Origin of the sequence: Paenibacillus sp. FSL F4-0087 (assembly GCF_038020215.1) — a bacterium.
GTDB lineage: Bacteria > Bacillota > Bacilli > Paenibacillales > Paenibacillaceae > Paenibacillus > Paenibacillus taichungensis.
This window is the reverse complement of sequence record NZ_JBBODJ010000001.1, coordinates 1,557,132-1,672,474: the sequence shown is the minus strand read 5'-3', so window position 1 is coordinate 1,672,474 and position 115,343 is coordinate 1,557,132. Positions and strand designations below refer to the sequence as shown.

Sequence of the window (115,343 nt, the reverse complement as noted above, 5' to 3'; positions counted from 1 at the left end):
TACACTCGAAGCCAAAGCAAAACCGCTCGAGAAGCTGCTGGGTGACAAATTGGGTATCCCGGTGAAGGTCAGCGTATCCACAGACTACAACACAATTATTGAAGCAATGGCTTCCAATAAAGTGGACGTAGGTTTCCTGCCTCCGACGGCTTATGTACTTGCCAAAGAAAAAGGCGCAGCTGAAGTTATCCTTCAGGCACAACGTTTTGGTGTAAATGATGAGACTGGCGCTCCAACTGAGGAACTGGCAGATTCGTATAAATCCATGATTATTGTGAAAAAAGACTCGCCGATCCAATCCGTTGAGGATTTGAAAGGCAAAAAAATCGCTTACCAGAACGTAACTTCTTCCGCAGGTTATGTATGGCCGGCAGCCCTGTTGCTCGACAGAGGCCTTGATCCTTTGAAAGATGTACAGCCAATCACGGTTAAAGGCCATGACCAAGGCGTATTGGCAGTACTGAACGGTGACGTTGATGCTGCAGCAATTTTCCAAGATGCTCGTAACACTGTAGCGAAAGACTACCCGACTGTATTTGAAGATACTCGTGTACTGGCGTTCACTGAGCCAATTCCTAACGATACAATCGCAGTACGTACAGACATGAATGCAGATTGGACAGCGAAGATCAAACAAGCGTTCATCGACATCGGTAAAGATCCACAAGGTCACGAAATTATCAAAGAAATCTACACACACGAAGGTTATGTAGAGTCTGATGACAGCAAGTTTGATATCGTTCGTCAATACAACGAAAAAGTAAAAACCGAGTAGTTTTCTATCAAAAGAAAGATCATTAATGATCACTTTGCATTGATTATCTTTTCATTGGATAACTTCATCGTATCAGCGGGCAGGCCAGTTCAGCGTGACATACGCTGCGCTGGCTTGTCCCATTACAGCGTGACCCTGCGAAATACCATATTAATGAAAGAAGGATTACTGCCATGATTGAGCTTCACAAAGTAACGAAAACATACGCTAACGGCACCAAGGGCCTGAATAATATTAATCTGAAATTTAAACAAGGAGAATTCATTGCCGTCGTTGGTTTGTCTGGTGCGGGAAAATCGACGCTTCTGCGTTCCATTAACCGACTTCATGATATCAGTGACGGTGAGATTTTGATTAATGGCAAGTCGATCACGAAAGCTCATGGCAAGTCACTTCGCATGATTCGCCGGGATATCGGCATGATCTTCCAGAGCTTCAATCTCGTGAAACGTTCCAGTGTGCTTCGTAACGTGCTTGCTGGACGCGTGGGATATCATTCCACGATGCGTACCATTCTGGGTCGTTTCCCAAAAGAAGATACAGAACTCGCATTTGGAGCACTGGAACGGGTAAATATCGCAGAAAAAGCCTATTCCCGTGCAGATCAGTTGTCCGGTGGGCAGCAGCAGCGGGTGGCTATAGCCCGAGTACTTGCACAGGAAGCCAAAATCATTCTGGCAGACGAGCCTGTCGCTTCACTCGATCCACTAACAACGAAGCAGGTAATGGATGATCTGAAACGCATCAACCAGGATCTCGGTATTACAACGATCGTTAACCTTCACTTTATTGACCTAGCCAGAGAGTATGCGACCCGTATTGTTGGATTGCGTGCCGGCGAAGTGGTGTTTGATGGTCCGGTATCCGAAGCAACGGATGAGCGTTTTGCAGAAATATATGGCAGACCTATTCTGGCAGACGAGCTGCTGGATAAACAGGCTGTACAGGAACAGCGGGGAGAAGTTCTGGTATGAAGCAACCCGTAAACGTATCGATAGATGGATCATTGCAGAATGAAACAGGAAAGGGAAAGCGTCCTGGCACAGGTTCAGGCTCGGCTGTCCTCCGTCCCAAACCACCGGGGCGTACCAAACATCTGCTCACGCTAGTTATCATTCTGCTGCTTTTGTGGGCAAGTGCCAGACAGACCGATGCCAGCTTCAGTGAGCTGTTTGAAGGTTTGCCCAACATGCTGGATTTGATGCGTGAGATGTTCCCGCCGCGGTGGAGTTACTTTGACAACATCGTTCAGGGCATGCTGGAGACGATCCGTATGGCTCTGATTGGTACAACGATTGGTGCGATCATCGCAATTCCGGTCTCGATTATCTGTGCAGGCAACTTAATGCCTAGCCGTTGGATCTATTATCCAGCCCGCTTTGTGCTGAACCTGATCCGTACCGTGCCTGACCTGCTGCTTGCGGCACTGTTCGTTGCTGTGTTTGGACTGGGACCGATTCCTGGTATACTGGCACTCGCCGTCTTCTCGGTGGGACTGATTGCCAAGCTGACCTACGAAACGCTGGAAACGATTGATCAGGGACCGCTCGAAGCGATGACGGCTGTCGGCATGAACCGGATTCAACTGATTGTTTATGGCGTGGTGCCACAACTGGCCGCCCAGTTTACTTCCTATGTACTGTATGCCTTTGAGATTAATGTGCGTGCCGCTGCCATTCTCGGATTGGTGGGTGCAGGGGGCATCGGGCTGTATTATGAAGCAACTCTTGGATTCCTGGAATATGACAAAACGAGTGTAATCATTCTGTTTACCCTTGTCATTGTTCTGATCATTGATTATGTAAGTACTAAGCTGCGGGAGAAATTGTTATGATGAAAAATGAAACAAGCGTAATCCGGCGCAAACCACGGAAGAACCCGCTTCGCTGGGTCATTGTAATCTTGCTTATTCTTGTGTACGCTTGGGCACTTGCCGGTGTACCGTTCACCGGTTTGAAAGAAACCGCTGGTCAGATCATGAAGGCGATTGTCGCCGGGATTTTCTCCCCGGATTGGGACTTTGTTTATCTGCCTGAGGGTGAGGATTTGCTGCGAGGACTGCTGGATACGCTGGCGATCTCGGTGCTGGGTACCGTCATTTCCGCTGTACTGTGTATCCCGTTTGCATTCTGGTCTGCCCGAAATATGAGCAGCTTCCGTCCTGTATCGGGTACGGGCAAAATGGTGCTCAGCTTTATCCGTACGTTCCCGGAGATTATTATGGCTTTGCTGTTTATCAAGGCGGTGGGTCCGGGTTCCTTCGCGGGTGTACTCGCCCTTGGACTGCATTCCATCGGGATGCTTGGTAAACTGTTCGCTGATGAAGTGGAAAATATTGATTATGGTCCTTCTGAAGCGTTGCTCGCTTCCGGGGCGACTCGTATGCAGCAGCTGTGGTTTGCTGTACTGCCACAGGTTTTACCTGGATTCCTTAACTACACGTTGTATCGGTTCGAGATTAATGTGCGTTCCGCAACCATTCTGGGGGTGATCGGGGCAGGAGGGATTGGTACACCGCTGATCTTTGCACTCAGTACTCGGAACTGGCCACGAGTAGGGATTATCCTGCTGGGGATCATCGTGATGATCACGATCATTGATCTGATTTCGGGATACATTCGCAAGAAGCTGGTGTAGAGAATTGAAAGTAAAGTTTGCTTGCTAATAGAGACGAATAAAATAAAGAACATGATGGATAAGTTTCCATCCATTATTGATTTATCGGAAGAGCAGCCCATGCAATAGCAGGTGCTGCTTTTTGTATTTTATAGGAAGTTAATATCAGCAAAATGTTGAGTCTATATGAAATCACTGTTTTAGAAGTAGACTCATCTTATGATAATGTATAGTTATAAATTTAGTAATGGAGGTAAATTGTGAGAAAAAATAATAACGTATTATGGGTAGCTAAAAAAGATAATTAGAAGATATTAAAGAATATAAAATTAACATTAATGAAGGAATGATAATTAGAAAAGAAAGCGATTTAACTTCGAAATCGATAGATTTTCCTATAACGCGAACAAAAGGTTCACAAGTCAGTAGGAATGAAGACCAAACTATTGTCATTGAGTGGACAGATATGAATGGTAACAACTTTGAAGAGAAACTGATCTTAAGAGGAAAATAACAAAAAAACCGAAGCGAGTGCCTGGAGTCCCGGCAAACTTGCTTCGGTTTTTAAATGCTTGGTTAAAACGTTAGGCATTCCTTATTGAGATTTAGCTTGCTGCTGGCAGAGATACAGCGGATTTCGTTACTTGTACCGTAATCGTTTCCGTGCTTGTCACACCCGCTGCATTGATCAGCTCGGCGCGATACGTGTACGTTCCATTCGCGTGACCGGATACATCTGTCACAGCGCTTTGTGCATTAGGTGTTACTGCGTTCAGTGCTTTGGTATCGATCAGTTGACCATTCTCATAGAGACGGTATTCTGTTGCATTTGTTCCCCACCACAGATTCATCGTCACTTTGTAGTTGCCGTCCCCATCCCAATTGTCTTGGGAGAGAACGGCTTTGCCAGGTGCAGCATTCGCAACTTGTACTGTGAGTACTTCACTGCGAGTTGTACCCTTGGAGTTCGTCAGCTCAGCTACGTAGGTATAAGTACCGTTAGCTTTGCCATTGATCGTTGTTTGGGCCGATTGCGCCGCTGGTGTAGCGTCAGTCAGCTTTTGTGTGTCAATCAGCACGCCATCTTCATACAGCTTGTAGCTTGTGCCATTGTCACCCCACCAGAGGTTCATCGTAACCGTATAAGATCCTTCAGACAGACCGTTGCTGTAACCATTGTTGGATGTCAGCGCCGGTTTACCTGGTGCGCCAACAGCTGGCGTCGAAGGTCCTTCTTCGCCGCCTTCTTCAACTGCTACGAAATCATTCAAGCTTCTAGGCTTCAGTTGAAATACATCTTTGAAAATAGCGGCAACACCAGTCACGCTGATTTTATCGCCTGCTGCATAAGGGAAGGTCGTTTGCGTTACACCTGTGCGTGTATCCACACGAACATGCGTGCTTGTTCCGTCCGCTGCAACTGCATCAAATTCAAATGAACCTACTGGTGTTGCACTAATGATGTTCTCAACAGTTACTTCTTTCAATTGAACGAGTTGACCTTGGTTTGCAGCCGTAACTGCTGGCACTTCAATGGCAGCAGGGATGGAGGCTGTACCCGTTTTCTCGATCGCTACGATATCCGTAAGCTCAAATTCACTGTTGTACAGCGCCGTTGCTGCGGTTACTTTAACCACATCTCCAGCGTGGAAGCCGCCAGTGCTTTGGAAAACATAAAGGCCGCCGGTTGTGTCTTGAAGATAGAAGGATTGTCCACCAAAAGCACCTGGCTCTGTAGTAACTACGCCCTCAACCGTAACTGTTGAACCAGCTGCTTTGGTGCGAGCATCAGCAATGCTGATTGTTGCCGGGATTGGTCCTTCTTCTTCCGGAAGCTGCTCAGCCGGAACATTGCCGACGGTAACTGCAGTCGTGATCAGGTTGCTGCCGTTCAGACGCAGACGCAGGCTGGCAGCGCCCGTTGTACCTGATTTAATGCGGACATTCAGGTCCTTGATTGCGCGACCTTTGCTGTCGGAAGTTACGCTAAAGTTGGAGCTGTAACCGTACGAAGTCGGCCATGTACCACCTTCATTCTGAATCATGGCGACCTGTGTTCCGCCAGTCAGGTAAATCCCTGCACTGTAACCGGAAACGGTTGTGTTAGCAGGCATGTTCTCTACAACCACACGGATCTGGAAATCCTCCGCATTAGGAAGGGTGTCCTGCTTCACGAAGCTGTAGGAAGCGTTCGCGCTTGAAGCTGGTCCACCATAAGAACCTGCTTTGAACGTGGAACGATCATACCACTTGTATCCTGCAGCTGGTGCGGCCCAAGGTTCAGCCTGTGGTTCTGTGGAAGCCGCAGGTTGTTCGAACGGAAGCAATGCTGTTGCATTATCCAATTGAAGTCCGCTCACTTGAGTCAAGCTAGTGTAATTTTCTTGAGTAGCAAGCCAGTTAACGGTATTGACCAGCAATTTGCCATCATCAACTTCTTTGAAGCCGTCATATGTTGTTTTGCGAGCGCCAGTCTCTTCACGCAGATATTTCGGTGAAGCATCCTCAACCGGAGAAGAGTCCCCAATAAACGCTGCTTTACCTGCACCCAATTTGGATACGGCTACGTAAGGACCTTCTTCAACTCCACCACCGTTGTATACGCCCTGGTCAACAGCGTTTGGCCAAGCCGCATTCGTTTTCGGCAGGTATACAATACCTTTAGCTTTTGTTGGATCGGTGATCGCAAGTGTGGACCCTGCATGCATGGCTACAGCAGATACACCTTCCGTAATGCCAAATGCCTGTCCAGCAGGCACAATGTTAGTGGCGTTAATATCGCCTAATGCGTTGTAACGGAAGCGTACGCCGAAATTATCGGACAGCCAATCCGTGCTGGTTACATTTTGCATCGCCTCAGAGTTACGCTCCTCTGTGCTCATGCCTTTGGCTGGATCTTCGAATGCGCCACGACGATAGCCGTTAATCGCTTCAGAACCGTCCCAACGGTTTTTGTTACGGTCAGCATTGTAGTGATCTCCAATGAAGAAGATGCTGCCGCCTTTTTCTACATATTCTTTCAGCGCTGCCTGTTCTGTCGTTTTGAAGGGAACATTCGGTTCAGCAATAACAAACACGTTATAATCTTTCAGATCGTCATAGGTAAAAGGAGACGTCTTGCGCAGTTCCTTTACATAATATCCATCGTTCGCGAGTGCATTGCCGAAGTCCGAGAAGCCTCCGTCAATGACCCAGTCAGCCGCTCCGGCTGTCTGTGCATGAGTATTGTCGAACAATACTTTCTTGCCTGCATTTCCATTAACAACCTTTGCCTGAATGAACGGTGCAGGGTCTGTTGCCCATTCGGCCTGAACCGACGCATCTCCATTCCACAATCCAATCTGAAGCGGCAATGCCATGGATAATGCCAGGAGTGATTTTACCCATACTCCTCGCATACGTGTCAATTTACCCAACCAAATCCCTCCCAAATATTAGTTAAAACATGAGTTCGTCCATATTCTAACACACCAAAATCTCACATAGTCATAACAATTTGTAAAAACGAACTCGACTTTTGTAAAAATGAGTCCTTTGTCATGCTCCATAGAACAAATTTTGATACATTCTAACATCAGATGTTGATTTCACGTCATTTCTACTCATGAAAAAAGCCATCTCTTATGAGATGACTTTGGCCCGAATCCGATTGACAGCATGGAATACCGAGGATTTGATCATGCCTTCACTGCGGTTGACGAGCTTGGCGGTTTCCTTGATGCTGTACCCGTGAATCACGCGTAATTCAAGAATTTTGCGATGCTCTGTATTGTTAATGATCGACACAAGGTCGTTAACACCTTCAGTGATCTCCAATTCGGATGTATCACAGTGATACGTCTGCATCTCCAACTTACTGTCCCGCTTCAGTGTACGGGTCCGCTTGCGGAATGTATCCATGGCGAGGTTGCGGGCAATTCTTTTGAGGTAGTAGAGAAGCCGCTCTTCCGGAATATCTGCCGATACATTCATCATTCGGATGAAGCACTCCTGCGTGAGATCCTCTGCATCCTGTTGATTTTTGACGATCTGAGATAGATACCGTGTCACTTCTGATTTATAGTTTACATAAGCATCATGAATGGTTGTTTTGTTCACGTGATGTTTTCCCCTTTGGATACCGATCTGACTTTGTCCGGTCTGGTTTGTTCTCTGTGTTCCAAGTATATCGGGATGATGTTTCCAAAGACGCCAGACTTGTATCCGAGTTGTAACATTTCCGGTGAACCTCTGTTCAATCCTGGAGCAGAGATACAAAATATAAGGCAGATGAAATTCATAGAGCAAGGAGATTAAGATTCATCATGAGACCGAAACAGATTTTGATTATTGAAGACGAAGAGTCCATTCGCGACATCCTGTCCTATTCTTTGCGCAAGGAAGGATTTGAGATGATTGAAGCAGCAACAGGCAGAGAGGGCTTGGATCTGCTCAGAGAGTCCAGACCAGACTTGATCCTGCTCGACCTGATGCTGCCTGATATGAGCGGGTTCGATGTATGCAGACAACTTTCTGTGAATTCGAAGATTCCCGTAATTATGATTACGGCGAAGTCCGATATGCTGGACAAGGTGCTCGGCATGGAGCTGGGGGCGGATGATTATATTACTAAGCCATTCGACATTCGTGAGGTAGTTGTGCGCATTCGGGCCATTTTCCGCCGGATTGATCTAATCAGCGAGACGCTGGAGAATCAGTCTTATGAAGTGGTACGGCTTGGCAGACATATTGAGATACGCAAGGATGAGCGTGAAGTCTGGAAAGATGGGGAACGCGCCGGACTGACCAATAAGGAGTATGATCTGCTCTTATATTTGGTCAACCATCACCGCAAAGTACATACAAGGTCCGAGTTGCTGGATAAAGTGTGGGGATTTGATTTTCCCGGAGATACCCGGACGGTAGACATTCATATTCAGCGCATCCGCAAGAAGCTGGATAGTGGGGAGCAGGGGATTTCACTTATCGAGACGGTCTTCGGCGTAGGTTACAAACTGAATATTCAGGTGCATACATGAAGTGGACGATCCAGTTCAAAATGGTCGTTCTTTTCTCGGTCATCGTATTTATCGGTTTTTCAGCCTTGCTCATTATTTCGAATAAAGTGGGTGAGGAGAACATGTACAGGGAAGTGCAGGAGGACATGGTGCAATCCAAAAAAAACCTGGATATCGCGCTCAATCAATACTTCCTGATTCATAACAAACGGATTAGTGAGGACTCCCTAGGAACAGGAAATCGAGACCTCGCAGAACAGATCGGCTCCGCAGTAGGCGGCAAGGTCGTGGTCTATCGGTCTGATGGCACTCCCTTTAGCAGCACGGGTGCGAAGGCGAAGCTGGCTGCTGCTCAAACCTCTGATCTACAGGCTGCCATGAAATCAAAGATCGCCTATACAACCGTGGTGGACAAAGGCAGAGTAACAGGGAATCTGTCTTTCCCTGTGCTGTCGGAGGGGAGCATCCTTGGCATTATCCAGCTGGAAAGGGATTATACGGATCTGTTCAAACGGCATCTGCGATTTCAGAACACCATCAAGGGCTTTGCAGCCGTCATTTTTGTGTTTGTTTTCATTGGATCTGTCTTTATTTCACGCCAGATTACGAAGCCGATTCGTGTGTTGACAAAACGTTCAGCCGAAGTTGCACAAGGCAGCCTGAATGCAGACATCCACATCTCCACGAAAGATGAGATTGGAGAGCTGGCTTCCAGCTTTACGGTCATGATTGCTCGGGTAAAGGAGCAGATTGACGTGATTGAGAGAGAACGGGATGAGGTCAAGCATTTACAGGCACGCAACAAGGTTTTTTTTGACAATGTGACGCATGAATTAAAGACACCGCTGACCACGATACTGGGGTATGCCCAGATTTTGCGGGATAATGGATTTACGGATCAAGCTTTCTTCGATAAAGGGTTGAAATATATTATCAACGAAAGCCAACGCCTCAACGTCATGGTTGCGGATATCCTGGAAGTGACCGTATCGTCCACACCGATTCAGACCTTTCGTTTTGAGCGGGTGAATGTATCCAATATTATTCGGGAAGCCTGCGAAGACATGTCCATCAAGGCGGGCAAGTACAATATTGGCATTCGCTATGAGCTGGAAGAAATGCTGTATGTCCAGGGGGACTGGAATAAGCTCAAGGAAGTTTTTTTGAATGTGCTGGATAACTCGGTCAAATACGGGAATGTGAATTCCATCATTCAGGTCCAATCATTTCGGCTGGGGGAATCAGTAGCTATACTGATTCGTGATGAAGGAGAAGGCATTCCGGAGGAAGCGCTGAAGCATGTATTTGAACCCTTTTACAGGGATAACGGGATGAACAGGACAGAGAAGGGAAGCGCTGGGCTGGGCTTGTCAATTGTGAAAAACACGGTGGAGCAGCATGGGGGAACGGTGGAGATGAAGAGTATATTAAACAAGGGAACACAGGTGAATATCAGTCTACCTGGAGAATCGGACGTATGAAGAAACGAGGATTTTGGAGCAGATATCGCGATATGCTTATGTTATCCGGTTTGCTGATTGTATTTGTCGGAGGTATCTTTGGCATTGGTAGCCTGTTCAGCATTGGACATGGGAAGCCCAGAACAGTCATTCTGCCGGATAAACAGTTCAACAGCCGCCTCACCCCACCGCCAAGCAGCACCATTCAGATTGAGTCGGCTACCAAGCTGCCCAATGACTTTGCCATTTATGATTTTGAGGTAGCAGATCCCAACACGGTCATATTGAATCGGCCGGATCGTTCCTATACCGGGATCAAGCTGTCGCAGCTGCATATGGATGATAACATCTTGAAGGACATCGCCACGAATACAGAGTATGGCATTACCTTGAGTCCGGATCAGAGCAAGCTGATTTACTCTCAATACCGATCGAGTCAGGCGCAGAAGACAACCTATGAATATGACTTGAAAACAGGAGAACATCATAAGCTGAAGAATGACAACTCCTATTCACGTGTCTTTGTAGGTAATGAATCCTACATCGGATATGATGACCTGGTGTTCAACATGGTGGATCTGGATACAGGAAAGAAACATGAATTGTACAGTTATGATGAGTTAGTTGCCAAGGTTGCGCAGGTGAGTAACATTTCAAGTCCGGATGATACCCTGATTATGCTGGATTCATATGAGATTAGCCGGGATCTATCACGGGTGTATGTGCTGGTCAAACTGAAAGAAAATTACGCCGTCTATAGCTTCTCTCTGAACGACAAAAATGATATCACCGCATACACCCCTGCCCAGGATATACAGCAGTTTAAGGTATTGAAAAATGGGGACATGCTGATTCAGGGCATGATCAACAACGAACAGGGATTGTATAGATATCGAGCGGATACCAAGAAGTTTGAGCTGCTGGTGAAAGGGCCCATCTGGAGCTTCGATCTGGATGAGGAGGAGTCCCGCATTGCCTATTTTTTGACACTCGAAGGACAGAAGAACGAGGTGCACATTGCCTATCTGAATGACCGCAAGCTGGGGTCCGATACGGTTATCTACCGGAATATCGATTACTTTATCAAGTTGAAATGGAATGACAGCAATCTCTTTGTGGTCGGGAGCTCCATGGAAAAAAGCGAGTTATACCGGTTTAGCTTCCGTGCTTGGTAAAGATGTGAATATGGAATGCTAAATCATTAAGGCCCTAGGAATCAAGTCGCTATGTTAAGGACTGAACCCCTAGGGCCTTTTTGTGATTTGAACATGTTGCATAAATCCAAAGAAGGCCTTTCAATCCAATGCAGCTAAAGGCTGATTTTACAAATTGGATACAAGTCCAGATTGGACCGATACATCTGATGGCTATAATTACCTCTATTACATCGATGAGAGGAAGCCGGATTCATGCTGCGAGTAGAACAGGTGTCACACACATTCCGCAATACACAAGGGACTGTTCCCGTGTTGCAGGACATTAACATATCCGTGGGTAAGGGTGAGATGGTTGCACTGCTGGGAAGCTCCGGTTCAGGCAAATCGACGTTATTGCATCTGATGGCAGGTCTGATGAAGCCAGACACAGGCAAGATCCTTATAGCAGATCAGGATATTGTGCGTATGAGTGAGAACCGACTGGCGGAATTCCGCCGGACACATATTGGTTTTATTTTTCAGGCGTATGAGCTGCTGGCGAACCTGACAATTCGGGAAAATGTAGAGCTGCCGCTCGTGTTTCAGGGCATTCGCCCATCACGGCGTAAGCAAAAGGCGATGCACCTGCTGGAACAGGTTGGCCTTGTCGGCAAGTCCGACTTATTCCCTTCCCAGCTATCGGGAGGGCAGCAGCAGCGCGTCAGCATTGCGCGTTCACTGATTACGGAGCCGTCCGTCATATTCGCGGACGAGCCTACCGGGAACCTCGATACCCGAACGGAGGAAGAGATCATTTCCATTTTACAACAGCTGAATCGGGAGATGCATACAACATTCGTTATTGTCACGCATGAGGCTGAAGTGGCGGAGCAGATGCAGGTTGTCATTACATTGCAGGACGGATGCTTGGTGGAGAGTAGCCAGTCCAAGGCAGTAGAGCAAGGAGAGCGGTTGTGAGAGTTCTGGATGTGTTGCGAATGTCATGGGGACAGATTGTGCGCAGGAAGGTGGTAACTCTACTGTGCATGATTGGCCTGTCCATCGGCTGTGCGGCCATGATTATTGCATTAAGCGTGGGGCAGTCGGTACAGGTCTATGGTGAGAAAACGTTAAATGAGAATTACAAAATGGATGAGATTACGGTATCACCCAATGAGGGAATCGGTTCGGGCGGAAGTAATGGGCAGACGTCCACCTTCGAACGAGGAGCGCTAACGGCTCGAAAAATCGATATTATTGCCAGCCTTCCGCATGTTGTCGCCGTTGCTCCGATGCTGAAGCTGGATATGCTGGAGATGGCTACATTGGATGGCAAAAGCTCCAATGTGGAAGTCATCGGTACAGAGCTTGGGTCATTGAGCCGTTTCGGCTACCGTTTTGACAAAGGCGGGGCATCGGGGATTAGCGGAGCCGCTATTGTGAATTACGGTGCAACCTTCGGACTTGTAGATGCCGAGGTGATACGCGAACTGAACAACAAGCTCATGGAGGATTCGTTTAATGACGAGTTTCTACAGCAGTACATGGCATTGATGTCTACCCAAGCCGAGCTGTTTCAGGCACAGTTTAACCTGAAATATCAGGACATGAATGATTCCGCCAAAGCCAAAACAAGCTCTCCTTTGCGAGTGACGGGAGTACTGAAGGTGCCTGGCGGCATGAGTGAGAACAATGCCATGTATGACAAAAAGGTCTATGTTTCCCTCGAAACCGCCCGGATGCTCGCGGAACAGTTCCAGAGCAGTCAGGCACAGGCCGCGGCAGCAGGACGGTTGAATTCGGCGCTCGTGAAGGTAGAGGACAAGAAGTATGTGGCACAAGTGCAGGAGCAGATTCAGAAGCTGACGCTAATGACAGACAGCAATCTGTATCAGGAGCAGGCGATGAAGGAACAGCTTGGCATGTACCAGAAGGCCGCTATGGGCATAGGGATATTCGTCATGCTGCTGGCTTCGCTGTCCATTATTGTTGCGATGATCATGTCCACGCATCAGCGCCGCAAACAGATTGGTGTCATGAAAGTGCTGGGAGCCAATCTGTGGCAGATCAGGCAGATGTTCATTACTGAAGCTGCTGTACTTGGAGTGTTGGGCGGCATTGTTGGTGTCTTCATCGCTTACGGAGCCATTCAGGGGGTAAATGGACTGCTCCAAGGACAAATCTCGATGGAGGCAAGCACACCTCTCCAAGTGGTTATTGAGACGTCGGCCCTGCCTGCTGGTATAGCGTTTGCGGTGTTGACCGGAGTACTCTCGGGAATCTATCCGGCGATTAGCGCCTCGCGTACAAATGCGTTGCAGGTAATTAAATCGGCATAAATAAAGCAGAGATACAGGAAAGCACAGTTTATGGATTTAAGGATTTAACAGACAGAATCAACAGACAGATTCAATGAAGGGACATACGGCAATGAAGAATTCGGCAATAAGCAAATGGATAAAGAGAATCATCATGATCGGACTGCTCGCAGGCGCTGGATATTTTCTGTACCAGCAATATAAACCGGTACCCGAAGCGCCCATCGAGGCTCCGCAGCCCATTACATTTGGAGTCACACAGGAGACGATCACGCAGGAAATTCAGGTTAAAGGCAAGTCGGCTTATGCCAAACAGACGGATGTGTATGCTCCCTTTGCCGCGAAAATAAAGCAGTGGAATGTGGAGAACGGGGAGCCCATTCACAAGGGAGCCGTCATGTTCTCGCTTGATTCGAAAGCATTGCAGACGGAAGTGCAGCAGTTGGAGACCGATATTGAGAAATCGAGGCTGGAAGCTCAATTGAATGAGATTGGTCTTACTCAGGGAGAGGGCCCCGAGCAATTAGGGGTTACTGAAGATGAACGGAAGAAAGCCTTCGCCGAGCGGGAAACCAAGCGACTGACCAACGAAATGAACAAGGAATCCATCGCTGTAAAGGAGCAGGAGGTTCAGGCTAAGAAAGCGGTCATTGGTTTATCTACCGTGTACGCGCCGGTATCCGGTGTGTTTTTGATGAACGATACGGAGACCAAGACACGTATGGTGGGTGAAGGTCAGTATGTAGGTACCATTGTGGACACGGGCAAACTACAATTTGTTGCGACCATTAGCGAGCAGGAGCTATTCAAAATCCAAACAGGCATGCCTGTAAGTGTACATATGACGGGAAATAAGGAGGTTCCGTTAACCGGAAAGGTCAGCAAAATCTCCAAGTTTGCCAAAAAGGGAACGGAAACAGATCTGAAACAGCCTTCCCAATTCGATATTGTCATTGATTTGAAGCCAAACGCCAAGCTGATCGGTGGATTAAGTCTGGAGGGCAAGATTGAAACGCTGCGCAAGGAGAAAGCGACGGTCGTTCCCACGCTGGCGGTCATGCGAGATCAGGATACGGCATATGTGATGCTGGATCAGGGCAACGGGCAATATGTACAGCAGACGATTCAAACAGGCATCGAGACAGATGACAAGACTGAAGTATTGAACGGCTTGAAACCAGGAGATATTGTAGTGCTTCCGTAAAAAAAGGGTATGAGAATATGCTATGTCAATTAGCTCATTACGGGGAATAAGCCCGTGATGGGCCTTTTTTATGGCTTGGGGAGGCACATCTCAGAATTCCTGCCTGATTTATGGAATTAAATATAATAATTTTTAATAAATTCAATTTACAGTAATATTTACATGGGTTATAATCGATTCATAAGGAGGTGGACACGCGATGTGAGGTTTGTATCGAGGGTAAGCCTTTTTTTAAAACCTCTTAAAGTAAGCGCTTACTTAACTTGAGTCTGAGCAATGCCTTGAAATCCGTTCACCAAAGATCACCCGCACACACCTACAGATGTTATCCCCCTTGCTTTGTCCCTTAACCTCAGTGTAAGACACCATTTCTGTTTCTTGTTTCACACCTTATTGTTGTTGACCTGGCTTGTCCCAATTGAACTACATTCATGGAGGTGAAGTCCCTACAGCTCATCCATACGTTCTCTACCGTGCATAGCATCTTGCCGACACAGAGGATCAGACATGAGTATATACCCAATCCAAGTACAGGAAAGGTGGAACCCTAATGACTAAATCGAAAACCTTATCGAAAGGCGGAAAGGTGCTTCGCAGAAGTGTAAAACAAATGCTGGCAGCAACGCTGCTCGCGGCGGGCATTTTCCCGGGCATGGCTCCAGGAGTGAGTCAGGCAGCTGAAGCGCATGTGGATAATCCGTTTGTCGGAGCTACGTCGTATTTAAACCAGGATTATTCCGCTCTCGTGGATACGTCTATTGCTCTCACCAGTGATGCTTCATTAAAAGCCAAAATGGAAACGGTCAAATCCTATCCAACGGCAGTCTGGATCGACCGTATTGCCGCCATTAATGGTGGAACAGACAATGCCGGACGCAAAAGTGTGGAGCAGCATCTGGATGCCGCCTTGGCACAAAAGAAGGCAGGTACTCCAATTACCGCTTCATTCGTTATCTACAACTTACCTGGGCGGGATTGTCATGCGCTTGCATCCAATGGTGAACTTCCACTAACACAGGCGGCACTGCAGACGTATAAAAATGATTATATCAATGTAATCGCCGATATTTTTGCAAAGCCCAAGTATCAAGACATTCGCATCATCGCTATCATTGAGCCAGACAGTCTGCCCAATCTGGTAACTAATCTGAGTACACCAGCTTGTGCACAGGCGAGTTCAACAGGCATCTATGAAGCTGGCGTGAAATACGCCTTGGAAAAGCTGCATGCCATTCCGAATGTGTACAACTACCTGGATATTGGTCACTCCGGCTGGCTTGGTTGGGATAACAACCGTACAGGCGCAATCTCGCTGTATACCAGCGTTGTCCAAGGAACAACAGCAGGTCTGAGCAGCGCCGATGGCTTCATTACGAACACGGCGAACAGCACACCGCTGAATGAACCGAATCTGCCTAATCCGGATCTGAATATTGGCGGCCAACCCATCAAGTCTTCCAAGTTTTACGAGTGGAATCCTTACTTCGACGAAACCGATTTCACTGCGGCACTGTATAGCGGATTTGTACAAGCTGGCTGGCCGGCCAGCACAGGCTTCCTTATTGATACCAGCCGCAATGGATGGGGCGGGGTGAACCGTCCAACGTCTGCTACAGGCAGTGATATTAACACGTACGTGAACTCCGGGCGTGTGGATAAGCGCGATCACCGGGGGAACTGGTGTAATAACAGTGGAGCAGGCATAGGTGAAGCACCTAAAGCAGCACCAGGACCAGCCCATCTGGATGCCTATGTATGGGTCAAACCTCCAGGGGAGTCTGATGGCTCCAGCTCGGAAATTCCGAACAACGAAGGCAAAGGTTTCGACCGGATGTGTGATCCAACGTTTACAACTCGTGATGGTGTATTGACGGGTGCGCTACCTAATGCACCAGTGTCAGGTCACTGGTTCCATGACCAATTCGTCATGTTGGTGCAAAACTCATTCCCTGTTCTTCCTGCTAGCAATGGTGGAGGGGGTGGAACGACAGCTCCAGCGGCTCCGGCAACACTGTCTGCGACAGCAGGTAACGCACAGGTTTCCCTGAGCTGGACAGCCTCCACAGGTGCGACCAGTTATAACGTGAAGCGGGCGTTGAGTGCATCGGGTCCATTCACTACGGTTGCTGCGGGCGTGACCGGCACATCGTATGCCAACACAGGTCTGATCAATGGAACAACCTATTATTATGTAGTTAGTGCCGTGAACGCTGCGGGTGAGAGTGTGAATTCGGCAGTACAAAGTGCTGTGCCGGTTGCAGGCGTAACCGCTCCTGCCGCACCAACAGCATTGACAGCTACGGCAGGTAATGCGCAAATCAGCTTGTCCTGGGCGGCTTCGCCAGGAGCAACAGGTTATAACGTGAAACGGGCGTTGAGTGCATCAGGTCCATTCACTACGGTTGCTACGGGCGTGAGCGGCACATCCTACACGAATACAGGGCTGACCAATGGAACGACCTATCATTATGTGGTTAGTGCCGTGAACGCTGCCGGGGAAAGTATCAATTCTGCCGCAGCTTCTGCAACACCACAAAGTGTAGTTGTTCCGACCAGTGACCTGGTTCTGCAATATCGTGCGGGAGATACGAACGCGGCAGATAACCAAATCAAACCGTATTTCAACATCAAAAACGTAGGTAACACGGCTGTAAACCTGAGTGATCTGAAAATCCGTTATTACTTCTCCAAAGAAGGTACCGCAGCGATGGACTCTGCAATTGACTGGGCTCAGGTCGGTGGTGATAACATCCAGCGCACGTTCACCGATTCCTATGTGGAGCTGAGCTTTACTTCTGGAGCAGGTGCGATCCAGGCAGGTGGACAGTCTGGGGACATCCAGCTCCGCATGTACAAAACGGACTGGAGCAACTTTGATGAAACCAATGATTATTCCTACGATCCAACCAAAACATCCTATCAGGACTGGAACAAGGTGACCCTCTACAAAGGCGGTACCCTGGTCTGGGGCATTGAGCCTTAAAAGGGTGGCCAGATGATGGCCGAAGTGTTCAGTAATTAAGGCGAGTAAGATGATCTGATGCAGTGAAGGTCATAAGGGCGTTTCCAGCCAAACACAAAGTAGGGGCGTTTCGAAGTCATGTTCATGACCTTGGAACGCCCTTGCTGTTATTTTCAGCTTCACGTATCAACTGTTAATAGCTATGCACCAACTCTCATGGAGAGGGGCTTCAAAATCAGAGAGAGTAAGAGTGGAACGGGATAAGTTTTTTCTTGTAATGACTTCATCTTCATAATCATAGCCAAACCAGAGATGCCAGATTTCCAAATTTATTTCTTTATTAAGTGTAGTAACATAATTATATAATTCCTTCGTTAGATCTATTGGAGGAACATCAAATTTATAAATATGATTGAGATTAGTATATTTGCTCATGATTTTTAAAGCATATGAAGCACTTTCTATGTGAAAATGATTAGACGCTACCGGATCACCATAAAGAACCTTTACATGTTCATTCATTTCTTTCCAAGGAATCAGGCCATCCGGAACATTCATACGAATCATATCCCCTACAGTTAAAATCTCTTGTCCTCTAAGTTTGATCTCGGGAATTGGACGATCTGCTACTATGTAGAATTCGAAACTCATCTTCAATCACCCTGCCTTCATAAGGTACTCTTATATTATTGCATACAAGGGAATATTTTGAATATAAAATAACCGAAACGGCTGCTCGGCTGAACCGAAAGTACATATTTTCACATTAATCCTTCCTGAACAACACTGATTATTGATCGTTTTGGACGGATATTTGCCTATGTCACAGCAGGTGGGATGTCTATAATAATACCCGATGGGCAGGATGAAGCTGCTCTGATGGAGAGAGATTGGAAGGGGGACGGAGTCAAAGAAGTCTGTTCAGGAGAGTTATTCATTTATATTATTGTAAGCGCATTCAGTAAAGTTTGAAGGATATGAACGTCTGTATGGATTGACGGATGTCGCCACGATCCAAGCACAGCCATAAGCATCACCCATTCTGTCTCAAGGAGAGTGAAGGTCGATGAAATCCAAAATAACAGCGCCGATACATAAGGGATCGGTTTCAGGTATGCACTCCAATCGCAGGAAGGTGCGTATGCCACTTGCAGCCAAAATGCTGTCTTCGGCACTAAGCGTTGCTTTGCTCGTTGCGGGAACAGCGGGTGCGAGCGGAGCAGCAGCTTCCAGTGAGAACAGCGCGGCTGAGGCCAGCGTGCAGTCACATAAGGGAGGTAGTTCTTTGAAAGACATTCAGCTTGAGTATCTTGATCGCGGTCTGGTTGCGGCGTCTACTTCCGAGGGTGTTTTTCTCAGTTGGAGATTGCTTGGTGACGAGGCTACAGGGTATAGCGATAAAGGTCTGACAGGCACGGATTTCAACGTATATCGTGATGGCAAGAAGATTGCTACGGTCACCGACAGCACCAACTATGTTGATGCCTCAGGCAAATCGTCGTCCCGTTATGAAGTGGCAGCAGTAAGCAATAAGGGCAAGGAGAGCAAACGCAGTGCAACTGTCAAACCTTGGGCGAACGGCTACGTCGATATTCCTTTGCAAAAACCGGCCGATGGTGTGACGCCAGTGGGAGAAGCCTACTCGTATTCTGCAAATGACATGAGTGTGGGCGATGTGGATGGGGACGGTCAGTATGAGTTTTTTGTAAAATGGGACCCTTCTAACTCCAAGGATGTTTCGCAAAAAGGCTACACCGGTAAAACTTACGTGGATTGTTACACACTGGACGGACAATTGCTGTACCGGATTGATCTCGGGGTTAACATCCGTTCGGGTGCTCATTATACACAGATGCTCGTTTATGATTTTGACGGGGATGGTAAGGCTGAGCTGATGTTCAAGACCGCACCGGGAACCAAGATTATCAATTATAACAAAAAAGGAAAGGTCACTTCCGAGAAATACATCACCCTTCCGAAGCAGGATCGCAAGGCAGGATACTCCAACGAAGATGATTACCGTTTAAGTGCAGATGGCTACTATGATCATGTCGTGGATATGTTCAAAAACTGGCATAAACATGAAGAGGTCGTGAAGGGCAACTGGCCTGCTACGTTGGAGGAAGATTTTGGGATTGAGAAAAAGTATAGTTATCCATTGTCTCAGAAGGATGCTGAGAGCTTGGCCGATTACTTCATCGATGTGTATGCACCAAGCCGCAGTGACAAGAATGAGCTGCGCAAGTTCGAAGGTTTTATCGTGGATGGACCTGAGTATGTAACGGTGTTCGAAGGAGAGTCAGGCAAAGAGCTGGAGACCATTCCTTATGAGCCGGGACGACAGGATGATGGGTTGATGTGGGGCGATTACGCAATGGCGCGTATTGAACCAGCGAACCGGGTAGATCGTTTCCTGGCAGGCGTGGCATATCTGGATGGAAAGAAACCGTCTGCAATCTTTGCACGCGGGTACTACACACGTTCGACCATGGTCGCCTACAACTGGGATGGCAAAAAGCTCAAACGTGAATGGAAAGTGGATAGTGGCTGGACACCGATGAAGAATCCGTTCAATGACGGTCCGCATGGTGTGGACGGTACAGATCCGGTGTATGGCTCCATTACAACGCAAGGCGCGCACTATTTCAGTGTCGCTGATGTGGATGGAGACGGTAAACAGGAGATTGTGTACGGCTCGGCCACGATTGATCATGATGGCAGTGTGCTGTACAGCTCCAAGGACCTGATGCCTGCGGAGAGTGCTGCTCCGGGAACAATTGCACGTCTGGGCCATGGGGATGCACTCCATGTAGCGGATATTGATCCAGATCGTCCAGGACTGGAGATCTTCATGGTGCATGAGGGTGGTCCTTGGGCGCCATACGGATATTCCCTGCGGGATGCGAAGACTGGGCAAGTGATCTATGGCGGATACACGGGCAAAGATACCGGACGCGGCATGATCGGTGATGTGGACCCGACTCGCCGCGGCTTGGAGACATGGGCTGTGGGACTATGGACGGCCAGCGGTGAGAAAATAAGCGATAAAGCTCCTGGCACGAATATGAATATACGCTGGGCCGGCGATATGACAACTCAGATCGTGGACGGTGCCATCGATGTTACACCTACGATTAAAGATTGGAATCGAGGCACGCTGCTGACCGCAACCGGAACGTTGACTAACAATTATACTAAAGGTACGCCATCTCTCGTTGCGGATATCTTCGGGGATTGGCGGGAAGAGATGCTGGTGAGAACTGAGGACAGCTCGGCGATCCGCATCTACCTGAGCACCGAGAAGACTGACCGAAAACTGTACACGCTGATGCACGATGCGATGTATCGTGTCGGCATTGCTGGACAGAACAGTGGATACAATCAGCCGTCCTACCCATCCTTCTACATGGCATCGGATATCGATTGGTCGAAAGTTACGCTGCCCAAGTTCCACACGCCCAGTTCGGGTATGGGTGAAAAGTGAGAAGTGAGAAGTGAGAAGTAATAGGCGATAGGTTTTCAAAAGTATTATTTCTTTATAGGAAGTGTTTACTATTGTATTAAAGTGAAGCTCTGGAGTAACCTCAGTGCGTTTAGCGTACGGGAGGTTACCCGGAGTTTTTTGATATGGCTAAACGAAGCAACATACGGCTTCATCCTTCCAAATGTGATACCGATGCAAAATCTTGAATGGTGTACTTCCCGTTTCCATAAATCAATGTGGTGATGGAGCATTCGGGAATCAACTGACTTTGCATCGCGATAAAATCAGGATGCCAGACGTTAAGTTCATGCTCTGGGAATGTGTTTACGAGAAAATCTGTAATTAACCCTCCATGAGTAACGAGAACGATATAGCTGTCTGGTGGCTCTACACTCGTCAATTCCGTTAGGAAAAAGGCCAAACGTTCGCCTGCTTGCTTAGAGGAATCACCTACAGGTGGGAGAAAGTCTGGATCATTTGTGCATCGGTCCCACATCGCGATGAATTCTTCAAAAGTTTGTTCAGGCAGGTCACCCCAGTTGGCGCGTTCCCGCAGACGCGAGTTTTCAGTCACTGTAATGTTTGTTTGGAGAGCAATATGCGCCGCAGTGTCGATCGCTCTTTGAAGTGGGCTTGTAATGATTTTGGTGACAGGTACGTTAGCTAAATGAAGTGCTGTTGATTTAGCTTGTACTACTCCCTCGGATGTGATGGGAACATCACCGATGCACTTTTCTTTTAATGCATGCCTCACCAAAAAAAATGTAGTTTTCATAGTCTCAAGACCTCCTGGCTATAGATTGGATGAAAATAAAATAAATTAGAATAATATCTAATTATATTATTATCTAATTTAAAATCGCAATGTTTTTTCTTTTGCACGGGTGAAATACATCACCCAGACTTGCTACAATGGAGAAAAGTGAGGATCGTTGCAGCAACGGAGGTGCAGGCATTGGAAGCAAAACATTGGACAGGCAGTCTGTTTCAGGAGAAACTGCGTACTGAGGACTATGGACCGCGTTTCTACGCGTATTATTACAAGCAATGGGACAACTACCAGATGTCCTATCATGATCATGATTCCACGGAGATCATGTACATTATTTCGGGAATGTGCCGGGTCGATGTGCAGATGCCGGATGGCAGTTCGGAACAGGCAGTATTGAAAAAAGGGCAGTTCATTCTGCTGGACGCGGGGGTTCCACACCGTCTGTTGGTGAAGGATGGCGTACCGTGCCGCATGCTCAATGTGGAATTTGGAGTTGCCCGTTCGGATCCAGGGCATCCATCCATTCGCCAGCTTGCGCTGGAAGAGGAAGAAGTCCATGCTTTTCTATCCCATGCCTCGCCTTATCTGGTTTTGCCTGACCCGGAAGAGGTGTACCACATTATGAAAAGCCTGGTGCTGGAACTGGATCAGCGTGGACTGATGGAGCAGGGACGATCTTCTGCACCCATGCGGATCATTCCGCCGGAGGAACGCTCGCATCATCGTGAAGCCCGTGATCTGAAGTCGCCTGAGCAAGGTACGCTGGTACGCACGTTGTTTATCCAACTGCTGGTTCGGGTCGCAAGACTACGCGGCGAATTCAACCGAAGTGCGCTGGATCAGACGGAGCTTTACGTGAAACGTACGATTGAATTCATGCATCACAATATGGATCGCAATATTCAAATGAAGGATATCGCAGCAGCGGTGAATCTGCATCCAGGCTATTTGCACCGTATTTTTCGCCAGCAGACGAAGCGCACGCCTACCGATTATCTCACGATGCTCCGAATGGAAAGAGCGAAGATGCTGCTACAACAGACCAATATTCCAATCTCTGAAATTTCCGATTACGTGGGCGTGGGGAGCAGACAATATTTTCATATGTTATTCAAGAAATATACAGGCCGAACTCCGGTTGAATGTCGTTCTTCAATGGAACGACATGTCAGTCATTATCCCGCTGAAGAATAAATCGTGCAGTTTATCTGGAAAGTACGGCGGTTGAAGCAAAAGTGAGGATTTTTGACATCCTCGCTGCGAAGAGGTCATGATTTTGATAACGCTTCCTTACAACCCGTTGCTACAATGATTTCATGAAGTGAGATCATTAACCGGGGCGAATATACTCGGATTACGGGAGGAACTGTGCATGTCGTTTAAAGTGGCATTTATCGGGGCGGGCAGTATCGGATTTACACGGGGGTTGCTGCGGGATTTGCTCGCGGTACCGGAATTCAACAATATTGAGATAGCGTTCTGTGATATCAATCAGCACAATCTGGACATGGTTACCGAGCTGTGTCAGCGCGATATTCGCGAGAATGGACTGAATATTCAGATTCAGCCGACAACAGACCGGAGAGAAGCGCTCAAGGATGCGAAGTATGTGCTGTGTACAATCCGTGTGGGAGGGTTGGAAGCTTTTGCAACCGATGTAGATATTCCGCTCAAATATGGGGTAGATCAATGTGTCGGCGATACATTGTGTGCAGGTGGGATTATGTACGGACAGCGTGGAATTGCCGAAATGCTCGACATCTGTAAAGATATTCGTGAACAAAGCACACCGGATGTGCTGCTCCTCAATTATTCCAACCCGATGGCTATGCTGACATGGGCCTGCAACAAGTATGGCGGTGTTCGCACGATTGGATTATGTCACGGGGTACAGCATGGGCATCACCAGATTGCGGAAGCGTTTGGACTGAAAATGAATGAAGTGGATATAGTATGTGCCGGAATTAATCATCAGACCTGGTACATCAAGGCATCCCATGAAGGTAAAGACCTTACGGGTGATTTGCTCGAAGCCTTCGAGAAACATCCAGAGTATAGCCGTACCGAGAAAGTGCGGATTGATATGCTGCGCCGATTTGGTTATTACAGTACGGAATCGAATGGTCACCTTAGCGAATATGTGCCTTGGTATCGCAAACGTCCGGAAGAGATCAAGGACTGGATTGATCTGGACAGCTGGATTAATGGCGAGACAGGTGGATATTTGCGTGTGTGTACTGAGGGCAGAAATTGGTTTGAGACAGATTTCCCGAACTGGATGAAGGATGAACCGATGCAATTTGTCCCGGAAAAACGAGGCGGAGAACATGGTTCCTACATTATAGAAGGGCTGGAAACGGGACGCGTATACCGCGGACACTTCAATACCGTCAATAACGGTGTGATCTCCAACCTGCCTGATGATGCGATCATTGAAGCACCGGGATATGTGGACCGTAATGGTATTTCGATGCCACATGTAGGCGACCTGCCACTCGGCCCGGCTGCCGTGTGTAATGTGAGCATTTCCGTACAACGACTTGCGGTGGAAGCTGCGGTACATGGTGACGACAAACTATTGCGTCAGGCGTTCATGATGGACCCACTCGTGGGTGCAGTATGTAATCCAAAAGAAATCTGGCAAATGGTCGACGAGATGTTGGTCGCCCAAGCCGAATGGTTGCCACAATATGGTGATGCGATTGCCGCTGCAGAAGCAAGACTTGCTGCGGGCAACCTGATTCCAACGAAGGAATATGAAGGTGCTGCACGTCTCAAAGTGAAAACCGTTGAGGAGATGCAGCAGGATCGCGATGCCGCCAACAAAAATGCGGGCGAATCGGATAAAGGGAAAGATCGCGAGAAAGTGCAGCAATAGAACAAAATGAGTAGGGCCTCTCCAAAATTGGAGGGGCCTTGTTTGCTTCTATTTTTTTTCGACACCACGGATTACGAAGGCAAAAGAGGTATCACCCAAGGAAACCTGCGAATTTTTTGGGGAAGACCAGCCGACAAAGGCTCCATAATAATGAGTACGTTTTTCCTGTGCAAACTGGAATGATCCTTCTCGCAAAGAGATGGGACGTGCCTCCCCGTTCACATATTCAACCAGAGTGAACTCGTTAGGTGGTACATCCGTACTCAAGTGAATAGATATGTTCTCGCCCACCAAAACCGAGACAGGTACTTTACCTTCAAGCAATTCCACATCACCTGCATAGTCAGCACACATACCTCCCCAGCAATAACTGCCCTGTATAGCAGGAATAGAGATGCCGCTTTCGCTCTGGATAGTTGGCGTAGGCAGTTCCTGAGCGTTCTCCTCTAGTGAACCCACTTCGGTTTCCTTTGTATTTGGCGATGGGAGAGAGGGAGGTTCGTTTGTTCCGTTACTTGGAGTAGGATTACAGCCGGATAATATCAGCAAAGTTGTAAGGAACACGAGTGAAGCCAACGTTCTCACAGTAATGAAGATTTTTATTTTATCCACCTCCCTAATATCTTCCAGACGAAGAACAAGATAAGAATGTTGCTCATTGTCATAAGCTTGTACAGAACTGAAGACGCTTCAGGAACCGGGGGAGTGGGATATATCGGTGCGTAAGAAGCTGGTAGAGCCTATGCAAGTGAAAGCAGCTTTTTCACAAATTGTTGACAATTAAGCTGGTTCTAAGATAAGGAAAAGGTAAGAGGCTCGACTCTTCTCCTATGCTATGTTATTATAAGACTCTGATAACGTGGTAACGAACTAAAGCGTTTGTGTTTTGGTTATAGACATGGAGGGGTTAGAGAGATGAGAAAACAAGCGATATTTCTATTATTGATCAGCATATGCATGATTGTTGTTGCGGGATGCTCCAGCTCGGGAAGCAAAGATGATAATGCCATTATTGTGGGGATAGATGATAAATTTGCTCCAATGGGCTTCCGGGATGACAAGAATGAAATTGTTGGTTTTGATATTGATTATGCCAGAGCGGCAGCGGAGAAAATGGGTAAAGAAATTACGTTCCAGCCCATTGATTGGTCTTCCAAAGAATCGGAGCTGAACAGCGGCCGAATCGACCTGATCTGGAACGGGTACACGATTACGGATGAGCGGAAAGATAAAGTGCTGTTCACGAAGCCGTATCTGGAGAACAGCCAGGTTGCAGTCACACTCGCGGACTCACCGATTACGAAGCTGGATGAACTGGATGGCAAAAATGTAGGATTGCAGGCCTTGTCCTCTGCGGCAGATGCACTCGCGGCAAGTCCTCTGAAGGATAAAGTGAATGCTTCCGAATTCCCGGACAATGTACTGGCCCTTACCGATCTCAAGACGAAACGTTTGGATGCTGTCATCATCGACGAAGTGGTCGCGAGATATTACATGTCCAAGGAAGAGGGAACGTTCAAACTGCTGGATGAATCCCTTGCTCCGGAACAATACGGCATTGGTGTGAAAAAAGGCAATGAAGAACTGCTGAATCAGCTGCAAAAAGCGTTGGATGAGCTGAATGCCGATGGCACAGCAGCCGAGATTTCCACCAAATGGTTTGGTGAAGATGAAGTTTTGAAATAGGATCAGGCCACTTGCCTGACATATGTAGTAAACAACATGACCCCGGATTCCAAAAAGGAGCAAGTCTCCTGCGGAATGCGGGGTTAACAGATTAGAGGAGCCGATTGCGATGAGCTGGGAGTATTTATTGGGCATCATGAAGCCCATGCTTGAAGGGGCACAGACCACGATCTTTTTATTTTTGTTGGCCATTATAGTGTCAGTACCACTTGGATTTGGAGTAACCTTATTGATGAAAAGCCGATTCAAGCCGTTGGCATGGATCGCTCATACGTACGTATATGTGATGCGGGGAACGCCGCTGATGCTTCAGCTGTTGTTCTTCTGCTTCGGTCTGCCGCTGCTTCCAGGCGTAGGAGAGTATCTTGTATTTGACCGCTTTACGGCGGCAGCACTAGCTTTTATTTTGAATTATGGTGCCTATTTTGCCGAGATTTTCAGAGGTGGATTGCTCTCGATTGATAAAGGACAACATGAAGCTGCACAGGTACTGGGTTTAAGCAAATGGCAGACAATGACGAAAGTCATCATCCCGCAGATGATCCGGGTTGTACTGCCTGCGACGGCGAACGAGTCCATTACGTTAATTAAAGATACGGCGCTGCTGTATGCCGTTGCTGTACCCGAGTTGCTCCATTATGCGCAGGCCGCAGTAAACCGGGATTTCCGTCTGACACCGTTTCTGATTGCAGGTATTATTTATTTGTTGCTGACCATGGTACTTACCTTGTTCTTCAAGGCACTGGAGAAACGTTATACATTTGAGTGAACGCGCACGGAACAGAAGTATATAAAGTTATCTAATCTCATCAATTAAAGGACTGTCTGCATATGACACATATTATAGAAGTAAATCAATTAAGAAAATCATTCGGTACACTTGATGTGCTGAAGCAGGTATCGTTCAACGTGGAGCCTGGTGAAGTCATTGCCGTAATCGGGCCTTCGGGTTCGGGTAAAAGTACGATGCTGCGCAGCCTGATTCATCTTGAGGATATTTCGGGTGGCACCATTCGCATCCAAGGCCAGGCGCTGGCTGAGAACGGATCGTATGCAGGTGCCGCGGATATTCGGAAGATTACGGATAGCATGGGCATGGTCTTTCAGCATTTCAACCTGTTTCCGCATCTGACGGTACAGGCGAATCTGGAACTGGCACCGAAGACGTTGAAAAAAGAAAGCTCAGCGATCATCCGGCAGCGCAGTTTGGAATTGCTCGGTAAAGTAGGGCTGTCTGACAAGGCGGATGCTTATCCCGCTAACCTGTCCGGTGGACAGAAACAGCGCGTAGCTATTGCACGCGCACTGATGATGCAGCCCGACATTCTGCTGTTCGACGAGCCGACCTCGGCACTCGATCCCGAGCTGACCGGAGAAGTGCTGCGTGTCATCAAGCAGCTGGCACAGGAGAATATGACGATGATGATCGTCACCCATGAGATGAGCTTTGCCCGCGATGTCGCTGACCGCGTCTTCTTCATGGATAACGGCGAAATCGCCGAGGCGGGTCCGCCGGAGCAGATCTTTGGCAATGCCAAGCTGGAGCGCACGCGCACGTTCTTGCAGCGGGTGGAAGTGGAAGGGTAAGCAAACATAGAAATTTTTATAATACGTGATGTTACATCCAAATGTAGCATCACGTATTTTTTTGAATAAGTTTCATTCAAGAGATGTAACCGTCAAATAGCCAATTTCCTTCTGGGGAACGGACAAAAGAGAACTCATATGCGATATTTCCTTCCGAACCCTTTGTCGTGATGTATTTGGCTATGAACAGCATGAAGTGGTCCGCATCCTTTTGGTCATAACCTCTAAATTCGAATTCATCCCACTGTATGCCTTTAAGGATATCGACTTCATAGGAGTGGCCTGCATTATAAATAATCATGGTACTGCTGTTTTTGGAAATAACTACATTGGGGGAAGATACGGACTCAATATACGCAATATCACCAGACTCCATGGCATCGATCAGTTTAAACGTCATGTTTAGAGTTTCTCTTAAATTGTCTCTGAGCTCCTCGCTATGTACGTTCTCTTGAAGTTGAATGATCTGTTCCTGAAGACGAGCGTTTTCTTCACGTAGTTCCTTGATAGTTTGGATATTTTCCTCATGAAGCTCTACCGACTTCAAAGCATCGGACGATTTATCCGTTTCACTACAACCCGTCATCAGAAAAGTAAGCGACAATAGAAAAGGCGCAAATTTATACATAATAAACCTCCTTATACTTAAAATAGAATATCATAATTCCTGTGTTCTTAAATGCTTCGTGTTTCCGGACAAATAAGTAAATAAATATAATAAAATCGGAATATTTACAAATAATGGAGCATGTTTTTCCAGTTAATCAAGTATAATAAGACTACTTAATAAACAGGGAGGATTTACCTTTGGATCAACGTCACAATGATATGGATCGTTATTATAGCGATCCGGTTCCGCCACCACCTTATGTAGTACCAAAAACCAATAGCAAGTCTATCGCAGCTCTTGTCTTGGGGATTTTGTCGCTCACCATACCATACTTGGGATTTTTTATTGGTATCGTAGCTATCATATTTGCGTCGCTGGCACTGAAAGAACTCAGAATTCGTATGGAACAGGGGAAAGGTTTGGCCATTGCGGGTCTCGTCTGTGGGATTATTGGGACGGCTCTCTATGCTATTCTCATTATAGTTGTACTGCTATTTACTTTTGTGGTAAGTACCAATGTTACTTCTACATACTAAGTGTTTGAGCAGTTTACTACCTCTTTTTCTTCATGATCAAAAAAAGCAAGGCCGTGTATAAGCAAACACCCGCTGTTATTGAGGCGAGGGCGTTGCTTACAACAGGCCTTGCTTTTTATGTTTCCATCCTACACGTGAAGCACTGCTTCACTATTTATTTCTTCGACCTCATTTGTGCGATGCATCATGAAATAGGCAAAGGTAGCCGCCAGACCAATCACCGCAAAGATGCACAGAATTCCGATCTGATCCCATCCCACACTGAACTGTCCACTCGAAATAACCGCTTTATACCCGGTTACCGAATAGGTCATTGGCAGCCATGGATTGAAACCTTTCAGCCAATTTGGAATGAGCTCCAACGGGAACGTACCTGCACTGGTGGTCAATTGGAAGATTAACATGAGGATCGCCAGGAAGCGGCCGGGATTCTCCAACCAAGTAACCAGAGCCTGAATGATGTACATGAAGGTCAGGCTGGTAACGAAACTGAATAAAAGGAACAAAGGCACGCTTTGAACTTCCAGTCCCAAGCCAGACAAGACAAGCCAGGAAGCGAGCAGGGACTGCACGGCACTCATGATCGTGAAAGCCAGCGTTCTGCTCACAAAACGATTCCAGCCACTCGCATCGGTAACCGAGCTGCTGCGAGTTGGTACAACCAGCGTTGCAATCAATGCCCCGACAAACAGTCCCAATGACAGGAAGTATGGCGAAAATCCTGTACCATAGTTGGGCACTTCATTGTGTTTATGTTCATCCACCTGAACAGGCTCTGCATACATCGTTACGAGCTCATCCGTCTTTTTCACACTACCTGTTTGATCGGCGGCATCATTCAGCTTGGTGGCTAGCTCACCAGAGCCGTCGCTCAACTTGGCAGTACCTTCTTTTAAATCTCCTGCGCCGTTATCAAGCTTGCGGGAACCATCGGCAATGGTGGTGATCCCATCTGAAAGTTGGTTCAACCCATCAACCAGTTTCCCTGCACCTGCGTTTAATTGACTCGAACCCTCTGAAAGTTTGGCTCCGCCAGCTTCAGCCTCAGACAACTTGGCGTTGAACTGCTGGAGGCCAGTCGCAAGCTGTACCTGCCCAGCGGACAATTGCGATGCTCCTTCTAGAAGCTGCTTCTCACCCTGCACTAACTGGCTGCTGCCTTGATGCAGCTGCTGCTGCGCAGCTTGCAGGTTTTGGCTGCCCTCAAGCAATTGCTGTCCACCTTGATATACCTGTTCGCTACCAGCGGCAACAGCCTGGCTTGCTGCCAGCAACTGTTGTACAGCCGGGTTAGCAGCTAATTCTGGACTGGCTTCAGCTAATTGGGCAAGACCTTGCGCAACGGCCTTGGCACCTTCACTTACTTTGCCACTGCCGCCGACTGAAGTCTGCAATCCCGCGGTCAGCTTGGCGCTGCCATCCTCAGTTGCTGCCAAGCCAGCATCCAATTGGGCGGCTCCTTCCTGAGCAGATTGAATCCCAACCTGTAACTTTTTGCCGCCAGCTTCAGCCTGTGCTGCTCCGTCACCAAGCTTCGTACCTGCTGCCGCCAATTGGGACAAACCCTTGGAAAGGGAGCTGGCTCCTGTATGAAGCTCATTAATACCCTGAGCTAAGGTGTTCGTGCCTTCTTTTAACGGGGTAATGCCTGTTTCGAGTTTGTTGGTTCCATCGGCCAGTTTGGATAGGTTCTCTTTCAGCTTGGAGGCACCTTCATCCAGCTTAACCGCACCCTCGTTGATCTGACCTGCGCCGTCTCCGGCATCTGCCAAACCGCTAGAGATTTTCTCTACCTGATCCAGCAGGGTTTCCGTATATGATTCCGTCACTTTCGCAGAGACTTTGGATTTGATCTGTTTGACCGCTGTCCCGCCAATCTGACCCGCTAGGAAGTTGTATCCTTCATTGGGTTCATAGATCAGCTCTGCCGGTTGTGGATGGTCATCCATCAGAGTAGTTGCTTTCTCGGAAAAATCCTCCGGAATAACAATCGTCATGTAATATGTGTTGTCTTCCAAGCCTTGCTCGGCTTCTTCTCGGGTCACAAATTGCCAGTTGAAGTCATCACTTTTTTTCAATTCATCGACCAGATTCTGTCCGACTTCCAGCGATTTGTCATTGTAGGTTGCCCCCTGATCCGTGTTGACCACGGCAACAGGCAGTTCATTCATTTTGCCATAAGGGTCCCAGAACGCATTGAGGAACAGACCGCTATACAGTACCGGAATGAACAGCACCACGAGAATCGGAATAAATACTTTTGGTTTCTTGAAGGCAGATTTCAAATCCTGCCCAAATACAGTGAATGATTTCATCATGTTCTCTCCCCATCATTACGCTACTCTGTTGCTATATCTATCTCTAATTGATAAAGGATTCATATTCACATCTTTCTTTATGTAGGGGATAATCCACTTTTGAGAAAGAGGCCCACGAAATCCTTGATCTGATCCTTGTGCAGCGAAGGATGCGCTTTGTTCCAATCGGAAGTTAAGGTGACATACAACTTCAGCAGGACAAAAGAGACCAGTCTGGGATCGTCCACGCGAATCTGCTCTAGTTCCATAGCGCGCTGAACTTGACGTTCTAAATATTCGAGAATGGCTGTCTCTACTTTCTGCAAACCTTCTTTCGCCTGAGGCGTGCCGAACTCGTTCACCTCCTGAAACAGCTTGATTAACAACTCATGTTCCTCTCTATACTCCAGTAAGGCGTCCATGCTCTGGTGTACGTTCTCAAGAAATGGTTTGTCGTCCTGCACAGTTTGCTCTGTAATCCGCTTCATATCAGTAATGATCGAGTGGAGGATCTCTCCGAACAGTTCTTCCTTGTTCTCGAAAAAAGTATAGATCGTACCTTTGCCCACATTAGCCAGTCTTGCAACTTGCTCCATTGTAGTGGCTTTGTATCCAAACAACGCGAACGATTTCTCAGCAGAGTCCATGACCTGCTGCCTTCGATCGATAGTTTTCATGGCATATGCACCTCCTGATCGTATGCAATGATAAAAGACAACTCAGAGTTGACCGGATTACTTATTTGGTCAATTGGTCGTAAACAAATGTATCATTGAATGGGGAGGAAGGAAGTGATGTTTGTCATAAGCCCATCCGAAATATTAGCCCTCCACCATCATCCCCACCTAAAGAAAACACAAGTGAACGAAAAGACAGTCCATTGTTGCTCTCTCACAGGAACGCTAAGATGAAGTTGTTGAAGCGTTTACATTATATGGTGAAGGGAGCTTAACTCGGATGCCAGAAATTACGATCAGGCTGTATGAAGGCAGGACGAATGAGCAAAAGCAGGAGATAGTGGAGGTGTTCACACGCGAGCTCTCGCGTATTATCGACCGGGAGCCAGATTATATTTCCGTTGAATTCAATGAAATCCCATGGGATGAGAACGTTCCTGATAATTTGAAAGCCATGCAATCACAGAAGCAAGGAGGGGAGAAGACGTGAAGCCGGCGGATATTGCGCCGCCAAGCCGGGGAACAGCCAGACTTAACTCGTCTGGTCTGGGCACTCGGCTCGGAGATGCAGGACGTTATCTGTGGCGGTACCGGATACTATATCTGCTCTCCGTACCGGGCATTCTGTATTTTTTTCTTTTCAAATATGTGCCTCTGTTCGGCTCGATCATTGCTTTTCAGAACTACAACATTTTCAAAGGCATTACCGGAAGTGATTGGGTAGGCCTGGAGCATTTCCAGAAGATGTTCAGCCATTATGACTTTTTACGAATTCTCAACAACACACTTCTGCTCGGACTATATGATCTGGTGATTGCATTCCCGGTTCCGATCTTACTGGCCATTCTGCTGAATGAAGTACGCATGATTGTGTTTAAGCGATTGCTGCAAACGATTGTTTACATGCCTCACTTCCTGTCCTGGGTCGTCATTAGTGGTATCTTCATGGGTATTTTCTCGATGGATGCCGGGGTGGTGAACAAGGCACTTGGATTTCTGGGCATGCAACCGGTCTACTTTCTTGGAGAAGACTCGTACATTCGTTCCATTCTGATCGGTTCGGGGATCTGGCGCGACTCCGGTTACGGAACGATTATTTTCCTGGCTGCCATTGCAGGCATTAATCCCGATCTGTATGAGGCGGCAGAGGTAGATGGAGCCGGACGTTTGAAGCAAATATGGTCGATAACTCTGCCATCATTACTGCCGACGATTATGATCCTGCTGCTGCTGCACATCGGGAAGTTCCTCGATTTGGGCTTTGAGCGTGTGTTCGTATTCCTGAATCCGCTCAATCTGGGATCGGGCGAAATTCTCGATACGTATATTTACAAAGCTGGCCTGCTCTCACAGCAATACAGCTATACAACGGCTATCGGGTTGTTCAAGTCGGTCGTGGGTTTGATGCTTGTTCTACTCGGTAATTTCTTCAGCAAAAAAACAACCGGCGAAAGCCTGTATTAGGAGGCGAGATAGATGCGTACCCCCAGTGTCCGTTACCGTATATTCCGCATTGGAAATCTCGTTTTTCTTACGCTGCTCTCGTTGACGATGATTCTGCCTTTCATTAATGTGCTGGCTCAATCTCTTAGCAGCTCGGAAGCGATCATGGGTGGAAAGGTCAGCTTCTGGCCTGTTGCTTTTACCTGGATCAATTATGAATATGTATTCGGCGATGCTTCGTTCTGGCGGGCATTTGCGGTATCGGTTGGGGTGACGTTGTTCGGGACGCTGGTCAATCTCGCTGCAACGGCATCGCTGGCGTATCCCGTTTCCCGTCCAGAGTACAAGGGGCGCTCCCTGGTTGTCATGTTTGTCCTGGTGACCGTTGTGTTCTCGGCGCCGCTCATTCCGAACTTCATCTTGATGAAGGAACTGCATCTGGTCAACAATCCGCTGGTTCTGATTGTGCCAGGAGCGATTAATGCCTTTAACTTTTTCGTCATGCGCTCTTTCTTTGCACAGCTGCCGGGTGAACTGATCGATGCTGCCCGCATCGATGGCTGTGGGGAATTCGGCATCATCTGGCGTATCGTCATCCCATTGTCCAAACCAGCCATGGCATCACTCGGCATTTTCTATGCGGTGGGCCACTGGAATGCCTATTCCACCGCGCTTTATTATCTGAATGATCCGGCCTGGTGGCCGATCCAGGTAACACTCAAGAAGCTGTTTGAGAGTGACGATATTTCCGTCGATCCAGGTTCTGCCGTCTATAGCACTCTTGCACATACATCGCCGGAAGGCATCAAAATGGCAACCATTATCATCGCCACCTTGCCGATCATTATCATTTACCCTTTCCTGCAAAAGCATTTTGTAAAAGGAATCATGGTCGGCTCCGTCAAATCTTAAGTACAAGAAGCATACAGATCTGACGGAAACGGGGGAATGGCGATGTTCAGAATCTTGATTACGGACGATGAACCGATGATTCGGATGGGTCTGGCAAAAATGATCAAGCAAGCGGGACTGTTCGACTGTGAGATTCGGCAGGCTGCGCATGGGGAAGAGGCCCTTCAGGTGGTAGAGGCCTTTCGGCCACACATCCTGTTTACGGATATCCGCATGCCGACGATGGATGGTATTGAGCTGTGCCGACGTTTATCCGAGCAAGGAAGTACGATGCGCATTATTGTGGTTTCCGGTTATTCGGACTTTGAATATGCAAGAGCTTGTATGGATTATGGGGTAAAGCGATATCTGCTAAAGCCTGTGGGACGACAGGAGCTTCATGAACTGCTGCTCAAATTGCTGGCCACCGAGGAGGATAAACCTACGGTTTCTCTTGTACCCGTGAGGGAGCTGAATGATTGGGCGATGCGTCTGGAAGAGGCCATATGGGAGTTACGGCAGTCCGATGTAACGGAGCTGCTCGCAGCTTGGTCTGGTCGTTATCCGGCATATTCCTTAATGCCTGAGCAGACAGCGGAGCTTTTTCAGGAATTGCTGGAATTGATTGTAGCCCGGATGAACGCACGTGGCAACGGAACGATGAGTACATCCTGCGAGATTAATGAAAGCGCTTCCTCAAAAGAGTGCTTCGAGGCTTTGGGCAACGAGATCCACACGTTAATGAAGACGATCAAGGAAAAGCGCAGTGGCAAGCGCAAACATCCGGTGGAAGAAGCAAAAGCCTATCTGGAGAAGCACTTGCGCCGCGAAGTCTCGCTGGACGAGATTGCTGCCAAGCTGGGCCTTAACCCGTCCTACTTTAGCCAGCTGTTCAAGCAGACGACAGGCCAGACCTTTATCCAATACCGGATACGCAGCAAAATGGAACTGGCCAAACGCATGCTGGAACAGCCGGGCAACCGGATTACGGATATTTCCTATGAAGTGGGATATGCGGACCATCCCCATTTTACGAAAACATTCAAGAAAATTACCGGACTGACACCGTCCGAATACCGCAGCAAGTTGGGCATTGAATGATGAAGCGCAGCCTGTCCATCCGCCTGTTCTTTCATTTTGCCGTCGTGATTACGTTGTCTCTGTCCGCCATTGGCTTGTTTACCTATACCTATGCCTCGACTGAAATGAATGACCAGCTTGCGGACAACATCGCCCAAACGATGCGCAATACGGCGTACCAGACTGATCTGTATTTGCAAAATTATGATCGTGCAACCTACTCCATCCTCTCGAACGGAAGTGTGAAGCACTTTCTCGATATGAATTCGGAGGACAGTTATGCCTATTACGAGTACAGCCGTCAGATTAAGACGAACGTGTTCCCGCCTGTTTTTATGTTATACCCACAGATCAAGTTCCTATATGTTATTGGGGAAAACGGGCGTGTTGTCATTGATGACAACCAGAATTCAGCCGGCATACCGGATATCGACGCAGCACAGCAGTATAAGGAGTTGCTGGCTGAAACTCCTGCAAATGGCGAATCGACATTGCTTACCCGGAGTATTCGCAGTGGACAGAGTGCCAATGTGATTACGATTGCGCGCCGGATTAGAGGGGTGTCCTCCTATACGCCTAACGGAGTACTGGCGATGGAAGTAAATGTGCTGGAGCTTGACAAAATATGGGGAGAACTCGACCTCGGTCAAGGTGGGTATCAGTATGTGATGGATCAGAACGGAACTGTAATCTACACACCCGGGGATGAAGAGGCGCAGACAGCGATGCCGTCCAACACTGTGAACAGGCTTATGCACATGGAGGCAGGATCACTGGAACAGAACACGGATGGCACCAAACGGCTGCTCATATCGGAGCTTTCGGCATATTCGGGATGGCGCTTTGTCGCTTCCGTACCGCTATCGGAGCTGCAAAGACCGATTGCAACGATTCGTTCGGCCACCTTATGGGTTGGTGCAGGGACCTTGCTCGCTGCGCTTGTCGTGGCCTACCGGATCGGAGCATCTCAAGTGGAACCCATTCGTGTGCTGATGAACGGAATGAGACAGACGGAGAAGGGAATCTGGAACAAGGTGGAGATGAAGGAAAGGCGCGATGAAATTGGTGTGCTGATCCGCAGCTATAATCTGATGGTCAGCCGCCTGTCGGACATGATTGAGAGTGTATACGAGTCGGAGCTGCGCCGCCAGAAGTCAGAAATCGAGCTTCAGCAGGAGGCGCTGGAACGGCACCGTGCGGAATTTCAGGCGCTTCAGTTGCAGATCAATCCGCATTTTCTCTACAACACCCTGGAAACGATCAAATGTTATGCCGTCGTACAGGACTCCGAAGAAATTGCACAGATGGTGGAATCGATGGCTCATATGCTCCGTTATTCCATTCAGACCAATCTGGAGGAAATTACGGTTGCCAATGAGTTGAAGCATGTGCTGGCCTACCTTTCCATCATGAAACATCGCATGGATCGGGAGCTTGAAGTTGAGGTCATCATTGCACCGGATCTGTTGTTGGAAAAAATGGTTCGACTCACTCTTCAGCCACTGGTCGAAAATGTGCTACAACACGCATTTCCACGAGGCATGGAGCCCGGTCACTTTATCCGTATCGATGCTCGGCGCCTGGAAGATCGCTTTCTTGTCATCGTCCAGGATAATGGTATGGGCATGAGCGAGGAACGCCTGGAGAAGCTGCGTGACCGTCTGGAATTGAATCGTCTGGCAGGCGAAGATTCCGATGATGTATACCATCGCGGAGGCATCGGACTCATGAATGTTCATCGCCGGATTCAGCTGGTATTTGGAGAAACATATGGCTTGATGATTGAGAGTGAGCAAGGCTTGGGAACGACCATTACGATGGCGCTTCCCGCAGATCAGCATAGCAAGCGGATTTAATTAAATCTATAAAAGGGAGGAAGATAGAACATGAATATCAACTTGCAGAACAAAATTGCGCTGGTTACCGGCTCCAGCGGAGGAATTGGTGCTGCCATTGCTGGGGCATTGGCACGTTGCGGAGCAAAGGTGGCTGTGAATGGCCTGCATAATATGGATCGGGCGGAGGAGGTCGTTGCCGCCATCCGGAATGCTGGCGGTGAATCAGCTGCATTTCAGGCAGATGTGACCGATACGAATGCCATAGAATCGATGGTTGGGGATATCACACTCCGCTTCGGCGGTCCGATTGATCTGTTGATTAATAATGCAGGGCATCTGGTGGAACGGAGCCCCATTGAAACGATGAGCGAGGAGCTTTACAGCCGGATTATGGATGTCAATCTGAAGAGCGCCGTATTTGTATCCAAAGCGGTCATTCCTGGCATGAGGGCGGCTGGAGGCGGCCGAATTATCAATCTGACCTCGGTAGCGGCTCATAATGGAGGCGGCCCGGGTGCAGCTATTTACGCAGCCTCCAAGGCGGCCATCATTGCGTTAACCAAAGGGCTTGCCAAAGAACTGGCTCCAGGCGGGATTACGGTCAATGCCCTTTCACCGGGCTTCATTGGGCAAACGGCATTCCATGCTACGTTCACCTCGGCGGAAGGCCGAACTTCTGCCGTAAGCAGCATTCCGCTTGGACGGGAAGGGACACCCGATGATGTCGCAGGAGCGGCGCTGTACCTGTGTTCCGAGCTGGGTTCTTTTATAACGGGAGAAACGATTGAAATCAATGGCGGAATGTACATGCGTTGATGCAACACCATTGCGATAAGGAGGGGACGATACGATGGAAGTGAAGCGGAAGCTTGCAGAAAGACCGTTGTACCAACCAATCAGCGGGCCGTTCCATGTGGACTACGCTCCTGATGAACATACCGTTCTGGCAGAAAATCCGCCGAGATTTACCTGGATGGCGGCGCAGCAAGAGGATGAGAATGCTTATCTGCTGCAGGTGTCGGTGGGGCCTTCTTTTGAGGAAGAAGAGACGATGACCTTTGCGCCGCTCCCGTATAACTTTTTCACGCCTGACCGGGTGCTGCAACCTAGGGAGTATTATTGGCGATATGCGCTGCTTGTAGATCAACCAGTGCAGCAAGATAGCGAAGTCAAAGCGGACGCCGTGCTGGGTAAGCAGCAGGAAATTTCGGCATGGAGTGAGGTGAGGCGGTTTACGGTACCAGCGGGATTGCCAGAGACACCGTTACCTTCTCGAGCTCAGCGGTATGTTGCCACGGACACGTCTCACCCTCGGCTTTGGCTCGGAGAGAGTGGGCTAAGGACACTTGCGGATGGTATTGCATCAGATGCTACATATTGCGGCTGGGATGTGTTTATGGAGAAATCTGTGGAACCGTGGGCCAACCGCGAGCTGATCAGCGAACCGATGCCTTACCCGGAGAACAAACGTGTCGCTCCGCTCTGGAGGCAAATGTACATTGACTGTCAGAAAACGTTATATGCGATTCGTCATCTCAGCATCGCTGGGCGGGTGCTACGTGACGAACGGTTGCTTGGAGCAGCCAAAACCTGGCTATTGCATGTGGCGGCTTGGGATACGGAGGGAACGACCTCCCGTGATTATAACGATGAGGCGGCTTTTCGGGTCGCCGCCGCGCTCGCTTGGGGCTATGATTGGCTGCATGATGAGTTGACCAGTGATGAGCAAGAGGTGGTAAGGCGCAGCTTGCTGCGGCGGACAGAACAGGTGGCCCAGCATGTGATGGTTCGCTCGAAAATCCATCATGTGCCTTATGACAGCCATGCCGTGCGTTCATTATCCTCCGTGCTTGTGCCCTGCTGTATGGCCTTGTTGCATGAGGAGCAGCAGGCTGCAGAGTGGCTGGATTATGCGATCGATTATTATGCCTGTCTGTACTCCCCTTGGGGAGGAAGTGATGGAGGTTGGGCCGAAGGTCCAATGTATTGGACAACAGGCATGGCCTATGTGACCGAAGCGATGAATTTGTTGCGAAACTATGCGGGCATCGACTTCTTCCGTCGGCCGTTCTTCCAGCGTACCGGGGATTTTCCACTCTATGTGTACCCGCCCGATGCTCGTCGCGCCAGCTTTGGAGATCAGTCTACGCTGGGTGACCCGGTAAACTTGAAAACAGGCTATCTTGTCCGCCAACTGGCAGGTGTTACAGGCAACCGCTGGTACCAGTGGTACTTTGAGCGTGTTCGCCAATCCGATCCGGGGACAGAGGGAGCTTTTTATAACTACGGTTGGTGGGACTTTAACTTTGACGATCTGGTATACCGCCACGATTATCCGCAGGTGGAGGAAGAGTCGCCTGTGGACATCGAGCCACTTAAGTGGTTCCGTGATGTGGGGTGGGTAGCCATGCATCACCGGATGGACGATCCGGATGAGCATGTTATGCTGCTGCTCAAGTCGAGCCGTTATGGCTCCATCAGCCACAGTCATGCGGATCAGAACAGCTTTACCCTGCATGCATTCGGTGAGCCGCTCGCGGCGGATACGGGCTATTATATCGCGCACGGCAGCTCCTTTCATCGGGAATGGCGCAGGCAGACTCGCTCCAAAAACAACCTGCTGATTGGTGGAACAGGTCAGTATGCTGAGAACAACAAGGTGCTGAATATGGCCGCAACTGGGCAGATCGAAGAGGCCTATTGGCGGGACGGCGATGGCTATGTGCGCGCGGTAGCGACCGATGCCTATGCCAGCACCGTGCCCCATGTGAAGCGTGTTATACGGGAGATTCATTTTCTGCAATCATCCTATTTCGTCATTGTGGACCACATTGACCTGGAAAAGCCGGACAGCGTTCAATGGCTATTCCATGCACTGCACCCGCTACAGCTGAAAGGGCAGAGCTTCCGTCTGAACGGTAATAAGGCGGGGCTTGAGGGCACGTTTGTATATGCATCCTCCGGTGAGTTGTCGCTCAGCCAGACGGATCAATTCGCAGAGGTGGACCCGAAAGAGTACGAAGGGCTGGAAAGACATTATCATCTGAGCGCAGAAACGCGCCCTGCTTCAAGCCATAGAATTGTAACGCTGCTGGTACCATATAAGATCGAGGAGCCGAAGTATGTCCCCTATTTCATTGATGACCAGGATCACGGCATCCATCTCTATTTTACCGACAACGGTGTAACGAAGAAGATCGAGGTATCCAAGACGTACTAGGGAGTGCTGACCTAAAGAAAACGCAATCTCATCTAAAACATCCCCATTGTTGCAGGCGGTGGGGATGTTTTAACATCTATTTGAAAGCGCTTCATCAACGAGTGGTACCTAAATCAGGATGAAAAGAGGGGTAGCATGAAAAAGTGGATGGTCTCAGGCATGGCGCTATTGCTGGCGGCAGCTGTCATGACGGGGTGCAACAAAGGCAGCGGAGCGGCATCCGGTGAGGGCGGGGGAGACGGCAAAACAAAATTCTCCATTTCACTACGTACGCTGGCGTATACGTATGTGGAGAAGTCACCAGACATTAACAAGGATCAATGGGTGAAGAAACTCGAGGATCTGACGAATACCGATCTGAAAATTGTCCTGGTGCCCCATAAGGAATATGAACAGAAAATGGTTCAGATGTTTGCCACCAATGATATTCCTGACGTGGTGCAGGGTGACGGAGGCGTCAACGGCAAAGAGATGGCCGGCTCGGTCGAAGCTGGAGTATTTCAGCCGCTGGATGAACTGTTGCAGCAGTACGGGCAAGATTTGCTCAAAGCCGTACCGAAGGAAGCCTGGGACCAGGTAACTCATGACGGCCATATCTATGCCATCCCCGAATATTTATCCAATCCATCCCGCCGGGCAACCTGGATTCGCAAGGATCTGCTGGATCAAACGGGACTACCGGTGCCTACTACGGTTGAGGAAACGATGGACGTCTTGCGCGCCTTCAAGAAGCTCGGCGTGGAGAATCCATATATGGGGCGTGAGGATTTCAAATATGCAGATACCTTTTTCGGTGCCTATGACGTACAGCAATTCCTGTCCATGATGGAGCAGCAGGGCGACCAGGTTGTACCGAAGTTCATGGATAACGAGAATATGCAGCAAGCCCTCACTGTCTATAAGACGATGTACGAGGAAGGGCTGATCAACAAAGAGTTCGCGACCATCAATTCCACCGTATTCAAAAACACGATTCTCTCTGGCAAGGCGGGCATGTGGTCCATGAACGCCAACGAACTGATCCAATGGGAGAAGCAGATTAAAGCGTCGGTTCCCGATGCTAAAATCGAGATTATTCCTTCCCCTGTCGGCCCCGACGGAAAGGGCGGTTATTATTTGTACGGTCCGGTGACACGTGCCTATTTTATTAATAAGGATGCAGCTGATCCGGCTTCCATTATCCGTTTCTTTAACTGGATGGTGTCTGACGAAGCCGAAAAGTTTTTCACATACGGCACAGAAGGAGAGACCTATACAGAGGATAATGGCGTGATTTCATACACAGCGCCAACAGACTCTGCTGGTGTGGACGAAGAGCGTTACCGTCAGTCGTTCTTATGGTTCGTACAGGACACAACGTACAATAAAGGCTCGTTATCGCTGACAGAGGAAGGCAGAAAGCTGATGAATATTTACGATACCATCTTAGCCAAAGAAGGTCGGGATGGCATCAACTTTGATCCGCGTTTGGAAGCTTTTGTACAGAATCCCGATATTGCTCCCAATTCGGATACACCTCCTCAAGTATTGCTCACACACATGATCAAGATGGTTTATGGTAAGGAGCCAATTTCCGATTGGCCGAAAGTGGTAGAAGAATGGAAATCCAAGGGCGGCGATCGGGCAATCGAGGAAGCCACGGAGAAATTTAAAAAAGGTGAAGGCGTGTCGGCACCGCGTCGCTAACTAAGCGGGATGGAACCAGTGTAGTGAGTCAGCTGAATACGGAGGGGATACAAGTGAATGACGTGTTCAAAACGTGGAAGAAGCGTGTTGTACTTGTTGCCATGTCTGTCATACTCATTAGCGGTATTACCGTTCCCGTGCATGAAGTCCGGGCGATGGAAGACGCTGATCCTAGCTCTATTTTCAATGCTACACAGGAAGAAAATATCCCAGATCCGGAGGGCCCAGAGCTGGAGATTTACGCGGAAAACTTTGATGATCCGGACAATTTTGGCTCTACAGGCGGAATTGCATTGAGAGCTCCCTGGCTGCAGGAAGGGGGAGGTGGAAGTAAGGCCAAAACATCGTCTTCCACAACCGCCCCCTCGTTGCCCAACATGATCAAGATTGACGGAACAGATGCACTTGCGCTGCCACTTGATCTGACTGGATACGGAAATATTCGGCTGAGCTACTACACACGTGCGTCGTCCTATATAAGCGGAAGCATCATTATCGAATGGTCGAAGGATGGAGGCAGTTCCTGGGCAACGCTGGAGACATTTGAACTTCCCCCAGGCACTCCTGACGTGAAGAACAAGGAAGGGAATACGCTAAAAAGCTGGACGCTGGGTTCGGAAGCGAACAATAACAGCACAGTGAAAATTCGTTTTCGGACAGGAGATGCCATGCAGGCCAACATGTATATTGACAATGTTGCCATTTACGGTCAGGCTATTCCCGGTATAACGCCTGCCCCATCCCCAGTGCCGCCTGGAGAGGAGAATACTGAATTTACGCCACCACAAGGAGTGACTTTATACGAGGATGTGGAGATTGGCACGGCTGGTGGGCGAGCAATCTATTCATCCATTGCTGTTCCCGAGACAGCGGCAGCTGAACCGATGCCGGTCATGGTCTATATCCATGGAGGTGGATGGAATCACGGGGACCGGAAGCAGGCATTGAACTCCATATGCAATTATGTACTTAAACGCGGTTATATCGGTGTATCTCTGGACTACCGGCTGACGCCTGAGGCGCCGTTCCCTGCCCAGATTCAGGATGTAAAGCTCGCTATCCGATATTTGCGGGCCCATGCAGCCCAGTACAATCTGGACCCGAGTCGCATCGGCGTTTGGGGATCATCTGCGGGCGGCCATCTGGCTGCATTACTCGGCACAACAGGAGACATGGTCGCTGGTGACACTGTAGAGCTCGATACAGGGGTGACGGTAGATGTACCTGATCTTGAAGGTTCTGGCGGATGGCCTGAGTATTCCGACAAAGTGCAGGCGGTCGCCGACTGGTACGGACCCGCTGATTTTACGACGACATTTGCCAATAACTATAGCTCGGTCACAGCTCTGCTTGGCGGGCATCGTGCGTTCGATGTTCCGGAGCAGGCCAGACTTGCCATGCCGGGCACGTATGCTTCACCGGATGATCCACCGTTCTGGATTCGGCACGGTGATGCTGATGCCACCATTCCTTACACCGACAGTGTTACTTTCGCGGGACAGCTCCAATCTGCGGGTGTCTCGATTGTGGATATGAAAGTCGTACCCGGTCAGGGTCATGGATTTACAGGAACGGCTTCCGAGGTTGCCAATGCGGAGGCATGGACCTTCCTTGATGAACATGTGAAGAACCGGATTGTTACGGAGCCCATTATTTTCAAAAACAATCCCGAAGACACTTCGCCTGGAGATCAAGAAGAGGAAGAAGAAAAACCGTTGATTGAAAAGGTCATCGCCAGCAAACTGCCAAGCGACGATGCGGCGATTGACAGCAGCAAGCCGGATCTGAATTTTAATCAGGCCACGGGCTCCAGCACCGGATTACTAAGCATCTCTTCCACTTTATCGACCAAGAAATATGTATATTTCAAATTTGATATGTCCGGAAATGAGCCAGAAGGAGATCGGTATCGGCTACGGATTGCCGCCAAGAAAGGCACATCGAATATCGATACAGAGTTGTCTCTTTACGGTTTGGATGAAACAGACTGGAGCGAATCATCGTTAACCTGGTCGAATGCTCCGGTCCAAAGTCTCAGCGAAAGTTCGCTGCTTGGCAAATTCCAGGTCACGGCAGATCGTAATGGAAGCCCAGCCGTCTATGAAGTGGATGTAACCGATTATGTGAAGAGTCGTTCAGATGCGGGGCAGGTTGCATTTTTGCTCGCAGATGCGGAATCAACAGGTGTTTCCGTGAACGTATACACCAAGGAAGCCAACGGAACGAGTAATCCGCGTCCACAGTTATCGGTCATTGCTTCAATCGAAGAAGGCAGTGACACGCAGTCACCAGAATGGGAGCAGGGAGCTATACTTGAGATTCGAAACTGGGGAACGGATTTTACGGAACTGAGATGGCCAGCGGCCAGCGATGATACAGCTGTATCTGCCTACCGGATTTATCGGGATGGAGTTTTGCTGGCTGAACAAGGCAAACAGTCATTTCGTGACAGCGGACTTGCAGCCGGAACATCGTACACGTTTCAAGTGAGGGCGATTGATGAAGCCGGCAACGTCAGCAGTGCTTTATCAACCGATATAACCACCCTTGCCTTTCCGGTATCATCCTTGCCTGTTGCTTTCGTCTCGGCAAGCGGTAGCGATGGCAACCTGGCGACCAATACCATCGACAATAACAGTTATACACGCTGGTCTGTTGCCGGAGAGGGGCAATGGATCACGTTTGATCTGGGTCAGGCTCAGCAAGTGGGCTATGTTGGGATTGGTTTTTACAAAGGGGATGTCAGGAAGACCTTTTTTGAGGTAGAAACGTCTGTTGACGGGAATCATTGGACCCAGGTATTCAATGGCGAAAGCAGTGGGGATACAACAGAAATGCAGGCATTTGATATCCCGGACACTTCTGCACGTTATGTACGGATCACTGGGCATGGCAATTCTGATTCCAGTATTTATACGAGTCTGACCGATGTGCATCTGTATGCCCCTTATGCAGGGGGAGGAACGCCTGTTGCCCTGATTCCGTACATTGAGCCCCAACCACCTGAAGGGACGGTGCCCTTTATCGCCCCAGGTCTGACGGAGGCAGATGGAACACCGCATACTATCCATTCTCCTCATGCTGTAACCGGACGTACGATTGATGTACGGGATTACGGAGCAGATCTGGCTGATAATACGAGTGATGATCGACCTGCAATACAGGCCGCCATTGATGAAGCTAACGTTGGTGATGAAGTGTTTTTGCCTAATGGAGTGTACAATTTGTTGTCCGGGCCGGATGGAACCACCAACCTGATCCTCAAATCCGGGGTGAACCTGAGAGGAGAGAGCAGTGGAGGAACCGTGCTCAAGACATCGCTGGATCAGGTGACGGGCAGCGCCGTCCTGAAAGCATCGGCTCAGCACAGCATTCTCGTATCCAACATGACCATAACATCATCCTGGTCTGGCAGCTACACAACCGATCACAAATCCAACAATCCCTCCGCAGGGGGGCCGGATAGCATGATCCACATCGCCAACTATGGTGAGGGACCATCGTATGACATTACGATCGACGGTGTAATTGTGGAGAAATTCAAACGAATGGCTATCCGCATCGAACACAGCCGAGATGTCGTTGTGAAGCATGCAACATTCCGTAATGCAACAGATCTGGGCCCTGGGGGTTCAGGCTACGGAATTTCCATTCAGGGAACGGCCAAGACCGATCGGCTCGGCTTTGACAATGATACGATATGGAATGTGGTGGAGAACAGTACGTTTGAGGGACCTTATCTCAGACATGGAGCGTTGATCCAGTTTGTTGCCCATAACAACGTACTGCGTGGCAATACATTTAACGGAACAAAGCTGGATGCTATTGATCTTCATGGTGAACTGGAGTATTTGAATGAAATCTCAGGCAATTTCATTACCGATGTGCTGACAGGCGCAGGGATCGGACTTGGCAATACAGGGGGTTCAGCACCCAGCAACCACAGCAAGTCGGGCAAAGGGAACTACATTCATGACAACACGATCACAAACAGCCAAATCGGCATTTCGGTAACCATGGGCACCCCGGATACATTAATCGAGAATAATCTCATCGAGAGTACAACCACGATTGCCGATGCGGCAGGAATCAAAGTGCTGAACGGACCGGGTACAGTAATACGCGGCAATGTGATCCGTAACAATACTGCCAGCGGCTACTGGGGCGTGCGGCTTGAGCGCGACAAAGGCGATGCTGGAGCGGGCAATATTGGCGAAGGAAACCCGGAGAATGTGTTGATTGAAAATAACCGAATCGAAGGTAACACGAATGGAATCGGACTCTTTGCCGGAGTCGGCATTCGAATGAAGGCCAACATTCTTAACAATGTGAATGAGGACTACTACAAAGCAGCAGGTGTTACCGTTACCGAGCTATAAAGGATCAGAACAAGTAGCCTGGCAGGCGTCTATATAAGTTGAAGCTCAATTTTACACTTAAACGGAGAGTGCAGAACCAATTTGAAGAAGCGAAGCGTTCGCCTTTATCACCGGATTTTTTCCCTTGGACAAAGGGAATGATGAAAATCTGGGGATAAGAGCGATCGGAAAATGGTACTGCAATCGGAGTGATAAGGTGTAACATTTATAGTTCAGCTTATGTAGCCTGATGGGCTACTTTTTGTTGTGAATCATTGATTTAAGATTCATTAAAGGTTTGTCCTCTACCATGGTTTCATAAGCCTAAGGTGCTTAACAGAAACCAAGAAGGAGGATTCATCATTTGAATAGTTTACTACGTAAAGTTGCAGTAACGGCCTTGTCCGTGACGATGGTAACAACATCTTCTTTTGCTTTGGTAGGAAGCCCAAACGCTGCGTTTGCCGCTGAGGATACGAGCAGTACAGGCGTCGCGCAAGCCTATGAATCGTTGTTCCAAACGGACAACGTCATTGATGTGAATGTTACGATTGATGATGCAGACTGGAAGAGCATGCTCGAAAGCCCGCTGGATAAGGATTATAAGAAGGTCAGTGTGGAAGTGGACGGCAACAAGCTGGATAACGTTGGTTTCTCCACCAAGGGTAATCTGACTTTGAATTCCGTAGCCTCGATGCAAGATTCCGACCGTTACAGCTTCAGACTGAAGTTCGATAAATACGACAAAACACAATCCCTGCTCGGTCTGGATAAAATGGTCCTGAACAACAACTACGCCGATCCATCGTACATGCGTGAAGTTCTTCATTATGAAGCGCTGCGCAGCATTGGCATGGATGTACCGATGACGAACTACGTAAATCTGTATATCAACGGCGAACTGGTTGGTTTCTATACCGGGGTCGAAGCAGTAGATGACAGTTACCTGGAACGCAATTACGGTGAAGATTATGAGGACGGTGTCCTCTACGATACGGATGAGAAGAGTTACCTGCAATATTCAGAAGGCAGTGACTACAGCACCATCACCGAAGATTTGGGTACGGACGAGAATAAAACCAAACTCAAAAACTTCATCAAAACGCTGAATGACATGCCTGAAGGTGAAAAAGGTGATATCGAGAGTGTGCTGGATGTGGATTCGGCACTGAAATATATCGCGGGCAACATGGTCTTTGGCAACTATGACAGCTATAGCGGCGACAAAGGGCATAACTACATGCTCTACGGCGATGCGGATGGCAAATTCACAGTTGTACCTTGGGACTTTAACATGTCCTTTAATGGATACTCCGGTGGAGGCGGACGTGGAACAGCAGGATCAACGACGACCAACACCAACGCAACGAACGTATCTGTGGACGAGCCAGTACTGGGCATTAGCATGGAAAATGTACCGATGATCAACAACCTGCTGGCCGTGCCTGAGTATAAGGAAAAATACTTGAGCTACGTCAATGAGTTGACGGATTATATGGAAGGCATTCAGGACCGTATCACAGGTCTGGCTGATATCATTCGTCCATATGTAGAAGCAGATCCAACGAAATTCTACACAACTGAGCAGTTTGAATCCAACATTGCATACTCTGCCAACGCTGATGCAACAGGCGGTATGGGTGGCATGGGTGGTACACCACCAGAAGGATTCGAAGGCATGACACCACCAGAGGGCATGGAAGGTATGACGCCTCCGGAAGGTTTTGAAGGCATGACAACTCCCGATGGTACAACACCGCCGGATGGCACAACGGGAACAGGAACAACAGACAGCACAGGCAATACCCAGACACGTCCTGGCGGTAACTTTGGCGGAGGCGGAGGTATGGGCTCCATGGCAGCGGGATCGCTGACGACGTTTGCCCTGAACCGACTTGCCAATCTGCAAGAGCAGCTTGGACGTGAAGTAACACCTTTGCCTGAGACATCCGAAGATACGGGCACGGATAACGGAACAGGAACAACAGACAAAGCAATTACTGTATCCCTTGATGGAAAAGCGATTACGTTCCCGGATCAGGACCCGCTAGAGCAAAGTGGCCGGGTCATGGTACCCGTGAACGCCATCCTTGAAGCTCTGGGTGCAGAAGTAACATGGGACAAAACAGCGAAAACGGTAACAGCCGTTCTGAATGACCAGACGCTTGTGCTCCAGATCGGAAGCAGCACGGCAACGGTGAATGGTGAAACGCTCGAAATCGATGCACCAGCGATTATCAAGAATAGTCGCACACTTGTGCCGGTACGCTTCATCTCTGAAGGACTGGGACTGACCGTGGATTGGGATCAAACGGCTGCACAAGTCACACTTACATCTAAATAAGAAATTTCTCCGGTAGAGTAACGTTGTTCTATGGAGAATGAGAAAAGGGATTCGATGGTCAGATCGAATCCCTTTTTGGTACAATGAGGAAAAGGAGGGAACACATATGGCTCCCGATAAAACGAAACTCTTCCCTAATGATAATATTCGTACCGTTTGTTACATTCAAAATTTGCCGCCGCGCTCTAATGTGTTGATCGGTGATTATACGTATTATAGTGACAACAGTCGTCCACCCGAGCAATTTTATGACCGCATTCAGCATCATTATGATTTCCTGGGTGATCGTCTGGTGATCGGTAAATTCTGTGCAATTGCCGAAGGTGTGACATTCATTATGAATGGTGCCAATCATCGGATGGAGGGGATGACGACGTATCCCTTCAATATTTTTGGTGGTGGTTGGGAGAGAGTAACTCCTACGCTGGATCAGCTGCCTTTTAAGGGAGACACAGTATTGGGCAATGACGTCTGGATTGGACAAAATGTAACCATCATGCCGGGTGTCACGATTGGAGACGGTGCCATCGTCGCTTCCAATGCGACACTCACCAAGGACATCGAGCCTTACACCATTGTGGGTGGCAATCCAGCCAAACCAATCAAAAAGCGCTTCGACGACGAGATCATTGCTTTATTGCTGGAACTGAAATGGTGGGATCAGGATGAGGTGTGGTTGGACACACATTTGGAACGACTGGTCTCTACATACGATCGGCAGACATTGCGTGAGCTTCTGAAGAGCAGGTAGGTTGGTGTACGTGAATTGATATGTAAAAAAATGAGGTTATCGCTGGTTCCTTACGGAGCCGGCTTTTTCATTTTGGATTTTATATTTCCATAATCACTTGTTTGGTATGTCCCCATAAAAAATGCCTCATCATTGAGAAAAGAGATGGAATGTTTGGTGTGAGATAAGTCATAGAATAACTTTAAGTAAGCGCTTCCAATAACATCAATATGAATTCACGGAGGGGTTCAGAATGCGATTTAAAAGAGCTGCCACACCGCTCGTCGCTCTGTTCATGTCGGTCACATTGTTTGCCGGATGCCAAAGTGTTCAGCCACCATCAGTAAGCGAACCACAAGGGACGGTGGATACACCGACCACGACAACCCAGAACGAACCTGCACCACAGACCAACAAGGAGACTCCGCGTAATGAGACCTTGTATATCAATGGATTGCAATGGGGGCCACCAACCAACTTCAATCTGTTGAGCGGAAATCCCGCATTCCCAGTGAATTACGGCAACTCCAGGGAACTGGTGTACGAGACACTGTTTATGGTGAACCAGCTTGACGGTGGCCTTGAACCTCTCTTGGGCAATTCGTATGAATGGACTGATGAAACCACGCTGCGCATTGAGTTGAATGCGGATGCGAAGTGGAGCGATGGAACGGCTTTTACAGCAGATGATGTTGTGTACACCTATGAATTGGGCAAAAAATACGATATCAACTGGAGCAGCTTCTGGACCTACATCAGTGAAGTGAAAGCGGATGGAGCGCAGGCCGTGGAAATTAAACTGAATCCTGATAACCCCAACAAGCTGACTGTACTGGACAGCATTGAACTGATCCCGATGCTGCCGAAGCATATCTGGGAAGAGATCGAGAAGAAGAACAATAATGATCTGACCGCGATTCGCAAAGAGGTTAATGATAATCCGGTGGGAACCGGAGCATATAAGCTTCACTTTTACAACGACCAGAAAATTACGATTGTACGTGACGACAACTACTGGGGACAAAAATTGTTCGGCAAGCTGCCTGCACCGAAGTACATCACCCATGTAATCTACAAGGATAATGCCGCAGGAGATCTGGCGTTCAAGAGTGGGCAAGTGGACGTCTCCCAGCAGTTCATCCCTCAAGTGTGGAAGATGTGGGAAGGCGGGGCTGCTGTCAAAACGTATCTGAAAGATGCGCCGTATTATCTGCCCGGTTCCATGCCAAGCATTTTCTTCAATCTGTCCAAAGCCGGACTCGATAATGCTGACGTTCGCCGTGCAATAGCCATGAGCATCAACTATGAAAAAATTTCGGAGCTGGCCATGAGCGGATATTCCGCACCAATGCAGCCTTCCCTGACCTTGAACTCGGACGCCGAGTCCAAATATATTGACCAAGATGCCATCAAGTCTTTGCAGTGGACGATGGATATTGAAGGAGCCAACGCTCTGCTCGACAAGATTGGAGCAACCAAAGGCAAAGACGGCATCCGTGTTCTTAACGGCACACGCCTCGGACCTTTCGAGGTTGAATGTCCTTACGGCTGGTCTGACTGGAACGCTGCCCTGGAGATCGTAGCGCAGAGCGCCAAGGCCATAGGGATTGAAATTCGTACCAAATTCCCGGAATCCCCGGTATGGACCAATGATCTGCAAACCGGCAAATTCGATATCATCATGAACACACCTGCAGGCGGGGTCAGCCCAAGCCAGCCATGGAACCGCGCGATGACAATCATGTACTCCAATGGGGTTGCCCCAATGGGTGAGATGGCATTCTGGAACTGGGGACGTTATCAAAATGACCGTGCAGACGCCATTATTGAAGAGATTCCATCTGTGTCTGACGAGGCGAAGCTGAAGTCACTGTATACCGAACTAAATACGATCTGGCTGAAAGATATCCCTTCCATTCCGCTGATGTACAGACCATGGGTGTTTGACACGGTGAACGAATCAGTCTGGAAAGGTTTCCCGACCGAAGGAGATGGAACCAACATTCCGCCGCAAATCTCGATGGACGGTGCAGGTATTAAGGCATTGTATCAGATCCACAATTAAGGAACTCATATTGAATCAGGACATGATGAAGTGACACGCCACTTCAGACATAAGGCCCTTATCCGCTAAACTCGGGGGTGCTAAATCCTATGAATGCCTATTCCAGATATGTCGCCAAAAAAGTATTCTGGTACGGCCTGACCCTGGTCATCGCCATCGGACTGAATTTTATTTTGCCAAGACTGATTGAAGGTAACCCGGTGAGCATGATCGCTTCCAAAATGACGTCAGGGATGACCGACTCGGATTCCATCAAGCGGGTGTATGAGACATTTACGGTTGAATTCGGCATTGATCAACCACTATGGACCCAATTCGGCATCTATTTGAAAAATCTGTTCACTGGCAATCTGGGCACGTCCTTTGGACTGTATCCGAAGCCTGTGACGGACATTCTGGCCTCCGCCGTCCCTTGGACGGTGGGGCTTCAACTTCCGGCCATCCTGGTCGGCTGGATCATTGGTAATTTGCTCGGTGCGATTGCAGCGTACCGGAAGGGTGTTTTTGATAAAGTGCTGTTTCCGGTAGCATTGTTTATCAATTCCATTCCTTTTTTTACTCTGGCTATTATTATGCTGTATGTCTTTGCGTTATCACTAAAATGGTTCCCTTTATCAGGCGGATATGACTTCCAGATGGTGCCACAGCTGAGCTTCGACTTCATCATGTCCGTGGTTCGCCACCATACCTTGCCGTTTCTCTCCATTGTGCTTGTGACCATTGGTGGTCAGGCCATTGGCATGCGGGAGATGTCCATCTATGAGCTGAATTCAGACTATGTGTTATACAGCAAACTGCTGGGTATTCGCGACGGCCGAATTGCGCGTTATGTGTTCCGTAACGCCATGCTGCCGCAAATTACGGGACTTGCGCTCTCCATCGGTACGATGGTCGGCGGTTCACTCATCTGTGAGATTGTCTTCAGTTATCCGGGCATCGGCACATGGTTGTTCACGGCCATAAGGCAGCTGGATTATCCACTAATCTCGGGGTGTACGCTGCTGATTGCCATTGCTGTATTGCTTGCGAATTTCACTATTGATGTCATCTACGGTTTCATTGACCCGCGCATCAAGGCCGCTCAAATGGAGGAACAGTGATATGAAGCATTCGATCTCTATTTTGCTGAAGTCACCCAAATTCATGATCGGTGCGGTGACTTTTGTCGGCATGCTGCTCTTGGTTACGATCTACCCGCTCATTAATCGCAGTGACCCCCTTGAGATGATTGCAATGGCGTTCCAGCCACCTGGCGATGGCCTGTTATTAGGATCGGACAATTTTGGACGGGACATCTTCCTTGAATTGATGTATGGCATCCGGACATCCGTACGTGTGGGGCTGATTGCAGGTGTGTTTGCTACCGTTATCGGTTTGGTTATGGGCCTGGTGTCGGGATACATCGGGGGAATGCTGGATAACTTTCTGACGGCGATCACCAATATTTTCATTGTTATTCCTTCGTTCATCATCCTGATCTTGATCTCGGTCAGCATTGATTCACGCAGTTCCCTAGTGACGGCGATCATTATCGGTATAACCAGCTGGCCTTGGACGGCCCGGGCTGTGCGAGCCCAGACGACATCTCTGCGCAGCCGGGATCATGTGCATATTGCGAAAATTTCGGGACACAGTACGCCGCGAATCATTATCCATGAGATTTTGCCGTATATCGCGTCTTATGTGGTGATGGCTTTTGTGCTCCAGACGGCATCGGGCATTCTATCCGAAGCTTCCATCTCCATGCTGGGACTGGGGCCGTATAATACGATCTCGCTCGGCATTCTGATGAACTGGGCACTTGTGTTTGAAGCGCCGGTAGCAGGGGCGTGGTGGGCTTTCATTCCTGCGGCGCTGGCGATTGCCGTCATTACCTTCTCGCTTTATCTGATGAATACGGGCATGGACGAAATTTTCAATCCGAAAATAAGGAGCTAAGGCCATGAACCAACCTATACTTCAGGTCAGCGGTCTGAAAACCTATTACCGTACCCGGCTCAAGGAGAACGTCTTTGCCGTCGACGGGGTGGAGTTCGGACTGAAAGAGGGGCAGACGCTGGGCATTGCAGGTGAATCGGGCTGTGGAAAATCAACGCTGGCGCTCAGCCTGATGGGCTTTTATTTCCCGCCCCTTCATTATGGCAGTGGTTCGATCCGCATCAATGGTACCGATATTATGCAGCTGAACAAAGAGCAGCTTCGTTCGCGCATTCTGGGCAAGGAAATTGCTTATATTCCGCAGGCAGCCATGAATGCACTGAACCCAACGCTGCGTATTATCAGGTTTATTGAAGATATCATGAAGGAGCATCGTCCGGAGATGAAACGGTCGGATGTGCGAAAGATGGCTACGGAGCGCTTCCAATCACTGAACCTGTCGCCGGATGTGCTGGATATGTATCCAAATGAATTGTCCGGCGGCATGAAGCAGCGAACGGTTATCGCTATCTCAACGATTCTGAATCCCAATGTGCTTATTGCGGATGAACCTACTTCGGCACTGGATGTAACCTCCCAGAAGGCGGTCATTCGTCTGTTGAAGGATTTGTTGAAGCGCAAAGTAATCAAATCACTGGTGTTCATCACACATGAGCTGCCGTTGCTGTACCATGTCACGGATGAAATTATGGTGATGTATGCCGGGGAGATTGTGGAACGAGGCACGGCAGAGCAGATGATTTTCAATCCGTTGCATCCGTACACTCGCAAGCTGATGGGTTCCATCATTGTTCCGGAAGAGGGCATGAAGGAGCATAAATTGGCGGCGATTCCCGGTGCGCCACCGAATCTGAAGAATGTGCCGGAAGGCTGCCGCTTTGCAGAGCGCTGTACACTGGTGACCGACGAGTGCCGCCAAGGGAAAATTGAGAACATTCAAGTCGATGGGCGCATATATCGCTGTCTTCTGACACCGGAGATGCTGGAGCAGATCAGGGAGCAGGAGCAGGACGGTCACTTTGAGCAGGAGAGCATTAACGAACATTCCCAGGAGACGAAACAAAATCAGGAGGAAAGCGGCTTAAACAAAGATGTAATCCAAGATGTTCGAACTGCCACAGATGATAGTGCAGACCAATGAAACGATTCTCTCTGGGTTTTAATGGGCTCGGATCAAGGCTCCCCGAAAGGAGTGAGGTAGTATGGCGATGGGCAAGGTACTGATCAGCGGCCGCCATCTGACCAAGGTGTACGGTACAGGCAATCGCAAAAAGGCAGCGGTGGACGATGTGAGCTTTGATTTTCATGAAGGGGAGATTATCTCCATTGTCGGAGAGAGCGGCAGTGGCAAGACGACACTCGCGAAAATGATCATGGGTTTGCTCAAGGAAACGGGTGGAGCGATCGAATACGATGGCAAGCCTAGACAACTGAAGCGGTATCGTGAGCGTAAAGCCTATTGGAAGGATATCCAGGCCATTTTCCAGGACCCGTTCTCTTCGTTCAACGTATTTCACCGGGTGGAAAAGCTGCTGGTAGACTGTATCAAACTTCAGGGATTGAAGCTGAACAAGGACGAGGAATATGCCAAAATGAAGGAAGCCTGTTCTTTCGTCAACTTGAAGTTCGAAGAGTTATATAACAAATATCCGTTTGAACTGTCCGGTGGACAGATGCAACGGCTCATGATTGCCCGCATTTTCATGCTGCATCCTAAGGTGTTGATCGCCGATGAACCGACGTCCATGGTGGATGCATGCTCGCGTTCAACGATTCTGGATATGCTGCTCAAGCTGCGCGACGAGAACCGCATGACCATTGTGTTTATTACGCACGACGTAGGTCTGGCTTATTATGTGAGCGACACGATCTGTATTATGGAGTATGGACGAATGGTGGAGGCGGGGAGAGCGGAGGAAGTTATTCACCATGCGGAGCATCCTTATACCAAACAATTAATCAATGACGTACCCAAAATTCATTCTCCCTGGGTGCTCGATTGACACAAAAAACACAAATCAAGCCCTGGACCGTTTTGAGCGGAACAGGGCTTCTTATTGTCCAAGATGAAAGGTTCATTTTAGCGAGTGGGTGGTTGTGGCGTCTGTGCAGACTCTGTTGATGGGGGTGTTGAATGGGTGTGTTCTTCCGCGTTATTCTGGTTTGTCTGCTTGCCGGAATAATAGTTAATGATATCATCAACCGTAGAAAACACGAAATTTACATCAAAATGTTCATTGTGTGTTTGAATAAAAACCTCTTTTCCAATCTTGTTGTTGCTGTTTAGTTTAAAGCTTCTTTCATGGTTAATCCTGCAGTGAATACGGGAACTTTACCTGCTGGAAGTTGAATTTCCTTACCAGTTCGACGGCTTTTCCCCATACGTGCTTCACGATTACGCACTTCGAATTTGCCGAATCCAACCAGTTGAACCTCTTTGCCTTCTTTTAATGCTTCCAAAATCGAATCCAGTACAACTGTTACGGCCTTTTCAGCGTTCTTTTTGGAGAATCCGCCGTTTTTGGCTACTTCTGTGATCAATTGTTCTTTATCCATTTGTCATACCTCGCTTTTCGTTTTTGGATGTAATAAAACAAAAAGCTGCCTTGTACAAGGCAGCTTTAATATAATTAAACTTTAGTAACGTTCTCAGCCTGTGGACCACGGTTACCTTGAGTTACTTCGAATTGGACGCGTTGTCCTTCATCCAATGTTTTGAAACCGTCGCCTTGAATTGCACTGAAATGAACGAATACGTCTGTTCCTTCTTCAGTTTCGATAAAGCCAAATCCTTTGTCCGCGTTAAACCATTTCACTGTACCTGTTTGCATGTAGTTCCTCCAAAAAATAAGTTTTTAAACGACCATTTTGAAAAGGCTAATTTTAGAAATCAACGCTAATCAGGTATATTCAACCCACAGACTTGATGTCCGCTAATGTATCGATTAATATGATAATACCATGTCCGCTAATATAAGTCAAGATTTGGAGGTTTTTTCTAATGGATAAGGTATCTGGTACTTCGGTACAAGGGGAAATGGTTGTTCAGGAATTCATACATATGCTTACGATCCAGGGAGAATTGACTCCCAAAACCTTGAAGGAATATGCGAGTGATTTGAAGCATTTTACCGAATGGTATAAAGGGAATGATTCTCGGGGTGAAGAGATTTCATTTCATATCGAAGAAGTGCATACATCGACTTTGGTCAGTTACCGGGAAGATTCTCAAAAAGTAATGCAATTGAAGCCATCTACCATTAATCGCAGACTGATTACATTGAAGCGTTTTTTTAAGTGGGCTGCATCGGAATCCAGGATCAACAGTGATCCTTCCAAACCTTTGAAATTCATTCCGGAAGACAAGGTCAGCCCCCGCCGAATGACAACTGAGGAAGAACAATCATTCATATCTGCGGTCGAGGACGGCAACTCGCTTCGGGATCAGACCATCCTTACACTCATGTATCATACCGGTATGAGAACGATGGAGATATGCAATCTCGCTCCCGATGATATTGAATTGGGCAAAAGAAGCGGGAAACTTACCGTACGGGCCGATAAACGAAACGGTCAACGGAAAATTCCGCTGAACATGACATGTATTGCTTTGTTGAAGATATACATGGCTGGCCTCGCACCGGGTAGTCCTTACCTGTTTCCTTCCGAGAAAACCAGTGATCGCTTAACGGAGAGGGCGCTGCGCCATTTGATCAAAAAGGTGATGACTACAGCCGGTCTGGAAGGGCTAAGTTCCCATGATCTGCGTCATCGGTTCGGATACGCTATGGCCGAGCATACACCACTGCATCAATTGGCAGAAATGATGGGACATATCAATCCGGATACCACGATGATTTATGTGAAGGGTTTAAATGCCAATCTATCTTTATCAGCAAAAGAGGATGGAGAAACGGAACCGGATTAAAGTACATGCAGAACTCTTTATAAGGGATTACGAATGGATAAGAGATCAATGCCCTGACCCACTTCAAGTGGATGAGGGCTGTTTGGTTATCCAAGAATGATTTACATCCCATTCAGGTTTGTTGTTTGCATTGATTTGCGATTCTAGTGTAATAATGGCATAGGTTCCATCATGCTTTTCCCAATAAATTATTGCCTTTGTATGATCGGGATGTAAAAGCAAGGCAGGCATGATATCCCCGGTTTCCAGCATGGTTCTTCGTTCGTTACTATAAAAGGCAGTGATGAAGGAAGAGTGCTCTTGATGGGGAAGGGTGTTTAATGAATCCTCCAAACTGTAAAACAGTTTCCATTCAGTTATATTCTCATTTTCACTATTCTCATTCAGCGTGTTACGTATCGCCTCTATTCCTCCGCTCCATGATTTTGTTAACTTCTCCTGAAGTTCTTGAGGTTGGTTCTCCCAGCGTGAAGACCTGGTGGATGCTTCTAATCGATCGGTTCGAATCGTCTCCGTGATTGCACCACTGCAAATTAATATTGCGGCAATACCGGTCGTTATCATTACGGATTTCAAGTAATTCATCAGTTAATAGACTCCTATCCTATTTCATAGTTAACCACTTTCAATAATTTACCATATGTTTGTTTGTGAGCGCACATTATATCAATCTTATCATCTCAAAAGTAAGCGATTACATAATTAAATTTATATTGTATATTATGATGGCAACCTTGGATCATATCGACATATACATTATTGCTTGGGCTTATGGCCCCTTAAATAAAGGAGGAATCTGACGTGTACCGGGTATTGCTGGTGGATGATGAAGAGGATGTACGCGAAGGGTTGGTCGTAGAGGTAGATTGGGAAGCACTCGATCTGCGCATAGTTGGTCTGGCGGAGAATGGACGAGAAGCACTGGAGATGGCGGAACGAGTGGAGCCGGATATTGTGGTAACGGATATCAGCATGCCATTTATGGATGGACTTGAACTTGCCAAAAGGCTGAGGGAACGAAATCCGCTTGTGAAAGTGGTGATTTTGACTGGATATGATGAATTCGACTACGCCCGGCAAGCGGTCTCGCTGAGTGTGGATGAATATTTATTGAAGCCTTTCTCGGCGGGACATCTGACAGAACTGCTTACAAGATTGCGTGCGCAGATGGCGGCTGAAGTGGCCGAACGAGAGGATGTACAGCAGCTGCGCGACCATTATTATACAAGCCTGCCCTTGTTACAGGCGGACCTGATGGCCACTTTGCTGCATCGGCAAAAATCGCCGGAATATATCCATGGCAAAGCAAAGCAATGTGGACTGGATCTGCACGGTGAACGTTATGGTGTATCCGTATTAACTCTGCATATGGACGGAGAACAATCCGCGGATGCGGAGCTAAAGCAGTTCGCTGCGCTAAACATTGCCGCAGAGGTATGGACGGAACATGGGGCCGGACATGCTTTTATGCATCAGGAGACGATTGTGCTGCTCTATGTAGATCGGTGGGGTGGAGAAGATGCAGAGAAACGACAGCAGCAGGCGCTGGAAAATGTAATGCGCAGCATCAATCACTATCTGCGTATCCCTGCCACTGTTGGATCGGGCTCAATCGTGAACACACTGGCAGGTGTGAAGCATGCCTATGAGGATGCACTACTGGCACTGGATTATCGGCTTGTACCGGGGACTGATCCACTTATCTATATTGCAGATGTGGAACGGCAGACGGCGGGCAAATTGCGTTTTGACGAGTTGAAGCAGCAAACGCTGACACGTTGTCTGAAAGCGGGTACGCAGGCGGAGCTGGAGGACGCGCTAGAGATCATTTTCCGGGAAATTACGGTGGAGCATGGGCGAAGTGACATTCAACTGTATCTGATTGAAGTTTTAACAAACGTTTGGAAGGCAGCCCAGGCATCGGGCGAGGCCATGGAGGACATTTTTGGGGCAGGGTTCCAGTTGTATGCCGATTTGTTCCGTTTGCCTGGGTTGTCTGAGGCGCAAGGTAAGGTGAGCGAGGTTTGTCTGCTCGTTCAACATCGCATTGCCAGCGGAAGGCAGCATGTATACAAGGATATTGTGGAACAGGCATTGTTGTTTACCAAAGAACACTACGCTGATCCGGATCTGTCCATTCAGAAAGTATGTGGGCATCTGCATATCAGCTCGGGTTATTTTTGTGGCATTTTCAAAAAAGAAGTACAGCTTACCTTTCTGCAATATCTGATGCAGATCCGGATGGAGGCGGCCAAAGAGTTGCTTCGATCCACGGAGATGAAGTCGTTTGAGATTGCTGGTCAGGTAGGCTTCGCGGAACCGAATTATTTCAGTTTTTGCTTCAAAAAACATATCGGCGTCTCGCCCAAAGAATATCGCAAACAGACTGCACTAACAGCTAGTGAAGGCACAAGTCGATGAGAACGTTTGCCGGATGGATAAGATCCCTTTGGCTCAAGCTTCGGTCCAGGCTGCGTTCATCGAGAGTCAGCAGTATCCGCTTTATTATTACGTGGTCTTTCTCTGTCTTCATTGTATTGGTGCTGACCATCATGGCGATGCTGCTGCATGACAAATTCACGCAGGCCGCGGAGCGAAGTGCGGAGCTGACGACGAGGCAGATCGTGGATCAGGTCAGTTACAATCTGGAGGATTATGTCCGCAGCATGTCGCATCTGTATCGAGCCATCGAAGAACATATGCTGCGGGATGGTACGTGGGAAGGGGATCAGGTAGATAAACAGCTCGACACGCTGCTCAGCAGCCGCGAAGATATCATCTCTATTACTTTGTTGGATTCAAAAGGGCATTTGCTCAAGAACAGACCTTCAGCTGAATTAAAACCGAGTGCGCATGTGACACAGCAAGGGTGGTTTCAATCTGCACTCCGAGTACCGGATCACCTTAGTTTCTCGCTGCCCCATATCCAGAACATGTACACAGGCCCATACAAATGGGTCGTTTCCATGAGCAAAGGCATTACTGTACGCCAAAATGGTCAGGATCGTCAGGTCATTCTGCTGGTGGATATCAACTTCAAACAAATGGACGAACTGAGCCGCCGGGTCAGTCTGGGGCAGCGGGGATACGTCTACATTATCGACGAAAGTGCGGGCAATATCGTCTACCATCCGCAGCAGCAATTAATGTACATGGGGCTCAAAAGTGAAAATATCGAACAGGCACTGGTTGCAACCGGCAGTTATGAAGATGAGGCGGATGGGCAGAAAAGGTTGAATGCAGTCAAGTCTGTCGCCAATATCGGATGGAAAATCGTAGGTGTGGCCTATCTGGATGAGATCATGACATCCCGCCAGGAGGTCAATGGATATCTGATTCGAGTACTGCTGGTTGTGCTGGTACTGGTCATCCTCGTCTCGCTATTCCTCTCTTCCAGTCTGACACGTCCGATCCGGCGGATGGAACGAAAGATGAAGGCCGTGGAGCGAGGGGATTTTAACGTGGAGCTTCCTATTGAGGGGCCACTGGAAGTGGAACGTTTATCCCGTCGTTTTAACCTGATGGTCTATAAAATCCGGACCTTGATGAATGAAATCATTCATGAACAGGAACAGAAGCGTCGGCTCGAACTGGAAGCTTTGCAGGCTCAGATCAATCCACATTTCCTTTACAACACGTTGAATTCAGTCGTGCGTATGGTGGGCATGAGCCGGAATGAGGAAGTCATTACGATGATCACTTCGTTATCCCGATTGTTTCGCATCAGTCTCAGTCAAGGCAAAACGATTATTACGGTCAGAGAAGAACTGGAGCACGCCCACCATTACCTGACGATTCAGCAAATGCGGTTCAAGCGCAAATTCAATTTCAGCATGAAGGCGGATGAGGATACGCTGGACAACCTGACACTTAAGCTGGTGCTTCAGCCACTCATTGAAAATGCCATCGTGCATGGCATTGAATATCATATGGACGAGGGATGTATTGAGATTCGTGTATACCGGGAGGACGACAAGCTGGTATTTCGTATTACGGATAATGGGGTCGGCATGACGGAAGAGCAGATGTCGAAACTTCTAATGGGCAGTCCTATCGTGAAAAGTGGTGCAGGATCAGGTGTAGCTGTACGCAATGTGCATGATCGGATCCAGCTCTATTATGGCGAAGCTTACGGTCTTGAATTTGAGAGTGAGCTGGAGGAAGGAACAACCGTCTGGATTCGGATTCCGATCCAATCGGAACGAGAGGAGGACGATGCTCATGAAAGCTAATAAGATCAATAGAATGGACTGGATGGGTCATCTAGTTATGAAAATAAACATCTGCCCTCGCGTGGAAGTCATACGGATGAGAGTTCTTCTCCTTCGTTATATGGCCATGACAGTAGCAATTTGTTGCCTGCTGTTATGTGTAGCGTGCGGTATGTCGAATGCTGATCCGGCGGGATCGCCGCCGCGTATTGCACTGATTACGCCAGCGGGAACCGGAGAACTCGCAGAAGCGATACGTCTTGGGGCCGAAGCGGCTGCCAAAGAAGCGGGAGCGGAGCTAATTACGGTGGAGGCTTTTCCCTCGGAGGGGTTAACTTACGCCCCATCCAACCCTGACTTCACAGCAGGACAGGGAAAGGTCAAGCAAGAGCATTTGCAAAATGGGACTTATCCACTGAGCGAGCGTGAACAAGCTCAGGTGGATGCGGTATCACTGGCACTGGAGCAGGGAGCATCGGCCCTGTTGATCGATCCCTTGAGTGAGAAGACACTCAGCGACATCATTCAGAAGGCACAGACTAAAGATGCCAACGGAGTGATTATCCCCGTTATTTTGCTGAATGATGAATTTCCTGTAAAAGGCATAACAAGTGTTATCTCGATAGATAACGTTGAAGCTGGACGGCAGGCGGGTCAGGCCATGGCTGTGCTTCTGGGAGGGCAAGGACGTATAGCCCTGCTTGGTCCTGATCCTGTAAATCCTGTTCTGATTAACCGGGAATTAGGGATAAAGGAATCACTGGCCCAATACCCGGACATTCATGTGGAGGCCCAATCCGTATGCAGCACCCGGGATGCTTGCTGGCAAGCGTCGAAGCAACTGCTTGACCAGCAGCAGGTGGACGGGTTGATTGCCCTTCAGGAACCTGCTTCTCTGGGGGCAGCGGATGAACTCAATCGACGTACGTCCGAGAACAATGGGAACAAGGTGAAGATTGTGGGATTTGGCAGTGAACAGCAGCAGTTAGAGCAGTTACAGGAAGGCAGAATTCAGCATTTGATTGTGCAAAATGGATTCAGTGCAGGTTATCTTGGTGTGAATCAGGCCGTTGCACGGTTGAACAACCAACAGGTGCAAGCCAGGGTAACACTGGAAACGAAGCTGGTCAGTACGGACAATATGTTTTGGATGGATAATCAGAAGTTGTTGTTTCCTTTTGTACAGTAAAGGTTCAATTGAGGAAGATTTCGATAAAACAGAGGAAGATATTGTATTCGAATTTATTGTAAACCCTTTCATAATAAAGACATCGGTAAAGCCGAATGAACTTGGGGGAGGTCATTAGGATATGAAGAAAACGTGGATGACATTGTTGCTTACAGCGTGTATGGTTGCGGCGGCGGGGTGCAGCAGTGGCGGAGACAGCGCGGGCGGAAGTACAGGAACAGATACAGGAGGTCAGACGGCCGCAGGAACGGAAACGCCGAAGATTGGCGTGGCGATCTATAAGTTCGATGACACGTTCATGACGGGTGTACGGAATGCAATGACCGCAGCAGCTGAAGGTAAAGCCACACTTGATATCGTGGATAGCCAGAATGCACAGCCGACCCAGAATGAGAAAGTCGATCTGTTTGTATCCAAGAAATACAACGCAATGGCTGTGAATCCGGTTGACCGGACCGCAGCAGGTGTCATTATTGACAAAGCCAAAGCGGCCAGCATTCCAGTTGTCTTTCTGAACCGTGAGCCGGTTGCCGAAGATATGAACAAGTGGGATAAAGTGTATTACGTTGGAGCCAAGGCGGAAGAGTCCGGCACGATCTCCGGTCAGCTCATTGTGGACTACTGGAAGGCCCACCCGGAAGCAGATAAAAACGGAGACGGCAAACTGCAATACGTCATGCTGAAAGGCGAGCCTGGCCACCAGGATGCTGAGCTGCGGACTAAATACTCTGTACAGGCAATTCAGGATGCCGGTATTGAAGTGGAAGCATTGGCGGAAGACACGGCGATGTGGGATCGGGTCAAAGGCCAGGAGAAAATGCAGGCGTTCCTTGCCTCCCACGGAGACAAGATTGAAGCGGTACTGGCTAACAACGATGACATGGCACTTGGAGCCATTGAAGCGTTGAAAGCAGCCGGATACTTCAAAGACGGCAAAACGATGCCTGTTGTGGGCGTGGATGCAACTGCTCCGGCCATTCAGGCCCTACAGGACGGTACGATGCTGGGCACGGTGTTGAATGATGCCAAGAACCAAGGCGCAGCAACGGTTGCACTCGCTTCCGTACTCGCGAAAGGTGAGACACCAACGAAGGAAAATACGGGTTATGACATTACGGATGGCAAATATGTTTGGATTGCCTACAAAAAAATTACGAAAGACAACATTGCCGACGCCCAATAACAGCAGCAAACAGGGACGTCCGTCATGAGATGGCGTCCTTTTTTTGCCGGGTTTAAGGAAGGGGAGGATGAAAGATGGAATCACCTTACCTGCTGGAGATGGACGGAATATCCAAAGCATTTCCGGGTGTGCAGGCACTAAGTCAGGTCACATTGAAGGTAAAGCCGGGTACGGTTCATGCGCTGATGGGAGAGAACGGAGCGGGCAAATCCACGCTGATGAAATGCCTATTCGGTATGTATCGTCCGGATGAAGGGACGATTCGGATGGACGGCAATGAGGTGGACATTACGAGTTCGAAAGCGGCGCTTCAGCATGGCATATCGATGATTCATCAGGAGCTGAACCCGGTGCCACACCGTCCGGTGATGGAAAACATCTGGCTGGGACGGTTTCCGATGAGGGGGTTGTTGGTGGATGAGAAACGAATGTATGCCGATACACTGGCTCTGTTCAAGGACTTGAATCTGGACATTGATCCGAAGGCTCAGGCGGGGACTTTATCCGTTTCCAAAATACAGTCGATGGAAATCGCCAAAGCGGTCTCTTTTCAATCTAAAGTTATTGTGATGGATGAGCCAACATCCTCGCTCACGGGCAAGGAAGTGGACCAGCTCTTTGCCATTATTAATCAGCTGCGCAGTCGCGGGGTGTCTATTATCTACATTTCGCACAAGATGGAGGAAATTCTGACGATCTCGGATGAGGTCACGATTATGCGGGATGGTTTTGTGGTGGGTACCTGGGATGCTGCCGATTTAACGACTGATCTGATCATTACCCGCATGGTTGGACGTGATCTGGATGAACGGTTCCCGGAACGGACGAATGTACCTGGAGAAGTGATTTTGAAGGCAGAAGGCTTAACCTCGAGCCAGCCGAATTCGTTCCGTGATGTGACGTTTGAATTGAGGAAAGGCGAAGTGCTTGGCATCGGCGGCCTTGTTGGGGCACAGCGGACGGAATTGATCGAGTCATTGTTCGGCTTGCGCGGACTTGCTTTAGGGACGATCTCCATTCATGGGCGCAAGGTGAAGATTAAGTCACCTGCCGCAGCAAAGCGTCATAACATTGCCCTGCTTACCGAGGAGCGAAGAGTCACAGGAATTTTTCCAGTGTTATCTGTGTATGAAAATACGATTATTGCGAGTCTCGGACGTTACCGGAATCGGATTGGTCTGCTGGATGAGAAGAAAGGCCGAGATGAGGCACGCGAACAAACTCAAAAGTTTAGAACTAAAACGCCTTCAGTTAACACGCTGATTCGAAACCTTTCTGGTGGTAATCAACAGAAGGTACTTCTGGCCAGATGGTTGTTGACTGACCCTGAAATTCTACTGCTCGATGAACCGACACGTGGGATTGATGTGGGTGCCAAATTTGAAATCTACACCATTATTACGGAACTGGCCCGCCAGGGCAAAAGCATTATTATGATCAGCTCGGAGATGCCCGAACTGCTGGGCATGTCGGATCGAATTATGGTCATGAGCGAAGGGCGGCTCACCGGAATCGTGGACGGTGCCGAGGCAACAGAGCAGGATATCATGAGGCTGGCCGCACAGCAGCGGATGGCTTAGTCAGGAGGGAACATATGAATACACAGGTTATCAATCAGGTGAAGCAGTATGTGGCGCAGCGCGCGATCTTTATTGTGCTGATCCTGCTCGTCATTGGCATTGCCATTGCCGATCCGCACTTTCTTGCTTTCTCTACACTTCGGGATATATTACAACAGTCCTCCACACGGGCCATCATTGCGCTGGGGGCGGCGTTTATCCTGGTAACGGGCGGGGTCGATTTGTCGGCAGGACGGGTCGTTGGTCTAACGGCTGTTGTCTCCGCATCCATGCTGCAAATCGACGAATATGCCAATCGGTTCTTTCCCGATCTGCCACATTTATGGGTGTGGGCGCCCATGGTCTTCGGGATTATTGCCGGATTGGCAGTAGGACTGGTGAATGGTATCATTGTAGCCAAATTACATGTTCCACCCTTTATCGCGACACTGGGTACGATGGTTGCGGTATATGGTCTGAACTCGATTTATTTTGATACAGAGCCCAATCAGTCACAACCCATTGGTGGATTGAGGCCCGATTTTACCGTTATTGGTTCTGGTTACATTGATCTTGGCGGTGGTTATTCCATTCCGTATATCGTATTGATTGCTGTAGCGGTTGCGCTGATCTGCTGGGTGGTCTTCAACAAGACCCGTCTAGGGAAGAACATGTATGCCATCGGTGGCAACATTCAGGCTGCGCATGTGTCCGGCATTCATGTGGCACGCAACCTGATTGCGTTGTATGCCATTGCAGGTGCCCTGTATGGACTGGGCGGTGTGCTGGAAGCCGCACGTACGGGCGGAGCAACGAACAATTACGGTAACATGTATGAGTTGGATGCTATTGCGGCTTGTGTCGTGGGGGGCGTCTCCACAGCGGGTGGAATTGGTACGGTTCCCGGTGTTATGGCAGGGGTGTTGATCTTTGGAGTCATCAACTATGGTCTGACCTTTATCGGTGTAAGTCCTTACTGGCAGCTAATTATTAAAGGGTTGATTATTGTGGCTGCGGTGGCATTTGATATCCGCAAGTATATGGCGAAAAAATAGAAGTTTAGTAATGAAGCATAAAGCCAGCTTCCTGAAATGACAGGGGAGCTGGCTTTATGCTTGTTTGCTCTTTTAATGAAATATAACCCATATTATACCGTAAAGTGGAAAGATCATAACGCTAAAGATCAGCATGAAACCACCGACCTTGTAGGCTACTTTTGTACCAAAGTGAGAATGGTATTTGCGTGCGATCAAAACGGAAGATAACCAAAAGATTATAGCTACCATAAAGGGAATGTGAAATCCTTGATGACCATCGCTATAGATAGGCAAGTTCAGTAGATTAAACAAATAGTGGCTGATTTGCACCTTTGCTGTGCCCCAGGAAAAATTAAAGGCAAACCCTATAGCAAGCACAAGCAAAGAAAGTGTCCCGATGCCCAAAGGTTTTCTTTGTTGTATCATGTTTATCCCTCCATAACCAAGGTGATATTCTATATAAACCCATTAAATGTATTGTAACACAGTAATGACCATTGTAATTGGATCATTATTTCGTAATGTGCATTTCCTATAAACCGTTTGTCCTATTTTAATTATAAATTTATACATTCATGTGAATTTGACGAACCTCCAATAATCGACAACATCAGCTAATCATTATCGATATAATACATGTGAATAGGATCTTAGATGTGAGTATTGTCAAAGGGGGCGAGGCTGTTTGCTGAGTTACACGATGAAAATGGTTATTTTCCCGCTCGGATGTCTGCTTGTTATCCTGTCCTCTTATTTTCTAGGGCTTACTTCCCATCTCGCGTTAATGATATGTGCTGGTGTGTTATTTGTAGCAAGTATATACAAGGAAAAACAGTATCCGGTATTGCGTAACATCCATTGGATTTTTCTTGGCATATTCCATTATTTCAGTGAACTTAACTGGTGTAATATGTTGTATTACCTGTTCATCATGTCGATGATTCAGGATAAACAGCGTGTTACGCAGACGTTACCCATTTCAATGTTGATTGTGTTTGAATATACTGTGATTCGGCTTTCGTATGTGACGATAGATACATATAATTTGCTGGTGTCTATGTTTGACATGTTAACTGCAATTGTCATTATCTTTTTGTATCATACCTTGATTAACAGCGAAGCAGAGAAGCGCAAACTTCGGGAGAAAAATCATTTTCTAACCCTCCATGATCCGCTCACCGGATTGCTAAACTACGAGGGATATATGAACGTACTGAAGGAAACGGTGGACGAGCAACGATCATTTTTGCTGATTATCATGAACATTCAGAATTTCAACGGGTTTGATCAAGAGGTCGATGACAACTGGAGTCATGTAATCAAAGCGACAGGCGAGAGTGTTTCAAAACAGTTTGCAGATGCATATGGCGTTTCTCGGTATGCTGGGGATCGGTATGCTGTCGTTTTGCCTGAAATACAAAATATCGAAGAACGCATGGCGTTACTGCTGTCCGGGGAGTTAAGGGGCTTACAAGTAAACTACAGCATTTCCCTATATCCGGGAATGTCCGAGACGTTGCAGCACTTTATTACGGTAGCGGAGGATAGTTTTTTTCAGCAGCAGCGCAGCAAATGGTTGAAAAATGAAGAAGAGGTTTTCCGCTCGGAAAGACTACGGGCTGTAGGTGAGCTTGCGGCTGGCATGGCTCATGAAATCCGTAATCCTCTCACTGCCATTCGAGGATTCTTGCAGTTATCACGAGGACAGGCATTTAATATCGCACCGTGGTATGAGGTCATTATGGGAGAGGTAGCACGGGTAACGGATCTGACGGCCGAGTTTTTACAGTTTTCCAAACCACAGGCCAATCACATGAAGCCCGAACGAGTGGCCCATTGTCTTGAACGAGTCATGTCTTTAACCGAATCGGATGCAGCATCGCGAGGGCATCGGATTACACTTGAAATGACTGGTGAACCAGTTGTGGTCAACATGGATCGGGACAAGATCGTGCAGGTCCTGATTAATCTGATTCGTAATGCTTTTGAAGCAATGGAAGACCCGGGTGAAGTGCATATTGATCTGTTACATGATGGAGATAAAGCGATTATCTCGATTACCGATACGGGCAGCGGTATCCCGGAGAACTCACTGGCGACGATCTTTAATCCATTTTATACGACCAAGGAGGAAGGTACAGGACTTGGACTGGCACTCTGTCAGAAAATCGCTCAGGATCATCATGGGAGAATTACCGTTCGTAGTGAAATAGGGATTGGCTCAACATTCACCCTTCAGTTACCTATGGGGCCATAATTCCAACAAACAAAAACGCTGAACTTTTCCCCGTCAAATAGACAGTTGAAAAATATAAAATGGTTCGTTTAGAAACCTTAGCTCAGATAACGTGCTAAGGTTTCTTTTATGCTCCTCTGACGAGACTCCAAATATCGACAACATCAGCTAATCATAATCGATATAATACATGTGAATAGGATCCGAATGTGAGAATTATGTCAAAGGGGGCGATGCTATGTACCAAAAAACGATTCGTAATCGTTTTACATTAGACGGTATTGCTATACATAGTGGGAATTTGTCAGAGATTACTCTGCATTCTGCACAACCAAACACGGGAATTATTTTTAGAAGAGTGGATGTAGATCCATATGAAATTATTGAAGCTAAAATCGGTAATGTATCCAATACGGAACGTTGCACACAGCTTAAAAACAACCATGGATACTCTGTATCTATGGTTGAACATACGCTGTCTGCTGTTCGGGGCATGGGTATCGATAACGTGATTATTGATGTTAATGGTGAAGAATTACCCATTTTTGATGGCAGCTCTACAGGTATTGCAGCAAAGATTTTAGAAGTTGGCCATCTGCAGCAAGAAATTAAAAAAACATATCTCCATTTAAAACAAAAAATTAGAGTTGAGCACGGTAATTCTTTTCTTGAAGCTCATCCCTCTTCAATGATCTCCTATTGCGTGTGTTTTAAAAATGAACATAAAATTGCCTACCTCTCAGATCAAACATCCAATTTTAATTTTATAGAAAACAATTACTTAACGGATATTGCACCAGCTAGAACATTTTGTTTTGAAGAAGAAATAATGTACTTAAAAAGCAAAGGTTTAATTCAAGGTGCTTCTTTAGAGCATGGAATAGTTATTGGTGAAAAGAAAATTTATCCCAATTCACGTTTTCATGATGAATTGTCTCGTCACAAGCTACTGGATCTTATTGGCGATCTAGCTTTGAATCCTCCTTTTCATGCCAGAATCATAGGATCGGGAACGTCTCATTATTTGAACACTCTTTTTGCTCAAGAATTATTAAATAATCTTATCTAAATACAAAAGGAGACCATATTATGTCATGTAATTTGAATGAAATCTCTGAACAGTTAAATGGGGTTTTAATAGGTGATGGCAATGTCGTTATAACAGGCGTAGGTTCAATTAATGCTGCTAAAGAGGGAGAAATTGCTTTTGTTACGGATAAAAATCTAAATAAATTAGATCAATGTAAGGCTTCAGCTTTCATTGTGCCAGAAACGACAATAATAGAATTTAAAGTACCTGTTATTAAGGTGAAGAATCCCAGGCTCGATTTTATTCGCTTAATTGAAATGTTCAGTGAGAAAACCAATAGTAGTGGTGTAGTATCATCAGAAGCAATTGAGCCTTCGGTAACGTTAGGCTACAATGTGCAGATCGACGAATTCGCGGTAATCAAAGAAGATGTTTCGATTGGGGATCATACTATTATTTCCGCGCATTCATTTATTGGTAGAAATGTGACCATTGGAACGAATTGCTTGATCCACCCTAATGTCACTGTTCTACATGATACTATCATCGGAGATAATGTCATCATTCACTCTGGCGCAGTGATTGGCGCTGACGGCTTTGGTTTTGAATGGGATGGTCAGAGACATGTTAAAATCCCGCATATTGGAAATGTCATTGTTTTTGATGATGTTGAGATTGGTGCAAACACCACTATTGATCGCGGAACGATTGATTCAACAACCATTGGTACAGGAACCAAAATGGACAACCTCATTCAGATTGGTCATAATGTGCAAATTGGTGAGCACTGCATTATCGCAGGTACAAGTGCAATTGGGGGCTCATCAAAAATTGGTAATCGCGTCATATTGGCTGGTGGAAGTGCGGTAATTAATAATATCACCATTGGAGACGGCTGCGTTGTTTTAGCTAAAACTATGGTTACTAAAAACATGCCCGAGAACTCAATGGTTTCGGGATATACAGCTCGTTCACATAAGAGACAACTACGAGAATCCGCTGCACTTTCCAGACTCCCCCAAACGATAAAAAAACTAAATAAAAAAATTAATGAACTTTCCAAAACAAAGGAAGGTGCTAAATGATACATCAGTCAGCCATTATTCATCCTACAGCAGTAATTGGGGACAATGTCGAAGTCGGACCTTTCAGTATCATTGAAGAAAATTCAAAAATAGGTAGCGGGTGTAGGATTGGAAGTCACGTTATCATAGGGGCTAACACGATATTGGGGGGGAATAACCATATTTCACATGGTGCCATTATCGGTTCAGATCCACAAGATAAAAGTTACCAAGGCGAAGAATCGTATCTCATTATTGGAGATAATAATATCGTGAGAGAGTATGCCACCATATGTAAAGGCACATCAAAAGGAGATTGTTTCACGAGAGTAGGAAGTAATAACTTTATTATGAATTATGCTCATATCGCACATGATGTATTGATGGGAGATCATAACGTCATCGTCAATAATGTGCAAATTGGTGGACATGTTAATATTGAAGACCATATCACTTTTGGTTGTGGTTCTGGTGTACACCAATCATGTAACATCGGAAGGTTTGCAATGATTGGAGCGGGAAGTAAAGTTTCACAAGATATCGTTCCATATTCTTTAGCGGATGGTCCACGTTCGTACATACATGGTGTTAATATCGTTGGTTTAAGAAGAAATGGATTTTCCAATGAAGAAATAAGCACAATAAAAAAGATTAATACCATTTTATTTCGCCAAAAGTTAACTCTCGATCAATCTATTGAAGAAATAAACAACTTACCTCCTTCTGAATTTAAAGAACACTCATTGAATTTTCTATATAAATCTACACGCGGAATTGTACGAATGAAGCGATAAAATGGAAACGCCGCAAAGGTTCGGAATAAAACGGAACCTAATGCGGCGTTTTTGTTTGTGTTTCTGTGTTTTAATCATCAATGAACACGAACCCAATCAGGTAAGCTGACCCTGATGCAACTGATAATAGAAACCTTGCTGTTGCATCAACTCATCATGGCTGCCTCGTTCGGCGATCTTGCCGTCATCAATAACCAGAATCTGATCGGCCTCACGAATCGTGCTTAATCTATGGGCAATGACAAAGCTGGTGCGATCCTTCATCAAGGTGCGCATCGCTTCCTGAATTTGCATTTCGGTGCGTGTGTCGATGCTGCTGGTCGCTTCATCCAGAATTAGAATTGCAGGATCCGCAAGAATGGCACGAGCAATGGTTAACAGTTGTCGCTGTCCCTGACTCAGATTGCTGCCACCGGAAATGATCGGGGTATCATAACCCTGCGATAATTTGCGGATGAAGGAGTGGGCATTTGCCAACTTCGCTGCTTGCTGGATCTGTTCGTCCGTTGCATCGGGTTTGCCGTAGGCAATATTGTCACGAATGGTGCCGGAGAACAGATAGGCATCCTGTAACACAATGCCAAGTTCGCGCCTTAGCTGGTCTTTCTCCAGTTCGGAGATGTCACAGCCATCAATCGTAATCCGTCCGCCCGTAATCTCGTAAAAACGGGGCAGCAGGTTGATGATCGTTGTTTTACCCGCCCCAGTCGGGCCGACAAGTGCAATCATCTCGCCTGGCTTGGCGGTGAAGCTGACCTTTTTCAAGATCTCCCTCTCGGAGTTATACCCAAAGGATACATCTTCAAATACAACTTTACCCTGAATCTGCTGCAGTTGTTTCTTCTGTTCTTCCACGTATTCACTTGGTGTATCAATAATGTGGAATACACGTTCAGCACCTGCAATAGCTGCCTGAATCAGGTTGTACTGGTTCGCCAAATCATTGATGGGCCGCTCAATTTGGCGGGAGTAAGCAAGGAAACTTACAATCAGCCCGATGGACGTCAGATCATGATAAGCCATCCATCCACCTACGGCTGCCAGTATGGCAAAGCCGATATTGTTCATAACGTTCATCGTTGGCCCGACCAGACCTGATACGCTTTGAGCTTGGGTACTGGAAGTGCGAAGCTTTTCGTTCAAATTTTGAAAATGTTTTTGTGCCTGCTCCTGACGATTATAGGCTGCAACCACCTTTTGTCCGGCAATGGTTTCCTGAGCGTAGCCATTAAGCTCACCAAGCAACTTTTGCTGGGCGGTAAAATGTTTGCGTGTTCTTGAAGCGATCAGCCGAGTGGCGATCGTAATCAGGGGAACCGTGACCAGACTGAGCAGTGTCAGACGGACATCCAGGGCTAACATAATCGACAGGGAGCCAACCAGCAAGATGGCGCTGGACATCAATTGAGTTACACTTTGATTCAGCGTCGTGGACACGTTATCGATATCATTGGTAGCCCGGCTCATCAGATCACCGCTCTGATTTTTGTCAAAAAAGCTGATCGGCAGCTGCTGCAGCCGTGAAAACAGAGCATGACGCAAATCCTTCACAGTCAGTTGAGAGACACCGATCATGACATAGGATTGAGCCCACATCATAAACGAGCCGAGAACGTATACGGTCAGTAATAACATGCAGTCTTTCAGCAGACCGTCCGTAATTTTGGGAACGATATGTTCATTGACCGCACGGCCAAGCAGATAAGGTCCTGCCAGATTAAGTAACGTTCCAAGAGCCGTCAGTATCAGAGCGGTGATAACCCCTTTGCGATGACGTCCCATGTATGACCACACTCGAATGATGGCGTGTCGGGCGTTCTTGGCTCTTACTTTGGGAACCGGACCTCGGCCGGGTGGCCCAGGTCTTCCGATCATCGGTGGGACAACGGTCTGATGGTTGGAGGAAGAAGCGTTTTTAGCCAAATTGAACATCCTCCTTCCGTTGCTGCGAATAATAGATGGATTGGTAATGTGGCGAATGGGCCATGAGATGTTCATGTGTACCACTTGCCACGATCTCTCCTTCATCAAGCACGTAAATACAGTCTGCATCTTTTACAGAAGAGATCCGTTGTGCAATCAAGAAGGTCGTACTATTTTTCATTAGTGAATGCAGCGCCTTCTGAATGCTTGCTTCGGTACGCAGATCGACGGCACTGGTGCTGTCGTCCAGAATCAGAACCTCCGGTTGCATGAGCAGGGCACGGGCAATAGAAATCCGTTGTTTCTGCCCACCTGAGAGATTGACCCCGCGCTGGCCCAACTCCGTGTTATATCCATCTTTCAGATTCATAATAAAATCATCGGCCGCTGCCGCTTGAGCTGCGGCACGTAGTTCAGCTTCCGTTGCATCAGGTCTGCCGAAGCAGATATTATCCCGAATGCTGCCACTAAACAGGATGGATTCCTGTAATACGATGGACACACGGCTGCGAAGATCCTGGAGATCCCAGTTACGCACGTTCACTCCATTCACGAGCACTTCACCCTGTGAGGCATCATACAAGCGGGGGATCAGCTGTACAAGCGAGGTTTTGCCTGATCCTGTAGATCCGAGCAGGGCCACTTTTTCTCCCGGCCGAGCCGTCAGTGTAATTCCAGAGAGCGTATGTTCTCCATCATAGCGGAAATAGACATCCCTGAATTCCACCTGACCTGCTCCTTTACGAGACATATCATCTCCCGATTGAATATCAGGCTGGGTGTGAAGCACCTCGTTGATTCGTGTTGCAGATACTTTGGCGCGGGAGAAGCTCATCATCATCATGCCGATTGAAGTGAGCGACGAGAGTACAACCGTTACGTAGTTGATAAAAGCAATCAAATCTCCGGCGGCAATATCGCCTCCTACTACCTGAAAGCCCCCAAACCACAGTACCGCTACAATGGTTGCATTCAGCATCAGGCTTAATACCGGTGCATTCAGCGATACGATGCGCCAGGCTTTCACTGCCGTATGGGTATAATCTTCATTGGCTTGTTGGAAACGCTTCTTCTCCTGACGCGCACGTGCAAAAGCTTTGACGACACGAATGCCGGCCAGATTCTCTTGAAGAACCGCGTTCACCTTGTCGAGTTTGTTCTGAACGCTGGCGAACAGCGGATAGGAAGCGGATATCAGGATGTATAAGATGATAAAAAGAATCGGCACGGACAAAATGAGAATGAGCGCCAGTTTGACACTGATTGTAAACGCCATAATAATACTGCCGATAATCAGCATCGGCGAACGGATAAACATACGCAGAAGCATCTGTACAAAGGTCTGCATCTGGGTGATATCACTCGTCAGGCGAGTGATAAGCGAGCCCTCCTGGAAGGTATCCAGATTACGGAACGAAAACTTCTGGATATGATCAAACAATTCCTGGCGCAGATCAGTGCCATATCCAACGGCAGCTTTGCTTGAAAACAGCGTACAGCCTGCACCGCCAACCCATCCGATTAACGCAAAAAGAAGCATAAATAAACCTGTAGTCACGATGTGGGACAGGTTCCCTGCAAGAACACCATCATCCACAATGCTGGACATCAGCTTGGGTTGAAGCAGGTCCATGGCAACCTCAAGGACCATGAGCAGCGGAGCAAGAATAGCTGCTGACTTATACGGGGTAAGAAATCGTTTTAACGTCCACAATGGGAAAAATCACCTCATTCGTTATGAAATAATCATGTTGCAAATATTGATGAAGATAGATGAATCTCAATTAATATTCTCGCAGATTCTGAACCATGCGCTGGGCGAGCGCTGCCATGAGTTGCGATTCTTCAGGTGTAAAATCTTTCTGGGCTTGGCGATCAAGCTCCTGGAATACTTCTCTCAGTTCCTTAAGCGCAGCACGGCCCTGATCGGTCAGATAGACACGTAGACTGCGAAGATCCTTCGGGTCAGCTTCACGCCGTATAAACCCCGAGCTTTCCATACGTTTCAGCATTACCGTTACCGTTGCAGGGGCGCGGCGAAGCTGTTCGGCCAGATGTTTCTGGGTCTGACCATCTTCCCGTTCAAGCTGGAACAGCAGCGGCGGTTGTCCAGGATATAACTCAGGGTGGTTGACAAGCTTCTCATGAGCCTTGTAACGCTGTAGCTTGACGAGTTCTGATAACTGTCCCATTAACCGTTCATTTCGATCTGATTTCATAAGCGCTTCCATCCTTTTAATTAGTCGACTAACTAAATGATAAGTTTCATTTGACATATCGTCAAGCGATTTTTGACATCCCGAGGAAGCATATCTGAGAGTGCTCTAATGAATTTTTCAAGGAGATGGGAAATATTGACCTAGGGCAAAAAGATATGTTAGATTGTTATTATCTTATTGTTAATAACAAAATGTTAATAACAGAATGGGGTCTTTCGAAATGACACATGCAGGTAATTCTGATCAAAATCCATTAGATCATCAGAATCACGTGAATATAAGTGAACAACAGTTTCTTGAAACCTATGACGCGGGCGATTACGAACGTCCCTCCGTTACGGTGGATATGTTGGTATTTACAATACGAAGTGAAACGCAGGAGAACTATCGCAAGCTTGTGGAACCTGAGCTCCAGTTGCTGCTGATCCGTCGTGGCGGTCATCCCTATATGGGGCAGTGGGCTCTTCCGGGTGGGTTCGTTTCCATACAGGAATCGCTGGAGGATGCGGCTAGGCGGGAACTATTTACGGAAACCGGACTGGATGATATTTATCTGGAGCAGCTGTATACCTGGGGAGATGTGCATCGCGATCCGCGTACGCGTGTTATCAGCTGTTCTTACATGGCGCTGGTTGACAGCAGCGAACTGCAGCTTCAGGCTGGCGACGATGCCAGCGAAGCAGACTGGTTCAGAATGGAGCAGCGGCTTCTGGAGGAGAAACGCCATATCCATGAGCGTGGACGTGTGACGGAGTGCAGGGTGCAGTTGATTTTGACCAATGGAACAGAGGAATTGTCGGCGGTCATTGAGACAAAGGAAACGTTGGAAGGTAGAGTGCGCAGCAGCCATATTACCGTGAACGAAGTTCAAGGAATTGCTTTTGATCATGCGAAGATCATTTACTACGCGCTGGAACGTCTGCGGGCGAAGGTGGAGTATACGGATATTGCTTTCAATTTGATGCCGGAGACATTCACGCTAACTGCTCTTCAGAAAGTATACGAGACCATCAGTGGCAAAAAACTGCTGGCTGCCGCCTTCCGGCGCAAAATCGCCGATTGGGTCATCGAAACGGGGGAGTATACAGGGAATGCTGGACATCGCCCATCCCGTTTATACAGACTGAACCCGGAAAGATTGGCCCCATAAAGTTAGGAGGAAATATCGATGGAGAAGTTTACATTTTTCTGGCGTACAGCATCTCCGTTCTCACAGTGGCACCCGGCGGATTTTACCGTGAGTGGCGTTCACTACACGAGTGCAGAGCAATACATGATGCATCAGAAAGCACTGCTGTTCGGCGATCAGATTATTGCAGATAAGATCCTGAAAGCAAGCTCCGCATCTGTCCAAAAAAAGCTGGGCAGACAGGTCGCAGGATTCAACCAGACTGTATGGGAAGCGGAGTGCAAACGTATTGTCTATGAGGGCAACGAAGCCAAATTCACCCAAAACGAACAACTGCTGACCATGCTGCTCGCCACCCGCGGCACGACCCTTGTGGAAGCAAGCCCGGATGACCGCATTTGGGGTGTTGGACTGGCGGAAGAAGACTCGCGTATTCGTAATAGAAGGACGTGGCGGGGAACCAACTGGCTGGGTGAGATCCTCACCCGTCTTAGAGAAAATATAGGAAGTGATGAAGATGAACGATCAACAACATAAGAACAATATTCAGAACAACAATCGCAGTAAAACAACTGGCTTCAATAGTACGAATCAACGTTCTAGACGATCCCAAATCGCCCATCAGACTCTGGCTATTCTGGAAGAAGGAGAATACGTAAACGGATATGATCGCAGAATTCAGATCGGTACAGATTTACAGCGAGCGATCCGAGATTCGGTATTATATCGTCCGACGGAACTTATCGCTCTTCGAGAAAAACGAAGTAAAGAAATGGTTCAGCTGCAACCTCGCGCCGAAGCTTCAGTCGTTCGCATCGAGGTTACGGGTGAGACCACACTCGCAGCCGCTTCACGTCTTTCTGTGGATGAAGGAGGGAAAGATGTCGTTTGCCTGAACTTTGCATCGGCGAAAAACCCCGGTGGTGGCTTCCTGGGAGGCAGTCAGGCACAGGAGGAAAGCTTGGCTCGGGCTACGGGGCTGTACCCATGTATCGCCCAAATGAACGAAATGTATGATTATAATCGTAAGCAGCGATCTTGTCTGTACTCGGATTATATGATCTATTCGCCTGCTGTTCCGGTGATCCGTGATGACGAGGATCGGTTGCTCGACAAATGCTATCTGACGTCATTCGTTACAGCGCCTGCTGTAAATGCGGGAGTGGTGAGAGAGCGGGAAGATGCCGATAATCGGCAGATTGAGTCCGTCATGAAAGGGCGCATTCGCTATATTCTGGACGTGGCCGCGTTGCATGGACATCAAACCATCGTACTAGGTGCATATGGCTGCGGAGTATTCAGGAATGATCCGGTGGACGTAGCGAAGTATTTCCATGAAGTATTGGTGGAAGAGAACTTCAGGCATTCCTTTGAACGAATCGTATTTGCCGTATTGGACCGGTCATCAGGACAGAAAACAATCAAGGCGTTTGAGGATCGTTTGGCGGGAAAGTGAACTGGAAAAAGGTGAAAAGTAAAATTTGTAAGGGAGAAGAAGACAATATGGATTTTCGCGAAATACAGCAGGATTTGTTTGCCATGGATGATCACTACACGCTTGCACACTGTATTTCTGCGGATGCCCGCATGGGTGCAGGGATTGCTGTGCAGTTTCGGCAGCGATTTGGATTGGAGGTTCTCCAGGAGCAGGCGCAGCAGGAGCCGCTTGAGATCGGACAATGTTATTCGGTGGGGCGGACACTGAATCTGGTCACCAAGGCCAAGTTCTCTTACAAACCAACCTATCAGTCGTTTACCCGAGCCGTTGAATCCATGCGTGACATATGCGTTAGAGATGGGCTCAACAAACTGGCGATGCCACAAATCGGCTGCGGGCTGGACAGGTTGAAGTGGGATAAGGTGAGGGGCATTATTCAAGATGCTTTTGCCGAAACGGATGTTGAGATCGTCGTTTGTACCTTGTGATTAGGCCATGCCGACGGACTTTTACCTACAGGAATACCAATTTGGATTCAAAAAAACCTCTGCTTTGAGCGGATGGAGAGAGCATGTTAGCTTACTCTGTTCCGATCTGCAAAGAGAGGTTTTTTGGTGTTTTTTAAATGTTGTGCGTAAGGATCATTTTATTTCTTAGAAAACATTTCTTTGGCTTCATCCATGGCCATTTTATTGCCGATTGAAGAATAGTCCAGCCAAGGTTGAGCACCGATCGGGTAGACATGACCTGCTTTGACAGCCTTCAGTCCTTGCCAGATCGGATTGTTTTGCAGTTCTTTGAACATGTTCTGAGCTTCATCATCCGAGTTCACAACAACGAAGATCGCATCTGCGTCAAAGTCGGGCAGTATTTCACGTGAAACAACTTGATACGGTTTGGACGAATCGAATTCCTCAATGCCTTTAGCTGGAGTTAACCCCAGATCTTCATACAAAATCGGGCCCATTGGGCGGCGTGTACTGAATACACGCAGTTCTTTGGCGGTAACACGGATAGCCATTACGGTGCCGTCACCGATTGTATCGTGGATCAGGGATTTCACCTCTTCCGTTTCAGTTGCATAATCCTGAATGTATTGCTCTGCTTCTTTCTCGCGGTTGACCAGTTTACCAATGTCTTTCAGGTGGTCGCGCCAAGTGCCATCATCCAGATTGAAGACGTGTACAGGAGCAATTTTCTCGAATTTGGCAATATCATCACCGGAGAATTCTTCGTCCAGGTAGATGACATCTGGTTTCAGGGCAAGTAAGGCTTCCATGTCCGGGTCCTTAACGGGACCGAGCGGCGTTGTATTTTGAAGACGGTCAGCCACATGGGACAGGAAGGCTTTGGCTTCCCCGCCGATCACCGAACCAACCGGTGTAATGCCAAGAGACAGCAGGTCATTGGTCAGATGGATCGACATGGATGCAATGCGTTGATCCCCGGAAGCGGAATTGCTATCCTGTGTAGCGTTCGAAGTGTCCGTAGTAGAACCTTCCGACGCAGAAGATGAATTATTGGCGTTCCCGCAGGCTGCGAGTACAAGCACAAGACAGATGCTCATGAAGAGCATAAGGTTTTTCTTTAACATGGGTAATCTCAATCTCCTTGAACATCTCATGGATGTCGTTTTTATGTTGGGTGTACCGGTGAAATTTTTCGGATTGTTCCGATAAAGCCATTACTTGGTTCGTACCAGCAGGTATAAAAAGTAAGGTGCGCCTATCGCCGCGACCACAACACCTGCCGGAATAGAATTGGGCTGAAAGATCGTTCGCCCAACCGTATCGGCGGCAACCAGGATCAACATGCCGATGAGTCCTGCGGCTGGGATCAGATGGCGATGCATCGGGCCAACCAGTCTGCGGGCCAGATGCGGCGCCGCCAGACCAATGAATCCGATCCCGCCAGCCATGGACACACTGACGGCAGACAATGCTACCGTGCACAATAGTAAAATAACGCGTTGGGATCTGACGGGTGTACCAATACTGGTCGCGGCAGCATCTCCCAGATTGAAGGCATCCAGCGTTTTGGAGCGGCTCCATATGTACGAGATGCACAGCACAACCCATGGAAGCAGCGCCTGAACATGTACCCAATCTCTGCCCCAGACGCTACCTGCCAGCCAGCGGGCGGCGAAGGAATAGGTGTCTTCATCCAAACGCAGGGACAGATAGAGCGTCAGGGCATGGAAACCGGCTGCTACGGCAATACCCACCAGAATAAGCTTAATGGGGGATACTCCGTTATGTTGGTCATAGGATAGCAGCATGATAATTAATGCCGCGGCGACACTGCCTGCAAAAGCAAACAACGGAATCAGCAAGGCAACCGAACCATTCATGGAATGGGAGAAGCTTACGAATACCATCAATCCAAAAGCCGCTCCTGCATGCAAGCCGAGGATGCCCGGATCGGCCAATGGATTGCGTGTAATGCCTTGCAACGCTGCACCAGCCACACCGAGTCCCGCTCCGGCGAGCACAGTAACCAGAATGCGTGGCAGTCGATAGTCGAACAATACAATCTGATCATCCGGCGTTCCATAGCCAAGCAGGGTGTGAAGCACGGCTATTGGTGACAGGCGAATTGTTCCCGAGTTGAGGCTGATAACGATAACGGCACAGGCGATACAGAGCAGCGCAACGCTGACCGCTATGGAACGTTTACCTCGTGAAGGTGCATTGGTGTTCATCGCTATAGGGCCCTCCTTTCTTTACGGGCCAGATAGAGGAAGAAGGGTACACCGACAAAGGCGACCATAATGCCTACTGCCAGTTCCTGAGGCGGGTTCACAATGCGTGATCCCAGATCGGCGAGCACCAGCAAGACGGCTCCGAGCAGGGAGGACATCGGAATGATGAGTCGATAATCCACGCCAACCAATTTGCGAGAAATATGTGGAATGACCAGTCCAACAAAGCCGATCGAGCCTACAGCAGAAACGGATACGCCAGCCAGCACAACAACCGCCGTCAAGGCAAACAGCCTGGTCCAGCGGAGATTGATTCCGAGATTAATCGCAACTTCTTCTCCTAGCGACATGAGAGATATCCGACGGGCCATAGGTAAAGTGAGCACGAGAGTAACCAGTAGAACAGGCAGAATCAACTTCAGATGCCGCCATTCAATCCCCCCGAAACCACCCGCATACCAGAAGGCCAAATCCTGGCTCAAGTCAAAATATATGGCGACACCAGTGCTGAGCGAACTCAGCATGGCTGCAATAACGGCACCCGCAACGGTAAGCCTGATGGATGTCAGCCCTCCAGGGGCCGCCATTCCCAGCAGGAAAATGAGCAGCGTGCCAAGCACAGCCCCTGCAAATGACAGGAACATAATCCAGCCGTAAGGCAATCCCGGCCAGAAGGCGAAGCTGAGCGCCACGACAAAGGTAGCGCCTGCATTGATCCCCAGAATGCCGGTATCTGCCAGCGGATTACGTGTGATTCCCTGCATGAGCGCTCCCGCCACAGCATAGGCTGCGCCAATGACAGCAGCAGCAATGACACGTGGCAGCCGTAGTTCGTGAATAATCTGATGCGGCGTCAAAGCCGGGTTGTACTGAAATATAGCAGTCCATACGGTTTCCAGTGTCAGTCCCTTGGCACCAAGAGAAATGGCGACAAACATACTAAGCAGCAGTGCGGCAATGGCCGCCAAAAACATCAGGCCAACCGTCACTGCGGATTTTCGTGATTTGGATGGACGTTGTGACAATCCCGGATGTTGAATGCGGGTCACTCCTTTGGTACCAACAACGCATTGCTGTTGTTATTGATTATCATTATCAATTAGTGAACATTATAAAATCTTAATTCAGGCCCGTACATGGCATAAATTAAGATTATAGAGATGGACATTTTTTAGATTACAGAAATGCTGGTTTGTTCGTCAACATAGAGAGCGCTTCATCGAGCTGGATGTTGATGGAATACGGAGCGTATACCACCCATGAATTCCAGTCTATGACATGCACACGCCCAGCTTTTACCGCAGGATAGTTTTCCCACAACGGATCAACAGTAATCTGCTGTAACAGAGTAGTACGTTCGTGCATAGACGTAACCGCAATCAGCAGCACATCCGCTTCGAGGCCATCCCATTCTCCAGGCGTGAAGGACATCCAGTTGAATCCCACACCTTCAGGTTTGCCTGTCAGTTCTTTCTGAATTCGATCTGGAGGTGACAGCTGCAGGCTGCGGTAAAATACATGACCGAAGTTGCGATTGCTGTACATGCGCGGTCCTTTTGCAGTTAAGGTACAGATCGCCACGGTGACCTGACCTGCTGTATCTCTAATCTTTTTGCGAGCCCGCTCCGCCTTACGCTCATGCCGATCCAGCCACTCCTTAGCCGCTTGAGTACGATCCACGATAGAGGCTATTTTCTGCAAATGACCAAACATGTCTGTCTGATTCCAAGGGACGGTAATGATTGGAGCGACATCTCCGATATGTTCCATCGCCTTAGCGGCGGCGTTGTCCTTAGTCAGAATCAGGTCGGGATTCACATCAAGAAATGCCTGACGTCCCTGTTCCCATGGTTCATAGGCATGGAATGGCAATGTCAACGATTTGGGAACATGGGGCAGATGGCCCTGGATCTGCGCTGCACATGGTGTGATGCCAAGAGTCATCAGGTGATCGGTGTAAGGATAGGAGAGTGAGACGATATTTCGATGTACCTGCTTGGCATAGGAAGTTGGTGCATAACCGGCGTGATTTCTGAACCGGCGGCTGAAATAGAATTCGTCCCGATAGCCTACTTGGCGAGCTACGTCACGAATTCGCAGTTCTGAAGTCATAAGCAATTCCTTGGCCCGATTCATTCGTAAATGAGTGATATATTCGATTGGATTTTTCTGCATCCGGCCCTTGAATAGCTGTGAATAATACGACGGATGCATACCTGCCAGTTCGGCCAGCTTTTCCAGCTTGATTTCGTTCATATAGTTTTCCCGCATGTACTGCAAGGTGGATCTGAGCCATTGTTCAGGCTCGTCCTGTGCTTCCGCATGCACCGGACCTTCTTGTGGCCAGAGGGTATGAAGAAGATCGGTCAGAAGCAGCTGCACTTTCAGGCTGGTCTGTGAAGCTTCGGTTGTTAATTGTGCGGCTATTCGCTGTATCCCATAGTAAGGGCCCTGAATCCACCCTGTTACAGGTGAACCAAGCTCTCGCTCATATATTCGTCGTTCTTCCGTTTTCTCAGCAACCCGAAACAGATCGAAATGAATGATATACAATTCAATCTCATGGTCCGCATCAGAGAAAAGCTCCAGAGAAGTTCCTGGTGTAGACAAGAAGGCGGATTTACGAGTGACAAGGGATTCGATACCGTTCGCTACCAGCTTGCCCGTGAATTTATGCATGTAGACAAAGGTATGGTGAGGGAGCTCAGTCTGACTCCATTGCCAATGCGTATTCATGGTAACCAGCTCTGCCTGACGCAGTTCAAGCAGCGCATCGTTCAGAAAAGCATCCATTTCCGTTCGTGTCATGGATTCATCAGTGCGTTTCGGGTGATCCGGTTGGGTCAACGTGTTGGAGGTATTGCGGTTATTATTGGTGCTTGGATGGGTTAACATGGTGTGACCTCCTTTCCTCGCGAGGTTGATATATCATAGCGAGCGCAGCCGCATATCCGATGTAAACCACTGTCGGTACGTCATCATGCTGAGCAGAATGCTGGTAATGGCGGCTGAGCTTGTAAAAGCAAACACGATCAGAATCTGGTAACGCACGGCCTCAACCGGATCAGCACCCGCAATAATCATGCCTGTCATCATGCCAGGAAGCTGTACAAGTCCTACCGTTTTCATGCCATCGATCGTGGGAATCATGCTGGATTTTACAGAACGTTTCAATACGTCCTGAAAAGCACGTCTTGGCGTTGCGCCCAGTGCAAGCAGGGATTCAATCTCTCCTTTGGAGGACTCGACCTCGCGTTTCATCTGATTCAGGAACAGCCCGGACACTACCATGGCATTACCGATGGTCATCCCACTCAATGGAATAATGTATTGGGGAGTAGGCTCTACAATCCCAAGTCCCAACAACAGTCCCATCATGAGCAGCTCCGTAACCGTAATTGCAGCCGCAATATACAAGGAAATCCAGCGAAGTCCTTTGCCGCGTTTGCCAGCATTAATGGAGGCTACTATTATCATGAATCCGACAATGGCAATGATAAGAACGGGGTGGTCTGAGTTAAATATAAATTGAAGTACATATCCGACAAGCAACAGCTGTACAGCGGAACGAACGGTGCCTATAGCAATATCCTTTTCCAGATCAAGCTTCTGCCAGACAGAGATGAGCATGGTGACCATCACAAATATAATGGTAAAACTCAAAGCGATGAGTGACATGATTTCTCCTTATTCTGCCGCAGGGGCAGGGTGCATAATGAATTGTCTGGCCAAGTCAGTGGCCGGATTGTCAAAAAAATGAGCTGTCGGCTGGCGTTCCAGCAGTGTCTGATTGCCCATAAACCAGGTGGTTGTACTGAATGATTGTGCCTGTTCCTGATCATGGGTAACCCAGACGAGCGAAGTACCTTCCTGCTGGCTCCAGCGGGTCAATTGCTCTTCCACCAGGCGTGCGTTGGTCCGATCCAGGGAAGCAGTCACTTCATCCAGCAGTAGGACCTCAGGACGCAGCATCATGGAACGAATAAGAGCTATGCGCTGTTTCTCCCCACCGGAGAGGTCGATGGCCCGCTTATGAATATCAAGATTCTCCAATCCCATACCTGTAAGCAGGCGTCGGGCGAGATCCTGATCGTATGGCTGCCTGTGAAGCAGATGCACTGTTTTCAGGTTATCTTCCACACTGCCTGCCAGCATGACAGCTTGCTGTGCGACATAAGTCATGCGTGTGCGCCAGATACGAGGGTCCGAATCCCGATAAGAAATTCCTTTCCAGATCAGGTCTCCTTCATCAGGAATATCCAGCAGGGCGAGAATGCGGAGCAATGTGCTCTTCCCTTGGCCGGATGCACCGAGTATGGCAATACGTTCTCCCTGATCCACTTCTGCGTTCACATGTTCAAATAAAATACGCTGCTCGGTTAAACCGATACGTTTTACTAGTTTATCAATGGTTAAAAGTGTGGACAAAGTCGGGTCGTCCTTTCATCCGTGATCTGCAATCATCTTAGCAAAAATACGAAAAAATTGAAATGAGAGTGAATCTCAATTAGATCATTGAACTTAGAGCATGGAATGTAAGAGATGAAACGGGTCTGACGCAAGCGGTTCTTTTTGGTAAAATAAAGAAGACTCCGTGTTGGCCTAATCGAGATCGTGATCTTTTTAAAATATGTTGATATCAGGGGAGGCTTTATGATGACGAAAGTTGTTGGACGGGACAAAGTGAATTGGGGCATTATGGGTACAGGATGGATTGCATCCCAGTTCGCACGAGATCTGGAGCATGCCGGAAACGCCGTAAAAGCGGCGGTGGGTTCACGAACATCCGGAAGCGCAGAGAAGTTTGCAGCTGAATATGGTTTTGCACGCGCTTACGGTTCATATGAAGAGATGCTTCAGGACCCTGAAGTGGATATTATTTATGTGGCAACACCGCATCCGCTACATAAGGAAAATGTACTTGCTTGTCTGGAAGCGGGCAAAGCAGTACTCTGCGAGAAACCGTTTACGATGAATGCCCGTCAGCTGGAGCAACTGGTGGAGAAGGCGCGTGAGCGCAATCTTTTTCTTATGGAAGGTATGTGGACACGCTTTCTGCCACCAATCACCCAAGCGAGAGCATGGATTGCGGAAGGCAGAATCGGCGAGGTACGTTTGGTCAAAGCAGACTTTGGTTTCCGCGTAGGCTGGGAGCCGGAAGGCAGGTTGCTTAACCCGGATCTGGGTGGAGGTGCTCTGCTTGATGCAGGGGTATATCCGATCTCCTTCGCGTCCATGATTTTTGGCGAGCAGCCTCAGCATGTGTGGAGTACGGCGAACATTGGACAGACGGGTGTGGACGAACAGTTCTCCGTACTATTGTCTTATTCCGAAGGTCGTTCTGCATCGCTGAATGGGGCCATTCGTCTTAACTTGAGTAACGAAGCTATCATATATGGCACGGAAGGGTACATTCGTTTACCACTTTTCCTGGCAGGCAAAGAAGCTTATCTGCATGTGAACGGTCAGGACGAACCGGAGACATTTATCGATGACCGGACGTGTATTGGATATGCGTTTGAAGCGGAGGAAGCAGGTCGCTGCATCCTGGAAGGACGTACGGAGAGCAGAACGATCCAACTGGACGAATCCCTGGAAATCATGAAGCTGATGGACACGATTCGTGGGCAGTGGGGTCTGCGGTACAAATCCGAGTAAATAGACAGGAGTGGAAAAGCGATGGTGAAAATTCTGATCTCCGGATTTGAACCTTTTGGCGGGGATGCTGTGAATCCGACGGGAGAACTGATGGAGGCACTTGCGCATGAAGTGATAGAGGGAGCGGATCTGAAAACAGTGCTGCTGCCTGTACACTTCGATGAATGTGCGGATCTGCTAATCGCAGAGATGGAATCCTATCAACCGGATGTCGTCATCGCCTGTGGTTTGGCCAAAGGCAGGACAGCTATTACACCTGAACGGATTGCTGTTAATGTCAAAGATATTCCTCCTGGCTCCTATGCGGACAACCAAGGGCAGAATCCCGTGGACGAGCTCATAGTGGAAGGCAGCCCGGATGGCCTGTTCTCCACATTGCCGATTCGTGCAATGGTGAATAACATGGGGGCAGCAGGCATCCCGGCTGCGGTGTCCAATACGGCAGGCACGTATATTTGCAACAATACGATGTACCGGGTGCTGGATCATATTCGGTTGAAGCAGCTTCCGATTCGTGCCGGATTTGTACATTTTCCAGCTTCAACGGAGATGGCTGTGCTTCAGCCTTCGGTGCCGTCACTGCCCATCCCCATGATGCTGGATGCTCTGCGGGTTATGATTCGCACGGTAGTGGCGGAGTAATTGAGTTTGGATCAACATTTTGTATAGGTTTGGTTTGTCGTTGAATAAATTAATAAGGGCTGTCCTATTGTCATGAATATGACGTTATAGGACAGCCCTTTGTATTATCTAACGAAATAGAGTCACGCTAATGGGCGGGTTTCCGCAGATAATGGAACCTAACGAACTCCAGAATCGTTATTTTGCCGTTCATTTGTTTTTTCTGTCTTTTCACTGAGATTTATCCCCAATAGAAAATAGAAAAACGAGATTGATACAGCCTCATTGATGTTTTGTATTAATGCTGGCGAATTAGATCCGTAACAAATCCAGATCAAACTCGGGAACAAGTCCTTCTTTCATCGCTCGTCCAAGCAACGCTGTAATTGCACCGTAACCGTCATCGCCCAGGTTGGCGCTGAACTCGTTAACGTACAGGCCAATATGCTGCGCAGTTACATCAGGGTCCATCTCTTGTGCATGTTCCATAACGTATGCTTTGGACTCATCCGGATGCGCCCAAGCGTATTCCACTGAGGCACGTGCCCAACCTGCAAGAGCGTGAGCATCCAGGTTACGACGGGCGATGATTGCACCCAGCGGGATTGGCAGGCCCGTGTCGCTTTCCCACCAGTTACCGAGATCTGTCATAAGTTTGAGATCATAATTCTGGTACGTGAAACGTGCTTCATGGATAACCAAACCTGCATCGATCTTGCCATCCCGTACAGCAGGCATAATCTGGTCGAATGGCATAACGACAATCTCACCTACACCGCCGGGAACATTTTGTGCTGCCCAGAGACGGAATAACAGGTAGGCTGTTGAACGTTCGCTCGGCACGGCAACTCGGCGTCCCGAGAGATAGGCTGGATCGGTTGTACCGTTAGCGGTCAGAACCAGCGGACCACATCCTCTGCCAAGTGCGCCGCCCGCAGGCAAGAGCGCATAATCATTCAGCACATAAGGCAGTGCTGCATAGGATATTTTCATAACTTCAGGTGTATCTGGTCCATCCGGATTTGCCGCAAGGCCGTTGGTAATATCGATGTCCGCATAACGGACATCAAGCTCAGGTGCACCAGGAATCAGTCCATGCACCCAGGCGTGAAAGATAAATGTATCGTTAGGACAAGGGGAAAATGCAATTTTCATGATGTAAGTACCTCCCGTAAAATGGAACTTGCAGCCTGGAGCGCATCCAGAGCATCCTTGATGCGCCAGGCGTCGCGGTCGCGTGGACCGACCGCGTTGGATATAGCCCGCAGTTCGAGTGCTGGTATGCCGAACTGCTGGGCTGCAGTTGCTACGCCGAAGCCTTCCATGCCTTCGGCGGAGGCATCCGGCACGCGGCGCAGCAGCTCCGCGGCCGTCTCGGCAGTTCCGGTCGCCGTGGATACGGTGACCGCCGTGCCTCCGCTGACTGCGAGCCCTGCCCGCTGCAGCTCATGGCGCAGGCGCGCGGCAAGCACTGCGTCCGCCGCCACACGGGACGAGCCGAAACCGAGCTCGTCCACGCTGAGGAAGCCGTCTGGCGTCTGCGAGCCCAGATCGGCGGCAACCATAGCGTCGGCCACCACGAGTGAGCCGACGTCCGCCCGGCCGGGGAACCCGCCGCCGATGCCGGCACTGACCACCAGCGTGTACGCTGGGGTCAGTCCGGTTCCGGCCAGGGGCCCCGGCCTTGAGGATGCGGCAGATGCTTGTGCCGCATCGGGTTCGCTTGGCGCGGCGGAGCCCTGCGCCAGCGCATTTGCGCCAGCCGCTGCTGAGGCAAAGGCCAGCGCGGCAGCGGTTCCTGCTGCGGCCGAGGCAGGGCCTACACCAGCAGCAAACACATCAAAGTGCGCGGCTTGGTCACCCAGGCCGCGCAGTACAGCCTCTTTTTCCGCATCAACGGCGGTTACGATTAATACACGCTGTGTCGAAGCTGTGGATGTCGAGTTTGTTTCAAAGCTACTTGACACGCTTGCAGTTTCTGGGCGATTACGATCTATAGAATCATTCTTTTTCTGTTCATTCATCCCGAATTCTCCCTCATGAGGTTTTTATAAAGCCATCTATAAAATATGTACGCATAGGCCAGACGGAGTGACAACTGTACTGACACGAGCGAAGCGAGCACGTGAACCAGCGAACGAGCACAACGTTCTTCTCCATCATAACGGAAGGGGAAAGATCAGAACAAGCTTTGAACGTATTTAGCCGAATAAGTGATTTAACGAACAGTAGCAATCCGCCCGAACCAGTCTGAACCCTGAAATTACGCGTTTCATATAACAGAATAATCTATTTTCACCTGGCTATATGTCACTTTGATCATATATATAAACCTAACGCGAATCATATAAGAAGTCAAAGTAAATGGTTGACAATCTGTATTAACTGTATTAATAATAGTAGTACAGTTAATACACCTTAGTGTTGGATACATACACTTCAAAATACAGTCATCGTTCATCAATAGGGTATTACAACTTTTATAGAGAGGAGGTGCGGGATGTTCGAATTGGATGTACGCAGCCGTAAGGCGATCTATGAGCAACTAGTAGACAAAATCAAAGAAATGATCGTGTACGGTGTTCTCCAACCCGATGAGCAGTTGCCTTCCGTTCGCACACTGTCCGGGCAGCTTACGGTTAATCCGAATACGATTCAGAAGGCGTACCGGGAACTTGAACGTGAAGGTTATATCTATTCATTGCAGGGAAAAGGGAGCTTCGTATCATCGTCCGTGGAACATCCGAATGCAGCCATGAGAGATGAAATCAGAGCCGCTCTGGTGAAGCTGATTGCGGAAGCTTCATATTCCGGTTTGAGCAAAGCCGATATGACGCTTTTATTTGAGGAAGCGATGGCCCGTATAGAGAAGGGGGAGCCTCATGATTGAGCTGAATCAGGTCATTAAGGCATTTGAACAGGAAAAAGCCGTTGATGGAGTCACGATGCAAGTACATAAGGGGTCGATCTACGGTTTGCTCGGTTCCAACGGGGCAGGCAAAACATCGCTGCTCAAAATACTGGCAGGCATCTATCGTCAGGATAGCGGCACGGTTCGCATTGATGGACAAGAAATATATGAAAATATGGACCTCAAGGGACGTACCATTTTTATGGCAGACGCGCCATACTTTTTCCCACAATCGTCCATCCATCAGATGGCTGCCTTCTATCGTTCAGTTTATCCGCGCTGGAATGAGGAGCGTTTTGTACAGCTCGGCAGTGTATTTAAACTTGACGTGAAACGTAAACTGCATCGCATGTCCAAAGGCATGCGCCGTCAGGCAGCCGTATGGCTTGGACTTAGCTGCATGCCTGAAGTGCTGCTCATGGATGAGCCAATTGATGGGCTTGATCCGGTCATGCGGCAGCAGATCAAAAATCTGCTGTTCCAGGAAGCAGCGGAGCGTCAGGTGACGATTCTGATCTCGTCTCACAATTTGCGTGAGATTGAAGACCTATGCGACCATGTTGCCATCATGCACAAGGGCCGGATTATCGTAGAGAAAGATCTGGATGATCTGAAGGCTGATACACATAAAATTCAGGTCGCTTTCCGTCATCCTGATCATGCCAAGGCTATGGACGAACAGGTGAATATTTTACATGAAGAGAAGCGCGGAAGTGTATCCCTGTTTATTGTGAAAGGTAATCGCGAGGTCGTGACGGAACGGTTCCGTGCATTTGATCCCTATCTGCTGGATGTGCTGCCGCTGACGCTGGAAGAAATATTTATCTATGAAATGGAGGATGCAGGATATGATATTCAACCGATTGTTCTGTAACCGGGGCATCCTGTTCCAAAATTTCAGGCAGCATGGATGGATCGGCATCTTGTACCTGATCACGTTGTTGTTTTCGCTACCGCTCCATATCGGTACAGAGTATCGGGATTTACCACAGCAAATTACGAGTTTGTTTCAGGCGAATGGAGAAGTGCAAATTCTGTTTGCCATTACGTTCCCGGTAGCTGCGGGCATTTTTCTGTTCCGGTATGTGCAATCCGGTGCACCTTCAGATCTGTTCCACAGTTTGCCGCTGCGCCGCAAGCATCTGTTAACCGTTAATTTGTTGACAGGATTTATGATGATCCTGCTTCCGATCTGGATAACGACTGCCATTACAGGCTGGGTATGGGCAGCACTGGATCAGCCCGCATTTATATTCGAAGGTAGTTCTATCTGGATGTGGGGCCTCAGTATGAGCATCTACTCGTTGTTTATGTTCATGCTGACCGTGGTGGTTGGTATGTGCATTGGACAGTCCGTGTTGCAGGGACTCACCGTGTATGCGCTTCTATTGTTGCCTGTTGTTGTATGGTTCATTTTTTCCTTGCATCTTCAACATTACCTGCTTGGATATCCGTACGATGAGGTTGGGCGAAATGCAGAAAAAATATCTTTAGTTCTTCGCATGGCTTCGATTAGTGGAGCTCCTGTGATCGGTTGGGAACTCATTATTTATTCGATATTGACACTGTTATTCATCCCGTTGTCTTACGTATTCTATGCGAAGAGACAGGTGGAATCTGCTACCCAAGCGGTGACGTTTACGCTTGTTAAACCCATATTCCGATTTGGTTTAATGTTTACGCTGGTTTTAATTAGTGGAGCCTACTTCACCATTATTGCTCCAAGAGGATCATCGGGGTGGGGAATCTTCGGATATATCCTCGGTGGAATTGTCGGTTATATTGTTGCCGAGATGATTATTCGCAAGACATGGTTGATCTGGAGCAGCAAGCTGCTGCCCAAGATGGCTTTATATGGTATTGTGGCCGGATTGATTCTGTACGTGCCTGTTGCCAGTTGGAATGGATATGCTGCACGAGTGCCTGAGTTGAACAAGGTCAACAGTATCAAGCTTGGTGGAGAGAGATACACTTATACTAACGGTGTTTCATCGAAGTTGGATGAGGGCCCTTTCTATTCAAGTGATTCTGAATATATGAAAGCCGTTATTGCTCTTCATCAGAAGATCGTGGATTCTGATCTGTCTTTGCTGGATGATCCCATCAATCCTGGTATGCGTAATGACGAGTATGTATTTATTAATTACAAGCTGGATAACGGCAAGGTGATGAAACGCAAATATTACATTCCTGAACCTGAATTTCGTCAGGAATTGATGGCGCTGAAGCAGTCTCAGGCTTACAAAAAATTTGCATTTGATACGTATAAGCTGGATGAGGACGCGCTAAGTATTGGCATTCGCTCAACGGTTAGTTCATACCGAAAAGTATATATTAGCAATCCGAATCAAGTTCGTGAATTCAAGGAATTGCTGAAACAGGACATTATGGACCAGACTTACGAGGAACAACGTTCTCCGTGGCAGTCTTTTGCATACGCTGAAATGAATCAGGATTCCTCATCGAATGACCCTTCTCAACCCAAGGAGATGTGGAACTTTGAGATCAAACCGAGCTATGATAGGGTACTGCACTGGCTCAAAGAGAACAAATTATACGAGCAATTGGAATTTCCAGTAGATGAGGTGGCTTCCGCACAATTTGTAAAGCAGGAGATCAACAGTCCCGGAAATCCTCAGATGGTTTACCCTCAGTCAGAATATGTGGACGGGAATTTAAGTGGCAACAAACAGATCGCTACCAAAAATAAAAAAATTATCAGCGAATTGCTTCAACGTCAAAGGTCTGGTTATCAAACAGAGAGAGATACGCTCTATCAGATCAAATTGAATGTCACCCGCGGGGAGAACATCTATATGATACTGAAGGAAGAGGACATGACGGAAGAAATGAAGGCCATCCTGGCCGGACAGTAAGATAATCTGCAAGCGGGAAGGGTTCTCCCGGTAAATATGCTGATTTCTCTATCTGACTTGACCAGATACAACACATGGAATATATTAGAAAAAGGTAGTGGTTCGATTCGAGATGATGACCATTTCGGCGAATCCCATATGGAACGGCTTATGAGGGAAGCACCCGTAAGAGCAGGCAATACGCCTGACTTGCGGGTGCTTTTTTTGTTTTTTGCCAGTTTGTATATCAGGGATCGTAATTGAATCACCGCACAGATACGCCAGCAGGTTCTAACTATCAATTCATATGGAAGGGAGCAGAAGAGAATGCAAACTGGAATTTTGGAGGACAACGCAAGTCATCAGGTGGGTCATTGTTCATGTTCAGTGCAAGCCAGACAAAGCCGCATAATTGAGGGAAATGATGACAAACAAAAGACTATGAATCAATCCTCTATGAGGAGCATGAAGAATCCCAGTTTCATGAGCAACCGATACGGGGCACGCCCAAACCTTCGAGCTAACGTTTGGACCCGTATGAGCCTGGGACTCATCATCATCTTCAGTATCAGTGTGATTTACTATTCCTCCGCTGCTGAAGCGGCGGGTCCTGAGCTTGGCGTAACAGCCCAGAAGGCGTGGGAGACCGTGCTGAGCAAGGCCGATTCGCAGACCAAGTTGTCCCTGCAACGAACGTACGAGAACGTTGGCAACTGGACGACTCAGGAACAAGCTTGGGAACAAAAGACAAAGACCATTCATGCCGCCAATACCAAGGAGCTGGAACAATTACGTGTGAGTATAAGGCAAATCGATGATGCAAAGATCGCTGGTTTAATCGAAAAGGTAAAACAAACCGAGGCACGGTATGAGTCTTTGTTTGCCTTGTACAGTTCAGTGAATAGGCAGCTCGATGCTGCCAAAGCGATCAAAAACAAGGAGTGGAGTGCGGCTATTCGCACCCAATCGGATACGTTGAAACCAGTTGTTCAGCTTGCCCGACAAGACATTCGTTTCAAGAAAAAGGAGCTTGCCGAAGCCCGCAAACGAAAGAGCGCAGAAGTGAAACGGTTGCGTACTTTACTGGCTGGAGCTGATCCGGTGAAGAAGCAGATTCAAACGGGCAAAAAACAGGCGAGCCTATCGAAAGAGCGATATTCAAACGCGTTGCAGCAGTTTAAACAGAGTACAAAACTAGGCCAGTCATCACGCGTATTAAGCTCGTTGAACTCCTTATCCGCAGCAGCGGAGAAATGGGCAGGCTCCAAACAACATATCTATACACTGGAACAGAAGGTAAGTGCTACCTATGCCAAAGTCAGACAGGAACTGACCAAGAGACCTAAATAAAAGCGAGCTACATTATCCTTTTTGTCGCTACCGAGAAATAACAGTATAGTCGATGAGAAGACAGTACTGTGGTACACTCGAAGCAAACGAGGCGGCAGGAGGATATGAATGGCAGACAAAGAAGATTTGACCCGGTTCGGTGTGGCATTTCCCACGCCTCTGATCGAACAGTTTGACAGATATATTGAAGAGCAGGGATACAAGAACCGTTCGGAAGCTTTTCGTGATTTGGTCCGTAAAACATTGCTGGAGCCCTCTGCATTGCATTCCGAGCAGGATGTAGCTGGAACCATTGTGATGGTGTATGACCACCATATCAGTGATCTTCCTATTCGATTAATGGAGCTGCAGCACGAGGCGCACCATGACATCATCTCCAATATGCATGTGCACCTGAACCATGATCAGTGTCTGGAGGTCATTGCGGTACGGGGCAACCTAGGACGATTGCGTCATCTGCATCAGCAGATCCAGGTTCAAAAAGGAGTACTGTATGCAGAGCTGTCCGTAACGTATGTGGATGAGCTCAACAAAATGGCAAGCCACCACAGTCCTCACAATCATGATCACAGCCAAAATTAATAATCATCACCATCATCCTGATTCCTCAACGGATTAACTTTTAAAAATTCAATAACCGATTCATTGGCTTTAGCCCACTTTGTCCATAGCACGTATTTAGAACAGCAGATTATTGGTCCAATACCGATAATCTGTTGTTTTTTTGTGTTGTTATAATACCTGACTCCAATCAGGGTGTCGTCTATTTATACCTCTGTTAATCTCATTTAAATTCCCTATAAATGAAAATAAATGGATTTTGAAGTTAAGTTTGTTGACACAATAAATCTATTTTGTGCTACAATTTTCAAAAAAAGTAACACGGAATTGGATTGAATCGTAAAAATTAGAGGGGGAACAACGTAAATGCGCAGATTTTCATGGGGGAAACGATCAGTTAGAGCGGGAGTAGGCATTTTACTGATATGTACAGTTGGACTGTCGGGATGTACACAGGGGACATCCTCAATAACAGAGAGCGTCCATCAGGCGGCGGCTTCTCTTCCCAAAGACGAATTGGTGCTGGCCGTTGGCACGGAACCGGAAGGTGGATTTGATCCCACTACAGGTTGGGGACAGTACGGTTCGCCGCTCTTTCAGAGCACTTTGCTGAAAAGGGATGCCAAGCTTCAACTGGTCAATGATCTGGCGACAGAGCATTCCGTCAGTGAAGATGGGCTGACTTGGACCGTCACACTCCGGGATGATGTAAAGTTCTCTGATGGTGAGCCACTGACGGCCGAAGATGTCAGATTTACGTTTGAAACGGCTGCCAAGAGCGGTTCGATCATTGATCTGACCAATATGGCTGATGTGGAAGCACCGGATACAACAACTGTCGTCTTTACATTAAAGTCGCCGCAGTCCACGTTTATCAGTCTTCTGACTACACTCGGTATTGTGCCTGAGCACGCCTATGGTCCTGATTATGCCGAGCATCCGGTTGGGTCTGGTCCATACAAGCTGGTGCAGTGGGATAAGGGTCAGCAGGCGATCGTCGAGGCTAACGAACAATATTACGGGAAAAAGTCCACATTCCATAAACTGACGTTCCTCTATCTGGATGAGGATGCAGCCTTTGCAGCGGCGCAAGCCGGAACAGTCGATATTGCGGCTATCCCGGCGGCATTCAGCAAGCAGCAGGTGAGCGGCATGAAGCTGGAATCAGTGAAAACAGTCGATAACCGGGGCATCATGTTCCCGATGCAACCCGCAGGAGCTAAGTCTGGTGACGGCCTGCCGGCAGGCAATGATGTTACATCCGATATCTCCATTCGAAAAGCGGTAAATGTCGCGATTGATCGCACTGCATTGGTGGAGGGGGTACTGGAGGGGCAAGGTCGTCCAGCCTACTCGGTCAGCGACGACCTGCCGTGGAGCAATCCGGATTCTGTTTTTGCAGATGCGAATCCGGATGAAGCGAAGCGGATTCTGGCTGATGGCGGCTGGGTGGATACAGATGGTGATGGAATTGTAGAAAAAAACGGCATAAAGGCCGAGTTCAATCTGATTTATTTTGCAGGGGATCTAACGAGACAATCTTTAGCGCTGGCTGCTGCGGATATGGTGGCCCAGGCAGGGATCAAGGTCAATGTAGAGGGAAAGAGCAGGGAAGAGACGAAAAAGCTAGCCTATACTAATGCCGTATTATTTGGGTGGGGAAGTCATGATCCGCTTGAGACATACAACCTCTACAGTAGTACCCATAAAGGGGAAGGTTACTACAACACTGGATTGTACAGTAACCCAACTGTGGACAACTGGATGCAACAAGCTCTCCAAGCGACAACGGAAGAAGAGGCACTGCCCTTCTGGCAGAAAGCGGAGTGGGATGGATCGACAGGATTTAGTTACCAAGGCGATGCGCCATGGGCATGGCTGGTGAACATTGATCATCTGTATTTGGTGAAGAGTGGTTTAAATATAGGTGAACAGCAGATCCATCCACATGGTCATGGGTGGCCTGTGACATCCAACCTGGAAGAATGGTCCTGGGAGGAAGAATTGAAATAGAAACGCTGCGGTAGCTTTAGCCTGAATTGGGGAGAGATTGGATGGAGGACAGGATGGGATGGGCCAGATTTGTCGGATTTAAAATGCTGCGGCTGTTATCTTTGCTGGCAGGAGTCAGCGTGGTGTCTTTTATATTAATGCAGTTCTCTCCAGTGGACCCGGTGGAGGCTTACATTGGTGGAGATATGATCAGGGTGAGCGCAGAACAACGCAGTCTTATTGAAGAACGTTGGGGACTCAATGATTCACCCGTAGAACGGCTGTTTTCTTGGGGGCAGGCACTAGTTCAGGGCGATCTGGGAACATCGATGATCTATAGACAGCCGGTTGCGGACATCATCCAGGAACGATTCATGAATTCTGTCGCTCTTATGGCGGTGGCCTGGGTGTTATCCGGTCTGATTGGATTCGGTCTGGGTGTCGCTGCTGCTATGAGGCGGGATTCGCGGCTGGATCGTCTGATCTGTTGGTACTGTTACACACTGGCTTCCACACCGGTATTCTGGATTGCGCTGTTACTGCTCATGGTATTCGGTGTATGGCTTGGCTGGCTGCCAATCGGACTTGGTGTACCTGCGGGCATGGCAGCAGATCAAGTGACATGGGGAGATCGGGCCTTGCACATGATTCTGCCTGCGCTGACGTTGAGTCTGACGGGCGTAGCCGCTATTGCCTTACATACCCGGCAGAAGCTCGTGGATGTGCTGGACTCCGATTATATTCTTTTTGCGAGGGCACGAGGTGAGAGAGGTGTTCAACTGTTTCGTCGTCATGGGTTCAGACATGTGGTACTGCCAGCTTTGACGCTGCAATTTGCTTCATTTAGTGAATTGTTCGGTGGAGCTGTGCTTGCGGAGCAAGTGTTTTCCTATCCCGGATTGGGGCAAGCAACAGTCCAGGCTGGATTACGCGGTGATGTGCCGCTGCTGCTGGGACTTGTGCTGTGCAGTGCGATATTTGTGTTTACAGGCAATATGCTGGCCGATATTCTGTACCGTATCATTGATCCGCGCATGAAGGAGGAGGCTATAGGATGAAACAGACATTAGAACGTCCCTCCCGGCCTGCGGCTCAGACTACACAGCATCTGAAAGTTAACTCTACCAAAAGTGAGGCGGGGAACAAGAGAAATTGGAGGCCAGTACATCCACGTACTCATGGTGGGAAAGGTTATTCAGGTGGCGGTATTCCTCGTTTTCGTAATCCGCGCAAATGGGCGATAATCTGGGGTGGCCTAGGTGTGATCTGGATTGCCATCGTGTGGCTAACAGGCAGACTGCTTCCCGCAGAATCGACGCTGACCTCATTAATGGATCGGAATCTGGCTCCAGCCTGGGCACATCCTTTCGGTACGGATTGGCTAGGACGAGATATGTTCTTGCGCACATTGAAAGGATTGGCAACGAGCATTCAGGTGGGATTACTGGCGGCTTGTGGCGGCGGCCTTATCGCACTTTTTCTGGGTCTTGCTGCTGCTTCAGGGAAAGCTGTGGACCGGGTCATTTCATGGATCATAGACCTCTTTCTGAGTGTTCCCCACTTGGTGTCGCTGGTAATGCTAGCATTTGTGTTCGGTGGAGGGTTGCCTGGGGTGACGTTAGCCATTGCCCTGACTCATTGGCCGAATCTGGCCCGGATTGTAAGGGCAGAGATGATTCAGCTGAGATCAGCAGAATATATTCACATCTCACGCAGATTGGGTCATTCGCGAATTCGTATTGCGGTGCAACACATGCTGCCTCATCTGATCCCGCAGCTATTCGTGGGAGTGCTGCTGATCTTCCCTCATGCCATTCTGCATGAGGCAGCGATTACGTTTCTGGGGTTGGGGCTGTCACCGCAGCAGCCAGCGATCGGTATTATTTTATCAGAGTCGATGAGATATTTGTCCGCAGGGATGTGGTGGTTGGCCTTTTTCCCAGGTCTCGCATTATTGTTGGTTGTTCGTGCGTTTGATGTGTTGGGCGGTAGTCTGAAGACATTAACGGGAACCGGCAGTTCAAGGGAGGTGGTGTAGACATGGCGCTTCTTGAAGTGGAGGAAGTATCGGTTTCGTTCCGGCGTGCTCGGGGATGGTTTGGGCACGAGGAGACCCAAGTTATTCAGGATCTGAATCTGTCTGTTAATGAAGGGGAGATTGTCGCTGTCGTAGGGGCAAGTGGATCAGGCAAAAGTGTGTTGGCGCAGGCAATAATGGGCATTCTTCCTGCCAATGCGACGATAGAAGGCCGGATTAGCTATGCAGGCGAACCCTTGACCATGGACCGGAAGCTTCATCTGCGTGGAGATAAAATGGTGTACATTCCCCAATCGGTCAGTTATTTGGATCCGTTGTTGAAGGTGGGCAGGCAGGTTCAACCTGTAAGCCAAAAGACAGGGCGTAAGCACCGATCGACGCTCCGATCCACGATGCAAAAGGCAGAGCAGGAACTGACGAGACGTTATGGATTGCCTCAGGGCACGTCGGGCAAATATCCGTTTGAGCTGTCAGGTGGCATGGCTCGGCGGGTGTTGATGGCAACGGCCACCTCCGGTGATCCGAAGCTCATTATTGCAGATGAGCCCACACCTGGCATTCATCCCGAAGTGCTGGCTGAAACGATGAAGCAATTTCGACAACTGGCCAATGAAGGCGTCGGCATCCTTTGGATTACCCATGATATTACGACTGCTTTGACGGCAGCAGACCGCATATCCGTATTTTACGCAGGCTCCAATGTGGAGACGGCGCAGGTTTGTGATTTTACGGGAAAGGGCGAAAGATTAAGACATCCATACACGAAGGCGCTCTGGAATGCATTGCCGCAAAATGATTTTCAACATCTGTCTGGTACCCAGCCTGCAGCAGGTCGGCAGCAGGTAGAAGGATGCTCATTTGCACCACGCTGCATTGGAGCGACCATGGCTTGCACGAACGAACGTCCTGAGCTGCGCAAAGTTCGTGGTGGGGAAGTGAGGTGCGTTCATGCCACTTGAAGCTAGAAAGACAGGGTATCGTTATGGTAAAGACGCTTGGGTACTTCAGGATATAAATATGAAAATACAGCAGGGGGAGGTCGTTGGCTTGTGGGGGCCCAGTGGGTGTGGAAAAACAAGTCTGGGGCGTATCCTTGCAGGGTATGTGGAACCGTTGGCAGGTCAAGTGCTGCTGGATGGGAAACCGCTGCCCAAAACCGGGGCCTGTCCGGTCCAACTTGTATTCCAGCATCCGGAGAAAGCGGTGAATCCACGCTGGCGAATGCGCCGTGTCTTGAAGGAAGCCATGATCGAGGATCAGGAGCTGCTCAATGACTTGGGTATCCAGACGAATTGGCTGGATCGAAGGCCCGGTGAGTTGTCAGGCGGAGAATTGCAACGATTCTGCGTTGCACGTGCACTCGGCACAGCAACTCGTTACGTGATCGCTGATGAGATGACCACCATGCTGGATGCGATCACACAGGCACAGATCTGGCATACCGTGATGAATATCGCGCGTCAGTGCAACCTGGGACTGTTGATCATCAGCCATGATCGGGAGTTACTGGACAGGTTATGCGATCGGATTGTGCAGATGCCAACTTCATAGCTTATGGTGTATAAACCGTTTTCCAATATAAAAGGGGTGTCCGAGTAGTCCATCATGAACATTAATCATGGATTTGACTACAGGGACAGCCCCTTTTGCAATTTTACCGAACTCAGCGCTTAAATGAAACGAGCGCGAGTTATTAGACGAAATTCTAGTTTCGTTGTTGGAACGAATTGAAGACACCTTATGCCTGATTCGTTAGCGTCTTTAATTTACTTTAACGTATTTCAACTTACTTGGTCGACAGCCTGCCCATTAGCACAGACAATCTGCGCATGGCTTCTTCCACTGTTGAACGTGGGCAGGCCAAATTTATGCGCATGAATCCTGTGCCTTCTGCTCCGAAGATACTTCCATCATTAAAGGCGAGTCCCGCTTCCTTAAGCAGCATCGTACACAGCTGTGCATGCGGAATATTCAGCTTCCGGAAATCCATCCACAGCAGGTAAGTCGCTTCTGGAATCCGGATTCCGATTTGCGGCATATGCTCTGCGACATACTCCTGCACGTATTCCATATTTCCGCGGATATAGGCAAGACAGTCATCCAGCCATTCTTCAGCACCGTTGTAGGCCGCTTCGGATGCAACTGCTCCCAACGTGCTGATGTTGGCAAGTCCCATCGTTTTCACGCCCTGCATGAATGATTCCCGCAGCTTGGCATTTGGAATGATGATATTGGAGGTGCAGAGACCTGGAATGTTGAACGTTTTGCTTGGTGCTGTACAGATGATGCTGAGTTCAGCGACAGCTTCAGAAATAAGGGCCAACGGATTATGCGCGCCACGTTGGTGTACCAGATCGGCATGAATCTCATCCGAAACGATAATTACATTATATTGCACGCAGAGTGCAGCAAGGTTTTGAAGTTCTTCATGAGTCCATACCCGTCCAACCGGGTTGTGAGGACTGCACAGAATTAACATTTTGACCCGACCCGTCTTGAGGCAGGATTCCAGATGTTCCAAATCCATGGAGTAATGTCCATCGTTCTCCACCAACGGATTGGTCATCAGTTCTCTGCCTTGACCACGTACCACATCATAGAAGGGTGCATATACCGGAGTCTGAATTACTACTGCATCTCCCGGTTGGGTGAACCGTTGTACAGCAATACTGAGTGCAGGCACAATACCTGGGGTGAATACAACCCATTCATCGTTAATGCTCCAGTTGTGACGTCGCTCCATCCATCCCGATAGCGCTGCATGATACGCATCTGTTCGCACTGTATAACCAAAAATCCCATGTTCCATTCGAGTCTTCAACGCCTGAATGACCGATGGTGGAGCGGCGAAATCCATATCAGCAACCCACATGGGGAGTGCATCTGCAACACCAAAGATCTCCTCAAGCGCATCCCATTTCTCTGATCCCGTGGAGAGCCGATTAATCGGCTCGTCAAATGTATGATTATTGTTCTTGCTCATTGCTTAAATCCCCCTTGAAATCCGTTCCTTCGACTACAATCGACAGATTATTATCTAATAAATTTGGTGATTTCGCAACTTGTAACCGCCAGATGGATTCCAGCTTATATAGAGCTGCATCAAGGAATATATTCATGTAATAACAATGATTCGAGCGTGCGTAAAACAAAATAATGAAACGACTAATTTTGTGCGCCGCTGGTCCTGTTTTCCTCTTAAATCATGTACAAGCTCTCACCAGATGGTATTATGATTCCAACCTTTGGTTTAACAACGAAGCAGCAACCGTACATATATTTTCGGTAATAAAACAATCAGGAGGTATTTCGGATGAAAAATAAAAAGTGGATTTTAACCGCTGGTGTCTTCGGCATGGTACTAACGGGATCAGCGGGGGTATATGCAGGAACACAATTGGAAACCATCAAGGCTTATTTAAACCATGGGTTAGGTATTGAAGTGAATGGACAGAAGTTCACACCGACAGGTGACAAGGGCAAGAATCTCGCCTCCATTACGTATCAAGGCAGTACTTATCTGCCGGTTCGTTCCATTGCAGATGCGTTGAACACGGAAATAACGTATGATTCGAAAACCAATAAAGTAAGCATGGGTTCCACAAGCTCCTCCAGTGGGTCCAGTTCCACAAGCAACAGTGGTTCGACTTCAACAGCATCAACAGATAAAAACAATCAGGCTGAAATTGTGAAGGCCAAGTATTTACCAGCTGATTTACCTTTACCAACGGATGCCAAGATAATTAGCCTGATAGAGTCTAGTGTAGACGGCGGCAAGAACAAAATCATCTTTACATATACAACAAAAGAAACGCTGCTCGCGGTAGGGGCATCTTACAAAAGTTATTACCAGAACAAAGACCTCACTCAATACAGCAAAGACGTACAGGGTGAAGGATTCAGCATTATTGCCCGTAAAGAAGGAAAATTTGCCGTATCCATTACTGGTTCCATTTCCACAACCGACAAGGATGTTAACGAAATAACTGTTGTATGGGAAGATGAATAAGAAAGCGTGACAACAACTACTCGTAGCCATGCTTTGATAAAAATAAACATGGGATAGTAACGTAGAATGCAGTATCTACCCTATTTCCAAACGTCCAAACAGTAAAAACCACCAGATAAGGTCAGGATATGACCGATTCTACTGGTGGTTTTTTTGCTGATCCTGAATTCTTCTCGCACAGGCAGACATGAAGAGCAAGAGGAAGAATATTTATTTTTTATTTCATAAATGTGATCTTAATGATGGCGTTACAAGTGCTCGTTAAACCATCCGGCAATATGCTCCAGACGACGTACCCTTAAGTGCGGGTGACCTCCGCGAGACAGCTCGTGATTGGCTCCCGGGAAACGAACGAACCGAGTGGTCTGTTTGCGCCGCTTCAAGGCAACATACAGTTGTTCAGCCTGTTCAATCGGACAACGCAGATCCTGCTCACCATGCAAAATCAGCAGCGGCGTGCTGACATTACCCACATATGCAAGCGGGGAGTGTTTCCATAACTTCTCGGTGTCATCCCATGCATTACCGCCAATCTGGTCTTCCGTGAAAAAGAATCCAATATCACTGACTCCGTAGAACGAGAGCCAGTTAGAGATGGAGCGCTGAGTGACGGCTGCCTTGAAACGGTCAGTATGTCCAACGATCCAGTTGGTCATAAAGCCACCATAGCTGCCGCCAGTGACGCCCAGACGGGACTCGTCGATAAACGAATATCGGGACAACGCATAATCCATGGCTTCCATCAGATCACGATAATCCCCGCCGCCATAGTCACCCCGGCAGGCATTCACGAATTGCTGCCCGTATCCGAGCCCACCTCTTGGATTGATATATACAACAGCATAGCCCTGTGCTGCGAGGATCTGGAACTCATGCATAAACGTAAAACCATACATCATATGTGGACCGCCATGAATCTCAAGGATGGTTGGGACTTTGATCCCTTCCACCATGCCAGCCGGTTTGAGCATCCAGCCTTGCAGTCGCAGGCCATCAGAGGAATCGAACCAGAAGGTCTCCGGTGTGCTAAGTTGGATTTCTTCATCCAGTTGAGGATTGCTATGGGTCAATTGTATAGGCTCGGCCCCAACTTCATCAGGTTGGGTATACAGAAAGAGATCACCAGGATGAAGTACGTCTGCTACGCCTGCCACAATCTGTCCATTTTCCAGCATAGCAAATTGATAGAACTCTTTCTCGTCCGGCAAGATGTATTCGGCATGACTGCCGTCCCGTGCAAATCGGGCAATCCGAACGCTACCTTCAATAGTAGCAAGACAGAGAATGGATAAACCATCACGACTGAATACCGGGCCCGTATTAGTCAGGTGTGAACGCATATCACCAACGAGGCTGTGATTGATCTGGACATCCCAATCCTTGCTCAGACATACGGGTTGGCCGCCCGAGATCGGAAGGGTATAGAGCTTGACCAACGTAGCATTTCCATAGGAGCGGTCGCTAGCAAGCAGTGCAAGGGATTGTCCATCAGGTGCGTACGTCAGCCGGCCGAAAGTGTATCCTTCCGGGGTCAACTGCTGCACGTCAGATCCGTCAGCCTTAGCGCGATACACATGGTTCGTCAGGGTGTAATCGTTATGCTCCTCGCCCTCTTCCGGAAACTGAGCGATCCAGGCAATGGACTCTCCATCCGGCGACCACGCATAATCCCCAACGTCATAATGGCCTGTAGTTACAGGGATCGCTTCTCCGCCTTCGATTGGAACACGGAAGAGATGGGTTCGTCGACCGTTCCACAGTCCGCCGCTGTCAGATTTCATTCGAATTCGATCCACGACAAGTTCTTGCGGCAGTTTTTTATCTATGTCTTCCGTTTCATTTTCGTCTTTTTCACTCATGTCCACAGATGACTTAACAAGCAAATTGAGCCCATCTGGTGACCAGAGCAGGGAGCTGACGCCATGCTTCAAATGACTGATTTGTTGTGCTTCTCCACCATCTGAGGCGATCAGCCACACTTGTGTTTTGCCTTCATGCTCTCGTAAAAAAGCAAGCTGTGAACCATCCGGCGACCAAGCAGGAGCGTGATCCTTATCCCCAGATGTGAAAGGTCTTTCCTTCTGGTTCTCCAGGTTAAGGAGTCTCAGGTGAGAAGAATAACCGTCTCGTGCTTCATTTGTTTTCCGACTTACATATACCAATTGTCCGCCCTGAGGAGACGGAGTTGGATCATTAACCCATGTAATTTGAAAAAGATCTTCCGATGTTATGCCGCGCAGACTCTTCATTGTTTGTCCTCCCACCACGATTCAGATTGTTTTAATTTCCTAACCTTTCCATTTATATTAACGGAAAGCATGAGGCAGGACAACACGATTCTAACGAACGTACTCCTATTTCTTAACAATATCGCCTGTGCCCGAAAGGAATTATTGGAAGCATGACGAATCCTAATGTTGAATAGTCATGAAATAGACGAAAAGCTGTCTGAAAATGATGTTTAATGTCAGTTGAATCTGTTTAATGAACAATGCTATTTAAGTATATTTGGTAATCCAGCTCATTTAATGAGCTGTACCCCTTTTATATAGATCATTCTTGTCTCAGTCACCATGAAGGAGGAGCATCACTTTGTCCACATCCTATGATCAACAGCACGTGGAATACCCGAGCCGGAAACGAATGGCATGGCTTACAGTAGGGGCGGCACTTTTTGTAGCAGCCGGATTTTTTTTGATGTTTGATGATTCTTCAGCCAAGGGATCTGCCATTTCTTCCGTTATAGGCTTGTTCTCCATTTTATTTTTTGGGCTTTGTCTCTGCTACAGCCTGGTGAAGATGATTAAGAAGGAACCTTCCTTTGTTGTCGATGAGCATGGGTTTGTGGATTCATCTTCTTACACATCAGGAGGGTTAATTGCCTGGAAAGATGTTGAGAATATTTTTATGTATGAATTCATGGGACAGAAGATGATTGGGGTTAAATTGTGGGACGAGAAAGCATTTCTGGATCGTCAGAATGGGATGAAGCGCAAATTAATGACGGTAAATAGCAGCATGGTCGATGCTACGGTAAGCATTGCCCAGAGCAGCCTCACGTTACCACTGGATCAGTTGTATATCATGATGGTGGAGCGTTGGAAGCGATCGAATGAAAGGGCGAGTGAAGGGAGTAGCTTTGATCTGTTTAATAATCAATAGATAGGAAGAAGAGTATTCTCAGATTGGAGGAGTACAGATGCAACAAGGAAATCAGATGCGTACGATCCAGCTACCCGATGGGACAACATTACCTGCAATCGGACAGGGAACATGGTACATGGGTGAGAAACAATCCAGTCGGAGAGAAGAAGTTCAGGCACTGCGTCATGGTATTGAACGTGGAATGACAGTAATAGATACGGCTGAGATGTATGCTGAAGGCGGGGCGGAAGAGGTCACTGGTGAAGCGATAAAAGACTGTCGCGATGATGTATTTCTGGTATCCAAGGTATATCCTCACCATGCGGATCGGAAGCAGATGATTACCGCTTGTGAGCGCAGCCTTTCCCGGCTGGGCACAGATCGCTTGGATCTGTACTTGCTGCACTGGCGTGGAGGTGTGCCGTTGGAAGAGACGGTTGAAGCTCTGGAACAGTTGAAACGATCAGGCAAAATTCTGCGTTGGGGTGTCTCGAATCTGGATACAGAGGACATGCAGGAGCTCTGGAACGTTCCAAGTGGTCAGCATTGTGCAGTGAATCAGGTGCTGTATCATGCAGCTTCTCGTGGTATAGAATACGAGCTTCTTCCCTGGTTGAGGGAACGCCGTATTCCTGTGATGGCATATTGTCCACTGGCCCAGGGAGGTAGGCTTCGTAAAGAGTTACTGGAGCATTCAGTCATCCGTGAGATTGCTAAGGATCGAGGAGTCAGTCCTTCGCAAATTGCGTTATCCTGGGTTATTAGGGATGGAGACATACTGGCGATCCCGAAAGCTGTACAGCTGAATCATGTTGCAGAAAATGCTGCGGCGATGGATGTTATTTTGACCCAAGATGAAATGGTTCGGTTGAATGAGGCATTCCCTGCACCTAAGGGCAAGGTGCCTTTGGATATCGTATAGAAAACTTCTTGTCAGACCGATTACATCATACAATGAACGAAGTTGAAAGAATCAAGAGTAATAAGAGCAGATCTGAGGATCTGTTCTTTTTTTTTGCATTTGAAGCCATTTTAAATAAATGGGCTTTACAACAACAAATCACTAGTGTACTATGTAACTAACACACAGATACAGAGAGGAGCGAGGACATTGTGAGCATCGAATTTGACAACAACTTGCCAATCTACCTGCAGATTATGCAGTACATCAAAAGACAGATTGTGACCGGAACACTTAAGGCAGGCGATAAAATTCCTTCGGTTCGTGAGCTCGCGGCCGAATTACAGATCAATCCCAATACAGTACAGCGAACATTTCAGGAGTTGGAGCGGGAAGAAGTGGTTGAAACCAAGCGAGGTCTGGGTCGATACGTGACAAGTGAGGAGTCGAAAATTATGACGATCAAAAAAGAGATGGCTGGTGAATTGCTGGAGCGTTTTCTGACAGGAATGCAGGAACTGGGCATCGAAGAACAGGATATCGTAAATATCGTGGCGGATGCCGTTGCAGAGGGAAAGCAATCACTGCATCGTGATGGAAGAGGAGGAACAGGGAATGAGTAATATTCTTGAGCTGAACCATGTGAGCAAAACGTATGGCGGCAAGAAAGCACTTCATGACATCACGCTTGATATCGCACCAGGCCGAATTGTAGGTCTGCTGGGCAGTAACGGCAGCGGTAAAAGTACTTTGATGAAGCTGGTTGCAGGGCTTCTGCACCCCAGCAGTGGAGATGTTCGTGTTACGGGAAAAGCTGTAGGTTTGGAAACGAAGTCGCTGGTATCCTTTATGCCGGACCGCCCATTAACCGAGAGTTGGATGAAGGTACGGGACGCGATTGCGTATTACCGCGATTTCTACGCTGATTTTGATCAAGAGAAAGCGAGAGAGATGCTTGATTTCATGAAGCTTGGAGAGGGAGATAAGGTAAGACATCTGTCGAAAGGCATGAATGAACGACTGCAATTAACACTGGCTCTTTCCCGTAAAGCTCGTCTTTATCTGCTCGATGAACCGATTGCCGGGGTAGACCCGGTTGCACGTGGCAAAATTCTGGATGCGATTGTGAAGTTCTATGACGAAGACAGCAGTCTGATCATCTCTACACATCTCGTAACGGATATTGAACGAATTTTTGATGAAGTGATCTTCATCCGTGAAGGGGAATTGGTAATGCGGGAAGAAGTGGAAACACTGCGTCTCAAGTACGGTAAAAGTGTGGATGAAATGTTCAAGGAGGTCTATGCGGAATGATGACACTGCTGAAGTATGACTTTAGAAGGAATTGGAATACATTGTTGGCTGGGCTAGCCGTATTGATTATCGTTCAGATTGGGCTGGCATTGTTTTTTTCTGAAGTAACAGGGAGTGTTGTAGGTGTCATTGCATATGTCGGAGCAGGTGTGGCTATTTATGTGAAAATGATCAAGACATACCGATCCAATATCCGTTCGTTCAACCGTCGTCTTGTGCCGGTAACAGGGCTGTCTCACGTCTTGTCTCCGATCATATTCGGAACACTCTGCTGGTTGGGCTTAATGGTTGTTGCTGCCATTCACTACTTTATTTACAGTACAACGCATACAGGGATTAACTTTACCAGCTACATTAACGATTCGGGTATTCATGTTTCGGAGATTCTTAATGTGTTGCTGTTTCTCTGGTGGGTGGCTATGTTCAGCATCATAATCATCTTCCTCTCCATTTCTATCGGAGGCAGCTTCCGCTTTAAAACAGGACCATGGATTAGTATTGTCGCATTTTTCGTACTAGTCAATGTCATTAGCTGGCTGGAGAATATCATCTTCTCGGGTCGTTTTAATTCGAACGAATTATTCCATTTCACTGAAGAAAGCACAGCGCTCTCCTTTACGTCCAATCGGATTACATGGTCAGATGGAACATGGGCCAGTATTATTTTTGAAATCATCGTGGCTGTGATTTTGGTTGGTGTTGCTGTGTATCTGAATAATAAAAAAGTTGAAGTTTAAGATAAGATTCTGTCAGCTGCAATTTAGCTGGCAGATTTTTTTATTTGAAGCAATTCCCAGTTCTTATACGTAAATAGGGATATATGTCGTTTTACAATATGGGAGAAGGTTTATTTTTTGTAAGGGAGGAATTCCATGGAACTCTATTTCAGAGATAATTTCTTTAATGCAGGGTACACCGAGATTATGAACCATGAACAGGAACAGGCAGGTCATCTCGATTTGAAAAGTGCCTTTGGTTCATCGCTTGATGTATTCGATAACTCGGGACTCATTTGCAGTGGTAAATTCCGCATGTTTAGTAACCGTTGGGATGTGACCTCAGCCGATGGAAGGGAGTGGGGTGTCTTACGGGCGAGGTTCAGCTTTTTCAGTAAGAAGTATGAGTACGATGCAGGACCACGTGGTGTGTATGATGTCTCCGCGCCGGCGTTTTCACATGATTATGATATCACCGGGATGGGCGGTAAAGTTGTGGCAAGCTTCAGGCGTACAAGTGGCTGGTTCGGTTCAGGCGCATTTGTGTTAGACAATCAATCAGAACATCTGGACACGTATGAATTGATAGCGGTTGTGATGGGTGTGCATGCGATTAATAAAAGAAGGAACTCGGCTGCCGGTAGTGGCGCGTAGAGAAAACATATGAACAAAGAGGCTGTCCCTCAGGTCGTTAGTATAACGGGGGACAGCCCTTTTTGTATTATATTATTCTAATGAAACGAACACACGCTATTTGTCCCCCTATGCATAAGTTGGACGTTTAACGAATCACAACTAACAAGAGCTATGCAGAATCACTGCCGTCTGCATTGGCGAAAGGCTTTTCAATGGTGTGGCTGCGCACTCCTCCAGAAGTCCGTTCAGGCAGTGCTTCAAGTTCGGTTTCCGCATAGCGTGCCAATACTTTTGCGGCTGTCTCGGACATTCGCTCTCGAAGCGCAGCATTGTCTGCAATCCGTACCCGTTTGCCCAGAAAACGCATTTTGGACAGCACATAATCCATCTCATTCCGCGGGATGGTCAGTTCAATGCGGTACGTCTGTTGGGCTTCCACAAATTCCACCTGCTTCTGGAAGCAGGAAAAGGCATACAGAATTCGGGACAACTCCTGATTGAACTCCGGCAGCACTTCGATCATTACGGTCGTCTTCCGGTTTTCCGTTAAAATCGCGATTTTGGCAGCATATTGAGAAGCAGTTTCCGGTTGAAGCGGCTGAGCTTCCGCGGTAATGATGCTGTGCAGCTTGGTGGACATCAGTTTGCTGTAGAGTGGAGCATACCAGAGTACGTACCATTCTTTTTTAACCATGGAATATTCGAGCTTGTAGGGGTATCCAAACTGATCCTGGCTGATTCGTCCATTGCGTACACGCCCTGTCAAGCGAAACCCCTGATGATGCAAAATCATCTGCCGTAATGGTTTGAGCAGCGGATGAAAGACACTGTTTTCTTCACTTTTGGCTTTTTCGGTCAGGTAATCCTGAAGGTCCAGATCCTGCTCTGCATCCAGCATGTCATGCATTTTGTGCAACGTGTCAGGGTTTAGTGCTTCTGGTGCGGCAGGGTGATTCAGCATCATGCGCAGCCAGGCCCGTTCCTGGGATGTCCAGGTAAACAGTCCGGTTTCATTCAATCTCGTCATCATCTGGTAGTTGAACATCTTCTCGAACAGATTCATAATATTGCGCAATCTCCTTCCATTCCTTAATCATCTCCTGACGCAGCCTCTGTGGGGCGATCACCTCACAACTTGAGCCAAAACTCCGAAGCCACGGCTTAATCTCGGTGATACCGTTGACCTGGATTTCATACAGAAAGGTATGTTCCGTTTCGGGCGTAATCGTTCCCCATTGGCCTTGCAAACGAACCCGATCCAGAATGAAGTTACGCTGGCCGTCCTGAGGATGGAAGAATCGTGCTTGAACCGTTACGGTGTTCCCCGTATCCACCAGCCAGCTGTAGCGGCTGATCTCGGCCCACTGTTGTTTCAATTCGAGCATATATCCTTCTTCAATCGAATCCTGTTCCTCCAGCTGTGTAATGCCTTCCATGCGGAATTTCACAAAGCCACGGCGTCCCTGATATCCAATGACATACCAGCGACCATACTGATGGTCATAGACCACTTCAAGCGGTACGATCCGGTTGAATCGTCCGCCTGCTTCCCGTTCAAAGCGTGGATTCGTATTCTGCGAACTGTAGCTGGACGGTTTTTTGGGTGAATAGTACAGAAACTTGACATGTTTTCGTTGGCGAATTGCACTAAGCAGAGTGTACAGATGTGCTTCGTCCAGAATGCGTGAATAATAGTGGTATTTATATATGAATGGCTCGGTGGCTTCTTCCTGCGGATAACTTGAGGCAATGGCCTTTTTGAGACTGTCCCGCAATATATAGCCTTGTACGGACGGAACCTGAGTGTTTGCCATAATATCCACAAAATCATACAGCTCCAGCTGTTCTTCCACGGTTAGACCCGTAAGTACGTCCTGCTGCAAAAGGTAACGATATGGCCTGCCGCCAGGTTCCTTGCGGATCACCCCCACTTCTTCCAGATACTTCAGATCGGAGCGAATGGTCTTTTCGTCAGGCAGCGCCAGTTCCTCTGGAAGTTCAGCGCAGCAGGCATCCAGTAATTCCATTGCGGTTAAAGCTTGATCTTGCAGGGTATGCAAAAGGACAGAAAGACGCTGAATTTCGGTCTCTTTCATCGACTTGGCGCGAAAGAGGAAGAGCAGCATAGGCTCAGCAGATTCTCCGTACTGGAAGCGAACAAGGTCCGCCATTTCTTTGTTTGGTTCCGAACCTGAGCGTTGGTCAGCGACGGTCTGCATGATTTCTTTTAATCTACGCTGGGTTTTATCAAAAGTATGTACGGATATACCAAGCCGTTCGGCATATTGTTTACGGTTGTAGGCACCACTTGTCAGGGACAGCATGCGCAGAAACTGAATTTCTTTGTCAAAGCTTTCTTTAGCCATGAACTTTCACTCCTTGGTGGCCTGGAGTCAGGCGGATATAGTGGATGATTATGTTGGCAGAACAATTCTTCGTTATATAGAAACATTGGTGATCTTCCCATTTACTATATCCCTACATTCTATCAGGATGAGTGGTTGGTTTCATTTTAAACTTATGGAGGTTGAATCAATTTCATAATACCTTTAGCTGCTTCAATCGTTACAAAACGATAATTTAATGAGTTTTGAAATTGATTCGTCGCCATACTTTCGCCATGTTCGCGTGCAAATGTGTGAGGCATAATAAGGTTGTGAAGCGGGGCAGCAACAAACTCTGCGGATCAAGGTTCCGAGGCGCCAGGGAGGGTTACTTCGACTGTTAATCGACCAGGTCGTTGGTTCGAATCCAATCGCCGCCGTTCATGGCGGTGTAGCTCAGCGGTAGAGCGGGTATTATACCTTCCCACCTTTTTCCTCGGAACATTTTATTAGGATATATCAGTAAATAGACTCACACCGGGAGGTCATGAGTGATGAGCAGAGCAAAACAATTATTTAATCAACCTCAGCCAACGACACGTAATCATGGGGGTTACGGAGCCTATGACCGTTTGGTGGAGGAACAATATATACAGATGTTGATGACCAATACATTGAACAATACGTTTTATGCAGACACACAGCAACTGATGGATGATGCGATGGTCAGTCATCAGGAGATGGCTGAGGTCGATGCAGGGTTTATGGCGCGGGCGCTGGTCTATGCTCGTAATGAAGGCTTGATGCGGTTACAGCCTCTATACGGGCTGGCACTCTTGTCCAAGGTGGACCCGGATCAGTTTGCGAAAGTATTCTCCAAGGTGGTACAGACACCGGCTGACTTGGCCGATTTTCTGACGATTCTAAGAGGAACGGGGCGAGGACAGGGCGGTCGAGCGGTGAAGCGCCAGGTGAGTCAATTTTTGAACGGCATCACTGAATATTGGGCAATCAAATACAACGGGCGCGGACGTGGATACAGTCTGGGCGATATGATCGCTACAGCACACCCCAAGCCGACAGATATGAAGCAGCAAGCCTTGTTCCGTTATTTGCGAGGACATGAAGTGGATCTTACAGACCTGCCGCAGTTGCAGGCGCTGGAAAAGCTGAAGGCTACCCCAAACCCTGCAAGTCGGATGCATCTGATCGAAAAAGGAAAACTGCCGTATTCGGTGGTCACATCGATCATGCAGCCGACACGTACGGTATGGGAGGCGTTGATGTCTCAGATGCCGACCTTTGCATTGTTACGTCATCTGAATGCAATGGATCGGGCGGGAGTGTTTGAAAAATCGAAAAATATCGATTACGTAACGGGTCGTCTAACGGATGCAGAAGCCCTGCGCAAGTCGCGCATCTTACCTTTCCGATTCGCCAGTGCATATGAAATGATCGCAAGAGAAGAGCTGCGCTCTGCTTTGCGGGAAGCGGTGGAGCTATCCATTGGCAACCTGCCATCGTTGCCGGGAAGAACAGCCATTTTCCTGGACCGCTCCGGTTCCATGCAAGGGGATTATTTGCGAATTGGATCGGTGCTGGCACTGGCGCTATATAAACAAACACGAGGCAACTCGCTGTTTTGGTTATTCGACCATATAGTTGAGGATGCTCGTCCCAAGATGGATGAAAGTATCCTTTCCCAAGCTCATCGGATTCGCGCACAAGGTGGAACCGACACGGGACGGCCTGTACGAGAGCTTCGGGATATTGGAGAGAAAGTGGATCAGATCATTATGATCACCGATGAACAGCAGAATGAAGGCAGTCCGTTATATGCTGAGCTTGTACGTTATCGGCGGATGATGAATCCGGACCTGAAAGCATTTATTGTGGATATTGCACCTTATCAGCAGGCAATGGTGCCGCCACGGGATGGCAATACCTTTTATATCTATGGGTGGAGTGAAACGGTACTGACGTATATTGCTGAGACTGTAGCGGGATATGAAACACTTGCGAACCGGGTGAGAGAGATAGAGATTTAAATTGGAAAATGTGGAGGCCACAGAGATGACTCATGTTCATGAAGAAATGAGAGATACGATTAGACAGCAGCTGAAGCAGATCGAACAGGAGGAGCAGGTGCGGATCATCTATGCCTGTGAATCGGGCAGTCGGGCATGGGGATTTCCTTCACAGGACAGCGATTATGATGTTCGTTTCCTGTATGTGAGATCGCTGAAATGGTACTTGTCCATTGAAGATAAAAGGGATGTTATCGAACGCCCGATCAGTGATCAGCTTGATATAAATGGTTGGGATTTGCGCAAAGCCTTGAAGCTGTTTTGCAAGTCGAATCCACCGCTACTGGAGTGGCTGCAATCCCCGATTCAGTATGATGAACCGTACAGCGTGGCAGAGCATATTCGTGCACTGTCGCCTTTGACCTTCTCGCCAAAGTCCTGTATGTACCATTATCTGAATATGGCGAAGGGAAACTTCCGGGATTATCTGCAGGGTGAGCAGGTGAAGATCAAAAAGTATTTCTATGTGCTGCGCCCACTGCTCGCCTGTGGCTGGATCGAACGTTATGATGCGATGCCGCCGATGGCATTTGAAGAGCTGGTGCAGGAGCTTGTTCCTGAGAGCGCGCCGCTCTATACGGAAATCCATGAACTGCTGCGCCGGAAAAAGGCGGGTGAGGAACTCGACCTGGAACCGCAGCTACCTGCGATACATGCTTTTTTGGCAGAGCAGATCGCGCATTTTGAACAACTGGCCGCCCAGCTGGAGAATGAACAGATTATTCAATATGAAGAACTGGACCGGATTTTCCGTTTTGCACTGCAAGAGGTGTGGGCGGCAAAGGAATAACAAGGAGAAGGAGGAGAACTGATGCATCTAATGTTGAAAGCAAGAGGAGCAGGGTCAGGAGCTGTATCGCGTTTGCTGGCGAAGAATCCACATAACGTATATGACCGGATGGAAAAAGGTGTACGCGTACGAATTGTGTACATCACCGATACTGAGAGCGAAACCGAAGTGCTGATTCATGCCGAACCTGACCCTGTTGATCTGGTA

Annotated in this window: 100 protein-coding genes (2 of these 100 cut by a window edge); 72 read left to right on the top strand and 28 right to left on the bottom strand. The window is 48.1% G+C overall.

What is annotated here, in order from left to right:
- The 4 genes from MHB84_RS07940 to phnE (MHB84_RS07925) form a co-directional block, all read left to right on the top strand.
- Positions 1-775, top strand: partial view of a phosphate/phosphite/phosphonate ABC transporter substrate-binding protein gene (locus tag MHB84_RS07940; RefSeq protein WP_411836508.1) — the 3' portion only. 176 nt of this gene lie to the left of the window's left edge; the window shows 775 of its 951 coding nt (coding positions 177-951); the start codon falls outside the window, past its left edge; it ends in the stop codon at positions 773-775.
- A 173-nt stretch (positions 776-948) separates the two neighbouring features.
- Entirely contained in the window at positions 949-1,749 is an 801-nt protein-coding gene (gene phnC / locus MHB84_RS07935; protein WP_076290303.1) for a phosphonate ABC transporter ATP-binding protein, read from the top strand.
- Positions 1,746-2,609 carry a phosphonate ABC transporter, permease protein PhnE gene (gene phnE / locus MHB84_RS07930; RefSeq protein WP_083678986.1) on the top strand — a complete coding sequence of 288 codons (864 nt, stop codon included), beginning with the start codon at positions 1,746-1,748 and terminating at the stop codon, positions 2,607-2,609. The genes phnC and phnE (MHB84_RS07930) overlap by 4 nt, the downstream gene beginning before the upstream one ends.
- Positions 2,606-3,412, top strand: coding sequence for a phosphonate ABC transporter, permease protein PhnE (gene phnE / locus MHB84_RS07925; protein ID WP_063565946.1), 807 nt, complete (start codon positions 2,606-2,608; stop codon positions 3,410-3,412). Before phnE (MHB84_RS07930) ends, phnE (MHB84_RS07925) begins: the two co-directional genes overlap by 4 nt.
- A gap of 584 nt (positions 3,413-3,996) precedes the next feature.
- Here the strand turns inward: phnE (MHB84_RS07925) and MHB84_RS07920 are convergent.
- The gene (locus MHB84_RS07920) at positions 3,997-6,807 is read right to left on the bottom strand and encodes a chitinase N-terminal domain-containing protein (RefSeq protein WP_445322101.1); all 2,811 of its coding nucleotides are present in this window, start codon (positions 6,805-6,807) and stop codon (positions 3,997-3,999) included.
- A gap of 205 nt (positions 6,808-7,012) precedes the next feature.
- The gene (locus tag MHB84_RS07915; protein ID WP_076290302.1) at positions 7,013-7,489 is read right to left on the bottom strand and encodes an RNA polymerase sigma factor; all 477 of its coding nucleotides are present in this window, start codon (positions 7,487-7,489) and stop codon (positions 7,013-7,015) included.
- A gap of 206 nt (positions 7,490-7,695) precedes the next feature.
- Here MHB84_RS07915 and MHB84_RS07910 point away from each other — a divergent pair, with 206 nt between their 5' ends.
- The 7 genes from MHB84_RS07910 (at position 7,696) to MHB84_RS07880 (ending at position 17,489) form a co-directional block, all read left to right on the top strand.
- Complete coding sequence (locus tag MHB84_RS07910; RefSeq protein WP_076290301.1) at positions 7,696-8,409, top strand: response regulator transcription factor; 714 nt, start codon at positions 7,696-7,698, stop codon at positions 8,407-8,409.
- Positions 8,406-9,869 (top strand): sensor histidine kinase, encoded by a 1,464-nt coding sequence (locus MHB84_RS07905; protein WP_076290300.1) that lies wholly within the window; start codon positions 8,406-8,408, stop codon positions 9,867-9,869. Before MHB84_RS07910 ends, MHB84_RS07905 begins: the two co-directional genes overlap by 4 nt.
- Positions 9,866-11,023 (top strand): hypothetical protein, encoded by a 1,158-nt coding sequence (locus MHB84_RS07900; protein WP_076290299.1) that lies wholly within the window; start codon positions 9,866-9,868, stop codon positions 11,021-11,023. The genes MHB84_RS07905 and MHB84_RS07900 overlap by 4 nt, the downstream gene beginning before the upstream one ends.
- A 234-nt stretch (positions 11,024-11,257) precedes the next feature.
- On the top strand, positions 11,258-11,962 hold the full coding sequence (locus MHB84_RS07895) for an ABC transporter ATP-binding protein (RefSeq protein ID WP_076290298.1): 705 nt from the start codon (positions 11,258-11,260) through the stop codon (positions 11,960-11,962).
- Positions 11,959-13,323 carry an ABC transporter permease gene (locus MHB84_RS07890; protein ID WP_076290297.1) on the top strand — a complete coding sequence of 455 codons (1,365 nt, stop codon included), beginning with the start codon at positions 11,959-11,961 and terminating at the stop codon, positions 13,321-13,323. Before MHB84_RS07895 ends, MHB84_RS07890 begins: the two co-directional genes overlap by 4 nt.
- A 91-nt stretch (positions 13,324-13,414) precedes the next feature.
- Entirely contained in the window at positions 13,415-14,506 is a 1,092-nt protein-coding gene (locus tag MHB84_RS07885) for an efflux RND transporter periplasmic adaptor subunit (protein WP_179087190.1), read from the top strand.
- A 550-nt stretch (positions 14,507-15,056) separates the two neighbouring features.
- On the top strand, positions 15,057-17,489 hold the full coding sequence (locus MHB84_RS07880; protein WP_076290296.1) for a glycoside hydrolase family 6 protein: 2,433 nt from the start codon (positions 15,057-15,059) through the stop codon (positions 17,487-17,489).
- A 165-nt stretch (positions 17,490-17,654) separates the two neighbouring features.
- Here the strand turns inward: MHB84_RS07880 and MHB84_RS07875 are convergent, their stop codons facing one another.
- Positions 17,655-18,119 (bottom strand): hypothetical protein, encoded by a 465-nt coding sequence (locus MHB84_RS07875; RefSeq protein WP_076290295.1) that lies wholly within the window; start codon positions 18,117-18,119, stop codon positions 17,655-17,657.
- 490 nt (positions 18,120-18,609) lie between these two features.
- Here MHB84_RS07875 and MHB84_RS07870 point away from each other — a divergent pair, with 490 nt between their 5' ends.
- Entirely contained in the window at positions 18,610-20,952 is a 2,343-nt protein-coding gene (locus tag MHB84_RS07870) for a rhamnogalacturonan lyase (RefSeq protein ID WP_076290458.1), read from the top strand.
- Between the two features lie 169 nt (positions 20,953-21,121).
- Here the strand turns inward: MHB84_RS07870 and MHB84_RS07865 are convergent, their stop codons facing one another.
- Positions 21,122-21,727: a histidine phosphatase family protein gene (locus MHB84_RS07865; protein WP_076290294.1), complete on the bottom strand. Its 606-nt coding sequence runs from the start codon at positions 21,725-21,727 to the stop codon at positions 21,122-21,124.
- A gap of 180 nt (positions 21,728-21,907) precedes the next feature.
- On the opposite strand from MHB84_RS07865, the gene MHB84_RS07860 reads away from it, so the two are divergent.
- Both MHB84_RS07860 and MHB84_RS07855 read left to right on the top strand, forming a co-directional pair.
- Positions 21,908-22,918 carry an AraC family transcriptional regulator gene (locus tag MHB84_RS07860; RefSeq protein ID WP_076290457.1) on the top strand — a complete coding sequence of 337 codons (1,011 nt, stop codon included), beginning with the start codon at positions 21,908-21,910 and terminating at the stop codon, positions 22,916-22,918.
- 178 nt (positions 22,919-23,096) lie between these two features.
- Positions 23,097-24,602, top strand: coding sequence for an alpha-glucosidase/alpha-galactosidase (locus MHB84_RS07855; RefSeq protein WP_076290293.1), 1,506 nt, complete (start codon positions 23,097-23,099; stop codon positions 24,600-24,602).
- Positions 24,603-24,650: 48 nt separating this feature from the next.
- On the opposite strand, the gene MHB84_RS07850 is transcribed toward MHB84_RS07855, so the two are convergent.
- A complete protein-coding gene (locus tag MHB84_RS07850) occupies positions 24,651-25,187 on the bottom strand; it encodes a hypothetical protein (protein ID WP_143764767.1) in 537 nt (178 codons plus the stop codon).
- A 330-nt stretch (positions 25,188-25,517) separates the two neighbouring features.
- On the opposite strand from MHB84_RS07850, the gene MHB84_RS07845 reads away from it, so the two are divergent.
- The 3 genes from MHB84_RS07845 (at position 25,518) to MHB84_RS07835 (ending at position 27,875) form a co-directional block, all read left to right on the top strand.
- Positions 25,518-26,288, top strand: coding sequence for an amino acid ABC transporter substrate-binding protein (locus tag MHB84_RS07845; protein ID WP_024628860.1), 771 nt, complete (start codon positions 25,518-25,520; stop codon positions 26,286-26,288).
- 109 nt (positions 26,289-26,397) lie between these two features.
- Positions 26,398-27,057, top strand: a complete 660-nt coding sequence (locus tag MHB84_RS07840; protein WP_076290291.1) for an amino acid ABC transporter permease — start codon at positions 26,398-26,400, stop codon at positions 27,055-27,057.
- Between the two features lie 62 nt (positions 27,058-27,119).
- Positions 27,120-27,875 carry an amino acid ABC transporter ATP-binding protein gene (locus MHB84_RS07835; RefSeq protein WP_076290290.1) on the top strand — a complete coding sequence of 252 codons (756 nt, stop codon included), beginning with the start codon at positions 27,120-27,122 and terminating at the stop codon, positions 27,873-27,875.
- A 76-nt stretch (positions 27,876-27,951) separates the two neighbouring features.
- On the opposite strand, the gene MHB84_RS07830 is transcribed toward MHB84_RS07835, so the two are convergent.
- Complete coding sequence (locus MHB84_RS07830; protein WP_076290289.1) at positions 27,952-28,503, bottom strand: hypothetical protein; 552 nt, start codon at positions 28,501-28,503, stop codon at positions 27,952-27,954.
- Positions 28,504-28,703: 200 nt separating this feature from the next.
- Between MHB84_RS07830 and MHB84_RS07825 the strand changes: the two genes are divergently transcribed.
- Complete coding sequence (locus MHB84_RS07825) at positions 28,704-29,021, top strand: DUF4190 domain-containing protein (RefSeq protein WP_076290456.1); 318 nt, start codon at positions 28,704-28,706, stop codon at positions 29,019-29,021.
- Positions 29,022-29,149: 128 nt separating this feature from the next.
- Here the strand turns inward: MHB84_RS07825 and MHB84_RS07820 are convergent, their stop codons facing one another.
- Both MHB84_RS07820 and MHB84_RS07815 read right to left on the bottom strand, forming a co-directional pair.
- Positions 29,150-31,336, bottom strand: coding sequence for a YhgE/Pip domain-containing protein (locus MHB84_RS07820; protein ID WP_076290288.1), 2,187 nt, complete (start codon positions 31,334-31,336; stop codon positions 29,150-29,152).
- A gap of 80 nt (positions 31,337-31,416) precedes the next feature.
- Entirely contained in the window at positions 31,417-31,995 is a 579-nt protein-coding gene (locus MHB84_RS07815; RefSeq protein WP_076290287.1) for a TetR/AcrR family transcriptional regulator, read from the bottom strand.
- Positions 31,996-32,275: 280 nt separating this feature from the next.
- On the opposite strand from MHB84_RS07815, the gene MHB84_RS07810 reads away from it, so the two are divergent.
- From MHB84_RS07810 to MHB84_RS07735, 16 genes are all read left to right on the top strand, one after another.
- Entirely contained in the window at positions 32,276-32,485 is a 210-nt protein-coding gene (locus tag MHB84_RS07810) for a tautomerase family protein (protein ID WP_076290286.1), read from the top strand.
- 56 nt (positions 32,486-32,541) lie between these two features.
- Positions 32,542-33,459: an ABC transporter permease gene (locus MHB84_RS07805; protein WP_076290455.1), complete on the top strand. Its 918-nt coding sequence runs from the start codon at positions 32,542-32,544 to the stop codon at positions 33,457-33,459.
- A gap of 12 nt (positions 33,460-33,471) precedes the next feature.
- A complete protein-coding gene (locus tag MHB84_RS07800) occupies positions 33,472-34,350 on the top strand; it encodes a carbohydrate ABC transporter permease (RefSeq protein WP_063567831.1) in 879 nt (292 codons plus the stop codon).
- A 42-nt stretch (positions 34,351-34,392) separates the two neighbouring features.
- Complete coding sequence (locus tag MHB84_RS07795) at positions 34,393-35,430, top strand: response regulator transcription factor (protein WP_076290285.1); 1,038 nt, start codon at positions 34,393-34,395, stop codon at positions 35,428-35,430.
- Positions 35,427-37,265 (top strand): cache domain-containing sensor histidine kinase, encoded by a 1,839-nt coding sequence (locus MHB84_RS07790; RefSeq protein WP_076290284.1) that lies wholly within the window; start codon positions 35,427-35,429, stop codon positions 37,263-37,265. Before MHB84_RS07795 ends, MHB84_RS07790 begins: the two co-directional genes overlap by 4 nt.
- 30 nt (positions 37,266-37,295) lie before the next feature.
- A complete protein-coding gene (locus MHB84_RS07785; RefSeq protein ID WP_076290283.1) occupies positions 37,296-38,063 on the top strand; it encodes an SDR family NAD(P)-dependent oxidoreductase in 768 nt (255 codons plus the stop codon).
- Positions 38,064-38,097: 34 nt separating this feature from the next.
- The gene (locus MHB84_RS07780; RefSeq protein ID WP_076290282.1) at positions 38,098-40,467 is read left to right on the top strand and encodes a DUF4962 domain-containing protein; all 2,370 of its coding nucleotides are present in this window, start codon (positions 38,098-38,100) and stop codon (positions 40,465-40,467) included.
- Between the two features lie 135 nt (positions 40,468-40,602).
- Positions 40,603-42,153, top strand: coding sequence for an extracellular solute-binding protein (locus MHB84_RS07775; RefSeq protein ID WP_179087188.1), 1,551 nt, complete (start codon positions 40,603-40,605; stop codon positions 42,151-42,153).
- 23 nt (positions 42,154-42,176) lie between these two features.
- Positions 42,177-46,532, top strand: a complete 4,356-nt coding sequence (locus MHB84_RS07770; RefSeq protein ID WP_256716860.1) for an alpha/beta hydrolase fold domain-containing protein — start codon at positions 42,177-42,179, stop codon at positions 46,530-46,532.
- Between the two features lie 343 nt (positions 46,533-46,875).
- Positions 46,876-48,855 (top strand): CotH kinase family protein, encoded by a 1,980-nt coding sequence (locus MHB84_RS07765; protein WP_076290280.1) that lies wholly within the window; start codon positions 46,876-46,878, stop codon positions 48,853-48,855.
- Between the two features lie 106 nt (positions 48,856-48,961).
- Positions 48,962-49,606, top strand: a complete 645-nt coding sequence (locus MHB84_RS07760) for a Vat family streptogramin A O-acetyltransferase (RefSeq protein WP_076290279.1) — start codon at positions 48,962-48,964, stop codon at positions 49,604-49,606.
- A gap of 232 nt (positions 49,607-49,838) precedes the next feature.
- Entirely contained in the window at positions 49,839-51,650 is a 1,812-nt protein-coding gene (locus tag MHB84_RS07755; RefSeq protein ID WP_076290278.1) for an ABC transporter substrate-binding protein, read from the top strand.
- Positions 51,651-51,739: 89 nt separating this feature from the next.
- Positions 51,740-52,750, top strand: a complete 1,011-nt coding sequence (locus MHB84_RS07750) for an ABC transporter permease (protein ID WP_063567843.1) — start codon at positions 51,740-51,742, stop codon at positions 52,748-52,750.
- Position 52,751: 1 nt separating this feature from the next.
- A complete protein-coding gene (locus tag MHB84_RS07745; RefSeq protein ID WP_076290277.1) occupies positions 52,752-53,588 on the top strand; it encodes an ABC transporter permease in 837 nt (278 codons plus the stop codon).
- Positions 53,589-53,592: 4 nt separating this feature from the next.
- Complete coding sequence (locus MHB84_RS07740) at positions 53,593-54,729, top strand: ABC transporter ATP-binding protein (RefSeq protein ID WP_083678983.1); 1,137 nt, start codon at positions 53,593-53,595, stop codon at positions 54,727-54,729.
- Between the two features lie 61 nt (positions 54,730-54,790).
- A complete protein-coding gene (locus tag MHB84_RS07735; protein WP_076290276.1) occupies positions 54,791-55,591 on the top strand; it encodes an ABC transporter ATP-binding protein in 801 nt (266 codons plus the stop codon).
- Between the two features lie 280 nt (positions 55,592-55,871).
- Here the strand turns inward: MHB84_RS07735 and MHB84_RS07730 are convergent, their stop codons facing one another.
- Positions 55,872-56,144: an HU family DNA-binding protein gene (locus MHB84_RS07730; protein WP_053783990.1), complete on the bottom strand. Its 273-nt coding sequence runs from the start codon at positions 56,142-56,144 to the stop codon at positions 55,872-55,874.
- A gap of 74 nt (positions 56,145-56,218) precedes the next feature.
- Positions 56,219-56,419 (bottom strand): cold-shock protein, encoded by a 201-nt coding sequence (locus MHB84_RS07725; RefSeq protein ID WP_062320808.1) that lies wholly within the window; start codon positions 56,417-56,419, stop codon positions 56,219-56,221.
- Between the two features lie 170 nt (positions 56,420-56,589).
- On the opposite strand from MHB84_RS07725, the gene MHB84_RS07720 reads away from it, so the two are divergent.
- Complete coding sequence (locus MHB84_RS07720) at positions 56,590-57,516, top strand: tyrosine-type recombinase/integrase (protein WP_076290275.1); 927 nt, start codon at positions 56,590-56,592, stop codon at positions 57,514-57,516.
- A gap of 63 nt (positions 57,517-57,579) precedes the next feature.
- Here the strand turns inward: MHB84_RS07720 and MHB84_RS07715 are convergent, their stop codons facing one another.
- Entirely contained in the window at positions 57,580-58,101 is a 522-nt protein-coding gene (locus MHB84_RS07715) for a hypothetical protein (protein ID WP_076290274.1), read from the bottom strand.
- A gap of 216 nt (positions 58,102-58,317) precedes the next feature.
- Between MHB84_RS07715 and MHB84_RS07710 the strand changes: the two genes are divergently transcribed.
- The 7 genes from MHB84_RS07710 (at position 58,318) to mglC (ending at position 66,713) form a co-directional block, all read left to right on the top strand.
- The gene (locus MHB84_RS07710; protein ID WP_076290273.1) at positions 58,318-59,937 is read left to right on the top strand and encodes a response regulator; all 1,620 of its coding nucleotides are present in this window, start codon (positions 58,318-58,320) and stop codon (positions 59,935-59,937) included.
- The gene (locus tag MHB84_RS07705) at positions 59,918-60,088 is read left to right on the top strand and encodes a hypothetical protein (protein WP_341143101.1); all 171 of its coding nucleotides are present in this window, start codon (positions 59,918-59,920) and stop codon (positions 60,086-60,088) included. The genes MHB84_RS07710 and MHB84_RS07705 overlap by 20 nt, the downstream gene beginning before the upstream one ends.
- Positions 60,069-61,748, top strand: coding sequence for a cache domain-containing sensor histidine kinase (locus MHB84_RS07700; protein ID WP_445322123.1), 1,680 nt, complete (start codon positions 60,069-60,071; stop codon positions 61,746-61,748). Before MHB84_RS07705 ends, MHB84_RS07700 begins: the two co-directional genes overlap by 20 nt.
- The gene (locus tag MHB84_RS07695; RefSeq protein WP_179087187.1) at positions 61,738-62,916 is read left to right on the top strand and encodes a substrate-binding domain-containing protein; all 1,179 of its coding nucleotides are present in this window, start codon (positions 61,738-61,740) and stop codon (positions 62,914-62,916) included. The genes MHB84_RS07700 and MHB84_RS07695 overlap by 11 nt, the downstream gene beginning before the upstream one ends.
- 121 nt (positions 62,917-63,037) lie before the next feature.
- Positions 63,038-64,099 (top strand): galactose ABC transporter substrate-binding protein, encoded by a 1,062-nt coding sequence (locus MHB84_RS07690; RefSeq protein ID WP_076290272.1) that lies wholly within the window; start codon positions 63,038-63,040, stop codon positions 64,097-64,099.
- A gap of 74 nt (positions 64,100-64,173) precedes the next feature.
- Positions 64,174-65,679, top strand: a complete 1,506-nt coding sequence (locus MHB84_RS07685; RefSeq protein ID WP_076290271.1) for a sugar ABC transporter ATP-binding protein — start codon at positions 64,174-64,176, stop codon at positions 65,677-65,679.
- A gap of 14 nt (positions 65,680-65,693) precedes the next feature.
- Entirely contained in the window at positions 65,694-66,713 is a 1,020-nt protein-coding gene (mglC, locus tag MHB84_RS07680) for a galactose/methyl galactoside ABC transporter permease MglC (protein ID WP_076290270.1), read from the top strand.
- A 72-nt stretch (positions 66,714-66,785) separates the two neighbouring features.
- Here the strand turns inward: mglC and MHB84_RS07675 are convergent, their stop codons facing one another.
- Positions 66,786-67,121 (bottom strand): hypothetical protein, encoded by a 336-nt coding sequence (locus tag MHB84_RS07675; protein WP_076290269.1) that lies wholly within the window; start codon positions 67,119-67,121, stop codon positions 66,786-66,788.
- Between the two features lie 259 nt (positions 67,122-67,380).
- Between MHB84_RS07675 and MHB84_RS07670 the strand changes: the two genes are divergently transcribed.
- From MHB84_RS07670 to lpxA, 4 genes are all read left to right on the top strand, one after another.
- Positions 67,381-68,952: an ATP-binding protein gene (locus MHB84_RS07670; RefSeq protein WP_256716859.1), complete on the top strand. Its 1,572-nt coding sequence runs from the start codon at positions 67,381-67,383 to the stop codon at positions 68,950-68,952.
- Between the two features lie 217 nt (positions 68,953-69,169).
- Positions 69,170-70,000 (top strand): UDP-3-O-acyl-N-acetylglucosamine deacetylase, encoded by an 831-nt coding sequence (lpxC, locus tag MHB84_RS07665; RefSeq protein ID WP_076290268.1) that lies wholly within the window; start codon positions 69,170-69,172, stop codon positions 69,998-70,000.
- Between the two features lie 20 nt (positions 70,001-70,020).
- Positions 70,021-71,046, top strand: a complete 1,026-nt coding sequence (gene lpxD / locus MHB84_RS07660; protein ID WP_076290267.1) for a UDP-3-O-(3-hydroxymyristoyl)glucosamine N-acyltransferase — start codon at positions 70,021-70,023, stop codon at positions 71,044-71,046.
- Entirely contained in the window at positions 71,043-71,819 is a 777-nt protein-coding gene (lpxA, locus tag MHB84_RS07655) for an acyl-ACP--UDP-N-acetylglucosamine O-acyltransferase (RefSeq protein ID WP_076290266.1), read from the top strand. The genes lpxD and lpxA overlap by 4 nt, the downstream gene beginning before the upstream one ends.
- Positions 71,820-71,915: 96 nt before the next feature.
- On the opposite strand, the gene MHB84_RS07650 is transcribed toward lpxA, so the two are convergent.
- The 3 genes from MHB84_RS07650 to MHB84_RS07640 all read right to left on the bottom strand — a co-directional run bounded on the left by MHB84_RS07650 (position 71,916) and on the right by MHB84_RS07640 (position 75,961).
- Complete coding sequence (locus MHB84_RS07650) at positions 71,916-73,742, bottom strand: ABC transporter ATP-binding protein (RefSeq protein ID WP_076290265.1); 1,827 nt, start codon at positions 73,740-73,742, stop codon at positions 71,916-71,918.
- The gene (locus MHB84_RS07645; RefSeq protein WP_076290264.1) at positions 73,735-75,456 is read right to left on the bottom strand and encodes an ABC transporter ATP-binding protein; all 1,722 of its coding nucleotides are present in this window, start codon (positions 75,454-75,456) and stop codon (positions 73,735-73,737) included. The genes MHB84_RS07650 and MHB84_RS07645 overlap by 8 nt, the downstream gene beginning before the upstream one ends.
- 70 nt (positions 75,457-75,526) lie before the next feature.
- Positions 75,527-75,961: a MarR family winged helix-turn-helix transcriptional regulator gene (locus tag MHB84_RS07640; protein ID WP_076290263.1), complete on the bottom strand. Its 435-nt coding sequence runs from the start codon at positions 75,959-75,961 to the stop codon at positions 75,527-75,529.
- A 220-nt stretch (positions 75,962-76,181) separates the two neighbouring features.
- Between MHB84_RS07640 and MHB84_RS07635 the strand changes: the two genes are divergently transcribed.
- From MHB84_RS07635 to MHB84_RS07620, 4 genes are read left to right on the top strand one after another with little or no spacing between them, the layout of a single operon-like run.
- Entirely contained in the window at positions 76,182-77,111 is a 930-nt protein-coding gene (locus MHB84_RS07635) for an NUDIX hydrolase (RefSeq protein ID WP_076290262.1), read from the top strand.
- Between the two features lie 18 nt (positions 77,112-77,129).
- Positions 77,130-77,627 (top strand): NADAR family protein, encoded by a 498-nt coding sequence (locus MHB84_RS07630; RefSeq protein WP_076290261.1) that lies wholly within the window; start codon positions 77,130-77,132, stop codon positions 77,625-77,627.
- Entirely contained in the window at positions 77,608-78,546 is a 939-nt protein-coding gene (locus MHB84_RS07625; RefSeq protein ID WP_083678980.1) for a TIGR02452 family protein, read from the top strand. The genes MHB84_RS07630 and MHB84_RS07625 overlap by 20 nt, the downstream gene beginning before the upstream one ends.
- Positions 78,547-78,593: 47 nt before the next feature.
- On the top strand, positions 78,594-79,016 hold the full coding sequence (locus MHB84_RS07620) for a macro domain-containing protein (RefSeq protein WP_076290260.1): 423 nt from the start codon (positions 78,594-78,596) through the stop codon (positions 79,014-79,016).
- A gap of 158 nt (positions 79,017-79,174) precedes the next feature.
- Here the strand turns inward: MHB84_RS07620 and MHB84_RS07615 are convergent, their stop codons facing one another.
- From MHB84_RS07615 to MHB84_RS07590, 6 genes are all read right to left on the bottom strand, one after another.
- Positions 79,175-80,122: an iron-hydroxamate ABC transporter substrate-binding protein gene (locus MHB84_RS07615; protein WP_076290259.1), complete on the bottom strand. Its 948-nt coding sequence runs from the start codon at positions 80,120-80,122 to the stop codon at positions 79,175-79,177.
- A gap of 90 nt (positions 80,123-80,212) precedes the next feature.
- On the bottom strand, positions 80,213-81,229 hold the full coding sequence (locus tag MHB84_RS07610; RefSeq protein ID WP_076290258.1) for a FecCD family ABC transporter permease: 1,017 nt from the start codon (positions 81,227-81,229) through the stop codon (positions 80,213-80,215).
- Between the two features lie 2 nt (positions 81,230-81,231).
- A complete protein-coding gene (locus tag MHB84_RS07605) occupies positions 81,232-82,203 on the bottom strand; it encodes a FecCD family ABC transporter permease (RefSeq protein ID WP_076290449.1) in 972 nt (323 codons plus the stop codon).
- A 202-nt stretch (positions 82,204-82,405) separates the two neighbouring features.
- A complete protein-coding gene (locus MHB84_RS07600; protein ID WP_076290257.1) occupies positions 82,406-84,124 on the bottom strand; it encodes a helix-turn-helix domain-containing protein in 1,719 nt (572 codons plus the stop codon).
- A 33-nt stretch (positions 84,125-84,157) separates the two neighbouring features.
- Positions 84,158-84,907: an ABC transporter permease gene (locus MHB84_RS07595; RefSeq protein WP_064640349.1), complete on the bottom strand. Its 750-nt coding sequence runs from the start codon at positions 84,905-84,907 to the stop codon at positions 84,158-84,160.
- A 9-nt stretch (positions 84,908-84,916) separates the two neighbouring features.
- A complete protein-coding gene (locus MHB84_RS07590; protein ID WP_076290256.1) occupies positions 84,917-85,657 on the bottom strand; it encodes an ABC transporter ATP-binding protein in 741 nt (246 codons plus the stop codon).
- A 228-nt stretch (positions 85,658-85,885) separates the two neighbouring features.
- Here MHB84_RS07590 and MHB84_RS07585 point away from each other — a divergent pair, with 228 nt between their 5' ends.
- On the top strand, positions 85,886-86,887 hold the full coding sequence (locus MHB84_RS07585; protein ID WP_076290255.1) for a Gfo/Idh/MocA family protein: 1,002 nt from the start codon (positions 85,886-85,888) through the stop codon (positions 86,885-86,887).
- A gap of 21 nt (positions 86,888-86,908) precedes the next feature.
- Positions 86,909-87,529, top strand: coding sequence for a pyroglutamyl-peptidase I (locus tag MHB84_RS07580; protein WP_076290254.1), 621 nt, complete (start codon positions 86,909-86,911; stop codon positions 87,527-87,529).
- A gap of 291 nt (positions 87,530-87,820) precedes the next feature.
- On the opposite strand, the gene MHB84_RS07575 is transcribed toward MHB84_RS07580, so the two are convergent.
- Both MHB84_RS07575 and MHB84_RS07570 read right to left on the bottom strand, forming a co-directional pair.
- Complete coding sequence (locus MHB84_RS07575) at positions 87,821-88,663, bottom strand: 1,4-dihydroxy-6-naphthoate synthase (protein ID WP_063568235.1); 843 nt, start codon at positions 88,661-88,663, stop codon at positions 87,821-87,823.
- On the bottom strand, positions 88,660-89,532 hold the full coding sequence (locus MHB84_RS07570) for a futalosine hydrolase (RefSeq protein ID WP_076290253.1): 873 nt from the start codon (positions 89,530-89,532) through the stop codon (positions 88,660-88,662). Before MHB84_RS07570 ends, MHB84_RS07575 begins: the two co-directional genes overlap by 4 nt.
- A 476-nt stretch (positions 89,533-90,008) precedes the next feature.
- Here MHB84_RS07570 and MHB84_RS07565 point away from each other — a divergent pair, with 476 nt between their 5' ends.
- The 10 genes from MHB84_RS07565 to MHB84_RS07520 all read left to right on the top strand — a co-directional run bounded on the left by MHB84_RS07565 (position 90,009) and on the right by MHB84_RS07520 (position 100,766).
- The gene (locus MHB84_RS07565; protein ID WP_053783970.1) at positions 90,009-90,398 is read left to right on the top strand and encodes a GntR family transcriptional regulator; all 390 of its coding nucleotides are present in this window, start codon (positions 90,009-90,011) and stop codon (positions 90,396-90,398) included.
- Positions 90,391-91,293 carry an ABC transporter ATP-binding protein gene (locus MHB84_RS07560; protein WP_076290252.1) on the top strand — a complete coding sequence of 301 codons (903 nt, stop codon included), beginning with the start codon at positions 90,391-90,393 and terminating at the stop codon, positions 91,291-91,293. The genes MHB84_RS07565 and MHB84_RS07560 overlap by 8 nt, the downstream gene beginning before the upstream one ends.
- Positions 91,247-93,295, top strand: coding sequence for a hypothetical protein (locus MHB84_RS07555; protein WP_341143023.1), 2,049 nt, complete (start codon positions 91,247-91,249; stop codon positions 93,293-93,295). Before MHB84_RS07560 ends, MHB84_RS07555 begins: the two co-directional genes overlap by 47 nt.
- A 462-nt stretch (positions 93,296-93,757) precedes the next feature.
- Positions 93,758-94,624, top strand: a complete 867-nt coding sequence (locus MHB84_RS07550; protein ID WP_341143022.1) for a hypothetical protein — start codon at positions 93,758-93,760, stop codon at positions 94,622-94,624.
- A 108-nt stretch (positions 94,625-94,732) separates the two neighbouring features.
- Positions 94,733-95,206 (top strand): nickel-responsive transcriptional regulator NikR, encoded by a 474-nt coding sequence (gene nikR / locus MHB84_RS07545; RefSeq protein ID WP_076290249.1) that lies wholly within the window; start codon positions 94,733-94,735, stop codon positions 95,204-95,206.
- A 345-nt stretch (positions 95,207-95,551) separates the two neighbouring features.
- Positions 95,552-97,198, top strand: coding sequence for an ABC transporter substrate-binding protein (locus MHB84_RS07540; RefSeq protein WP_076290248.1), 1,647 nt, complete (start codon positions 95,552-95,554; stop codon positions 97,196-97,198).
- 41 nt (positions 97,199-97,239) lie between these two features.
- Positions 97,240-98,235 (top strand): ABC transporter permease, encoded by a 996-nt coding sequence (locus MHB84_RS07535; protein ID WP_076290247.1) that lies wholly within the window; start codon positions 97,240-97,242, stop codon positions 98,233-98,235.
- Positions 98,232-99,215, top strand: coding sequence for an ABC transporter permease subunit (locus MHB84_RS07530; protein WP_083678978.1), 984 nt, complete (start codon positions 98,232-98,234; stop codon positions 99,213-99,215). Before MHB84_RS07535 ends, MHB84_RS07530 begins: the two co-directional genes overlap by 4 nt.
- 2 nt (positions 99,216-99,217) lie before the next feature.
- Entirely contained in the window at positions 99,218-100,174 is a 957-nt protein-coding gene (locus MHB84_RS07525; RefSeq protein ID WP_076290246.1) for an ABC transporter ATP-binding protein, read from the top strand.
- Positions 100,164-100,766, top strand: a complete 603-nt coding sequence (locus tag MHB84_RS07520) for an ABC transporter ATP-binding protein (RefSeq protein WP_076290245.1) — start codon at positions 100,164-100,166, stop codon at positions 100,764-100,766. Before MHB84_RS07525 ends, MHB84_RS07520 begins: the two co-directional genes overlap by 11 nt.
- A 235-nt stretch (positions 100,767-101,001) precedes the next feature.
- On the opposite strand, the gene MHB84_RS07515 is transcribed toward MHB84_RS07520, so the two are convergent.
- A complete protein-coding gene (locus MHB84_RS07515; RefSeq protein WP_076290244.1) occupies positions 101,002-102,198 on the bottom strand; it encodes a MalY/PatB family protein in 1,197 nt (398 codons plus the stop codon).
- Between the two features lie 330 nt (positions 102,199-102,528).
- Between MHB84_RS07515 and MHB84_RS07510 the strand changes: the two genes are divergently transcribed.
- On the top strand, positions 102,529-103,224 hold the full coding sequence (locus MHB84_RS07510; RefSeq protein WP_076290243.1) for a stalk domain-containing protein: 696 nt from the start codon (positions 102,529-102,531) through the stop codon (positions 103,222-103,224).
- A gap of 248 nt (positions 103,225-103,472) precedes the next feature.
- Here the strand turns inward: MHB84_RS07510 and MHB84_RS07505 are convergent, their stop codons facing one another.
- Positions 103,473-105,473 (bottom strand): S9 family peptidase, encoded by a 2,001-nt coding sequence (locus MHB84_RS07505; protein WP_076290242.1) that lies wholly within the window; start codon positions 105,471-105,473, stop codon positions 103,473-103,475.
- A gap of 343 nt (positions 105,474-105,816) precedes the next feature.
- On the opposite strand from MHB84_RS07505, the gene MHB84_RS07500 reads away from it, so the two are divergent.
- The 6 genes from MHB84_RS07500 to MHB84_RS07475 all read left to right on the top strand — a co-directional run bounded on the left by MHB84_RS07500 (position 105,817) and on the right by MHB84_RS07475 (position 109,953).
- Positions 105,817-106,386 (top strand): STM3941 family protein, encoded by a 570-nt coding sequence (locus MHB84_RS07500; RefSeq protein ID WP_083678977.1) that lies wholly within the window; start codon positions 105,817-105,819, stop codon positions 106,384-106,386.
- Between the two features lie 37 nt (positions 106,387-106,423).
- Positions 106,424-107,290, top strand: a complete 867-nt coding sequence (locus MHB84_RS07495; RefSeq protein WP_076290241.1) for an aldo/keto reductase — start codon at positions 106,424-106,426, stop codon at positions 107,288-107,290.
- Between the two features lie 191 nt (positions 107,291-107,481).
- On the top strand, positions 107,482-107,892 hold the full coding sequence (locus MHB84_RS07490) for a GntR family transcriptional regulator (protein ID WP_063567685.1): 411 nt from the start codon (positions 107,482-107,484) through the stop codon (positions 107,890-107,892).
- A complete protein-coding gene (locus MHB84_RS07485; RefSeq protein ID WP_076290240.1) occupies positions 107,885-108,583 on the top strand; it encodes an ABC transporter ATP-binding protein in 699 nt (232 codons plus the stop codon). The genes MHB84_RS07490 and MHB84_RS07485 overlap by 8 nt, the downstream gene beginning before the upstream one ends.
- A complete protein-coding gene (locus MHB84_RS07480) occupies positions 108,580-109,320 on the top strand; it encodes a hypothetical protein (protein WP_076290239.1) in 741 nt (246 codons plus the stop codon). Before MHB84_RS07485 ends, MHB84_RS07480 begins: the two co-directional genes overlap by 4 nt.
- A gap of 135 nt (positions 109,321-109,455) precedes the next feature.
- On the top strand, positions 109,456-109,953 hold the full coding sequence (locus MHB84_RS07475; RefSeq protein WP_076290238.1) for a hypothetical protein: 498 nt from the start codon (positions 109,456-109,458) through the stop codon (positions 109,951-109,953).
- 151 nt (positions 109,954-110,104) lie between these two features.
- On the opposite strand, the gene MHB84_RS07470 is transcribed toward MHB84_RS07475, so the two are convergent.
- The 3 genes from MHB84_RS07470 to MHB84_RS07460 all read right to left on the bottom strand — a co-directional run bounded on the left by MHB84_RS07470 (position 110,105) and on the right by MHB84_RS07460 (position 112,582).
- Positions 110,105-110,998, bottom strand: coding sequence for a WYL domain-containing protein (locus MHB84_RS07470; RefSeq protein WP_083678976.1), 894 nt, complete (start codon positions 110,996-110,998; stop codon positions 110,105-110,107).
- Positions 110,946-112,301: a helix-turn-helix transcriptional regulator gene (locus MHB84_RS07465; protein ID WP_076290237.1), complete on the bottom strand. Its 1,356-nt coding sequence runs from the start codon at positions 112,299-112,301 to the stop codon at positions 110,946-110,948. Before MHB84_RS07465 ends, MHB84_RS07470 begins: the two co-directional genes overlap by 53 nt.
- A gap of 152 nt (positions 112,302-112,453) precedes the next feature.
- A complete protein-coding gene (locus MHB84_RS07460) occupies positions 112,454-112,582 on the bottom strand; it encodes a hypothetical protein (protein WP_341143021.1) in 129 nt (42 codons plus the stop codon).
- Positions 112,583-112,813: 231 nt separating this feature from the next.
- Between MHB84_RS07460 and MHB84_RS07455 the strand changes: the two genes are divergently transcribed.
- The 3 genes in view from MHB84_RS07455 to MHB84_RS07445 are tightly spaced (at most 25 nt apart) and all read left to right on the top strand, a layout consistent with a single transcriptional unit that may run on beyond the window.
- Complete coding sequence (locus tag MHB84_RS07455; protein ID WP_076290236.1) at positions 112,814-114,307, top strand: TROVE domain-containing protein; 1,494 nt, start codon at positions 112,814-112,816, stop codon at positions 114,305-114,307.
- Between the two features lie 25 nt (positions 114,308-114,332).
- Positions 114,333-115,136, top strand: a complete 804-nt coding sequence (locus MHB84_RS07450; protein WP_076290235.1) for a nucleotidyltransferase domain-containing protein — start codon at positions 114,333-114,335, stop codon at positions 115,134-115,136.
- A gap of 21 nt (positions 115,137-115,157) precedes the next feature.
- Positions 115,158-115,343 carry the 5' portion of a methyltransferase domain-containing protein gene (locus MHB84_RS07445; protein WP_076290234.1) on the top strand. 1,272 nt of this gene lie beyond the right edge of the window, so only the first 186 of its 1,458 coding nucleotides appear in the window; it begins with the start codon at positions 115,158-115,160; its stop codon lies off the right edge, out of view.

What these genes read in the sequence shown, in the direction of transcription:
- phnC (WP_076290303.1), top strand. Translation starts at nt 949, where the DNA reads ATGATTGAGCTTCACAAAGTAACGAAAACATACGCTAACGGCACCAAG.
- phnE (WP_083678986.1), top strand. Translation starts at nt 1,746, where the DNA reads ATGAAGCAACCCGTAAACGTATCGATAGATGGATCATTGCAGAATGAA.
- phnE (WP_063565946.1), top strand. Translation starts at nt 2,606, where the DNA reads ATGATGAAAAATGAAACAAGCGTAATCCGGCGCAAACCACGGAAGAAC.
- MHB84_RS07910 (WP_076290301.1), top strand. Translation starts at nt 7,696, where the DNA reads ATGAGACCGAAACAGATTTTGATTATTGAAGACGAAGAGTCCATTCGC.
- MHB84_RS07905 (WP_076290300.1), top strand. Translation starts at nt 8,406, where the DNA reads ATGAAGTGGACGATCCAGTTCAAAATGGTCGTTCTTTTCTCGGTCATC.
- MHB84_RS07900 (WP_076290299.1), top strand. Translation starts at nt 9,866, where the DNA reads ATGAAGAAACGAGGATTTTGGAGCAGATATCGCGATATGCTTATGTTA.
- MHB84_RS07895 (WP_076290298.1), top strand. Translation starts at nt 11,258, where the DNA reads ATGCTGCGAGTAGAACAGGTGTCACACACATTCCGCAATACACAAGGG.
- MHB84_RS07885 (WP_179087190.1), top strand. Translation starts at nt 13,415, where the DNA reads ATGAAGAATTCGGCAATAAGCAAATGGATAAAGAGAATCATCATGATC.
- MHB84_RS07880 (WP_076290296.1), top strand. Translation starts at nt 15,057, where the DNA reads ATGACTAAATCGAAAACCTTATCGAAAGGCGGAAAGGTGCTTCGCAGA.
- MHB84_RS07875 (WP_076290295.1), bottom strand. Translation starts at nt 18,119, where the DNA reads ATGAGTTTCGAATTCTACATAGTAGCAGATCGTCCAATTCCCGAGATC.
- MHB84_RS07870 (WP_076290458.1), top strand. Translation starts at nt 18,610, where the DNA reads ATGCCACTTGCAGCCAAAATGCTGTCTTCGGCACTAAGCGTTGCTTTG.
- MHB84_RS07865 (WP_076290294.1), bottom strand. Translation starts at nt 21,727, where the DNA reads ATGAAAACTACATTTTTTTTGGTGAGGCATGCATTAAAAGAAAAGTGC.
- MHB84_RS07855 (WP_076290293.1), top strand. Translation starts at nt 23,097, where the DNA reads ATGTCGTTTAAAGTGGCATTTATCGGGGCGGGCAGTATCGGATTTACA.
- MHB84_RS07845 (WP_024628860.1), top strand. Translation starts at nt 25,518, where the DNA reads ATGAGAAAACAAGCGATATTTCTATTATTGATCAGCATATGCATGATT.
- MHB84_RS07840 (WP_076290291.1), top strand. Translation starts at nt 26,398, where the DNA reads ATGAGCTGGGAGTATTTATTGGGCATCATGAAGCCCATGCTTGAAGGG.
- MHB84_RS07835 (WP_076290290.1), top strand. Translation starts at nt 27,120, where the DNA reads ATGACACATATTATAGAAGTAAATCAATTAAGAAAATCATTCGGTACA.
- MHB84_RS07830 (WP_076290289.1), bottom strand. Translation starts at nt 28,503, where the DNA reads ATGTATAAATTTGCGCCTTTTCTATTGTCGCTTACTTTTCTGATGACG.
- MHB84_RS07825 (WP_076290456.1), top strand. Translation starts at nt 28,704, where the DNA reads ATGGATCGTTATTATAGCGATCCGGTTCCGCCACCACCTTATGTAGTA.
- MHB84_RS07820 (WP_076290288.1), bottom strand. Translation starts at nt 31,336, where the DNA reads ATGAAATCATTCACTGTATTTGGGCAGGATTTGAAATCTGCCTTCAAG.
- MHB84_RS07815 (WP_076290287.1), bottom strand. Translation starts at nt 31,995, where the DNA reads ATGAAAACTATCGATCGAAGGCAGCAGGTCATGGACTCTGCTGAGAAA.
- MHB84_RS07810 (WP_076290286.1), top strand. Translation starts at nt 32,276, where the DNA reads ATGCCAGAAATTACGATCAGGCTGTATGAAGGCAGGACGAATGAGCAA.
- MHB84_RS07800 (WP_063567831.1), top strand. Translation starts at nt 33,472, where the DNA reads ATGCGTACCCCCAGTGTCCGTTACCGTATATTCCGCATTGGAAATCTC.
- MHB84_RS07795 (WP_076290285.1), top strand. Translation starts at nt 34,393, where the DNA reads ATGTTCAGAATCTTGATTACGGACGATGAACCGATGATTCGGATGGGT.
- MHB84_RS07790 (WP_076290284.1), top strand. Translation starts at nt 35,427, where the DNA reads ATGATGAAGCGCAGCCTGTCCATCCGCCTGTTCTTTCATTTTGCCGTC.
- MHB84_RS07785 (WP_076290283.1), top strand. Translation starts at nt 37,296, where the DNA reads ATGAATATCAACTTGCAGAACAAAATTGCGCTGGTTACCGGCTCCAGC.
- MHB84_RS07780 (WP_076290282.1), top strand. Translation starts at nt 38,098, where the DNA reads ATGGAAGTGAAGCGGAAGCTTGCAGAAAGACCGTTGTACCAACCAATC.
- MHB84_RS07775 (WP_179087188.1), top strand. Translation starts at nt 40,603, where the DNA reads ATGAAAAAGTGGATGGTCTCAGGCATGGCGCTATTGCTGGCGGCAGCT.
- MHB84_RS07760 (WP_076290279.1), top strand. Translation starts at nt 48,962, where the DNA reads ATGGCTCCCGATAAAACGAAACTCTTCCCTAATGATAATATTCGTACC.
- MHB84_RS07755 (WP_076290278.1), top strand. Translation starts at nt 49,839, where the DNA reads ATGCGATTTAAAAGAGCTGCCACACCGCTCGTCGCTCTGTTCATGTCG.
- MHB84_RS07750 (WP_063567843.1), top strand. Translation starts at nt 51,740, where the DNA reads ATGAATGCCTATTCCAGATATGTCGCCAAAAAAGTATTCTGGTACGGC.
- MHB84_RS07745 (WP_076290277.1), top strand. Translation starts at nt 52,752, where the DNA reads ATGAAGCATTCGATCTCTATTTTGCTGAAGTCACCCAAATTCATGATC.
- MHB84_RS07740 (WP_083678983.1), top strand. Translation starts at nt 53,593, where the DNA reads ATGAACCAACCTATACTTCAGGTCAGCGGTCTGAAAACCTATTACCGT.
- MHB84_RS07735 (WP_076290276.1), top strand. Translation starts at nt 54,791, where the DNA reads ATGGCGATGGGCAAGGTACTGATCAGCGGCCGCCATCTGACCAAGGTG.
- MHB84_RS07730 (WP_053783990.1), bottom strand. Translation starts at nt 56,144, where the DNA reads ATGGATAAAGAACAATTGATCACAGAAGTAGCCAAAAACGGCGGATTC.
- MHB84_RS07725 (WP_062320808.1), bottom strand. Translation starts at nt 56,419, where the DNA reads ATGCAAACAGGTACAGTGAAATGGTTTAACGCGGACAAAGGATTTGGC.
- MHB84_RS07720 (WP_076290275.1), top strand. Translation starts at nt 56,590, where the DNA reads ATGGATAAGGTATCTGGTACTTCGGTACAAGGGGAAATGGTTGTTCAG.
- MHB84_RS07715 (WP_076290274.1), bottom strand. Translation starts at nt 58,101, where the DNA reads ATGAATTACTTGAAATCCGTAATGATAACGACCGGTATTGCCGCAATA.
- MHB84_RS07700 (WP_445322123.1), top strand. Translation starts at nt 60,069, where the DNA reads ATGGCGATGCTGCTGCATGACAAATTCACGCAGGCCGCGGAGCGAAGT.
- MHB84_RS07695 (WP_179087187.1), top strand. Translation starts at nt 61,738, where the DNA reads ATGAAAGCTAATAAGATCAATAGAATGGACTGGATGGGTCATCTAGTT.
- MHB84_RS07690 (WP_076290272.1), top strand. Translation starts at nt 63,038, where the DNA reads ATGAAGAAAACGTGGATGACATTGTTGCTTACAGCGTGTATGGTTGCG.
- MHB84_RS07685 (WP_076290271.1), top strand. Translation starts at nt 64,174, where the DNA reads ATGGAATCACCTTACCTGCTGGAGATGGACGGAATATCCAAAGCATTT.
- mglC (WP_076290270.1), top strand. Translation starts at nt 65,694, where the DNA reads ATGAATACACAGGTTATCAATCAGGTGAAGCAGTATGTGGCGCAGCGC.
- MHB84_RS07675 (WP_076290269.1), bottom strand. Translation starts at nt 67,121, where the DNA reads ATGATACAACAAAGAAAACCTTTGGGCATCGGGACACTTTCTTTGCTT.
- lpxC (WP_076290268.1), top strand. Translation starts at nt 69,170, where the DNA reads ATGTACCAAAAAACGATTCGTAATCGTTTTACATTAGACGGTATTGCT.
- lpxD (WP_076290267.1), top strand. Translation starts at nt 70,021, where the DNA reads ATGTCATGTAATTTGAATGAAATCTCTGAACAGTTAAATGGGGTTTTA.
- lpxA (WP_076290266.1), top strand. Translation starts at nt 71,043, where the DNA reads ATGATACATCAGTCAGCCATTATTCATCCTACAGCAGTAATTGGGGAC.
- MHB84_RS07640 (WP_076290263.1), bottom strand. Translation starts at nt 75,961, where the DNA reads ATGAAATCAGATCGAAATGAACGGTTAATGGGACAGTTATCAGAACTC.
- MHB84_RS07635 (WP_076290262.1), top strand. Translation starts at nt 76,182, where the DNA reads ATGACACATGCAGGTAATTCTGATCAAAATCCATTAGATCATCAGAAT.
- MHB84_RS07630 (WP_076290261.1), top strand. Translation starts at nt 77,130, where the DNA reads ATGGAGAAGTTTACATTTTTCTGGCGTACAGCATCTCCGTTCTCACAG.
- MHB84_RS07625 (WP_083678980.1), top strand. Translation starts at nt 77,608, where the DNA reads ATGAACGATCAACAACATAAGAACAATATTCAGAACAACAATCGCAGT.
- MHB84_RS07620 (WP_076290260.1), top strand. Translation starts at nt 78,594, where the DNA reads ATGGATTTTCGCGAAATACAGCAGGATTTGTTTGCCATGGATGATCAC.
- MHB84_RS07615 (WP_076290259.1), bottom strand. Translation starts at nt 80,122, where the DNA reads ATGTTAAAGAAAAACCTTATGCTCTTCATGAGCATCTGTCTTGTGCTT.
- MHB84_RS07610 (WP_076290258.1), bottom strand. Translation starts at nt 81,229, where the DNA reads ATGAACACCAATGCACCTTCACGAGGTAAACGTTCCATAGCGGTCAGC.
- MHB84_RS07605 (WP_076290449.1), bottom strand. Translation starts at nt 82,203, where the DNA reads ATGTTTTTGGCGGCCATTGCCGCACTGCTGCTTAGTATGTTTGTCGCC.
- MHB84_RS07600 (WP_076290257.1), bottom strand. Translation starts at nt 84,124, where the DNA reads ATGTTAACCCATCCAAGCACCAATAATAACCGCAATACCTCCAACACG.
- MHB84_RS07595 (WP_064640349.1), bottom strand. Translation starts at nt 84,907, where the DNA reads ATGTCACTCATCGCTTTGAGTTTTACCATTATATTTGTGATGGTCACC.
- MHB84_RS07585 (WP_076290255.1), top strand. Translation starts at nt 85,886, where the DNA reads ATGACGAAAGTTGTTGGACGGGACAAAGTGAATTGGGGCATTATGGGT.
- MHB84_RS07580 (WP_076290254.1), top strand. Translation starts at nt 86,909, where the DNA reads ATGGTGAAAATTCTGATCTCCGGATTTGAACCTTTTGGCGGGGATGCT.
- MHB84_RS07575 (WP_063568235.1), bottom strand. Translation starts at nt 88,663, where the DNA reads ATGAAAATTGCATTTTCCCCTTGTCCTAACGATACATTTATCTTTCAC.
- MHB84_RS07570 (WP_076290253.1), bottom strand. Translation starts at nt 89,532, where the DNA reads ATGAATGAACAGAAAAAGAATGATTCTATAGATCGTAATCGCCCAGAA.
- MHB84_RS07565 (WP_053783970.1), top strand. Translation starts at nt 90,009, where the DNA reads ATGTTCGAATTGGATGTACGCAGCCGTAAGGCGATCTATGAGCAACTA.
- MHB84_RS07560 (WP_076290252.1), top strand. Translation starts at nt 90,391, where the DNA reads ATGATTGAGCTGAATCAGGTCATTAAGGCATTTGAACAGGAAAAAGCC.
- MHB84_RS07555 (WP_341143023.1), top strand. Translation starts at nt 91,247, where the DNA reads ATGAAATGGAGGATGCAGGATATGATATTCAACCGATTGTTCTGTAAC.
- MHB84_RS07550 (WP_341143022.1), top strand. Translation starts at nt 93,758, where the DNA reads ATGAGCAACCGATACGGGGCACGCCCAAACCTTCGAGCTAACGTTTGG.
- nikR (WP_076290249.1), top strand. Translation starts at nt 94,733, where the DNA reads ATGGCAGACAAAGAAGATTTGACCCGGTTCGGTGTGGCATTTCCCACG.
- MHB84_RS07540 (WP_076290248.1), top strand. Translation starts at nt 95,552, where the DNA reads ATGCGCAGATTTTCATGGGGGAAACGATCAGTTAGAGCGGGAGTAGGC.
- MHB84_RS07535 (WP_076290247.1), top strand. Translation starts at nt 97,240, where the DNA reads ATGGAGGACAGGATGGGATGGGCCAGATTTGTCGGATTTAAAATGCTG.
- MHB84_RS07530 (WP_083678978.1), top strand. Translation starts at nt 98,232, where the DNA reads ATGAAACAGACATTAGAACGTCCCTCCCGGCCTGCGGCTCAGACTACA.
- MHB84_RS07525 (WP_076290246.1), top strand. Translation starts at nt 99,218, where the DNA reads ATGGCGCTTCTTGAAGTGGAGGAAGTATCGGTTTCGTTCCGGCGTGCT.
- MHB84_RS07520 (WP_076290245.1), top strand. Translation starts at nt 100,164, where the DNA reads ATGCCACTTGAAGCTAGAAAGACAGGGTATCGTTATGGTAAAGACGCT.
- MHB84_RS07515 (WP_076290244.1), bottom strand. Translation starts at nt 102,198, where the DNA reads ATGAGCAAGAACAATAATCATACATTTGACGAGCCGATTAATCGGCTC.
- MHB84_RS07510 (WP_076290243.1), top strand. Translation starts at nt 102,529, where the DNA reads ATGAAAAATAAAAAGTGGATTTTAACCGCTGGTGTCTTCGGCATGGTA.
- MHB84_RS07505 (WP_076290242.1), bottom strand. Translation starts at nt 105,473, where the DNA reads ATGAAGAGTCTGCGCGGCATAACATCGGAAGATCTTTTTCAAATTACA.
- MHB84_RS07495 (WP_076290241.1), top strand. Translation starts at nt 106,424, where the DNA reads ATGCAACAAGGAAATCAGATGCGTACGATCCAGCTACCCGATGGGACA.
- MHB84_RS07485 (WP_076290240.1), top strand. Translation starts at nt 107,885, where the DNA reads ATGAGTAATATTCTTGAGCTGAACCATGTGAGCAAAACGTATGGCGGC.
- MHB84_RS07480 (WP_076290239.1), top strand. Translation starts at nt 108,580, where the DNA reads ATGATGACACTGCTGAAGTATGACTTTAGAAGGAATTGGAATACATTG.
- MHB84_RS07475 (WP_076290238.1), top strand. Translation starts at nt 109,456, where the DNA reads ATGGAACTCTATTTCAGAGATAATTTCTTTAATGCAGGGTACACCGAG.
- MHB84_RS07470 (WP_083678976.1), bottom strand. Translation starts at nt 110,998, where the DNA reads ATGAATCTGTTCGAGAAGATGTTCAACTACCAGATGATGACGAGATTG.
- MHB84_RS07465 (WP_076290237.1), bottom strand. Translation starts at nt 112,301, where the DNA reads ATGGCTAAAGAAAGCTTTGACAAAGAAATTCAGTTTCTGCGCATGCTG.
- MHB84_RS07460 (WP_341143021.1), bottom strand. Translation starts at nt 112,582, where the DNA reads ATGCCTCACACATTTGCACGCGAACATGGCGAAAGTATGGCGACGAAT.
- MHB84_RS07455 (WP_076290236.1), top strand. Translation starts at nt 112,814, where the DNA reads ATGAGCAGAGCAAAACAATTATTTAATCAACCTCAGCCAACGACACGT.
- MHB84_RS07450 (WP_076290235.1), top strand. Translation starts at nt 114,333, where the DNA reads ATGACTCATGTTCATGAAGAAATGAGAGATACGATTAGACAGCAGCTG.